We start from the raw sequence: 112,534 nt of genomic DNA, 5'->3' as shown, positions 1-112,534 counted from the left end.
TTCGAAAGTAGTCGAAAGGTGACTTCGATGGGATCCCAGACGGTGGTCGCCGACGTTGCCGACGAGCTGGCGCGCCGGGTTGCCGCGGGGGAATATCAGCCGGGGGATCTCATGCCGTCGGTGCGTCAGGTCGCCGAGGAATTCGATATGAACCGCGCGACCGCGCAGCTGACGCTGGGCAGGCTGGAGTCGTACGGTTTCGTCGAAGCCCGGCGCGGCAAGGGATTCACGATCCGTGACGTCCGAGAGGCGGGCGGGGTGGACGTGTACCGCCAGCTGTTCCGCTTCTCGATTCCCATGCCGGACATCGCGATGGAGATGTTCCGCGACATCGTGGACGTCGAGCGCAATCTTGTGCTCGAGACGCTGCTCGCCTACACCGGTGGCGAACAGCGGATCGATTCGGCCGAACTGAAATCCACCATCGACGAGCTCGAATCCCTGGCGCGTCAGCAGGTTCCGGATCTGCGGCAGATGCTGGCGCTCGAGGTCGCGCTGGTGCGCAGACTGCTGACCACGCTCGGTCTCCCCATGCAGCGGGCGATCTTGAACTCGATCGGTGAGACGGTGCTCGAGGTGCCGGAGGCGGTCGAAGCGTATTTCGCGGGCGCGCCGGATCTGCACGTTCTGGTCTGGCGAGCGCTGGCCGCGGTGTGGGATTCCGGCTCGGGGCCGAGCGAGGCTCAGCTGGCGCTGTTCGAGGATCTGTTCGGCATGTACCACGAGAAGGTGATCGCGCGCTTCGAGGAATTGGTGGTCGGCATCGAGGAAAGCGCCGGCGTGAACCAGGCCGCCACCGCCTAGTCGTTTCGTACGCTGCACAGTGCGTCTGGGACGATTTGCCCCGACCATCCTCTCGTTGCGCCGAAGTGAGCTGGGCCACCGCGTTCCCTGAGCGTATCTGTCCCAGACGCTAATGGGTCGAATGGGATGAATCGGCCGCGGCTCGCGTGGGTGTTCGGGCCGCTGCGCACCGCGCCGACCACGACGAAATCGTCTCCGGCACAGGGTCTCAGCGGCGCGACCGAGTGCTTCTGGGCAGCGGGGTTCGAGTTCGGCCCGAAGTCGTGAACCGGAGATCGCACCGGCGTAGGGGTGGCCGCCGCTACGCCGGTGCGATCGTCCCGGGCTTTCGACCGGACGGATGCCGCACGGCATCGCCGTCCCGGAATCGACGCCCGGACTCAGGCCCCGCCGTTGAGCTTGTTGAGGCGCTCGCACGCCTCGACGTACTCCTGGATCAGGCGGTTGACCACATCCGCGGAACGCTCCACCCGATTCATCATGCCGACGATCTGGCCGACCGGATTGAAGTTGACGTCCTTGGCGGCCTCCGGATAACGGTGCCCGCGCTTCACGCCTTCCAACGCGACCATCATCTGCAGCGGCATCGGCAGCGGGTCGGGGGTATCGGCCCGCTCCCACGCCTCGGTCCAGTCGTTGCGCAGCATGCGGGCGGGCTTGCCGGTCCATGCGCGCGAACGCACGGTGTCGTGGCTGGTCGCGTCGATGTAGGTCTGCATCTGGGCGGGCGGCACGTTGGCTTCCTCGACAGTGAGCCACACCGAGCCGGTCCACGCGCCCGCCGCGCCCATCGCCATCGCGGCGGCCACCTGGCGGCCGTTGCCGATGCCGCCCGCGGCCAGCACGGGCAGATCGCCGACGGCATCGATGACCTGTGGCCACAGCACCATCGAGGAGACCTCGCCGCAGTGGCCGCCGCCCTCGGTGCCCTGGCAGACCACGAAGTCGAGGCCGGCGCGCTTGTGGTTGAGCGCGTGCTTGACCGAACCGCACAGCGCGCCGATCAACCGGCCGGAATCCTGCACCTGCTTGATCACGTCCTCGGGCGGGGTGCCGAGGGCGTTGGCGACCAGCTTCGCCTTCGGGTGCCGCAGAATCACCTCCACCTGCGGGCCCGCTGTGGTGGCGGTCCAGCCGAGCAGTTGGTTGTGGTGCTCGCTCTCGGGCAGCTTGGGCACGCCGTGGTCGGCGAGGATCTTCTCGGCGAAGTCGCGGTGCCCCTGCGGGACCAGTTCGGCCAGCTTGGCTTCGAGTTCCTCCGGGCTCAGTCCATCGATGCCCTTGCCCTCGTACTTGGAGGGAATCACCAGATCGACGCCGTACACGCCCTGTACGTGCTCATCCAGCCAAGCCAACTCGACCTCGAGCTGCTCGGCGGTGAAGCCGACGGCGCCGAGCACGCCGAGTCCGCCCGCATTGCTGACCGCGGCCGCCACGTCGCGGCAGTGGGTGAAGGCGAAGATAGGGAATTCGATCCCGAGCCGTTCGCAGATTTCGGTACGCATGGCGTGCTGGTCTCCCTAACTGCTCCGCCGCGAACGGCGCGGCGCAGATGTACTAGAACGAGTTGCATAAGTGGCGCTCGGTTCGGCCTGGTCGCCGCACGTCGAGTCCACCGCGAGCCGCTGATATCGCCATGAAGCGGCTGCGGCATCCTCGACTGGCCTTCGCACCATGCCTCGACAGTAACACGTTCTAGTTTTCTGCGGAATGCGATGCCGGATCAGGCGGTGGCGCGCTCCAGTTCGGCGAGCGACTCCTCCAGGTGGTCGAGCAGACGGGGCAGCTGCGGCACACTGCGACGGCAGCCGACCAGGCCGAAGTCGAGATTGCCCGCGTTGGAGGTGAGCGTGATGTTCACCGCCTGACCGTCGAACGGGATCGACAGCGGGTAACTCGCGTCGAGACGCGCGCCGTTCCAGTACATCGGCTCTCGCGGCCCGGGCACGTTCGAGATGACGATGTTGAAGGTCGGACTGGTCCACGGGATCAGCGCGGGCACGAGGTTGAGGGCGAGCGGGCTGAGCATCAGTGCCGACAACGCCATCGTCTGATTGCACGACAGCGTGCGATAGACGTCCTTGCCGTCGCGCATCGACGCGGCGACCACCTGCAGGCGCTCCAGCGCATCGGCGATGTCGGTGCCGAGGTTGCACAGCACCGCGCCGACCTTGACCCCGTTGGTCTCGTCGTCGTCCTCGGCGCGCAGCGACATCGGCACCATCGCGACCAACGGCTTGTCCGGCAGAGCGTCTCGTTCGAGCAGGTAGCGCCGCAGTGCGCCCGCCGACATGGTGAGCACCACGTCGTTGAGCGTCGAGCCGGTCGCCTTTTTCACTTGCTGCAACCGTTCCAACGGCCAGGACCGCACCACCGCACGGCGCGCGCCGCCGATCGGGACGTTGAACATGGTGCGCGGCGCCGCGAACGGCAGGGTCAGCTGCTGCCGCGACAGCGCGGTGCGCGCGGCACGCAGGACCGATACGCCGGATGTCGCGGCGGAGAACAGGTTTCGCGCCACACCATCCGTACCGGACGGCGCCCTACGCCTGCCCCGAGGCAGGTGCCACGGCACGCGCGTGACACTCGAGGACGGATCGCCGGTCAGCGTGCGCCGGAGTAGACGCTGGGCGGAAACGCCGTCGATCAACGCGTGATGCATCTTCGAATACAGTGCGAACCTGCCGTCGGCGAGGCCCTCGATCAGGTGGAACTCCCACAGCGGGCGGTGCCGGTCGAGCAGACTGCCGTGCAGGCCGGAGGCCAGCTCAACGAGCTGGTCCATGCGTCCCGGCCCGGGCACGGCCAGCCGCCGCACGTGGTAGTCGAGTTCCACGTCCTCGGCGCGCGTCCACGCCATCTGCGGAGACCCGAAGATCGTCGCGGGATGCTTGCGAAAGGCCGGATCGATGTCGGTGCTGCGTAATAGCTTGTCGTGCACTTGTGCGGCGAAGTCCGCTCCGGCGTCCTCCGGCGGCTCGAACAGCTGCAACGCTCCCACGTGCATCGGCTGTTCGCGGGATTCGGCGAGCAAGAAGACGGCATCGACCGGCGCGATGAATTCCATGATGAGTCGCCCCCTGACGACATGGTGAGGATGTTCGGAGTACGAATCGACCACGTTGTCGGCGGGCCCGCGCAGCCATGAAACCGCCGCGACACGACAAACTTACCCGGGCGCGACGGACCGCGTTCGGTGAATCACCGAACCTTCGAGGCCAGCAGGTAGGCCTGCCCGAACCGCTCGTCGGGACCCGGCTCGCGCACCATGCGAGCGATCATGGCGAACCCGGCGTCACCGAGCAGACGCACGAGACGCTTCGGCGCCCACCGGTAGGCGCGAGTCACCTTGTGGTCGAAGGCTTCCACCGCGTCGGGCTGGTCGGCCGTCTGGAAAGCCAGCAACACGTGCCCTTTGCTTGCGAGTACCCGATGGAACTCGCTCAACACGTGCGGCACGCGATCCGGTGGGAGGTGAATCAACGAATACCACGCGACTATGCCGCCGAGCGCCTCGTGGCTTATCGGTAGCTGCTCTACGGAACCTTGCGCGAAAAGTAGCTGCGGATGTTCCACGCGGGCCAGCTCCACCATTCGCGGCGAGAGATCGATCCCGAATACCTGCGCACCCAACGCAGCGAGGTGTCCGGTGATCCGTCCCGGGCCGCAGCCGACATCGGCGATCGGGCCGGAGCCGTTGCCCGCCACCGATTCCACGAAGGCGCCGAGCATCGCCCGATCGAGCACCGCACCGGCGAGGTGGTGGCGGAATAGCTCGGTGTAGAGCTCGGCGACGTCGTCGTAGGCGGCTCGGGTGACGGCCACGTCAGGGTGTTCGTCTGCGAGGTCTTCGGTCGAATCCAGCACCCGGAGCAGCGTATTACGTGCTCACTCCCCCGAATCGAATGCCAGGGCGACGGCGAGACCGTCCGCGTAGACGCGGTGCCGGGTGATCAGGCGCCGTGGCGATCACCTCTCGGGTAATTGGGCGGCAGCCTCCGGCGCGGCGGGCGCGTCCGCTCGTGCCGCTGTGTCGCGACCGCGCGCGGTTCCCAGCACGGAACCGAGGATGACCAGCGGGAAGCCGATCGCCATGCCCGCGGTCAGCGGCTCGCCGAGCGCCGTGACGCCGAGCAGGATCGCCACCGCGGGATTGATGTAGGTGATCACCGTCGCACGGGCCGGGCCGACCTCGGCGATCAGCGCGAAGAAGAACAGGAACGCTACGGCGGTGCAGATCACCGCGAGGCCGAGCACCGACCAGGCCGCGTCGGCGGTGATGCGCGACGGGCGCAGCCACCCCGCGAACGGCGCGTAGATCACCGCCGCCAGCAGCAGCGATGCGGTCACCACACCGAGCGGGGGCAGATCGGCCAGTGCGCGATTGATGACGATCGGACCGACCGCGTAGCCGACCGTGGTAAGCCCGATCGCCGCGATCGCCGCCGGATTCCCCGAATCGACATCCAAGCCGACGAGCGCGGCGACGCCCGCGAACCCGACGAGCAGGCCGACCACCCGGCTCGCGTCGAACCGGTCGTGGCCGAGCACGGTCACGATCACCACGGCGATCAGCGGCACCGCCGCGATCAGCAAGCCGACCGTCGAACTGTGCAGCGTGGTCTCGGCGTACCCGATCAGGAACCACGGCCCGGTGATCTCCACCAGGGTGTAGAGCAGCAGAGGCCGCCATCGCCGGAACACCGGCGCCAGCGCGTCGGCGTAGAGCGCGACCGGCAGGAGCAGCAAGCCACCGATCAGCGTGCGGCCGAACGCGACCACGATCGGGTCGAGATCCTCCACCGCGATGCGGATCATCGCGTACGGCACGCCCCAGATCACGCCCATCGCCAGGAAGAGGGCCCATCCGCGGCGGGTCATCGCACGACCACCGCGCGGTGCGGACGGACGGCGACCGATTCGGTGCCGGGGGGTGAGAACATGCTCCGCTCGCTTTCGACCACTGGGAGCTTATCCAGGTGATCCGATCATCCGACAGATCCACTTCCCCGCTCCGGCAAGGCCGGTTCGCTCCGGTTTCCATGTCCCGTTCGTCCTATTTGAGCGAATGATGCGCGAGTGCAACGTTGTTCGGGCTAGTCTTCGCCCGGAGCGAAGGGAAGGCATCATCGTGGTCGACGTCATCCGCCGACTGGCCCCGAGCGAGGAGATGTTCGCCGCGGGCGAGGTCTTCATCGGTTATGCGGCACGGGTATCCGGTCGGTTGGACCTGCCCGCGTTGACAGCCGCCTTCGAGGCAGTCGCCCGGGCGCATCCCATTCTGCGCGCCCGCATCGAGTCGTCCGCCGACGGCGGTCGAGTCTTCACCGTGACGGACGCGGCACCCCAGGTCTTCGTCGCCGACGGCGATACCGAATTCGCCTTCACCGGAGCGAAATTCGACCAGCGCACCGGCGTCTGTGGGCTGTGCGTGGTACGCGACGGCGACACCGCGAGCGTCACCCTCGTGATCCATCACAGCATCGCGGACGCGTTCCACGCGTTCGCCATCGTCACCGAGTTCTGGGCCGGGTATCGAGACGCGGTCGGCGGAAAGATCCCCGAGTCGCCGGTGCACGCGTTCCCCGAATCGATCGAGCATCTGCTCGCGGCGCGAGGCATCGAGAAGATGGCGCTGCCCGGAGCCGGGGCCGCTGCTACCGCGCCACAGGTACCGCAGCCGCGCGACGACGACTATCCGACGCTGCACACCACCCGATGCCGGCTCTCCCGAGAGGAGACCGCGGCGCTGGTCGCCCTCGGACATCGCGAGAACGTCACGGTGCACGGTCTGGTGTCGGCGGCGCTGTTGCGGACCGAAGCCGAGATCCGCGAGCTACCGCTCACCGGGCTGCTCTACCTGTACTCCGTCGACCTGCGGACCAGGGTGAGCCCCGAAATCTCCGCCACCGAAGGCACGAACGTCCTCGGTTTCGCCAATTACCTCTCTCCCGAATCCGCCGTCACGCTGGTGGAATCGGCCCGCGGCATCAGCGCGGCGCTGCACGCGGGCCTGGCCGCTGGCATCGTGCAACGCACGCCGTTGAGCATCCCCGACATGGCGGCGGCGCCGCGACCGGCTCTGCCCGGCGTGGTCATCGCGACCAACTGGGGCACTATCCCGCCGCTGCCCGAGCAGGGCGAGCTGCGCATCGACGACTTCCACTCCACCATGCTCGCGAAGCCGGACCTGACCGGCCGCCGTCCGCAGCAACCGGGCGGCGGCACCTGCGTCATCAGCACTTTCGCCGGACGGCTGAGTGTGGAGATCCATCATCCTGAGGAATTCACCCAGCTCCAACGTCATCGCGTCGAAGTGCTGGCCCGCAACCTTCGCGCCGTGCACGACTGATTCCGCCCGACACCGAGCGCACCCGGTTACACGTCACCGCTCGCGCGTTGGCGGGCGAATACGCCGCGGGCCGCGATCACGCCGAACGGCTGTGATCGCGGCCCTCGGGTCGATCAGTTCGACGCCTTCGCGGTCGCCGTGGTGGTCGGCGCCGCGGAGTGCGTTGTCGTCGTGGTCGATTCGGTCGTGGTGGTCGGCTTCGTCGTCTCGACCGGCGCCGCGACCGGAGCAGGCGCGGGCGTGGTGGTGGTGACCACCGGCGCCGAGGTGGTGGTCGAGGTCGGCGCCGTCGTCGTCGGCCGGTCCGTGGTGCCGGTCGTCGTAGGGGCGGCGCTGGTCGGCTTCGGTGCCGTGGTCGAGCTCTTGGCGGGTTCGGTCGTCGGAGCCGCCGAGGTGGTCTCCGCCGCCTTGTACACGGCGGCCAGGTCCGCCTCCTGCGGCTTGGACGTCGGGTCGACCTGCTTACCGGCCTGCGCCTGCTTCGCCAGATGGGTGAGCCACGCGGCCGCGTACTCCGCCGAGGTCAGCGGCTTGCCCGCGGCGGGGTCCGCGTCGTCCCAGTAGTCGAAGTGGTGACCGGTGTGATTCGGGCCCAGGGTGAGGTTGTACGGGTCGCTGAGGATGACCGGGATCGTGTTCTGGTTCGTCACGATGAGCCCGACGATCTCGTTGAGCACCTTCTGCGGCAGGTAGGCCAGCGGCGACATGTCGTTCGTGGCAATGGAGTCCGCCTGCACCGGCGCTTTCTTCTCACCCGGCTTGTACGCCGGGTCCGACACCCGCAGCAGCACCTGCAGGAAGGTCTCGTCGCTCTGCATCCAGTTAGGCTGCGACTGGATGTCCGCGAACGCCGCCATCGCGATCCGGCCGAGGACCACGGCGACGTCCTGCCCGGTCGCCGGCGTGAGCCCGTCGCGCTCGAGCGCGTCCACGTTCAACTGCCTGCCGACATTGACCACCAATTGCAGCAGGGAGATGTTCTGCGGCGCCGAGCAGGTGAGATCGCCGTCGGAGCAGAACGACGCGATCTTGCCGTTCAGCGCGCCGAAGTCACCGCTGGTGCCGCGCACCGCGCCCTGCCCGGGAACCGCGTTCGTGCCGTTCTGATATTGCTGGTCGAAGCCGTCCGGGTTGCTGAACGGGTCCTTCGATCCCGGGAACGGCCCGTCGCCCGCCGAGCGACCCGAGTCGGCGAGGATGACGACGCCGACGACGTCGGCCGGATCCACGATCCCGTACGCGCCGTCCTGGCCGGGTTCCTGATGGCCGATCTGCATCGCGACGCGGCGGACGACGTCGGCGCCCTCGCTGTAGCCGACGATCGAGAACTTGGTGTCGGGGCACGCCTGGGCGATCTCCCGCATCACCCGCTCGGTGTTCGCGACACCGGCGTTGACAGCGTCCTCGTAGGTGGACATATTCGCCGGATAGGCGATGTAGACCGCGGCGTACGCGTCCGGATCGACGTCGTCGGCCGGTGCGTTGACGACCGGATCGACCCACTCACTGCTGTGATCACCCGACAGCGCGGCGGGCAACGGGTTGCCGTTGGCATCCACCAGCATCCTGGTGGTCCCCTCCACCGGAGTGTCGTTGCGACCGGCCACCGAGATGGTGACCATGTCGCGGCATTCCGTGACAGAGGTCGTGAGCTGGGTTTCCCTGGTTTCCGGCGTCGACGTCAACGCCAACGAGGTGGCGACCACCGCCGCCACGCCCAGCACCGCCGGAGCGGCAACCGCCGAAGCGATGCGATGCCGCGCGAAGAACTCGCGAAGAGCCATGTCCTGATTTCCATTCCATACACCGACAAAGTGGACGGACAAGCCCCCCGACGGGCCATACGTCACCGAGGACGTCGTGGTAGGGGCCCTGAGCGTTACTTAGTGCCGGATGGAAGGGTTCGAACCGCGAAGCGTCCCCTCGCGCCTGATTGCTGCTTGACCTTCACGTATGCGTCAATCCTTAGCGTCGGGGCATGACGACTGTGACGCGAACCTCCCGAGCGATTCAGCTGGCCGCGCGACCGAACGGATTGCCGGCATTGCCGGACTTCCGGCTGATCGAAGAGGCGGTACCCGATCCCGCACCGGGACAAGTGCTGATCCGCAACCTGTACATGTCGCTCGATCCGGGAATGCTGATGCAAATCGGCGGATATCCCGAAATCCCGATGCCCGCCTTCGCCATCGGCGAAGTGATATCCGGTGGCGCGATCGGTGAGGTCGTCGCGTCCGCTGACCAGCATGTGCCGGAGGGAGCATTGGTGCTGCACCAACACGGCTGGCGCGAGTACGCCATCGCGGACGCCGACAGCGTTCGGGTCGTCGACGCACAGGCGTATCCGTCGCCGTCGACGTACCTCGGTTTCGGATTGGTCGCGTATGTGGGGCTGACCGTGGTCGCGGGGTTACGCGAGGGTGAGACCGTTCTGGTCTCCAGCGCCGCCGGAGCTACCGGAAGCCTGGCCGGCCAGCTCGCGCGACTGCTCGGCGCCGGGCGAGTCGTCGGGAGCGTGGGATCACCGCGGAAGGCCCGCTACGTCATCGACGAGCTCGGCTTCGACACGGCGTTCGACTATCACGACCAGCCGTTGTCCGACCAGTTCCGGGCAGCCGCGCCGGAAGGAGTCGACGTGTATTTCGACAATGTCGGCGGCGCGCAACTGCGCGCCGCGATCGAGACGATGAACGTCGGCGGGCGAATCGCCCTGTGCGGCGCGCTCGCCCGGCAGCGCGCGGGTGGGACGCCCGATGGTGGGCCCGGAGACCTGCTGCCGGTGATCGCGAAGCGAATCACACTGCGCGGATTCACCGCCCTCGATCACCTGGATCTGGCGCCGGAATTCGGACGGCGGTTACGCCAGTGGCTCGCCGAGGGTTCGCTGCGGCACGCCGAGAATGTCGTCGATGGGCTGGAAAACGCTCCACAGGCACTGCTCGACCTGGTGCGAGGTCGCTACACCGGGAAAGTAGTTGTGCGGCTCACGCGTTGAACAGTCACCACGGGAAGGACACGACAATGCTGATCGGTGAACTGGCGGAGCGGACCGGAACGACCACGCGCGCGCTGCGCTTCTACGAGGAACGAGGTCTGCTCACCTGTGAACGCACCACTTCGGGCTACCGCCGCTACGACGAAGAGGCGGTGAAGCGGGTACACAACATCCGGGAACTGCTGGATGCCGGATTCACCATCGACGATGTCCGCGCGTTCGTGCCCTACCTCGACCGCGACCTGCCCCAAACTTTCCCGTTCGAGCCGCGGTGCCCCAACGGGTACGCATCCGTCGGCCCACCACGGTTCGCCGAGCTCAATCGGCGCATCGCGAATCTGATCGAACTACGTAATCGCCTGATCGACCGGATGCCGTGGCTGGCACAGGACAGCCCGAGCGAGCCGACTGGCGAAGACCAACAGCCGTGCGGTACTTGAGCCCAGCCTCCCCCGAACTCAGCCGCGCGCCATATCCACGAACCGCGACAAATGCAGCTGATGGGCGACGGTGATCGTCGCGGTGGGGCCGTTACGGTGTTTACCGAGAATCAGGTCGGCCTCACCGCCGCGCGGGTCGTCGCGCTCGAAAGCGTCGGGACGGTGCAGCAGGATGACCATATCCGCGTCTTGTTCCAAAGATCCCGACTCGCGGAGATCGGACACCATGGGGCGCTTGTCGGTTCGCTGTTCGGGACCGCGGTTGAGCTGGCTGATCGCGACCACCGGCACTTCGAGTTCCTTGGCCAGCAGTTTCAGATTACGGGAGAAGTCCGAGACTTCCTGCTGACGGGATTCGACCTTTTTGCCGGACGTCATCAGCTGGAGGTAATCCACGACCACGAGTTTCAAATCGTGGCGCTGCTTGAGCCGCCGCGCTTTGGCGCGGATCTCCATCATCGTCAGGTTCGGCGAATCGTCCACGAACAGCGGCGCCTCGCTGATCTCACTCATCCGCCGCGCCAACTTGGTCCAGTCGTCGTCGCTCATCCGCCCGGACCGCATATCCCCGAGCTTGATCTTCGCCTCCGCCGACAACAACCGCATGACGATCTCGGTACGACTCATCTCCAAGGAGAAGATGACGCTCGCCAAGCCATGCTTGATCGAGCAACTGCGCATGAAATCCATTCCCAAAGTCGAGTTGTGCGTGGGAATCATCGAGCGTCCGGCCAGATACAGATGGTCGGCGTTGTCCACTTCGACGCAGCGCACCGGCACGCTGTCGATCCGGCGTACATCGACGACGAATCGCGAGTTCGATCGCACCGTGCTGCGGCTGGCGCGCCGTTCCTTGTGCAGCAAGGCCTTCCGATACAGACCGAACACCTCGTCGTCGGTGGCGAAGGTGAGGGTGTAAGCGGTAGAGGATTCCTCGGAACGACCTCGGACTCGCTTGGTGGAGAGATGACAGCGGTAACCGAGGCCGACGATCAGCTCGTGCACGTCTGCGACGAGCCGGGCGTTCGTGACACTGAACTGTACGGAGCCGCCGTTGGTCACGGTGCCGTCGGTGTCCAGCAAACCGGCCAGTAGGGACCGTCGCTGTTGCTCGGACGCTCGCAGGTAGTCGATGGGAATGTGCTTGTCACCGAGGACACCGAGCGTCCGCAGGCGCGCCTGCACGCTCCCGACGGTGTTCCGGCACTTCTGGCACAGGCGCAGACCGATCGACCCTTCGCCGCAATTCGGGCAGCGCGGTGCAGGCACCGGAGCCGAAAGGAACCGAGCCTTTCCGCCGCAGGACCGCCCACGGGTGCGGACCTCGGTGGTGAAAGGAACGAATTCCTTGCCGCAGACCAGGCACTCGCGTGCGGGGATCGGCTCGTCGGCAGGCAATGTCAGCTGATAACGCAGCCGAGCCGACCGCGAGGGCACCGCGACGATCCCCTCGGCCTCGATTCGCGCGATGATCTCTGGATCGGCGCAGGTGAGCTGTGCGGCGGCGGACGTTCCGTCGCCGAGCCAGGCGCCCAGCGTGTAGGGCGGCACCGTCAGGGCGCGCGCAGGCAGTTGTAGCGGGCCGGAATTGCTGACCGAGTGGTTCAGTCTGCGATCCGCGGTGTCGCACCGCAGCGTTCTCGCGATCTCGGCGGTCGTACGCACCTCGGCAGCTGCCCGTTTCGACCGTCTGGATGCCCTGGTCTCCGTGAGCCATTGATGTTGTTCATCCGCGACGAGCACGGAGCCGTCGGAGAACTCCACCTCGTAGCAGGGACGCCCGGACAAAACCTCGGTCGCCGCTACGACGCGGGTGGGACGACCCTTCGCGTCCAACAATTCGTCGCCGACGTGGACCTCACCCATGGTGGTCCATCCGGTGGGTGTCGGAAGGGGGGTATCCAGGGCCAGCGCCTTGCCCACACCAGGCCTGGCCGCGACGATGATCATCTGACCGGGGTGCAGGCCATTGGTGATTTCGTCGAGTTCGGTGAAACCGGTGGGGACGCCGAGGGAGATGCCGCCGCGGCTGGCGATGGAGTCGATTTCGTCCATCGTCGGCTGGAGCAGTTCTTCCAGGGGGAGGAAGTCTTCGCTGGTGCGGCGTTCGGTGACCTCGTAGACCTCGGCTTGGGCGCGGTCGACGACCTCGGCGACGTCCTGGCCGTCGGCGCCCGCGTAGCCGTACTGGACGATGCGGGTGCCCGCCTCGACCAGGCGGCGCAAAATGGCCTTCTCGGCCACGATTTCGGCGTAGTAGCCCGCGTTGGCCGCCGTCGGCACGGTCTGGGTGAGCGTGACCAGATACGGCGCGCCGCCGATGCGCTTGAGCTCGCCACGGCGGTCCAGGCCCGCGGCGACGGTCACCGGGTCGGCGGGTTCGCCGCGCCCGTAGAGATCCAGGATCGTGTCGTAGATGGCCTGATGGGCGGGACGGTAGAAATCGCCGGGCCGAATCGCCTCGACGACGTCGGCGATGGCGTCCTTGCTCAACAGCATGCCGCCGAGCACCGACTGCTCGGCCGCCATGTCGTGCGGAGGCTGGCGGCCGAAGTCCTCGCCGGGAGGTTCGGGCGGGAAGTCCGTGTGCCCGCGGTCATCGGTGGTTGTCACCAGACTCGACCGTCCTCTCTACCCCACGACCGGGATGCACCCTGTCGACTCGTTTTACTCCCGGGCACCGACACGTTCGAAAAAGCCTTTGACCAGGGCTCCAGCTACCGCCGCGGCACCGGTCCGTGCGCGCGCTCGGGAGCGGCCCGCGCGCAGCGATGCGACGAACCTAGGCGACCCGCTGGCTGTGCACCAAACCGCACTGTGCACACAGCTGTGGATAACTTGGGGAGAGTTCACTCAACCGTGTGCACCCCCTGTGTACAACTTGGGGAAAACCCAGGTCGGCGGGGTCAAATACGCAGATAGATATGGACTTCCGCGTTCTTCCAGGTGTGGATTAATGAAGTACCGGCGTGTCGGCCAAGTTGAACAGCCGGGCGTGTTGGGTTAACAGCACGTGAGCTGCATATGGCCTGAATCACATTGCGGACGGTCGGTTCGACCAGTAATCCACAGGCTGGGTAGACCCGGCGTCGTTGCGGTGTGCGGTGCGGCCCAGATTGTCCCTGATGACGCGCTCGGTCATCCGGCAAATAATTAGCTACAAAGCGGCTCGCGGCAGCGGAGCACGACCGAGGACCACTCCCGTGAACGGACGGGAGTGGTCCTCGACGCGATGCCTGGAATCAGGCGGCGGTGACCGTGAGGTCGAACTTCGCCGCCACGTCCGGGTGCAGGTGCACCAGGATGGCGTGCTTGCCGGTCGACTTGATGTGCGCCTTCGGCAGCTCGATGCTGCGCTTGTCGACGACGGGGCCACCCGCCGCCTTGACGGCCGCCGCGACGTCCGACTGGGTCACCGAGCCGAACAGCTTGCCGGTGCCCGCGGTCTTCACCGCCAGCGAGACCGACTCCAGGTTCTCGATGGCCTGCTTCAGCTCGTTGGCGTGGTCCAGGTCGCGGACCCGGCGGGCTTCCTGCGCCCGGCGAATGCCCTCGACCTGCTTCTGCGCGCCACGGCTGGCCGCGATCGCCAGGCCGCGCGGCAGCAGGTAGTTGCGGCCGTAGCCGTCCTTGACCTCAACGGTGTCGCCGGGGGCACCGAGGTTGTCCACATCAGCGGTAAGAATCAACTTCATTGGCGTGCCTCCCTTTCTCAGCGAGCCGTCGACACGTAAGGCAGCAGCGCGACCTCACGCGAGTTCTTGACCGCAACCGCGACATCACGCTGGTGCTGGACGCAGTTGCCGGTGACGCGGCGGGCGCGGATCTTGCCGCGGTCGCTGACGTACTTGCGCAGCAACGCCGTGTCCTTGTAATCGATCGTGACGGTTCCGGTCTTGCTCTCCTTGCAGAACGAGCAAGCCTTCTTCTTCAGCACCTTTTCGCGCGCGGGCGCTTTAGGCATGGTCTTGTACTCCGTAATCAGTGATGGCCCGAATTCGTGCGGGCCGTTGTGGCCGTTCTCAGAACGGCGGTTCGTCATCCATGCGGCTGTTGCCCCCGAAGGAGCCTGCCGCGGGCGCACTGCCCCAAGGGTCGTCCTCGGCACCGCCGGAACGCCCACCGCCACCACCGGAGGAGGCATAGCCGCCACCGCCGCCGGACCCGGACCCGAAGCCGCCGCCACCACTGCCGCGGCTGGTCTTGTTGACCTTCGCGGTGGCGTAGCGCAGCGAGGGACCGACCTCGTCGACCTCGAGCTCGACGACCGTGCGCTTCTCACCCTCGCGGGTTTCGTAGGAGCGCTGCTTGAGCCGTCCGCTCACGATGACACGGGAACCCCTGGTCAGGCTTTCGGCGACATTCTCTGCGGCCTCGCGCCAGATATTGCAGCGCAGGAACAGCGCTTCGCCGTCTTTCCATTCGTTCGAATTACGGTCGAACACACGGGGAGTCGACGCGACGGTGAAATTCGCCACCGCCTGTCCCGCCGGTGTGAATCGAAGCTCCGGGTCGGCCGTCAGATTTCCGATGACGGTGATGACCGTGTCGCCTGCCATGTGGTTCCTCCTGCTCGGTGTGCAGTCCGCGTCTCGCTGTTGCGCTAGAGCCTAGGCACAGGCTCCGACGCAAACGAGGGTTGCCGGACTACTTGTCGTGGCGCAGAACCTTGGTGCGCAGCACCGACTCGTTGAGACCGAGCTGGCGGTCGAGCTCGCTCACGGTGGCGGGCTCGGCGGTCAGGTCGACCACGGCGTAGATGCCCTCGGCGTGCTTGGCGATCTCGTAGGCGAGCCTGCGGCGGCCCCAGATGTCGACCTTGTCGATCTTGCCGCCCTCGGTGCGAACGACACTGAGCAGGTTGTCCAGCGACGGACCAACAGTGCGCTCGTCCAGGCTCGGATCGAGGATGACCATCACTTCGTAATGACGCACGGACCAATCACCTCCTGTGGACTAGGAAACGGCCACGGACGGTCCGTGGCAGGAGGGTCGTTGCGTCAGCAACCCGAACAGGCTACATGAGCGGCACCTGAGCAGTGAAATCGCCCCGCGAGCCGCCCCGGCTCGCACGTGTTCGGCTCGCGCGTTCGCGTCGCTAGGAAGGGGAATGGCGGCACGGCCCCGACCGTCCGCTTAGGGTGGATCCATGCCGACCGGACTCGCCGCCAGCGACCTGCCCGCGGGTGGCGTGCGACGCCGCGCGGCGTTCGCCGTGGTGGTGGTGCTGCTCTGCGGTCTCGTCCTCGCGCTGGCGTACGCGAACAAGGCGCGTTGCGCGGGTGCGCCGTTCGACCGGGACGGGCGCAGCACGGTTTTCGATGTGATCAAGGATTCGGACGTCTGCTATTCCGATATCCAATTCCTCTGGCTCGGCCGAGACATCAACGAGCATGTCTTTCCCTATGTGACCGGCGGCATCACCGACGACGGGGCGTTGGTCGGCGGCGCGGTGGAATATCCGGTGCTCAGCGGCGTGCTGATGTGGTTCGGCGCGGTGGGCGCGCACAATGACGCCGATTTCCTGCGGTACTCGGCGCTGCTGCTGGCGCCCTTCGCGTTGCTGACCGCGTGGATGCTGGCTCGCCTGGCCGGCGGCGCGGCCCTGCTGTGGGCGGCCGGACCGCCGCTGGTGCTCTATGCCTTCCACAACTGGGAGCTTCCGGTGGTGTGCACGGCGGTGGCGGCCGTCTACGTGATGACCGCGTTGACCCGCTACTCGGTGCGTACCAGGGGCATCGTGGCCGCGGTGCTGCTCGGGCTCGGGTTCTGCCTCAAGCTGTACCCGGGGATCTTCGTGTTGCCCTTGCTGGCGTACGTGCTCACCGGCGGTGGCGAGCGCGAAGCGGGAGCGGGCGATCGCGGACCGGACGTCCGTGGCGCTCTGCTCACCGCGGGCGCGGCGATCGGCACCGTGGTAGTGGTGAATCTGCCGTTCGCGCTGGTGGGTTACGAAGGCTGGCGCGCGTCCATCACCTTCCAGCAGTTGCGTCAGGCCGATATCACCACGAATTCCATCTGGTACTGGGGACTTCGGCCGATGTTCGGTCCCGATCCGCGCAGCGAGGCGGCGTTCCAGCAACTGGTCTCGGTCGCTTCCCCGTTGCTGGTGCTCGCGGCGTTCGCGCTGGCCATGTGGCTCGGCCGGCGGCGCTACCTGGCGACCGGCGTGTTCCCGTGGGTCGGTGTGAGCGGCGCGATGCTGTGTGGATTCCTGTTGTTCCACAAGGTGCATTCCCCGCAGTACACCCTCTGGCTGGTGCCGTTCCTGGTGCTGCTCGAGATCCCCTGGTGGTTGGTCGGCAGCTATCTCGTCGCCGACGCGGCCATCGGGATCGGGGTGTTCCGCTACTTCTACTCGATGGGTACGGGCAAGTCGGTCGAGTTGATGGAGCACATCGTCCAATTCGGTGTGTGGGGGCGCGCAAGCCTGCTGATCGTGTTCTTCTTCGTCTTCCTGTGGGCGGCGCCGCGTGGAAATCGTTCGATGACGCCCCGGGCCGCGCGGTCCGACCCCCGCGATCTGGTTCCGGTGGTCTAAGGCCCACCGTGCCGGGCCCGAAAGGCCGCGCTTTTGGCGCGGTTGCCGCACAGGGTCATGTCGCACCACCGGCGCGAGCCGCCACGGGAAGTGTCCACATACAGCCGCGTGCACACGGGGCGACCGCACTCCTTGACGAGCGCCCGGCTGCCCAGTAACTCGATCGCGGAACGTGCGACGGCGGCCAAGGCCGCGTCCGCGTCGCCGGAGCGGACGACCGTGCCGTCGGCGCGCAGGCTGATCGAGGGCGGGACGCCCTCGGCGAATTCGTTGACGGTCCCGCGGTCGCCGTCGTCGAAGGCGGTTCCGCGGGCGGTGGCCAGCGCCATGCGATAGGCCGCCTCACGCAAGCGCACTGCCCGCGCGAGGGTATCGGCGTCGCCGGTTGGCGGGCTGTCGAGCAGGCCCGCGGCGACGATCCAGTCGGCCAGCGCCGCGGGTGTGGAAAGGACGTCCTCGAACCTGGTCGAGCGCCCCATGACGGTACCGGCGAAGTCCAGGGCGAGGTTGCCGCTCACGAAGGTGAACACCTCCTCATAGTAACCGCCTTGACAGGTTATTGGACCGGATGCCACTGTGATAACCACCCAAGGTGGTTAGTCGAGGAGGGTCCGTGCAGAGCCGATTCGCGATGGTGGCCGCGCAGCCGCTGTTCGTCTTGTTGTGGAGCAGTGCGTTCATCGCAGGGGTGATCGGGGTCGGCGCCGCGCCGCCGCTATTGGTGCTGTTCGTGCGCTTCGCCGTCGCGGGAGTGCTGCTCACGGCCTACGCCCTCCTCGCGCGGGTCACGTGGCCGCAGGGAGGCCAATTGCGTCACGTGCTCGTCGCCGGGCTGCTGATGCAGATGGTCCAGTTCGGCGCGTTCTACACGGCGATGGCCGAACATGTCTCGGCGGCGGTGATCGCGCTGGTGCAGGGCTTGAATCCGGTGGTCATCGCTCTGTGCGCCGGACTGATCGGCGAAGTCGTCACGATGCGGCAGTGGTTCGGCTTCGGCATCGGCGGCATCGGAGTCGCACTCGCCGTGTTCGACCAGTCCCACTTCTCCCTGGCCGGACTGCTGCTGTGCGTGGCAGGGCTGCTCGGGTTGAGCATCGGCACCGTGTACCAGAAGCGATTCACGCCCACCGTCGATCCCAGGGCGGCCACGGCGCTGCACGTGGCGATCAGCGCGCCGATCGCCGGGGTGCTGACCTGGCTGTCCGGCCAAGTGCACGTGTCGGACGTGGGCCGGTTCGCCGGGTCGCTCATCTGGATGGTGCTGGTCAACTCCATGGCCGCGTTCCTGCTGCTCAACGCCATGTTGCGCCGGTGGGACGCGACCAGGGTGGGCAAGCTGTTCTTCGCGACGCCCGCCGTGACCGCGATCCTGGCCTGGTTGCTGATCGATCAGCCGCTGCGACCGTTGACCGTCGCCGGACTCGCCATCGGCCTGGTGGGCTTGGTGTTCGCGGCTCGCAAGCCGGCGACGGCGGTCGTCGCGCGGCAGCCGGTGCCCGTGCCGCGGTGACCTACTTGCGCCCGGCCTGCCACTGCATACCCCACTGGTATGCCTGGTCGAGTTCGCGCTGGGCGCCGTTGACGTAGTGCACTTCCCGGTGCACGGTGATCCCGGCCCCCTGGTTCTGCAGCAGGGCGATGGCGCACGAGCGAGCGCCGTCCACCGGAGAATCCAGGCGGACCTCGACCTGCGGACCGGATGTGGGGTAGAGCGTCACCACGCCGTCGGCGGCGGCCCAGTTCGGCACGCCCTCGTAGATGAAGGCGAAGATCAGGATGCGCCGGAACAGCTCGGGCCGCGCGAGGTCGATGTGCAGGTTCTCGCCCGACGCGGCCGCGCCGCTGCGATCGTCGCCGTCGAGCCGGATGTAGGGCTCGGCCTCCAGCGTGCCGAAATTGCCGCCGATCGCCTGGACGACGCCCTTGGCGCCGTTGGACAGTTCGTAGAGGCAGCCGAGGTCGAGATCGATCGGCTTGGACCGGCGGAAGAATCCGCGAGGTCCGCTCGACCAGTTCAGGTTGACCCGCATGGTGCCCTGCTGCTCACCCGGCTTGGTCAGGTTGATGCTCGGTGTCGCCTTCGACAGGGTCACCTTGGACAGGTTGACGCCGCCGGGGTTGTCGTCGATCGCCATGGCGCGATCCCCCCTCTGTGGAAACGAGAGCGGCAGCGGCCATCCCTCGGGATGGGGCCGCTGCCGCAACGGGTCTTCGGCTGCTTGCCGGGCATCAGCCTACCGGCGTCGGTTCCCGTTCGCTGTCCAGTTCCTCTTCGTCCGCTCGGCCGTTGCGGACGATGCTGGTGATGAACGCCGCGCCGATGAACGCGACGCCGACCAGGCCGGTGACGATCTCGTTGATGTGCACGCCGATCGAGACCAGCAGGATCGCCGCGAGCGCGCCGATCGCCCAGTGCGCGCCGTGCTCCAGGTAGACGTACTCCGACAGCGTGCCCTTGCGAACCAGGTACACCGTGATCGACCGGACGAACATGGCGCCGATCAGGCCGAGGCCGAGCGCGATGATGATCGGGTCGGAGGTGATGGCGAACGCGCCGATCACGCCGTCGAAGGAGAACGACGCGTCGAGCACCTCCAGGTAGAGGAACAGGAAGAAGCCCGCCTTACCGGTGGCCTTGACCAGCTCCGACGGCCCTTCGCTCTGCTCCTCGGTGTGGAACATGGAGCCGAGCCCGTCCACCGCGATGTAGGTGATCATGCCGAGCAGGCCCGCGACCAGCACGGTCGAGCGGTGCGCCTCGTCGGCGATGAACTCCGCGGTGAGGATCAGGCCCGCACCCGCGACCACCACGGAGAGCATGTCCAGTTTGCCCGCCTTGGCCAGCGGCCGCTCCAGCCAGCTCAGCCAGGTGATCTCGCGTTCCTCGAAAATGAAGTTGAGGAACAGCAGGGCCAGGAACATACCGCCGAACGCCGCGATCTGCGGATGCGCGTCGGTGAGCAGTTTCTCGTAGCTCGGGCTGCCGTCCGGGAAGGTCAGGGCGCCGTCCGGGGGCGGGTTGAGGGCCAGGTCGAAGGCCCGCACCGGATCCAGCCCCGCGGTGATCCACACGATGGCCAGCGGGAAGACCAACCGCATGCCGAACACGGCGATCAGCACGCCGACGGTGAGGAAGATCCGCTGCCAGAACGCGCTCATCCGTTCCAGGACGGTGGCGTTGATCACGGCATTGTCGAACGAGAGCGACACCTCGAGGATGCCGAGGATCGCGGCGAGCGCGAGGGCGGTCGGTCCGCCGTACACGACCGCAACGACGAGCGAGAGCACCGTGACGACGAGGGACATGCCGAATATGCGCAGGACCACGCTGGGACCTTTCGTGAGTGAAAACGAGGCGGCGACGTTTGCTACCAGCGTGGCTGCTGGATCGCCGGTTGTCCAACGTTGCTCCCAGGGCGCCGGCATGCCTGGGTGGCACGACGAGGGGGCCCGTCACCGGGCCCCCTTGAACAGCGGAGTGTTCCTTAGACGTTCACGCCGTAATCACGGGCGATGCCCGCCAGACCGGAGGCGTAGCCCTGACCGATCGCGCGGAACTTCCACTCCGCGCCGTTGCGGTACAGCTCGCCGAAGACCATGGCGGTCTCGGTCGAGGCGTCCTCGGTGAGGTCGTAGCGGGCGAGCTCCTCGCCGTTGCTGCGGTCCACGACACGGATGTAGGCGTTGCGGACCTGACCGAAGGACTGCGACCGGGAGTCGGCGTCGTAGATCGAGACCGGGAAGAAGATGCTCTCGATCGTGGGCGGGGTGTTCGCCAGGTCGACGTTGATGACCTCGTCGTCGCCCTCACCTTCGCCGGTCCGGTTGTCGCCCGCGTGCTCGATCGAGCCCTCGGGAGAACGCAGGTTGTTGAAGAAGACGAAGTGCTGGTCGGACAGGACCTTCTTGTCCCCGCCGGTCGCGATGGCGCTGGCGTCGAGGTCGAAGTCGGTGCCGGTGGTGGTCCGCACATCCCACCCCAGGCCGACCGAGACAGCAGTGAGGTTAGGCGCCGCCTTGGTCAGCGAGACATTGCCGCCCTTGGACAAACTGACACCCATGCGGGATTCCCTTTCAATAGTCCGTCATTGGTTCCCAGCATGTCCGGATCGCCGGGGACGCCATCGACAGTAGTAGGTTTCCGCGAACTTTCGTAGGAACCCGCGTAACCCCCGGCGAACAGGAAGATCTCCTACCATCGGGGCGTGGCAGGCCGGAGGCGTGGATGGTTTCGTTCGTCGGAGAACGACGAGTGGATCGAGCATGCCCGCACGACGCTGGCGACGGCTTTCCTCGACATGGATCGGCGCCAGAGCGCGGCCGAGGCCGCGGTGCACGCCGCCGATCAGATCTTCCCCGAGCGGCGCACGGGCGCGCGCTGGGAACCGTTGCGGCACAGATGCTATGGCGCCGCGGAGGTGTATCTGACGCTGAGCGCCGAGCTGGAGGCCGCGCAGCAGGGCGGCCCGCCGGTGCCGCAGGGCCGGCAGCGCGTCGACGCGGCGGCACGGCAACTGGCCGACGCGGCGCGCGCGGTCGACGAGTTCTATCGCGGCGACCAGGGCAAGCTGGAGGAGTCGGTGGCGGTGCTCGGCGCGGTGCCGCAGTTGGCCCAGCAGGTCAAGGTCGCCGCGGCCGGTGTGCGCGGGCGGGCCGCCGAATCGGAGTTCGCGGACTATCCGTCGGTGCGCAGGCACGCCGCCGCGGTCGATGAGGCGCTGGTCACACTGGAGGCGGCGGGCTCCGGCGGGTCCGCGGGCACCGTGCGGGAGGCCGCGAACCATCTGCAGGCGGTCACCAACGAGCTGGCGGATGCGTTGGCGCAAGCACCATCTCGGGCGGCGGCCGCGAACAACGCGATATCGTCCGTGACAACCCGGCTTGCCGCCGTCCGGACCAGGGCCGAAGGCGTTCCGCAGGCGTTCTCGGCGCTGCTGCGCGAGTTCAATGCTGCGAGTTCGGCCGATCTGGCTAACAATGAGCGGGAAAGTCAGCGAGCCATCGAGGCCGCGGACGCGGCCCTCGGCAGGGCGCGTGCGGCGGCGGTAGAGAACAATCCGGAGTTTGCACTTGATCTGACCACATCCGCGCGCGGGTTCCTCGCCGAGGCCGAGCAGCGAGTCGACGCCGTCACCAAGCGGCTCAGCCTGCTGCGTGCGATTCGGTCCGACCCGCACGAACAGGCCAAGGCCGTACGATTCCGGCTGCGGGACGCGCAGATGCTCGCGGTGAGCCGCGGGCTGGTCGCCGAATGGGGCTCGGTCCTCGACGCGCAAGCGGCACGAATCGACCGAATCAGCGAAACACTGTCGGGGCGTCACCCCGACTACTGGGCCTATGTGGCGGAACTGGATGCCGTCACCGAATTCATAGCCGGGGTAGTGGATCGAATGAGAAGACAAGCAGGACCACGACGAGAATGAGAATGGGGCAACGATGACCGCAGGCATCGCCGTCCAGCAGGAGGTTTCCCTGCGGAAGCGAATGCCGCTGCGCCACTTCCGGCAGTTGCCCGGACCGGAGGCGAGGCGTCTTTTCCACCGGCAGCCCGAACCGTTCGGCGACGACAACACCGACCGCGAGCTGCTCGCGATCGGTCTCGGTGCGACGCTGTACGCGCCCGCGACCAGGCCCGATCTCGCGCTGACGATCGGCAGGCGGGCCGGCCACGGCGTGTGTTCGATGGTGATCGACCTCGAGGACGCGGTGGCCGATCACGAGGTGGAGTACGCCAAGCGGCAGACCGTCGACGCGCTGGATCTGCTCGCGGGCAGCCACGACGCCAACCCGCTGTTGTTCGTTCGGGTGCGCGACGCGGACACGATCACCGAGCTCATCGAGCAACTCGGACCGGGCGCCAAGGTGCTGACCGGGTTCGTGTTCCCGAAGTTCGACAGCGTCACCGGGCCGAAGTACCTCAACGCGCTGAACGTGGCGGCCCAGCGGCTGGGCCGGCCGCTGTACGGGATGCCGGTGCTGGAGTCGGCGGGGCTGGTGCATCGGGAGACCCGCGATTACGAACTCACCCAGATCGCGGCGCTGCTGGCCGCGCACCGGGACCGGGTGCTCGCGGTGCGGGTCGGCGCGACCGACATGTGCTCGACCTTCGGCATCCGGCGCGACCGCGACCTGACCATCTACGACGTGCGCGTGGTCGCCGACGTCATCGCCGACATCGTGAACTACCTGGGGCGCGCGGACGGAACCGGTTTCGTCATCACGGGGCCGGTGTGGGAGTACTTCGCCGATCACGAACGGATGTTCCGGCCGCTGTTGCGGACGGCGCCGTTCGAGGAGTCCGACGCGGTGCCGTTCCGGCAGTACCTGGTCAGCCGGGATCTGGACGGTTTGCTGCGGGAGATCACGTTGGACCGGGCCAACGGCATCCAGGGCAAGACGGTGATCCACCCGTCCCACGTGGCGGCCGTGCACGCGTTGTCGGTGGTGACACACGAGGAGTACTCGGACGCGCTGGACATCCTGCGCGACGACGTCGGCGGCGTGGCGGCCTCCGGCTACCGGAACAAGATGAACGAGATGCGGCCGCATCGCAGTTGGGCGCGACAGACCTTGTTGCGCGCGCGGGTGTTCGGCGTGGCGAACAAGGGAGTGTCGTTCGTGGATCTGCTGACGGCGTTGGTCACCGTATGAGCCGAACCGCGACCGATTTCGGCGACAACGAAACATTCTGGGCGACAAAAGTACTCGGTATATACCTGCATCACGATCCGGTGCGCGAACTCGGCTCGGACCGGCTGCGCACGGCGCGTTTGCCGATCACGGCCCTGGTGCAGCCGGGTGTGCGCCACAACAATCGGCGCCGGGCGCACCTGCTGGTTTCCACCGTGCTGGGCAAGCATCTGCCGACCGATCCGCGGGTGGTGCTCGGTGCGGGCGATCAGCTGGGCGATCTGGTCCGCGCGGTGCTCGGTGAGCGCGATGCCGTCGTGCTCGGATTCGCCGAGACCGCAACGGGTCTCGGTCATTGTGTGGCCGCGCGAATCGGCGCGAGCTGCTATCTGCATTCGACCCGGCGCGCGGTGCCGCACGCGTCGACGCTCGCCGGTTTCGAGGAAGGGCACTCGCACGCCACTTCCCACCTGCTGCAACCGGCGCCTGCCGACATCTTCGTCAACGATCTGCCGCTGGTACTCGTCGATGACGAGATTTCCACCGGCGCGACGGCGATCGATGCGGTGCGCGCGCTGCACGCCTTCGCGCCCCGTGCGCACTACGTGCTCGCGTCACTGGTCGATCTGCGCACCGAGGCCGATCGCGCCCGATTCGACGCGGCCGCGGCCGAACTCGGTGCCCGGATCGACACGGTCTGTCTCGCCATCGGTCGCGCGTCGCTGCCCGACGGGCTGGTCGAGGCGGTCGGCGCCCTTCCCGAACCGCGGCTCAACCCGACCGCCGCGCATCTCGGTTCGTTCGGGCGCGTCGAACTCCCCTGGCCGACCGCGGTTCCAGAGGGTGGCAGGCACGGCGTACTCGCTTCCGACATCGGCGCGTTCGAGGCGGCGCTGCTGGAAGCAGGCCAGGCTTTGACCGCCCGGCTCGACGCGGACTTCGCGGGCAGGCCCGTCATCGTGCTCGGACACGAGGAGCTGATGTACCTGCCCCTGCGATTGGCGGCGCTGCTCGCCGAGTCGGGCACGCCCACCCGCTTCCAGACCACCACGCGATCGCCCGCGTACGTGCTGGATGAGCCGGGATATCCGTTGCGGCGAGGGTTTCGCTTCACCGCACCCGAGCCGGGCGATGCCGCGCCGCGCTATCTCTACAACGCGCAGTGGCCCGCGACCTCGCTCGACCTGTTCGAGGCCGATCTGGCGGGGCTGGTCGCCGCCCCGTCGGAGCGCGATGCCGCCGTGACGATCACCGACGACGGTGTGGACAGCGGCGCGGAGGGCGACGGCCCGGCCGCCGATCCGGTGCTCGTCGTCGTGGTCGACTCGCCTGCCGACACCGCGGAGCTGACGGCCGAACACGGGCTGATCGATGTACTGACCGCTTCCGGGGCCGACGTGCTGCTCGCGGTGCTGCCGGAGGCGGATCCGCGGCGGCTGTACGCCGAACGCGTGGAGTCGAACGGGAGCCGGATATGACCGGTACCAGGGTGGGCGCGCTACCCATCCCGTTGCACGGACCGGAATTCGGCTCCTACGCGGCCGAGGAAGTTTCCTGGCTGCTGAAGGATCTGTCGGAAGTCGACCTGGAGGCCGACATCGCCGAGCGGGAACGGCGGATCCAGGCCGGGAAGGCGCACTACGCGGAGTCGCTGCCGATCGAATATCAGCCCGACGCGTCGTACCGCGCGCTGTTCGACGAGGTGCTCGCGGCCAGCGCCGAACGGCTCGCGCTGGCCGTGGCGACCGTGTCGGAGCTGGTCGTCGCCGAACGTGGCGAGGACGTCGTCCTGGTGTCGCTGGCCCGCGCGGGCACGCCGGTCGGCATTCTCATGCGCCGGTGGCTGCGTTCGCGGCGTCCGAGCCTGGAGGTGCCGCACTACGCGGTGTCGATCGTGCGGGATCGCGGCATCGACGCGGTGGCGCTGGACTATCTGGCCGAGCAGCACGATCCGTCCTCGGTCGTGTTCGTGGACGGATGGACCGGCAAAGGCGCGATCACCCGCGAACTGACCGAAGCGCTGGACGCCTACCACGCCGCCGGTGGCCCGCGGTTCGACGACGAATTGGCGGTGCTGGCCGATCCAGGGCACTGCGTGCGCACCTACGGCACCCGCGACGACTTCCTGATCGCCTCGGCCTGCCTGAATTCGACTGTCTCCGGCCTCGTTTCGCGCACGGTTCTGAACGACACGCTGATCGGACCCGGCGATTTCCACGGCGCCAAGTTCTACCGCGAACTGGCCGGTGACGACGTGTCCGGGCGCCTGCTGGACACCGTGAGCGGCGCCTTCGACGCGATCCGCGATCGGGTGCCCGCCGAGGTGGCCGCGATCCGCGCGAGCGACCGGACGCCCACCTGGACCGGCTGGGCATCGGTGGAGCAGGTGCGGGAGCGGTACGGCATCACCAGCGTGAATTTCGTGAAGCCCGGTGTCGGCGAGACCACGCGGGTGCTGCTGCGGCGGGTGCCGTGGCGGGTGCTGGTGCGCGAGGCGGACGCGCCGGAGCACGCGCACATCCGGATGCTCGCCTCGGCCCGGGGTGTCCCGGTCGAAATCGTCGCCGACCTGGCATATTCGTGTATGGGATTGATCAAGGACGTGCAGCAGTGAACCTATCCCCGGCAACCCATCGAAGACGGGCGCTGATCGCGACCGACCTGGACCGGACGATGATCTACTCGCGTAACGCCTTCAGCACCACCGCCGACGTGCCGACGGTCTGCGTGGAGCATCTGGAAGGGGCGCCGCTTTCGTTCATGACCACCACCGCGGCGCTGCGGATGCAGACCCTGACCGAACCCGCCGCCGTCGTTCCCACCACCACCCGCACCATCAAACAGTTCGACCGCATCCGGCTGCCCGGAGCGCCGTGGCGCTACGCGATCACGAGCAACGGCGGGAACATCCTGGTGGATGGCGTGCCCGATCTGAGCTGGCGCATCGACATCGACGCCAAGGTCCGTGCGGGTGGGGCCACCCTGTCCGAGGTGAGCAAGGAATTGCACACCCGCATCGACGACTCCTGGGTCACCAAGTTCCGTGTGGCCGACCACCTGTTCTGCTATCTGGTGGTCAAGCCCAAAGCCGTCCCCGAGGGATTCCTCGCCGAGTGGGACGACTGGTGCCGTCCGCGCGGCTGGTCGGCCTCCCAGCAGGGCCGCAAGATCTACACCATGCCGGTCGCGGTCTGCAAGAGCCGCGCGGTCGCCGAGGTGCGCAAGCGCCTCTGGGAAAACCGGGAACTCGCCGACGAGGCGCGCACCCTCGCCGCGGGCGACGGCGCCCTCGACGCCGAAATGCTGCGCGCCGCCGACTCCGCCATCCGCCCCCGCCACGGCGAACTCGAACAACTCAACTGGACCCACCCCAACCTCACCGTCACCCGAGCCACCGGCATCCTCGCGGGCGAGGAGATCATCAACTGGTTCATCAAGGCTGCTCCGACGCCTTCCGAGTAGCCAGGACGGCATCGGTGTACTGCTCGGTGGTGAGATCGCCGTCCTGGATTCCGAGTCGACGAAACGTGGTACGCACGATTTCCAGCGCTTCCGCCAGCTCCGCTTCGGGCACGATGGTTTCCAGCTCGATGAACGTGCCGTCCAATTCGGGGACGGTCACCAGCGTGGCCAGCAACTCGCGCCCTCCGGATGCGAATCGATAATTGATGCAGTGCTTTTCGAAGCAGACCAGGTCTTTCAGGCCGAGACCGCGTAGCACAGAGTCGATCACCGAGGGGTCGGCCACCTCGGTTTCGAATTCCGGCTTCGATCCACTCGCCGTGTCGACCGCGGGTTCCTTGTAGGTCAGCAAAGATCGCCGTCCGTTGTCCGTAGTGATCGTCCGCAGCCGCAGCTCGCGGCCCTCCGAAGACAATCGCTCGTCCGCGAGGTCGTAGTAGGTGTCCTTGTACTTCGAGCGTTGACCTGCGCTCCGTGCCGCCAACGCAGCATGCACGGACTCGACGTCACGGACCCGAGCCTTGAGTTCCGCCTCGATCATGTGATCGATCCTCTCGCGATCGGACGGGCTTGCAGCCACATCTGCTCGAACTGCCGTAGGAATCCGGCATGCAGGACTCCGTTGGCAGCCGCCGTGAGTTTGTACATCCCTGAGCGATGTCCTTCGGCGGACGCGCCGAAAGCAGACAGATACAAAGTCTGGTCGAAAACCAGCATCCGCCAGGTCGGCAGCGAGTCGTAGACAGCGACTTGCAGTCCGACAAAGGGATGCTCGTGAAACTCGGTTATCCGTGCCAGGGCGAGCTTGATGCCCGCAGCGAAGGACTGTCTCGATTCGCCGATTTCCGCTGCGCGGATACCTGTGGCCTTCGAATCCGGATCCAAGAGGAGAGCTCGAACAGCGACGCTGTCGGTCCGTTGCAGCAGTGTGCCACGCAGCAACGACTCGTTGAGTGCGAGCAGCCCCAGACCGCGTACAGCCAACAGGTCGATTCGCTCTGCGATCAGCGCTTGTCGGCGTAGCTCGGCGTCGGCCTCCGACTGCACGGTGAATGCTTGCGCAATCTCGGCGTGGCCGGTGAGCGTATGCGCGTGACGCGGAGCGAGGCCGAACAAGACACGTGCGTGGTCCGGCATCGAGATGCCATCCGCGATCCGCTCGAACACGTCGAAGCGGGTGACAGTTCTTCTGCTGTTGATGATCTCGTTGACTCGGCCCTGGCCCAGCCCTACTGCCGCTGCGATGCGTGCTTGGCTTGCTCCGGTGTACCGCTGAACTGAGCGGAGTAGCGCCGACACATCGCGTCGCCGCAGGAGCGCGCCCACTTCGGGCTTGTGCCAGACCGCCGCAGGGACCTCGATTCCCCCGTACTTGGTCTCCATTGCGCCGAGCTTATATCTCACAATGAGATACCCGTTGCGTTATCGAGCGAAGGGCATCGCCAAAGCCAGAATCTCTCCGTAATCGCCGCTCTGGCTGCAGTTATGGCGAGTTGGCGGCAACTATCGAGTCTGTCGAGAGGTTGTGTGTATGCCCGCCGATATCATTACTACGAGTGTCGTTGTCGTCGCAGTCCTGTTCGGGCTGTGGATTGTTTGGTTCGTGCTGCCGTGGCTCATCGATCGCGAGAACGAAACCGATGAATCGGTCGATGCGTACGACATCATCCACCGCGTCGAGCAGGAGACGGATCGATGAGCATCTCGCTCGCCGACACCGAGCAGTGGCGCAGGATGCACCGAAACTGCGCGGTCGATGGTTCCTTCCGATCCTTGGAGCAAGCGCGCTTCGTTGCGAATGTCCACTGCGGCCACGGCCCCGGCTGTAAGCAATACCTGTCCGCCTCGGCCTACATCTTCGGATCGTCGGAGGATTAGCGGTGGGCAGGCAGGGAAGTGACGAACAAGGCGGTCCCGCCGCCTGGATGGAGCACGCCGATGGGACGTGGTCGGTCGTGGATGAGTACGGATTCGCCAGCGAAACTTTCGTAGTCATCGACGGGAAGGCATTCCCGATCGACTCGACCAGCGAATAGGCGTGCCCGCCCATCGGCCGATCGGGATGGATCTGTTTAGTTACACAGCGCTGGAGGTCGGCTCGAAGGTGGATTTGAAGTCCGGGCATTCGACCAACGGGTCGTGGGTGCAGGTGGCGGCGTGGCGGAGGCTGTCGCGCATGCGGATGAGGCGGGTTATGTCGTCGTCGAGTTGCCGGGCTTTTTCGGCCATGCGGGCGCGTAGTTCGGCGTCGGAGGGGGAGGCGCGGAGGAAGCGGGCGATTTCGGTGAGGGTGAAACCGGCGCCGCGTGCGCAGAGGATGAGGGCCAGGCGGCTCAGGACGTCGGGGTGGTAGGTGCGGCGCAGGCCGTTGCGGCCGGTCGGGGCGATGAGTCCGCGTTTCTCGTAGAAACGCAGGGCGGAGGGGGCGAGGCCGGTTTGTTCGCCGACCTCGGCGATATCGAGCAGGTCGGCCATCTCGTCTCCTTGACTTGAACCGCGCTTCAAGTCACAGACTAGCTCACATGACAATCCATCACCTCAATTGCGGATCGGTTCGGCAGATCGAAGCCACCTACGACGGACCCGCGCCCGCGCATGCCGTGAACCACTGCCTGCTGGTCGAGACCGCGTCCGACGGCCTGGTCCTGATCGAGACGGGCATCGGACTGGACGACGTGCGCGACCCGGCGGGCACCCTCGGCGCGGACTGGGTGGCGATGGCCCAGCCCATCCTTTCCGAAGACGAAACCGCGATCCGGCACGTCGAACGGCTCGGCTACGAGCCCGCCGACGTCCGGCACATCATCCTCACCCACCTCGACGTGGACCACTGCGGGGGATTGCCCGACTTCCCGCACGCACAGGTCCACGTCCTCGCCGCCGAACTGGCAGCGGCGCAGGCCGAAGCGCCGAGCTTCCGCTATCGCTCCGCGCACTGGGCGCACGATCCGAACTGGGTGGCCTACCCGTCGGAACCGACCGGAAAATGGTTCGGTTTCAACGCGATCCAACCGAAGGACCTGCCCGACGACTTCCAGCTGATCCCGCTGGGCGGGCACACCGCGGGCCACACCGGGGTCGCCGTTCGCCACGGCGACAGTTGGTTGCTGCACTGCGGCGACGCGTACTACTACCACCGCGAACTCGATCCGGCTCCGCAGCCGCACCCGGTGCTCGACGTCGTGCAGACCGGTTCCGAGGTCCACCACGACTTGCGGCTGGGCACCCAGGCTCGGCTGCGCGAGCTACACCGCGATCACGGCGACGAGGTCACCCTGATCAGCGCGCACGACCCGTGGGAGTTCCAGCGCGCGAGCTGACCCCTACCGGCGCTGCCAGCACTGTGCCCGGTCGCCGAGATTCCACCACGAGATATAGCCCGGGTCCTGGTCGAGCAAGGTCCATCCGGCTTCGAGCAGGTCGAAGAACGCGCTGTCGGCCGTCCGCCCGCCGCGTGCTTCGCCGATGTAGATCAGCGACGAGCCGCCCGCCTCCTGGTAGGCGGCGAGGGTGCTGGAGGCCATCGGGTTCTCCCAGCCGGGCGGCCAGCAGAGGAACAGCGCGTGTTCGGCGTGCCCGGCGACCAGATCGGCCGTGGAAGACGGCGGCGTGGCGGTGGGATGCCAGGTCGCGGCCTGCCCCGGCGCGGCGGGGAAGGCCGTGTTGGTCGCCCGGTCCGGCGGGTGGGAGTCGAAAGCGCTGATGGGCACGCCGATTCGGGTGAGCTGATGCGCCCAGTAACCGCGCCCGGAGCCGACTTCCAGCACCGGCCTGCCCTGCGCGACGTCCGCTACCCAGCGCAGTGTGGCAGGTGCGGGGATCGCGTACGCGTACGCGGCTTGCAGCACGATCTGCGCATACGCCAGCCGCGCACTGCCTTTCGGGTTGCCGCCGTTCACCTCGGCGCGGTTCGCGCGCTCCCTCGGTCCGGGCGATACCGCGGCGGCGACGATGTCCCAGTACGGATTCGTGCTGGCACCGCCGGTCATGTAGTGCAGTAGGTGTAGGTCGAACGTGGCGTCGGTGATGTCGTCACCGGTGCCGGGCAACCGGCCCGCGGTGGACCAGTAGTCCGCGACCCGCGGATACGCTGTCGCGAAGGTGGATTCGTCTTGGACGAGGTTCGTCAGCGCCGTGCGGCGCTGCGGCGAAAGCGCCAAGTCAGCCATCTTTCGATTCTCCGCCGACCGTCACCGGCCCTGGGGAACATCGAGACGAGTTCACCGACCTGTCGCGAATCCTTCGCTCTCCGTAGGTGATACGCCCACGAGTCTGTTCTGCTCCGACGCGGTTCGCGCGCCCCGGCTCACCCGCTGTCGCGCATCGACACCAGTCCGCCGAGTGTGCCGAGGTAGGCCGCTCCGTCGGGGCCGAGGGCGATTCCGGCGTAATTGTTGTTGAAGCCGAGGCCGGTGCCGGACAGCTGTTTCCACACGGTCGCGCCGGTGCGGTAGTCGAGGGCCGTCCAGTACCAGGGATCGCTCGGATCGGTGCCCTTCGTGTAGGTGTAGATCAACCCGGTGGCCAGGGACAGCTTCGGTACCACCGACGGCGCGGCTTCGACCGCGTTGGTCCAGGTCAGATGGCAGCCGTTGCCGTCGGCGTCGATGTCGACACGGGCGAAGCCCGCGGCGGTGGTCTTACCGGAGGCGACCGCGTCGGGGTGTCCGTAGCCGTAGTTGTTCTCGACGATGAGTGAGCGTCCCGCGCCGATCAGCGAGTTCTCGGTGGCGCTGTGGCCCGGCTCGAACACCGGCACCGCGCACACCTGCCGTTCGGCGACCGAGGGCGCGGTGCGGTAGACGACGACGTTCATCGGATCGGCATTGTCGGTGATGGCGACATAGCCGTCGGGCAGGACGGTGGGCGTGGTGCCGGTTCCGTCGTCCACTTGGCCCGGCTTGCGCTGGTTGCTGTTGGCGTAGGTGGTTTGCCAGGTGATCCGGGGCGCGCCGTCGGGACCGGCGTCGAAACGCAGGAGCCGCCGGTTGGTGGCGATGTAGACCTCACCGGCCGCACCGACCGCGAACGAGTTCTCGATCTGATTCTCCGTACCGTCTCCGAGCCGAACCACCTGCGCCGCTCCGGTATCCGGATCCAGTGTGCCGACCACGCCGTTCGTCTTGGCCACGAACCAGATCAGGCCGTTCGAGTCCGGCAGTGCGGAGTTCAGCGTCTCCTCGGGGTGTAGCACGCCGGTCAGGTCGTAGTCGCGTACCAGCGAGAACCCGTCGGCGGCGGGGTTCTCGGCGAACACTTGAATGTGTCCGGTGCTGGTGCCCACCACGGCGCGGTCTTCGTCATCGAGGTAGAAGTACCCGCCGCCGCCGAAATTGTTGAAAGCGCCGGGCCGCAGCGTATCGAGGGGATTCTTGCCCGGCAGTGGATGTTTGCCGAGGACGCTCATTGTCGTCGGGTCGATGAGGTAAAGGCCCGGTTGCAGCCCCAGGCAGGTGCTGACGATGCGTCCGGCGCGGTCGAACGCCACCGAACCGCACTCGCTGCCGAGCAGCAGGGAATCGGTCCGCGGTGACCGGCCGAGCGGACCGGGGCGGCGGTAGGTATCGCTCATCCACCCGTCGTTGTGGACTCCCGAGTTTCCGTTCGGCGCGAGATGTGGGTTCTGCGGGACCGGTGGGATGCCGGTGACCGGTTCGCCGCTCGCGGCGGCACCGACGAATCGCGCCGGTTCCGGCACGGCGGGCACCGAAGGGATCGGCGTCGCGGCGGCGGGCACCGCGACTACCGCGGCAAGGATTGCCGCAGGCAGCGTCGCGCGCAGAACCTGGGAGGGGAGGATGTGAAACACGAATGAACGGTATCCGGGTCCGGCGGGCCGCGAATCCCCCACGCGAGTGATTACGCGGGCACGGCCGCGACCGTCGGGTACCCGATTCGCGTCGCGCCGCGTTTCAGTACTGCTGGTGCCCGGCCAGTTGCTGGGCGATGAGTCCTTGCAGTCGTTGCAGGCCGCCGACGGTGATGCCGCTCTGGATCTGTCCCTCGATGGTGCGCACCAGCACGGAGTCGCTGAGCACCTTCTCGCTGGACTGGATCAGCACGGTCCCCGCGCCGGTGAAATCGAACTGGCGCTCCTCACCGGAGTTCACGCCGAATCGTGCCGCACCGGCGGCCAGGAAACCCGAGATCCAGCGTTCGTCGTAGTGGTGGCTCGGAGAAGGGCAATCCGCCCAGCCGACCAGCGACTCGGGGTCGACGCGCAGCGGTGGCTCGGCGAACATCACCGGCCCGTTGGACGAGGCGAGGAACTTGCCGGTGCCGATCAACGTGAGGAACCCGGGCACGATGGACTGGTTGAGCGACAGGCCCGGCTCGAAGGCCAGCAGGTTCGCCGCCCGGATGGTCAGGTTGCCGTTGTCCTCGAGATCGTAGGAGTTGATGTCGTAGCCACGGTCGCCGATGATCAGCTTGCCGTGCCCCTCCGCGACGACGTAGTCGCCGGTGAACAGCGGCGCCGAGAACTGCTGCGACACCATGTGCAGCAGTCCGCCCTGCAACCCGTGGCTGAGCGACTGGAACCGGATGTCGCCGTAGTAGGCGATCATCGCGCCCTTGCGCATGAACCACGGCTTGTTCAGGTCGATGCAGTAGGCGTAGCTGTTTCCCGGGATGTTGTCGCTCTCACCGAGGTTCATGGGGTTGAGGATCTGGGACATGCTCACAACTTCTCTTCGGAGGCCTGCACGTAGACGACGCCCTGCCCGACGCAATGCAACTGCATCGCCTCGCCGGAACCGCGCCCGACGGCGTCTCGCCAGCTCAGCGCCGCTTTGAGCTCGGTCTGCACATTGCCGTAGGCGGCGACGAAGGCTTGCGGATCGACCACGATCGGATTCGGCCCGCCTACTTGCAATTCCAGGAATCCGCCGTGCGCGAGCAGCACCGCGGCGCCCTGCCCGGACAACTGGGTGGTGAACAGGCCCTGTCCGGTCAACGCCCCCGAGGCGGCGCCACGCAGCGCGCCCATCAGGCCGCCACCGCCTCCGCCACCCGAACTCATCACGGAGACCACCGAACTCTGCAATCCGGCGGTGTTGGCGAGCAGTCGCGAAGCCTCGACGCGCAACGTCGCACCCGGCTGCATGTGCACCACGTGCACCTCCAGGCCGGCGAATCCGTAATGGACCTCGCCATTGCCCTGCGCGAGCATGGTGCGCTCGTGCTCACCCGCCATCGCGCGGCCCGCGAGCCCCATCAGCCCGCCCATGCCGCCCATCCCTTGCGCCCCCGGAACCTGGTGGGGGGCAAAGGAAACATCGCCGGTGTAGAACAGCATCGCGCCGTTGCGGGCGACCACGCCCCCCGCCATTCCGACGTTGACCTTGACGACTTTGCCGTTGATCTTCTCGAACATCCGTCTCTACCGTTCCGCCGGTTGGATCAACACCACGCCGTGGCCGTCCCAGCGCAGCGAGAACGCCTCGCCCGCGTCCTGACCGACGAAACTGCGCCAGGACACGTCGGTGACGAAGGACTGGTTGAGGTTTCCGCGCGCCGCGACGAACGCGTCCGGATCGACGATCAGCGGGTACTGCGGCGAGACCTCCAGGTGGATGAGCGGACCGCCGGCCGAGAGCAGCGCGACCTGGCCCTGGCCGGAGACGGTCGTGGTGAACAGGCCCTGTCCGGTCGACGCACCGCGCAAACCGGCGAAACGCACGTCGGTGCGGAGGTTCCCGGCGAACGCGAGCAGTTGTTGCGACTCCACTTGCAGCGTCTCGTTGTTCAAGTCGACGACGGTGACGTGCTGGCCGTTGACCGCGAAGAACACTCGTCCGTGACCGGCGCACTCCATCAGCGAGAGCTTCTCACCGGTGGCTCGGCGCTTCAGCCCGGCGAGCACGCCGTCGCCACCGCCGAAGCCGGCCGCCTTGAACTGCACGTTTCCCTCGTAGGCGATCATCGAACCGGAGATCGCGCGGAGACTGGTGCCGGCCAGGTGGGCCTCGATCACCTTCTTCGACTGCTCGAACAGTTGCGCCATGGAATGTTTGCCTGCTGTCTCGATCGGGAACACGGTGGAGTCGCCGTATTCCATCTACGTGCCGTCACCCTAACCGATGCTTCCGTGGGTGTCGGGGCAGCACGGCCGTTCGATTCCAGCGCCGCGCAGCGCGTTTCTCGTAGAGTGTCAGGCGAACGCACCGACAAGCGAAGGGTCGAACTTGTCCGCAACTCTCGCCAAGGGCCAGAACGGTCCGCTGGCCACCAACGACGTGGTGATATCCGTCCAGCTCACGGCGCCGGCGGATTTGTCGGCGCTACTGGTCACCGAGCGGGGCAAGGTCCGTTCCGATGCGGATTTCGTCTTCTTCAACCAGCCGAGCGGCCCCGGGGTCAATCTGCAGCCTGCGCCCGCGGGCCAGCCCGCGTCGCTGGCTGTGTCGCTGAACGCGGTGCCCGCCGACATCGATCAGATTCGCGCTGTGATCACGCTCGACGACGCGAACAGTAATTTCGGTAGGTTCCCCGCCCCGACCGCGATCGTGTCGGATGCGGCCGGAAATCAGTTGTACGCCTATCGGATCGACGGGCTGAACACCGAGTCGATCGTGATCGCGCTCGAGCTGTACCGCCGCCAGGGTGCGTGGAAGGTGCGTGCGGTCGGACAGGGCTACGCGGGCGGTTTCGCCGCGCTGGTCACCGATCACGGTGTGACGGTCGACGATGCTCCCGCCCAGCCCGCTCAGGCTCCCCAGGCCCCGCCGCCGCCTCCGCAGCAGCCGGTTCAGCAGCCGCCCGTCCAGCAGCAGCCGAACTACCCGCCGCCGACCACCCCGGCGTACCCCACCCAGCAGCAGGCGCCGCAGTACGCGCCGACCGGTGGTTATCCGCCGCCCGGACCTGGCTACTCGCCGCCCGGCCCCGGCCAGCCACCGCAGGGTGCCCCTGGTTATCCGCCGCCCGGTCCGGGTTACCCGCCGCCGCCCGGCCCCGGGCCCGGCTACCCGCCGCCCGGCCAGCCGCCGCAGCCGCAGCAGCCCGCCGAGGTCAGCCTCAGCAAGGACCGCCCGGTCAGCCTGGTCAAGGGGCAGCGCGTCACGCTGCGCAAGGAAGGCGCCGCGCTGACCTTCGTGAAGATGGGTCTCGGCTGGGATCCGGTGCGCAGCCGCGGCATGTTCGGCAACCGCACGGTCGACATCGACCTCGACGCGTCGGTCATCATGTTCGCCGACATGAACCCGGTGGACGTCGCGTACTACGGACAGTTGACTTCCAAAGACGGCTCCATCCGCCACCAGGGCGACAACCTCACCGGTGAGGGCGAGGGCGACGACGAGGTGATCCTGGTCGACCTGACCCGCGTCCCCGCGCACGTCAACACGCTGCTGTTCATCGTGACCTCCTACAAGGGCCACACCTTCGAGCAGGTGCAGAACGCGTTCTGCCGCTTGGTCGACGGGACGAACAACGGCGAGCTGGCCAGATACACCCTCGCGGGCGGCATGCCGTTCACCGCGATGGCGATGGCCAAGCTGTACCGGGTGGGCAACGACTGGAAACTGCAGGCGCTCGGCGAAGGCTTCCAGGCCAAGCATCCGGGTGAGGCGGTGCCGCAGCTCGGCCGCTTCCTCGTCAACGGTTGATCGGCGGCGGGACAGCAGGGCGGACAAGGTGATTCAACTGCAGGCCGGTCAGAACATCCCGTTGACCGGTGAGGTCGTTCGTTTCAGTGCGAAAGCCGAGGCTGCCCTCGATGTTTCCGCGCTGGTGGTGGCGGAGAACCTGAAGGTGTTCTCCAGCGACGATTTCGTCTTCTACAACCAGCCCGCCACGGCAGGGGTCGCCTTGGCGGCCGACGGGGTCACGATCACGCTCACCGAGGTGCGCGCGGACGCGAAGGCCGTACTACTGGTGGTCAGCGCCGATCCGGCCGCCCCCGCGCGGGCGGGCGGGCTCGGGCCGGTCACCGCCACCCTGTCCGAGAACGACAGCGCGACCGCCGAATTCGCGATCACCCCGTCGTCCGGTGAGACGGCGCTGATCTGCCTGGAGGTGTACCGGCGCGGTCCGGCCTGGAAACTGCGGGCGGTGGGCCAGGGTTACGCGGGCGGCCTCGCCGTGCTGCTCACCGCGCACGGCGTCGAGGTCGACGGTGCGGCCCCGGAGCAGGCCGACCAACCCGGTACGCACACCATGTCCGGTCCACTGGCGGGTGACGCGCAGATCGCCGCCGCCGGTGCGCCGCTGGAAGTCGGTCACGGCCTGGAACGGCTGTGGATGGTGTTCGAGGACGCGGCGCGGTCGGCCGCCGCGCTGGTATCGGCGCGAGAGTACGCGGCCAAGCGGTTGGATCACGAGCTGTCGCTCGCCGTCTCCGATCCCGCGACCAGGAACACTCCGGCGGCCGAGCAGGCGCGCAGCGCCGCGCAGCAACGGCACGACGAACTAGTCGACACCGCCGAGCGCAACCACCAGCGGGATGCCGAACAGCTGATGGGCGAACTCGCCGCGGCCGACCGGGTGCTGCCGCCTGCCCTCGCGTCCTGGGACTCACCCGCTTGGGACAAGCCGTCCGCGCCGAGCGACGGTATCCGGCTCGGTGAGTTGTACGCGCTCGACCGGGGGTCGCTGCGTATTCCGTACTGTGTTCCGGTGCCGCTGAATCGGCCGCTGTGGATCGATGCCGAGTCGACCCGTGCGGTCGCGCCGGTCGTGGGCGCACTGCTGGCGCGGTTGCTCGCCACGGCGCCGCAACGGCGAACGCTGGTCGACATCATCGACCTCACCGATGCGTTCGGCGGCTTCACCGGCCTGCTCGCTCCCGTGCTGAACGGACCGCCGATCACCGACCACGCCGACATCTCGGCGCGGCTGCAAGCGCTGGTGGACGCGGCCGAACTGGCGGAATTGGCTTATACGAGCGGTGCTTTCACGCCGCCCAGCGAGCACCGGGTCCTGCTGGCCGCGGACTTTCCGCACGGCTACCAGAGTTCGGACGCACAGCGCATCGGCGCGTTGATCACGCGCGGCGAGCTGATCGGACTGTCCATCGTGATCGTGGGCGCGAACGAATCCGATTCGGCCGACACCACCGTGGCGATGCTGTCGCAGTCGTGCCGCCACCTGCCGACGATCGGCGGCACGCCGCTGTTCGATCCATGGACCGGCAGCGCTTGGCAACTCGATCTGGATCTGTTGCCGCACGAGCCGGAACGGCAGGCGCGCTTCCTGCGTACGAGGTGAGCGCCTGAACCGGCGACCGGGTCAGCCGCCCGCGACCGCCGTTCGCGGCCGCAGCGGCTCAGGCAGCCAGGGCAGCAGTGGATCCGGCATGCGGTCGACGACACCGCCGACCGGGTCGTCGACGAAGTCGCGCCGCACCAGGTCCTCCTCCGGGCGGTAGATCTGGCGCACGATCAGGGCGCACAGCCCCGCCACCGCCAAGTCGCGCAGGGCGACGGTGCCGGTGAACCACTGCTCTGGCAAACCTTTGCGGTCCAAGCCGAGGTAGTAGAACATTCGCGGCACCCAGACCAGCGCGTCGACGGTCATCCAAGTCAGCAGGATGCGCCGGTGCGGCAGCGCCAGGACGGCCAGCGGCACCAGCCACAACGAGTACTGCGGACTCCACACCTTGTTCGTCAGCAGGAACGCCGCGACCACGAGGAAGCACAGTTGCGCCAGCCGCGGCCGTCGAGGCGCGGTGAATCCGATGTAGGCGATCACCGCGCAGGCCGCGACGAACGCCAGCAGTGAGACCGCGTTCAGGATCGCGGGCTGCTCCCCGTAGGTCAGCGCGCCGTCGAAGCCGCGCCAGCCGGTGAACGAGGAGATCACGTTGTAGATCGAGTCCGGGTCGGCGTGCCGGGTGGTGTTGAGCCGGAAGAATTCCTGCCAGCCGTTCGGGAACAGCGCGGCGATCGGAAGGTTCACCACCAGCCAGGTCGCCAGCGCGGCGCACATCGCGACGGACGCGGCGCCGATCGGTCGGGCGCTGAGGAATTGGATGCGGTAGGGCGTCTCCCGCACCCACGCCAGGAAGGTCGGCCAGCCGTCGATGTCGCGTATCCGCAGGCCGAGGTGCGTGCGCAGCGTGCGTTGCCTCGTCTCGGTACGCAGGCACAGCACGAGGATCGGCCCGAGCAGCAGCAGCGGATACAGTTTGGCGGCGCCGCCCAGACCGAGCAGCACTCCCGCCAGCACGGGTTTGCGCCGGGCCCAGGCGAGCAGGCCGGTCGCGGCGAAGGCCGTCGCGAGCGCGTCGAAATTGGTGAAGGCGTGCACGATCACCAACGGCGAACAGGCGATCAGCGCCGCGTCCCAGATCCGGCGGCCGGACAGCAACGCCGACGCCCAGACGGTGATCAGCCAGGCCATGGCGAGACCGACCGCGACGACGTTGAAGTAGATCACCACTTGGAGTGCGCCGGGCAGCGGCGAAGCGTCCCAGCTCTTCGCGATCCGCATCGAAAGGTACTGGTACAGGCCCGAGAGCACGGGATATTCCATGTACCGCGTCTCCCGTCCACCGTCGGGAGTCTGTTCGGTCCACTGCTTCTTGTACGGGAAGGCGCCTTCGTTCAGGCGCTCGGCCCCGTAGAGCGGCACGGTGTCCGAATAGCACATCGCCACGTACTGGCGGCCGTTGTTCCAGTCGAGCGTGGGACCGTCCGCGCCGGTGGTCTGCTGGATGCATCCCGCCTTGCCGAACCAGCCGAGCGCCAGGAACACCAGGGCGAACGCCATCAGCACCCGCATGGGCGTCCAGAACCGCACCCGCCCGATCAGCGCATGATCACCGACCGGCCCACCGATCACCGTCGACAATTGCGCGGCGAGCGAATCGTTGCGACTCGGCCGGTCCCGCGCGTCCGCCGATCGCAGATCAGAGGCGAGCGGAGCAGGGGCGGCGTAGTACGCCCCACCGGGCGCCTTCTGGTCCGACAGCGGTGCCCTCCCATTCCTCCGTGGCTCCACCAGCTGCTGATCGGTCACGGAAACCGAGGCTACCCGGAGTACGGCCCACGGTCCGGACCGAGTCGGCTTCGGTCTTCCGCGCGTTGCCATCCGCGCACGGCCTCCGAGCATCGCGAGCGTAATTCGGAACGTATGTCGTCCCGCAGGGATACTTCAAGTACGCAGAATGCTCGAACTGGGCGGGTGCCAGGGAGAGGTGCTACCAGGATCCGAATGGTTTCTGGTACAAGACTCCGATCTGATCTCTTCCTTCGTGTCTGCCCTGGCTGCGATCGGATACGTTGGCCAGGGCTGAAAGGATTCGGTCTTTCGACCGCTGTTGGGCGGTCGAGCCTTTCCGTATTTTCTCATGCGTTGGGTATGAATGACGCCGGGCGGGGATGGCCCGCATGATCAACGCATTCTGGTCTGGACATCCTTGGCGAGTTCGGTGATCCGCCTGCTGACCAATAATGTCTGCCCAGAGGGGCGTTTTTCACGGTGATCCTGTCCACCGAAGTTCGGATATGTACTTGCATCCGAGGGCGCCGGGAATGGAATTCGCCGACCGGACCGATCGATCACGGCTTCCTGGAATTACCAGCCCAGGGAGCAAGCCGTCTCTCGGCAATCCGGCGCAAATACGACGAAGGCCGGGACCGGACCTGATGCGGTCGGACCCGGCCTGTGCGCCGGCGAACTATCGGCCCCGTGTCGGAGCGGTTCCGTTCGTGCCTTCGTTGTTACCCGAGTTGCCGTTGTTGCCGGGTCTCGGTGAGCCGGTGGCCGTCGGTGCGGCACCGTCGGACGGTGCGACCGGTTGGCCGGGCAGCGGTCCGGAGTCCGGTTCACGCTGCTGCTGCGGGCGCTGCTGCTGAGGTGCGGGCTGGACGCCGGGGACCGGGATCGTGATGCCGGGCAGAATCTCCACCTGGGTCGGCGCGACCACCACGGGTGGCAGAAGCGGAGAGTCGACAGTGGACGGCGGGGTGTAGGGCGCCGACCATTCGGGGACACCGGCCTGGCCCTTGATGGGGGCGGGCTTCGGGAATGTCTCGTTGCGAGTCCCCGAGAGCGCGCCGTCCATGGTCGCTTTCCAGATGTCGGAGGGCAGACCGGAGCCGTAGATCATGCCGCCGCTGTAGTTGCGCAGCGGCGAGTTGTCGACGCTGCCGACCCACACCGCCGTCGACAGCGACGGGGTGTAGCCCACCATCCAGGCGTCCTTGTTCTCGCCGGTATCCAGCAGCTGCGCGGTACCGGTCTTGGTCGCCGATTCGCGCCCGTTGGCCAGCCCGTGGTTACGGGAGTAGGCCGCGATCGGCTTCATCGCGGCGGTGACGTTGTCGGCGACAGCGGCCGAAACGCGCTGCTCACCGGCTACCTCACCACGGTCGAGCAGGACCTGACCGTCGGCGGTCACGACCTTCGATACGAAATGCGGCGCGTGGTAGACGCCGGAGGCGGCCAGCGTCGCATACATGGAGGCCATGTCGAGCGGCCGCGCCTGGTACTGGCCGAGCACGATGCCGTTGTTGGGCCCGGAGCCGTCCGACTCGGTGAGCGTCTTGCCGACTCCCGCGATGGTGTCCGGCATGCCGAGCTTGTACGCCATGTCGGCGATCTTGCGCGGGCCGTTCTGCATGTCCAGCTCCATCCGGTAGAAGCTGGTGTTCAGTGACCGTTTCAGCGCCTCGGCGATGGTGCACGTGCCGCAACCCTCGCCTTCGACGTTGGAGATCTTGATGCCGTTCACGGTCAGCGGCGAGCTGTCGTACATCTGCGACAGCGGGATGCCCAGCTCCAGGTTGGCCGCGAGGCCGATGACCTTGAACGACGAACCGGTCTGCAAACCGGCGTTGGCGAAGTCGTAGCCCTGGCCGTCGCTGCCGCCGTAGTAGGCGCGCACGGCGCCGGTGTGCGGATCGACCGAGACCACGGCGGTACGCAGCTGCTCCGGTTCACCCTGCATCTTCGAGGTGGCCGCGTCGACGGCGGCCTGCTGGGCCTTCGGGTCGATCGTGGTCGTGATCTGCAAGCCCGCGGTGTTCAGCTGCTGCTCGCTGATGCCCGCCGCGCCGAGTTCCTTGAGCACCTGGGTCTTGATCAGGCCCTCGGGGCCGGAGTCCTGCGCCTTGTCCCGAGTCGAGGAGAGCGGGACGACCCGCGGGTACTGCAGGCCCTGTCGCTCGGTCGCGCTCAGGTTGCCGCCGGAGACCATGCCGTCGAGCACGTAGTTCCAGCGGGTCTTCGCGCCCTCGGGGTTCTTCTCCGGGTCCAGACTGGACGGCAGCTGGATGGTGGCGGCGAGCACCGCGCCCTCGGCGACGGTGAGTTCCGACACCGGCTTGCCGAAGTACGCCTTGGCCGCCGCGTCGATGCCATACGCGCCGCGACCGAAATAGATGGTGTTCAGGTACGCGGCGAGGATCTCGTCCTTGCTCCACTGCCGCGCCATCTTGGCCGAGATGACCAGCTCGTGCATCTTGCGGGTCAGCGAGTGCTCGTCACCGACCAGCGCGTTCTTCACGTACTGCTGGGTGATGGTCGAGCCACCGCCCGCACTCTCCCGGCCGAGAACGTTGTCCCTGGCCGCGCGCGCGAAGCCGGAGATCGAGAAGCCGGGGTTGGTGTAGAAGTCGCGGTCCTCGGCGGCCATCACCGCGTTGCGCACGTGCGGCGGGATCTGGTCGATGGTGACGTCGGTCCGGTTGCCTTCCGGCGGAACCACTTTGCTGATCACCGAGGTGCCGTCGGAGGCGAAGATGGTCGCCACCTGGTTCGACTTCAGGTCGCCCGGCTGCGGCACCGACACCGTGGTGTACGCGGCCAGGAAGATGCCGCTGGGCAGCAGAATGGCCAGCGCGATCAGCACGTAGAGGGTGCGGCGCACGATCCGCCATGGGAATTTCTTCTGCTGCCCGGGCTGCCGCCTTCCCGGCCCGTCGGAGCCGCCGCTGCCGCCGCGGCGCGGCGGCGGGCCCGACGGCGGACCGCCCGCGGCCTGCCTGCGTTCGCCGGTCGTGGGGCCGCTACCGGGGACGCGACGTCCGTCACGGTCCACCGCCGGACGTGCGCCGGTGGCCGGACGCGGTCCGGTGGCGGGGCCGCGCCTGTCGCGTTCGTTCACCGCCTCGGTCAGGGAACCCGGCCGCTGCGTCCGCTGGGCAGGCTGGGGGCCGGGAGCGCCACCATTGGGCGCGCCGCGGTTGGGCTGTGGCGGTCGGCCCGGCTGGGGCGGTCGGCCGCCCTGCGGAGGACGACCGTTGGGCGGAGGGCCGGGACGGCGCGGCGGCTGGGGGCCGCGCGGCTCACCGGGGAGAGGACGCGCACCGGGCGGCGGGACCGGACGGGCGCCGGGAGGTGGTCCGGGACGGGGATTCTGATACGGGTTGGGACTTGGACGTGAACTCTGCGGAGGACGACCGCCATGTGGCTCATCGCCGTAGGGCTCGTAGGGCGAATTCACTGACAAGATCTCCATAACTCGTAGCGGTCCAGGTGGCAATCAGCGGTAGTCGTCACCGCGGCGGACGCATGCCGGCTCCGCGAGTCACCCGCCGGGGACGACCCAGGCACTTCATTCGGCGGCGGTGCGCCGGTTCGCGCGTGTCCCGGAGCGGCGTCGCGGCGGTGCCGGCGCGGAACCGAGTACATAGGACTGCACCAGATGATTCCAGCTGCAGGTCCGGCATACCTCGACGACATGAACCGAGAATTCTTCGCGCGTCTCGGCGAGTCGCGCAAGCTCCTCGGGTGTGCGAGCCGATCCGGCGACCGGCCCCAGGCCGTCGCCGAAGACCCAGGATACGAGGGTCAGCTGTTCCTTCCGGCAGATGGGGCATGTGACCTCGCTCCCGCGGCCATGGAACTTCGCCGCACGCAAGAGATAAGGATTCGCATCACACACCTCGGCGACATCGACCCGGCCCGCATAGACGTCAGCCAGCAGCGACCGGCGCCGCAGGGCGTAGTCGACAACTTGCCGCTGAATTCGCACGAGAACCAGAGTAGCGGGGATGGAATCGGGCCGCCCCGGGCTGCTGCGGATTGACCGTTCCCGACCGGGCCGATCCAGCGCGTCGCGCCGCTACCCGGACTACGATCCGTCTGTGTCCACCGCAGCATCCGGGCGCATGCGAGCGCGTGATCTCGACCGCGCCGACGCATCCGGTCTTCTGGATGCCGCCTACGCCGAGGGGCAGCTCGGCGCCGACGAGTACCACGACCGGATCGCGCAGGCCGCGGCGGCGAAGACGCTCGGCGAATTGGCCGCGCTCACCGCCGACCTGCAAACCCCGGCCGCTGCGCGCGGGTTCGCCGCGCGGCGCCCGTCGGGCGCGCGAAAAGTATTGCGCCGCTCCGGTTCCGGCGGCAGTTATCCCGGTCACACCAGGGCGCGCGATGCCGATCGCGCCACTACGCGCGAACTGCTCGACCGCGCCCGTTCCGACGGCCAGCTGTCCGAAGACGAGCACGACGCCCTCACCGAACTCGCCGCGGAAGCGCGCACCCTGGGAGATCTGGACGATCTGGTCGCGGATCTCCAGCGGCCCCGTGACGTCGCCCCCGCCCCGCGACCGCCGCGTTCGCATCGGCGTCAGTGGTATCGGGCCGCGGTGGCCGTGGCCGCGGCGCTGGCCGCCTGCGCCGGTTTTCTCGCGGTGACCAGGGAAGCGGAACCGCGATCCGCGGCCCAAGCACCGACGGTGGCGGAACTCGGGTCGGTGCAGCCCGTTGTGGTCGCGACGCCGAGTCTGGTCACCGCCGAGGGAATCGCCCTCTTCCTGCGCAACTACCAGCGGAAATTCGGCGATCTGCAGGTGGACGAGCTGTATCTGCACGACGATTTGGCCACCCTCACCCGGGCCGTGCCCGGCCAGCCGAACCGGAAGGTCCAGTACGACTACCGCGGTGGTTTCGCCCAGTCCCATGAGATCGAGACGCGCAAGACCGATACCCCGTCGGTGGACTTGGCCGCGCTGAATGTGGACACGATCGGCCGGGCTCTCGTCGACGCGCCCGCGACGACCCGGGTGCCCGGCGGCGTCGTCACGCTTTTGAGGGTGGGCGTGAACGGCCTGTCCCCCGGTTACGGCGTTGCCACCGGGCAACCTGTCGTCGAAATTCACGTGGGCAACTCCGTCAAGGAGAGCGGCCACTTCGTGCTGACCCCGGCGGGCGAGGTGCGCCGCGTCTGGCCCTTCGGAGGATGAGAGCGATGGCGACCACCCGATACAGCGACGTCCGTGCCCGCGACACCGATCGCGCCGACGTGTGCGGCCTGCTGGACGCCGCGTTGGCCGACGGCCAGCTCACCGCCGCCGAGCACGCCGCGCGCACCGCCCGAGCCATGCGCGCGAAGTCCTTCGGCGAGCTCGACGAGTTGATCGATGATCTCCAGGTGCCGGACGGGCTGGCGAACGCCCCGGCGGTCCGGGTGGACCGGCGGCGTCCACGCCGCTGGCTGGCGCCGGTATCGGCGCTGGTCGCGGCCTTCGTGGCAGGTGCGATGATCGGCGGGATCAGCCGATGTGGCGTCGACCTGCCCGGGTCCTCCGAGGACGTTCCCGACCTGACCACGGGTGCGGGGTTGGGTTATTTCCTCGCGGAATACCGGGCCGAGTTCGGCGACCTGGTCGCCGACAAGGTCACGTTGTTTCCGAAGTACGTGGTCGTGGACCGGCAGCAGCCCGGCAGTGCGTCGGAGACCGGAGACTACTACTACAACGGCGACTTCCGCAGCTCACGGACCTCGGAGCGGGAACGCGGGACTCGCACCTTCGACCTCTCGACCATCGATGTGCCCGCCGTCGCCGGTCTGCTGGCCGGAGCGCCGCAATCCGTGCGTAGACCGAATGGTGTGGTCACCCACGTAATGCTGAGTTTCGGCTCCACAGGTCCGGTCGATCTGGGCCCGGTGCTACAGATCTATGTCAAGGACCAAGGCGGTTCGTCCGGCTCCCTGACGGCCACTTTCGCGGGCGAGCCGCTCGCGGTCTTCCCGCCCACTCGCTGACTGCGCCCGACACCCCCACCGGGCCTACGGCTGTGCACAGATGTATCGCTCCGATATAGTGGAAAGTCGCATCCATCGGTTAGGTTCTGTACACAGTCAGGGGGTGAAGCCCGGTGCTCGAACTGGCAATCCTCGGGCTGCTCCTGGAAGCGCCCATGCACGGGTACGAGCTGCGCAAGCGGTTGACGGGCCTGCTCGGGGCCTTCCGTGCCTTCTCCTACGGATCGCTCTACCCGACACTGCGTCGCATGCAGGCGGACGGGTTGATCGCCGAGGAGATCCCCGCGGGCGCGACGACACGCCGCGCGCGACGGGTCTATCAATTGACCCCGGCCGGGCGGGAACGGTTCAGCGAGTTGCTCGCCGACACCGGGCCGCAGAACTACACCGACGACGGCTTCGGCGTTCATCTGGCTTTCTTCAGCCGCACTCCCGCGGAAGCGCGGATGCGGATCCTGGAGGGCAGGCGGCGTCAGGTCGAGGAGCGCCGAGAGGGGCTCCGGGAGGCGATCAAGAAGGCCAGCGGGTCGCTGGATCGCTACACCCGGCAGCTCCATCAACTCGGACTCGAATCAAGCGAGCGCGAAGTGCGCTGGCTCAACGAGTTGATTGCGGCGGAGCAATCGACGAAGGCGGCACCACAGAAAGAGGGAAATATCGGCCATGAGTGACGTCAAGAAGGCTGACAACGCCACAGAGGTTCGCGTCGCCATCGTGGGTGTGGGCAACTGCGCCTCCTCGCTGGTCCAGGGCGTGCAGTACTACAAGGACGCGGACGAATCCGCGACCGTCCCCGGCCTGATGCACGTGCGGTTCGGGCCGTACCACGTCCGCGACGTCAAGTTCGTCGCCGCGTTCGACGTGGACGCCAAGAAGGTCGGCTTCGACCTGGCCGAGGCGATCTTCGCCAGCGAGAACAACACGATCAAGATCTCCGACGTGCCGCCGAGCGACGTCGTCGTGCAGCGCGGGCCGACCCTCGACGGCATCGGCAAGTACTACGCGCAGACCATCGAGCTGTCCGAGGCCGAGCCGGTCGACGTGGTGCGGGTGCTGAAGGACAACAACGTCGACGTGCTGGTGTCCTACCTGCCGGTGGGCTCGGAGGAGGCCGACAAGTTCTACGCGCAGTGCGCGATCGACGCGGGTGTCGCGTTCGTCAACGCGTTGCCGGTGTTCATCGCCTCCGACCCGGTCTGGGCGGCGAAGTTCACCGAAGCCGGTGTCCCCATCGTCGGTGACGACATCAAGAGCCAGGTCGGCGCGACCATCACCCACCGCGTGATGGCCAAGCTGTTCGAGGATCGCGGTGTGCAGCTCGACCGCACCATGCAGCTGAACGTCGGCGGCAACATGGACTTCAAGAACATGCTCGAGCGCGAGCGCCTGGAGTCGAAGAAGATCTCCAAGACCCAAGCCGTCACCAGCAACCTCAAGAAGGAACTCGGCGCCAACGACGTGCACATCGGCCCGTCCGACCACGTGGGCTGGCTCGACGACCGCAAGTGGGCCTACGTCCGCCTGGAAGGCCGCGCCTTCGGTGACGTACCGCTGAACCTGGAGTACAAGCTCGAGGTGTGGGACTCGCCGAACTCCGCGGGCATCATCATCGACGCCGTACGCGCGGCGAAGATCGCCAAGGACCGCGGCATCGGCGGACCGGTCATCCCCGCCTCGGCCTACCTGATGAAGTCCCCGCCGCAGCAGCTCGCCGACGACATCGCGCGCGCCCAGCTGGAAGCCTTCATCATCGGCGCCGAGTGATTCGGTGACACCGACGCAAGCCGGCCGGAGGCAGAAGCCTCCGGCCAGCTGCGTTGTGCGGCGTCCGCGCTAGTCCAGCGAGACGTAGACCTCCACCGACGCCGGGCCGGTGTAGCGCTCCACCTCGGCGGTGTGGGAGCGGGTGATGGTTCCCGCGTTCTCCGCCTTCGCCACCTGTGCCCAGGCGGTGCGCAGCAGGTCGTAGGGCTTGTCGGAGACGACGAACTTGGCGTAGCGGCCCTGCGGGATGATGGTGAGCACATCGCCGGAGTCCAACTCGTCCATCGCGCCGATCTCGTAGCCGAGTACGGCGACGGCGTGGTCGTTCTGACCGATGTAGGCCGCCACCCGCGGCACGTTCTTCTCCCGCGCCAGATAGCGATCCCAGGTGAAGTTCACCAGGTCGAGGTCACGCGCGGTCACCTCCCGGCCGGCCAGCGGCACGGTCAGGCCCGCGACCATGCTCTGCGGCAATGTGACGATCTCGAAGTCCACTGTCTGTTCCTACCCGTTGCCCTGATCGTCTGCCACTGCCACGAAAACTTCCACCGTCCGTGCGTCCGGATAGTGTTCCCAGTCGCCGGTATAAGCGCGAATGAGTCGCCCCGCGGCCTCCGCGTCCCACACTGCTCGCCAGATGCTCACGATGGTGTCGCCGAGATTGTCTCCACTGGCAACGAACCGGGCGAAGCGCCCGGCGGGCACCCGGGCGAGCACGTCTCCGGGCTGCAGGTCGGCCAAGCCGTGACAGCGGTAGCCGACGATATGGGTCAGGTACGAATTGATCTCCGGCGCGTGGTCGACGTACGCGGTGGTCGGCGGTCCGGGCAGCTTGCGGGCCAGGTTGCGCTTCCACGCCTCTTCGACTTTCGCGCGGCGCGGCCCCTCGACCGCGAGCGCGGGGCTGCGAAGCACTGTTCCCGCCACCAGCGTCTCGGGTTGGTCAACGACATTGAAATCCACCGGCGTAGCCCCTATGTCTCGTCTGTCCTCAATTGGCGTCGGTCCCGGTGCCCTCCGTGGTGACGCAGGCTACCGCCTCCGGGCCCGTCGCTCGCGCCGCGCTGTCGTCGCTCGGGCGCATATCCTTCCGCATTGTTTTCGCGGTTTCGGCGTCGGCCCGTTCCGACGCACTCGCTGTTCGCTCTCACTCTGGCAAACGATGCTGCCATGTCATGCGTTCCGCCGGGCCACGGAAGGTCACAGCATCATCGCTATCCAGGAACCGGAATGCTCAGTCCGGGGAAAATCTCGACCTCGCTGGGCGGTTGCGGGCTGGGCGGGATGATGACGACGGGCTCGCGCTGCGATGACGGCTGCGGTGGGTTCAGGATGTCGTAGGGACCGCCGGAGGGCGGCTTGCTCGGATTCGGCCGGGCCGGGGCTTGCGCGCCCGGAGCCTGCGCACCAGGGAACTGTTCGATCGGAGCGCCGTCGAGCGCGTCGTCCATGACCTGTTTCCAGATGTCGGCGGGCAGGCCGGAGCCGTAGATGTCGGCTCCGCGTGCGGTGCGGATCGGTTGTGGCTGATCGGTTCCGACCCACACCGCCGTGGACAGCGACGGGGTGAAGCCGATCATCCACGCGTCCTTGTTCGACTCGCTCGCGCCGAACTGCGTGGTACCTGTCTTGGCTGCCGATGGGCGGTTGTTCTTCAGCGCGTGCCCGTTGGAGTAGGCCGCGATCGGGAGCATCGCCTCGACGGTGTTCTCCGCGATCGTCTTGGAGATGCGCTGTTGACCCGCGGGCGGCTGGTCGCCGACCTTTTGCTCGCCGCGATCCAGCAGCACCCGCCCGTCACCGGTCACCACTCGCTGCACGAAGTACGGCCGGTGGTAGACGCCCGACGCGCCGATCGTGGCATACGCCGAGGCCATATCGATCGGCCGGACCGAATACTGCCCGAGGACGATTCCGTTCAGCGGTTTCCCGCCGTCCTCGGTAAGGGTCTTGCCCGCGACGGCGGGCAGCTCCTCCGGAATCCCCGCCGCGTGCGCCGCGTCCGCGATGGACTGAGGACCGTCGAACATCGTCATGGTCAGCCGGTAGAAGCTGGTGTTCAGCGAGCGTTTGAGCGCCTCGGCCATGGTGCACTTGCCGCACGATTCGCCGTCCACGTTGGTGATCCGGGTACCGCGGTCGGTCACGGGGGAGCTGTCCAGCACGCGGGAGAGCGGAATGCTCTGCTGTTGCGCGGCGATCGCCGCGAAGACCTTGAACGCCGAGCCGGTCTGCAACGGCGCCTGGGCGAAGTCGAAGCCGATGCCGTCGTAGCCGCCGAAGTACGCGCGTACCGCGCCGGAACGCGGATCGATCGACACCACCGCGGCGCGCAGTTCCGGTGGCTGCGCACCGAGCCGGTCGCGCACCGCGCCCAGTACCGCGTGCTGCGCTCTGGCGTCGATGGTGGTGGTGATCTGCAGCGCGCCCTTGTTCAAGTCGCGCTCGCTGATGCCGGAGTCGCGCAGCTCGCGCACGACCTGGTTGCGGATCAGGCCCTCGGGGCCGCGAGCCACGTTCTCGTCCGGGATCTGGCTGAGCGGGATGATCGGCGGAAAGGTGGTCGCGTCCCGATCGCCCGGCGCGAGCGCGCCCATCTCGACCATTCCGTCGATCACGTACCGCCAGCGCGCCTTCAGGTCCGCGAGGTGGGTTTCCGGATCCAGGATCGAGGGCGTGCGGATCAGCGCCGCGAGCACCGCGCCCTCCGCGAGGGTCAGCTGGTCGACCTGCTTGTCGAAGTAGACCTTGGCCGCCGCGCCGATGCCGTACGACCCGCGGCCGTAGTAGATGGTGTTGAGGTAGGCGGCGAGGATGTCGTCTTTGCTCCACTGCCGTGCCATCTTCGCCGCGATGATCAGCTCGCGCATCTTGCGGGTGACCGTGCGTTCGGAGCCGAGAAAGGCGTTCTTCACGTACTGCTGGGTGATGGTGGAGCCGCCGCCCGCGTTGTCCTTGCCGAGCAGATTGTCTCGCGCGGCGCGCAGGAAGCCGGAAGTCGAATAACCGGGATTGGTGTAGAAATTGCGGTCCTCCGCCGACAGCACCGCGTCGCGCACCGGGCGCGGCACATCGGACAACGGGACCGGCGTCCGATTCCCATCCGGCGGGACGATTTTCGCGAGCACGGTGCTGCCGTCGGCGGCGAAGACGGTCGCGATCTGATTGGTCTGCACCGCATTCGGATCCGGGATCTCGGCGCTCCAGTACGCCAGGACCGACAGCAACGCGGGCACCACGCCGAAGATGATGAACAAGGCCAGCAGCAGGCGACGGATGCGTTCGGCCCGGCTGCGCGGCGGACGATCCGGCTCCGCGGGGCGTGGCGCGGTCGGTCGCGATTTCCGGCGAGCCGCCGCGCGCTCGCGCCGCTCCCGCGCGTTCCGGTTCGCCGTATCCGGCCGCTGCGTCCAGCCCGCGATCGAGGCATACGGTGCGGTCGGAGGACCCCCCTTGGCGCCACGCCTGCGTTCACGCGGTTTGCGGAACGAGCTCACGATCATCTCCTCCCGGAGCGTCGGACGAACTCACCTGCACGAACGGACGGAAAAGAGCATCGAAAGGCCGAGTTTACCGCGTACGTTCACAACCGGGTTTCCACTTCTCGGGCCGTTGACACAGCGGTGCACGCAGACCATATGCGTGCTGCGCGAAGCGGCGAACCTATCTGTCCCTAGCGATCCCGCCAACGCCACCACACCAGCTCAACCACGGGTTTCGAGCGAAGCGGCAAAAGACTCAGCTCTTCACGCCGCCCGCGGTGAGGCCGGAGATGATCCGGCGCTGGAAGATCAGGACCATGACGACCAGCGGGATGGTGACGATCGTGCCTGCCGCCATGATCGCCGCGTACGGCTGCACCAGCGGGTTGTTGCCGGAGAAGCGGGCGATGGCGACGGTGACCGGCTCGGTCTTGTCGCTGGAAAGCAAACGGGCGAGCAGGTATTCGTTGACCGCCGCGATGAACGCGAGGATCGCGGTGGTGAACACGGCGGGAGCGGCCAGGGGCAGCATCACCAAGCGGAAGGCCTGCAGTTTGGTGGCGCCGTCGATCCGCGCGGCTTCTTCGAGTTCCCACGGCAGTTCGGCGAAGAAGGACGCGAGGATGTAGACCGTCATCGGCAGCACGAACGAGATGTTCGGAATGATCATCGCCTGGTATTCGCCGATCCAGCCGAGGTTGGTGAAGAGCTGGAACAGCGGGGTCACCAGGACGACCACCGGGAACATCGAGGCGCTGAGAATCAGTCCGGACACCACGTACTTGCCGTGGAAGGTGAGCCGGGCCAGCGCGTACGCGGCCAGCACGCCGATCCCCAGCGCGATCACCGTCGTGATGGAGCCGATGACGAGGCTGTTGACCAGCGCCTTGCCGAAGTCGTTGCCGCGGCTGGTGTCGAACGCGTTGCGGAAGTTCTCCAGCGTCACGTGGGTCGGCCACGGAGTGTTGTCGAAGGTGTAGTCGGGATCGCGGAACGCGGTGACCGCCATCCAGTAGAACGGCGCGAGCCCCCACACCAGCACGATCAGCGCGCCCAGGTACAGCCGTACCGAGCCGATGCGTTTGGTCCACGGCACCGGCGCCGCGGCGGATTCGCTCGTCACGGCCTGCTCCGCTGTCTGCACGGACATCAGTGCGCCTCCCGCTGTTCTTCCTGGGTACGAACCGCGTTGGCGCCCAGGATCTTCACCAGCACGAACGCCACGGCGAAGATCAAAAGGAAGGTGATCGTGGACAACGCGGCCGCGCTGTTGGGGCCTTGCCGGACCTGATCGACCACCAGGATGGATACCGTGCGGGTGGCGGGGTTGCCCAGCGTCATGATCGCGGGCAGGTCGTACATCCGCAGCGCGTCCATGGTCCGGAACAGCACCGCGACCAGCAGGGCCGGCTTCAGCAGCGGCAGCGTGATCTGGGTGAACCGCTGCCAGGCCGACGCGCCGTCGACGCGAGCCGCCTCGTACACGTCGGCCGGGATGACTTGCAGGCCTGCCAGCAGCAGCAGCGCCATGAACGGCGTGGTCTTCCAGACGTCGGCCGCGATCACCGCGATCCGGGCGGGCCACGGGTCCGAAGTCCACAGGATGTGCGTGCCGAGCACGCGGTTCACCACGCCGTCGTACTGGAACATGAATTCCCACAACCGCGCGGTGACGGCGGTCGGGATCGCCCACGGGATCAGCACGGCCGCGCGCAGCAGCGCCCGGCCACGGAAGGTCTTACCCATCACCATGGCCATGCCGAGGCCGATCGTGGCCTCCAGCGCGACGGTGACGACCGTGAAGAACAGCGTGACCCCGATGGCCAGCCAGAATTGCGAGCCGAGATTGCCGGTCGGGCACGGCACCGTCTCGCCGGTCGCGATCTGGCACTGTTGCAGCAGCCAGTGCGTGTAATTGTCGAACCCGGCGTTGCCGCCTTCGACGAACATGCCGGTCGCCGGGTCGAGTCCCGAGTCCTTCTGGAAGGACATCCACAGCGCCCGGAACACGGGATAACCGATGACGACCGCGAGCGCGATCAGGACGGGGGTGACGAACAGCCAGGCTTTCCCGGAGCGACGCAGCTCCGAGGCCAGCCTGGCGGCGAAGCCGCGCCTGGCCGGAACGAATTCGTCTTTCGGCACGCTAGTCGCCGTTCCCGAAGGATCCGACACCGTTTCTCTCCTGCGGGTTCGTCGGGTCCGTTGCGTTCAACCGCTCACGATCCAGCGGTTTCGATGCCCTTTTGCATACCGGTGATCGCGTCGTCGACGGACTTGGTTCCGTTCAACGCAGCATAGGCGTTGTCCTGGATGGCCTTGCTCACGGCGGGGTAGAACGGCGTCACCGGGCGCGGCACGGCGCTGGCGATGGAGTCCTTGAGCGCGGGCAGGTACGGCATCTTCGCGATCAGCGCCGGGTCGTCGTACATGGACGCGCGCACCGAGGGCAGCGCGCCCGCGGCGACGATGTGCTGCGCGTCCTCGCTGATCAGGAAGCGCAGGAAGTCCAGCGCGGTGGCCTTGTTCTTGGAGTACGCGCTGATCGCCGCGTTGTAGCCGCCGAGGGTGGAGGCGCCGACGCCGTTCTCCCCCGGCAGTGGGGCGACCGCGAACTTGTCCTTCACGGCGGAGGCCTCGCCGCCGACGTCACCGAAGGTGGACGGCCACGAGCGCAGGAACATCAGCTTGCCCGTCGCGAAGGCGTTGCTGGACTCGGGCTCCTTGAAGGTGATGGCCTCTTTGGGAATGTCGCCGTTGTTGTAGGCGTCGACCAGAACCTTCAGTCCGGCGCGGGACTGCGGGCTGTTCACCGTGGGGGTCTTGCCGTCGGCGCCGACGAAGCTGCCGCCGTAGGCGTTGATCACCTCGGCCGCGTTCACGGTCAGACCCTCGTAGGGCGCGAACTGACCCGCGTAGCAACCGATGTTCTGCTGGCGCGCGATGGGGCACTGGGCCAGCAGCTCGTTCCAGGTCTTGGGCGGGTTCGGCACCAAATCCTTGCGGTAGAACAGCAGGCCGCCGTTGGTGTTGCGCGGCGCGGCGTACAACGTGTTGTTGTAGGTGGCGCTGGCGACCGGCGGGGACAGCAGCGCGCTGGTGTCGATGGCGAAGGAATCCTTCAGCGGCTGGATCCAGCCCTTGGCGGCGAACTCGGCGGTCCACGGCACGTCCAAGGCGACCACGTCGTAGTTGGACTGCTTGGAACGCATGTGCTCGACCAGGTCGTCGTACTGCTGCGAGGCGTCGTTCGACTGCTCCTTGAACGTCACCTGCTCGTCCGGGTGCGCGGCGTTCCAGCGCTCGATCAGCTGCTTCACCGCGCCGGTCTCGGTGGTGTCCTTGCCCTCGACGTAGGTGATCGGGCCGCGACCGGTGAGATTCTGGCTGATCGGGCTCCCGCTGCTGTCGCTGGAGCAGGCGCTGGTGAACGTCGCGGTCAGCAGCCCGACCGCCGCGAGGGCCACCGCGGCCCGCGGTACGAGCGACGAACGTAGGGACGTCACCTTCTTCACAGCCATCGCAAACACTCCAGGATCGTTCGTGAGCGGCAGCACACCCTGCCGGTGCACAAGGCAAGATACATGGTGCCGATCCGGCGTGCGGGACAGTGGCTGGAACTCGCCCACTAGGCTGGGGCGCGATGTCTTCGCCGAACGCGGTTCCCGATCGGATGCTCACGCGCATCGGTGGGCTGCTGCGCAAGGCCGAGTGCACGGACAACGAACACGAGGCCGAGGCGTTTCTCGCCGCTGCTCAGCGGCTGGCCACTAAGTCGTCCATCGACCTCGCCGTGGCGCGGGCGCACATCGCGGGACGCGAGCGCAGGCCCACACCGGTGCAGCGGATCATTCCGATCGGCGAGCCCGGCAAACGCGGGTTGCGCACCTATGTCCAGCTGTTCGTCGCGATCGCGGCCGCGAACGACGTGCGCTGTGACGTCGCCCGGACTTCGACGCAGGTCTACGCCTACGGGTTCGACTCCGACATCGACACCTGCGAGGCGCTCTACGCCAGCCTGCTCGTGCAGATGGTGCGCGCGTCCGACCAGTACATCAAGTCGGGGGCCTACCGATCGGCCACCGTCGAGAAGATCGTGGTGGAGAAGCGGTGGGGTCGCCAGGTGCGGCGCCGGGTGCAGGCGCCGGTCGCCGGTGTGACGGCGCGGCTGAATTTCCAGATGGCGTTCGCCGCGCGGATCGGGCGGCGGCTGTCGGAGGTCAAGGCCGAGGTGGAAGCCGAAGTGTTGCCACGCGACGCCGAGGTGTCCGGGACGGCGCTGGCCCTGCGGAACAAGGAGATCGAGCTCACAGACTTCTACGCGAAGACGTCGGAGGCGCGCGGCACCTGGCGCGGGCCGCAGGAGTCGGCGGGACATTCGGCGGCGGCGCGGGCGGCGGGGGACCGGGCGGGGCGGGCCGCACGGATCGGTAATTCGCCCGAACTGCCCGCCGCGCGTAAGAAGTTGAACTCTTCCGAGGGCGGTTGACCGGCGTGGACGTCACGGGCCGAACCGGGCGAGCGGCTGCCGGGGTCCGGTCGGCGCAACTCGGCGACAGGCCGATGCCGCCCGTGGGATCGGCGGCGCGGCGATGACCGTGCGCGACGGCCAGCGTGCCAAGGTCTACGACGCCGAGCAGTTGGTACGGGGAGTGTTCGATCGCGCGGACGAGCACGGTGTGCGCACCGTCGAACTCTATGGTTCGCAGCTCACGTTGCCGATCGAGCGCCGCTTCGCCTCGGTGGAATCCGTACAGAGTTATACGGACAAGGTGCTGGCGCTCAATTGGGTGCGGGCGCGCTGGGAGCGGGCCGCCGTGGCGGTGCGCGTCCGTTCTCGCGCCGGAACAACGGCCGCGCACTACGAGGCGGCCGGGAACGTTCTGGCGGTTCCGCTGCACACCGGCGGCACCGCGTGGGCGCTGCGGGAATTGGTCATCCTGCACGAACTGGCGCATCACCTCGAATCCGCCCCCGAGTCGGCAGCCCCGCACGGCCCGGAATTCTGCGACCGCTACGTGGACCTCGTAGACGGCGTCGTCGGTCCTGAGGCAGCGTTGCTCTTGCGCACGACGATGCTGGGATGCGGCGTCCGGATCGGGTGAGCGGCCGGCGATTCTTTACCAGGTTTCCGCGATCAGGCATTCACCTGGTGACCGGAATGGCGATCCAGGCGGCTGTCATCGTGGCCGCTAGGCCGCCCTGCCTGCGAATATGAGGCGATGTTGAGCCTAGCGGTCCTGTGTAGGGTCTGGTGGGATCGAGGTGCGCTGCTGGAGTAGGAGAAGGCTCGAGTAACGGGTCGGCGTTGATCTTGGCCGTGGAGTTGGTGCGTTACCTGCGCCGCTGGTACGCGTGCTCGTCTCGGTCTCGGGAGTAGCAGGGTATAGCAGATCCTGAGGGGTTCGGTGCACGCTGCCACACCTGCCTGACCCCGAACACAGGTGTCGCTTGGGGGTGCGAGGTGGACCCGTTGCAACCACGCGCGTTATGTGGCCGGGTTCTTCTGTGCGGCGAGGGCACTGACGCGAGCCAAGCGGTCCTGCCACCAGGCGGCGCGATCGGCATCGGGCTGCCGATGGCTTTCGAGCAATTCCGGTTCCGGCTCGGGTGGGGTGCGCAGGACCGGCAGGTAGCCGTCGACCGCACGGAGGGAGCCGCGCGTCACGTCGCCGGTGAGCAGGCTCAAGGTGCCCAGGCCGCAGGCGAAGTCGAGTTCGGGCAGCGCCCCGGCCAGCGCCAGCTGGGCGGCGAGGCCGACGCTGGTCTCCAAGGCGGAGGAGACCACGCAGGGCAGCCCGGCTGCCTCGGCCACCTGCAAGGCGCGGCGGACTCCGCCGAGCGGCGTGCATTTGAGGACGGCGATGTCGGCGGCCCCGGCGACCGCGACCCGCATCGGGTCCTCGGCGCGGCGGATGGATTCGTCGGCGGCGATGCGCACGTCCACGCGGCGGCGCACCGCGGCGAGTTCCTCGATGGTGCGGCACGGCTGTTCCACGTACTCCAGCCCGCCCGCGGCCTTGTCGATCAGCTCGATGTGGCGCACCGCGGTGTCGATATCCCAGACCGCGTTGGCGTCGACTCGGATCGCGCCGTTGGGGCCGAGCGCGTCGCGGACCGCCTCCACCCTGGCCAGATCCTCGGCGAGCGATTCCGGGTGGTCGGCGACTTTCACCTTGGCGGTGCGGCAGCCGGATCGGGCCACGATCGCGTGCGCCTGCCGCGGGTCGACGGCGGGCACGGTGCAATTGATCGGAATGCGATCCCGCACCGGTTCGGGCCAGCCGGTGGTTACCTGCTCCACGGCGGTGGCCAGCCACGCGGCGGCCTCCCGGTCGTCGTATTCGGGAAACGGACAGAATTCGCCCCAGCCGAGCGGCCCGTGGATCAGCATGCCCTCGCGCACCGTGATGCCACGGAAGCGGGTGCGCATCGGAATGGCGTAGACGACGTTCTGCGCTGCGGAGTCGCTCATCGCCGACCAGCTTATGCGGCTGCGGCGGCCGATCGCGGGATTGCGCATGCGGACTCGAGTAGTTTCCCCGAGTCGGCCCGGCGCGCGAGACGGGATCGTTGGCGTCATGATCCACACCGGTACTCCGCAGCCTTGGCCGTACGGCACGCCGCCCGTAGGGCAGCGGCCGGTGCGGACCTGGGACGTCGTACTCGCCGTCGTGCTGTACTCCGTCGCCGTAGTTCTGGGTGCGGCCGCCGCCTATTTCACCGTCTTCTTCGCCTTCGCCTCAGATCCGTGCGGCCAGGACAACTGCCGCACCGAATACCTCGGCTGGGCGTTCGCGGTGTCGTGGGGCGGGACGGCGACCGCGATCGTCGGGGTTACCGCAATCCTTGTTCTCGCCGCGATCAAGCGTTGGTACATGTGGTACTGGCCGGTGCTGGCGATGGCGCTCATCGTCCTGTCGTTCGCCGGCGGCGTCGCGCTGGCTTCCCAGGTCTACACAGGCGCTTGAGATGCCCTGCGGCCGTTGACCGGTCATGCTGAAGCAATGGCGTGGCACATCCGGCGACGAACGGCCGATGCCTTGCGCGTGGCGCTGGGGTCGGTGATCGTCCTCGGATTCGGCTGGGTGATGGCCGCTTTCGTCCCGCTCTACGAAGTGCTCCTGCGCGACGGACACGAGGGCCGAGGCGTCGGGTACCTGCCGTGGGCACAGGTCATCGCCTGGGCGGGCATCGTGGCGTCGGTGCTCGCAGCGGTCGTCTCGGCCCTGGAGAAGGTGCGCGACCGGAGGCCGATCGCTTGGACTCCGCTGATCGCGGTGCCGCTGATCCTCGAATCCTGGCTGGTCGGCTTCTTGATCGCGGTCGTGCTGGTCTCCTATTGATCTGCCGCTGCTCCGAGTTCGATCTGCCCAGGTGTGGGCAGTTTTCGAGCGGAGGGTGCCGGTCGAAAACTGCCCACAGATCCGCCCATGGATTCGGATGGGACAGAAGCGGATCAGCCCAGCCGCTCCACGATGGTGGCGTTCGCCAGACCACCTGCCTCGCACATGGTTTGCAGGCCGTAGCGGGCGCCGCGGTCCTGCATGGCGTGGACCAGCGTGGTCATCAGGCGTGCGCCGGACGCGCCGAGCGGGTGCCCGATCGCGATCGCGCCGCCGTTGACGTTGACCTTCGCCAGGTCCGCACCGGTGTCGTGCGCCCAGGCCAGGACCACCGGCGAGAACGCTTCGTTGATCTCGATCAGGTCGATGTCCGACAGCTGCAAACCGGCCCGCTGCAAGACCTTTCTGGTCGCCGGGATCACCGCGGTGAGCATCAGTAGCGGGTCGTCGCCGGCCACCGCGAAGCTGTGCAGCCGGGCGAGCGGCTTCAGCCCGAGTTCCTTCGCGCGCTCGCTGGTCATGATGAGCACCGCCGCGCTGCCGTCGCTGACCTGGCTCGCGCTCGCGGCCGTGATCGCCCAGCCGATCTGCGGGAAGCGGGCGGCCATGGCCGGGTCGTAGTAGGCGGGACGGAGTGCGCCCAGCGTCTCCAGCGTGCTACCGACCCGGATGCCCTCATCGGTGGCGAGTCCGTTGATCGGCGCTAGTTCCCGCGCGAACAGGCCGTTCTTGGTGGCGAGCGCGGCCTTCTCGTGGCTGGCGAGCGCGAACTCGTCCAGCTGGGTGCGGGTGAGTCCCCATTTCGCCGCGATCAGCTCCGCGCTGATGCCCTGCGACACCAGGCCTTCCGGGTAGCGCTCGGCGAAGCCGACGCCGGAGATGTCGTCCGATCCGACCAGATTGGCGCCCATGGGAATCCGGCCCATCGACTCCACGCCCGCGGCGACCACGATGTCGTAGGCGCCCGCGATCACGCCTTGCGCGGCGAAGTGGATCGCCTGCTGGCTGCTGCCGCACTGCCGGTCGACGGTGGTGGCCGGGACCGATTCGGGATATCCGGCGGCCAATGCGGCCCGCCGTGTCATATTCGCCCCCTGCTCGCCGAACTGGGTGACGACGCCGCCGATCACGTCATCGATGAGGGCGGGATCGATGCCGCTGCGGTTCACCACCTCGCGCAGGCTGTGGGCCAGCAGATCAACCGCATTGACATCGTGCAGTGCTCCGTTCGGCTTGCCTTTGCCGATCGGCGTGCGTACCGCTTCGACGATCACCGCGTCTCTCATGGTGCTTCCTTCCGGACCGAGAGCCGGGCCGCCATGCCTGGCTCTATCAACACATAGTCAGATTACACCTGGCAATAGTTGACACAAGTCAGCTCCGGTATGATGTTCGTCATGGCAGCAGTGATGGAAGGACCGTTGGCCGATCTCAGCGCGTGGAAGGCCGAGGAATGCTCGATCGCCAAGGCGATGGACATCGTCGGTACGCGCTCGGCGGTGCTCATCCTGCGCGAGGCGTACTACGGGACCCGGCGGTTCGACGGGTTCGCCAGCCGCGTCGGCATCACCGACGCGGCGGCCGCGGCCCAGTTGCGCAAGCTCACCGAGGCGGGCTTGCTGGCGAAACGGCCCTACCGAGAGGAAGGCAAGCGCACCAGGCACGAATACGTGCTCACCCGGATGGGACGAGATCTACTGCCCGCCGTGCTGGCGCTCATGCAGTGGGGCGACGCCTACTTGCAGCCGGGGCCTGCCCCACTGCTCTTGGTCGAGGAGTCGACCGGCGCCCCGGTGCGGGTGCAGGTGCGCAGCGAGTCCGGCCGCGAGATCGAACTCGAGGAACTGGGCGTACGGCTCAACGAGGAGTACGCCCAGCAGCGGCGCGAGCGCCGTCGAGTGGACGCGACAGACTGATGCCTGCTCGCGGCGCTGTGCCGAGCGGGCCGTCGACCTGCGATGCCGCGACCACACCTGAGCTGCCGAGCCGCCGGCGGTGACCGCCTCGCGCTGGATCGAGCCGAGAGCCGAAGCCGTGCGGCCCACCCGGCAGCGTGCTCAGTTGAGCCTGCGTCCTTCGGTGTCGAAGAAGTAGACGTGCTCCGGCGCGGTGGCCAGCCGCAGCCGGGCGCCCTTCGCAGGCGGATTGCGCCAATCCGCGCGCGAGACGATGGTTTCCCCGGCGCCGTCGGTCCCGCCTTCGGCGACGGTGCGGCCGTAGATGTAGGCGTCGGAACCGAGTTCCTCCACCACGTCGACTTCCATCTCGATGCCGGAGCCGTTACCCAGTTCGAAATGCTCCGGGCGGATACCGACCGTCACGGTGTTCCCCGCCTCGTCCGCGACCGTGCGCGGCAGCGCGATCGCGTGCCCGCCCAGCTCCACCCGGCTATCGGTGACCGGAAGCGTGAACAGGTTCATGGCAGGCGAACCCATGAACCCCGCGACGAACACGTTGGCCGGATCGCGGTAGAGGTCGCGCGGAGTGGCGCACTGCTGCAACAGGCCGTCCTTCAGCACGGCGACCCGATCGCCCATGGTCATCGCCTCGACCTGGTCGTGGGTGACGTACACCGTGGTGGTGCCGAGCCTGCGCTGCAACTGCGCGATCTGGGTGCGGGTCTGCACGCGCAGCTTGGCGTCCAGGTTGGACAGCGGCTCGTCCATCAGGAACACCTGCGGCTGCCGCACGATCGCGCGGCCCATCGCCACCCGCTGACGCTGGCCGCCGGACAGCGCCTTCGGCTTGCGATCCAGGAAGGGCTCCAGGTCCAGCAGCTTGGCCGCCTCCAGGACCCGCTTCTCCTTCTCCGCCTTGGCCACCTTGGCCAGCTTCAGCGCGAAGCCCATGTTCTCCGCGACGGTCATGTGCGGATAGAGCGCGTAGTTCTGGAACACCATGGCGATATCGCGTTCCTTCGGCTCGGCGTGCGTGACGTCGTTCTCGCCGATCAGGATGCGTCCGCCGTTGACCTCCTCCAGCCCGGCGAGCATGCGCAACGAGGTCGATTTCCCGCAGCCGGAGGGACCGACCAGGACGAGGAATTCGCCGTCCTCGATCTCCAGGTTCAGCCGATCCACCGCGGGTTTGGCGGATCCGGGGTAGAGCCGCGTCGCGTTGTCGAAGGTCACAGTGGCCATGACGAATTCACATCCCATCCCGGCAGGAACGTGCCGGACGATCCGAGTAAGGGTGCGGCGATCCTATCGGGCGGGCCGGCGACGAGCCACGTCAGCGGGTGCGCGCCTCGAAGAACGCGCGCGGGACGTCGACGAGCATGGTGTCGATCTGCTCCTCGGTGACGCCGCGTTCGAGCACGTAGGGGAACACGTCGTCGAACAGGTGGGTGTAGTGCCACTGCGGCAGGGCGGCCATGGCGGCGGGCTCGATCCAGTCGATATAGCAGCTCGCGTCCTGGGACAGCACCATCCGGTCGGTGTAGCCGCGGCGGACCATCTCGATCAGGGTGTCGGCGCGGGCTTCGAAGGTGGTGTCGAGGTTGATGCCGAAGCGGTCCATGCCGAGCACGAAGCCGGCGTCGGCGAGTTCGGCGAGGTGATCGCAGTCGGTGGTGTCGCCGCTGTGCCCGAGCACGATGCGACCCGGGTCGACGCCTTCCTCGTCGCACATCACGCGCTTCACGTCGAGCCCGGCGCGCGACTCCGGATGGGTGTGCACCGTGATCGGCACGCCGGTCTCGAGATGGGCCCTGGCGACCGCGCGCATGACCCGTTCGACGCCCGCGGTCAGCCCTTGCTTATCGATCGCGCACTTGAGCATGCCCGCCTTGACCCCGGTGCCCGCGATGCCGTCGCGGATGTCGCCGACGAACATGTCGACCATCGGGTCGGGGACCTGCGCGCCGACGATCTCGTTCAACGCAGGGCCGCGGTAGTGGAAGAAGAACGGGACATCCCCGTAGGTGTAGATGCCGGTGGCGACCACCAGGTTCAGCGGCACCTGCTCGGCGATCCGCTGGATCCGTGGGATGTAGCGGCCCAGCCCGACCACCGTCGGATCGACGATCGTCCGCACCCCGGCGTCGTAGGCGACCCGCAACCGTCGCACGGCATCGGCGATGCGTTCGTCCTCGGAGCCCCATTCGGCCGGGTAGTTCTGCTGGACGTCCCCGGTGAGCACGAAGACGTGCTCGTGCATAAGTGTCACTCCGAGCTCGGCGGAATCGATCGGCCCGCGCACGGTTTCCAGCGTCGACACAGCGATTTCTCCTCATCTGAGCTGCGCATTCGCAGGAATCGTACGAACCGGTATGTGAGGTGGGCCATATTCTCCGGTGCTGAATCTTCGTACAACTTTCGTGCGCATCGCACAGAAGGACGCGGCTCAGGCCACCGGGCACGGTTGCAGCACCGCCGGTCCGAACCAGCGGGCGGCTTGCAACGCCAGATGCAGGTGCAGCGTGCGATCGTGATCGTCGAAGTCGTGGCGGGTCAGGTCGAGTGCCTGCCGCACCCGGTACTGGACGGTGTTGCGGTGCACGGCCAACTCCTGCGCGGCCGCGGCGTAGCTGCGGTTGTTGGCCAGGAAGACGCGCAGGGTTTCGCGCAGCCAGAGATTGCGCTGGTTGCCGGTCGCGAGTTCACCCAGGCAGTCGGCCACGTACTGGCGCAGTTCCTCGATGTCGCCGCCCAGCAGCGCGACGGCCGCCACCTGGTCGTGCGACACCGCGCGGGGCGCGTCGGGACCGGCCAGCAGCACGAGTTCGCGCACCCGATCGGCTTGCCGCAGGCTGCGGCGGAATCCCGCGACGCCGGAGCCGCGCCCGCCCACCGCCACACGCACCGGCAACGCCAGTGCCGACAGGGCACGCTCGATGGCCTCGGCATCGATGGTCGTGTCCCGAGCGATCGAGAACCACAGCCGCACTTCGCGTTCGTCGGTCGGCACCAGCAGCGCCCGGCGGGGGTGGCCGAGCAGCGGAACCAGCGCCGCGCGCACGGCGTCCAGGACATCCACCGCGGCCCGTGCGGACAGCTGCGGCTCGGTCCAGGCGTTCACCGCGACGTGCCGGCCGGACAAGGGATAGCCGAGCACTTGCTCGGCCTGGCCGATGTCGTCGGCCGAGCCGTCGAGCACCCGCGCCACCCATTCCTGACGCAGGCCGCCGCGACTGCCCACCCACCGGTCGCGCTCCTGCTCGTAGGCGATGCCGACGTGCTCGCACACCCGGTCGATGTACACCGCGGAGCGATTGACGATCCGGATGATCGCCGCCGCGCTGTCGGAGCCACCCAGTTCCGCCGCGTAACGCATCGCGATGTCGAGGAACCCGGCATGCCCCACCCGGTACGCCCGCATCAGCGCCGACAGCGGGACGTCGCGCTGCGCGAGCGTGCGCGCGTACACCAGCGCCCGCGCCGGGGCGTGCACGTCGTGCTCGGCGGCGTCGTTCTGCACGAAGTCGAGGACGGACATCAGATTGTCGGTGGTGCCCGCCTCGAACAGGCCCCGCAGCCGGGTATCCAGGTCGAGCGCCGCGACTTGCGCGCGCATCACCGCCGACAGCTCGGCGATCAGCTGATCGCGACCGCGCAGCATCGTCGAGACGACCGCGCGAACCACTTCGTTCTCGCCGTCGGCCACTGGCGACACCTCCCTTCGCCGGGCTCGGCATCGGGTCTCAACCTAGCCCCCGCCGGACGCGCCGGAAGCATCGTGCGGCGACCTGCGGGAACCCCACCGCGCCGGTAGCCTCGGGGCGGGGGCGGGCCGAGCGACGAGGAGTAATGCCATGAGTCGTCCAGTTCGTATCGGAGTTCAGCTACAACCGCAGCACGCGCCGGAGTACCGGCTCATCCGTGACGCGGTGTTGCGGTGCGAGGACGCGGGCGTCGACATCGTGTTCAACTGGGACCACTTCTACCCGCTCACCGGCGATCCCGACGGCGCGCACTTCGAGTGCTGGACGATGCTGGGCGCGTTCGCCGAGCAGACCGAACGGGTGGAGATCGGCGCGCTGGTCACCGGCGGCGGCTACCGCAATCCGGATCTGCTGGCCGATATGGCGCGCACCGTCGACCACATCAGCGGCGGGCGGCTCATCCTTGGCATCGGCGCGGGCTGGTTCGAGAAGGACTACGACGAGTACGGCTACGAATTCGGCACCCCGGGCAGCAGGCTCGAGTTGCTGAAGGAGACGCTCGCCCGGATCAGCGCCCGGCTGCCGAAGCTCAATCCGCGCCCGACTCGCGACCTGCCGATCCTGATCGGCGGCGGTGGCGAGAAGAAGACCTTGCGGCTGGTCGCGCAGTACGCCGACATGTGGCACACCTTCGCCGACCTGGACGTGCTCGCGCACAAGAACAAGGTGCTCGCCGAGCACTGCGCCGCCGTCGGCACCGATCAAGCGCGCATCGAGCGCTCGGTGCAGTGGCCGGGTCTGGAGAAGGCGCCCGCTTTCGTCGAGGCGGGGGTGACCACCTTCACCATCGGGGCCAGCGGACCGGATTACGACCTGAGCGAGGTCGCGAAGGCCGTGCGGTGGCGCGACGAAGTCAACCCGGAACCGGTGAGCGGGCTGGCCTGATCCGGATTGCCCGGCGACTGTTGCGCGAGGGCGGTGTGGAGTTCGAATCACCGTGATCGAAACTCTGGACCGCCGCGGCGGCATGGATTCCGGCAATTCCGGCCCTGGGGTAGCCGTGGGTTAGCAGAATTCCGCCGCTAGGGTTGTCCGTCATGGCTGTTCTGCCCGCTGTTCGGTCTCGTGCGTTGATCGCCGTGATATTGCTTGCCGTCGGTCTCAGCGCGACGGCGTGCGGTTCCGGCTCCGACGACGCGAGCACCGAGCGCAACCTCTGCGCACCGCCCGGCCCGGCCGCCGCCTCCGCCGCGCCGACCAACCTGGCCTCGTCGGCCGCCGCGGGCAGCGACCGCTACACCACCGCGACCACCGCGCCGCTGACCTCGATCGACGTCTCGAAGCTCGGCTTGATCACGCCCGGCAAGCTCAGCGTCGGCACGCTCTCGGACGCGCCGCCGAGCATCTGCGTCGACCGGCAGGGCACGTTCACCGGCTTCGACAACGAGCTGCTGAAGGCGATCGGCGCGAAGCTCGGCCTCCAGGTGGAGTTCTCCGGCACCGAGTTCGCCGGGCTGCTCGCCCAGGTGTCCGGCGGTCGCTTCGACGTGGGCTCGTCCAACATCACCACCACCGACGCGCGCCGCCAGCTGGTCGGCTTCACCAACGGCTACGACTTCGGCTACTTCTCCCTGGTGGTGCCGAGCGGCAGCGGCATCAAGGGGTTCGCCGACCTGAACCGGAGCACACGGATCGCGGTGGTGCAGGGCACCGTGCAGGACGAGTTCGTCGTGAACCAGCTGCATCTGGACCCGGTGAAGTTCCCCGACTACAACACCGCCTACGCCAACTTGAAGTCCGGCCAGGTGGACGCCTGGGTGGCCCCGTCCGCCCAAGCGGAAGGCGCGATCAAGCCGGGCGACGGAACATCGGTGTCGCAGAACACCTTCAGCCTGGACAACTTCGTCGGCTACGCGGTCGCCAAGAACAACCAGCCGCTGATCGACGCGCTCAACAGCGGCCTGGACGCGGTGATCGCGGACGGCACCTACGCCAAGCTCTACACCGACTGGGTGCCACGGGAGCTGCCGCCGGGCTGGAAGCCGGGCTCGCGGGCCGCGCCCGCGCCGCAGCTGCCGGACTTCGCGGCGCTCGCGGCGGGCAAGAAAAAGGACGAGACGGAGCAGAACGCGCCGAAATCCACGGTGCAGCAGTTGCGGGAGACGTTCTTCGACTGGTCGCTGTACCGCAAGGCATTTCCCGATCTGTTGAAGACCGGCCTGCCCAATACCTTGATCCTCGCGGTGGTCTCGGGTGCGCTCGGCACCGTGATCGGCATGCTGCTCGCGGTCGCCGGTATTTCGCGGACTCGCTGGTTGCGCTGGCCCGCGCGGGTTTACACCGACATCTTCCGCGGTTTGCCCGCCGTGGTGATCATCCTGCTGATCGGTCTCGGCGTCGGGCCGGTGGTGCGCAACCTGACCGGCAACAACCCGTACTGGCTCGGTGCGGTCGCGCTGGCGTTGCTCGCCTCGGCCTACATCGGTGAGATCTTCCGCTCCGGCATCCAATCGGTCGAGGCCGGGCAGTTGGAGGCGGCGCGCGCCATCGGTTTCGGTTACCGCCAGGCGATGACGCTGGTGGTGATCCCGCAGGGCGTGCGCCGGGTGCTCCCGGCTCTGATGAACCAGTTCATCGCCCTCATCAAGGATTCCTCGCTGATCTACTTCCTCGGCCTGCTCGCCACCCAGCGCGAGCTGTTCGCCGTCGGCCGCGATCTCAACGCGCAGACCGGCAATCTCTCGCCGCTGGTCGCCGCCGGTCTGGCCTATCTGCTGCTCACCATCCCGCTCACCCACCTGGTGAACTACATCGACCGCCGGATGCGGACCGGCCGACCCGACCGGCCGATCGACCAGGTGGAGGCGGCCACGATCACGGAAGGGCGCGGATAGATGAGTGCCTCCCTCACCGGTACCGGACTGCATCTGACGCTCGGACACAACCACGTGCTGCGCGGGATCGACATCCACGTCGACGCGGGCAAGACCGTCACCGTCATCGGGCCGTCCGGGTCGGGCAAGTCGACCCTGCTGCGGGTGCTGAACCGGTTGTACGAGCCCGATCAGGGCGACGTGCTGTTGGACGGCAAGTCCGTGCTCACCGAGAATCCGGACCGGCTGCGGCAGCGTATCGGCATGGTGTTCCAGCATTTCAATCTGTTCCCGCACAAGACCGTCGCGGAGAACGTCGCGCTGGGCCCGCGCAAGCTGCGCGGCCTGTCCAAGGACCGAGCACGGGCACTGGCCGTCGAGCAATTGGAGATCGTCGGTCTGGCCGACAAAGCCGATTCCCGTCCCGGGAACCTGTCCGGCGGGCAGCAGCAGCGCGTGGCCATCGCACGGGCGCTGGCGATGCAGCCGGAACTCATGTTCTTCGACGAGGCCACCTCGGCGCTGGATCCCGAGCTGGTGAAGGGCGTGCTCGGTTTGATGACCGACCTCGCCTCCGGCGGCATGTCGATGGTCGTGGTCACCCACGAGATGGGCTTCGCCCGCACGGTGTCCGACAGCGTCGTATTCATGGATCAGGGGCAGGTCGTGGAGACCGGCACGCCCGACGCTTTGTTCGACGACGCGCGGACTCCGCGTTTGCAGAGGTTCCTCGCCCAGGTGCTCTGAGTCGGTAGCACATTCGGGGCAACTTTCATTGATGCGCATCTGCTAATGTATTTGTCATCACGATTCCAGCTATCCGCGCGAGGAAAGAGGGAAATTCGATGACCACAGCACACGCCCAGCACACCGGCCACGACCATGTGCACGGCCCGGACTGCGGGCACACGGCGTTCCAGCACGGCGATCACATCGACTACGCCCACGATGGTCATCTGCATCGCGAACACGCGGGTCACTACGACGAATGCGAGCGGTCCGAGCACTGCGAATGCCGCGATCACCCGCACCGGCACGGTCCGAACTGCGGCCACGAGGCCGTCCAGCACGGCGACCACGTCGACTACCTGCACGACGGCCATCGTCACGCCGCCCACGACGGTCACTTCGACGAGCACTGACTCGCGTCGGTCTCCGGTTCTAGAGTCGGGCGGGTGATCGAAGAACTCGAGATTCGTACCGGGGCGGGAACCTTCGACGTACTGGCCGCCGGCGCTCCCGGCGGACGGGAAGTGCTGTTGCTGCACGAGTTCCCCCAAGGCGCACGGGAGTGGGAGTTCCAGCTCCGCGTGCTCGGCGGCGGCGGGTGCCGCGTCGTCGCGCCCGACCAGCGCGGGTACTCGCCGGGAGTGCGGCCGGAGCGAGCCGCCGACTATCGGCTCGAGGAACTGGTCGGCGACGTGGTCGCGATAGCCGACGCGCTGGGGTGGGAGCGCTTCGACCTGATCGGCCACGGCTGCGGCGCGCGGGTCGGATGGGCAGTGGCGGCGGAGCTGCCGGAGCGCGTCCGCACGTTCAGCGCGGTGTCGCATCCGCATCCTTCCGCGCTCCAGCAGGCGATAGCCGAGGACGAGGATCAAGCGTTGCGGTCCCACCATGTGATCGCCCTTCGGCAGCCGCGCACCGCGGAGCGGGCTCTGCTCGCCGACGACGCCGCCGCGCTGCGCCGGATCTTCGAGTGGAAGATCCCGGAGGAACGCGTCGAGGATTACGTGGGCCGGTTGTCGCGGCCCGGCGCGCTCACCGCCGCGTTGAACTGGTATCGCGCCATGGACCTCGCCGGTCCGACCGGCCCGGTGTGCGTTCCCACCTTGTACGTATGGGGCACCGAGGACGCGACCTTCGGCTCCACCGCGGCGCTGGCGACCGGAAAGTACGTCTCCGGCCCGTACCGATTCGAGATGCTCGAGGACGTCTCGCACTGGGTTCCGGAAGAGGCGCCCGAGGCGCTGACCCGCCTGCTGATCCAGCACCTGCTCGCCCATCGCGGGTGAATGCCTCGGCGGCGCTGTTCATCCCGCCGTTCCCCGCACACGGTGTGCGGACGGAGGGAAAGCTGAGTCTCGTCCACCGACAGGCAAGGGAGGTGAACCGTGGACGTCAAGGAAGTCAATCGGCGAACCATCGCCCAGTTCCGAGCGGGCGGCGAGATCGAGGGCATGCAACGCGACCGTCTGATCTTGCTGACCACGATCGGCCGCAGAACCGGCGCCCCGTACACCACCCCGCTGATGTTCCACCACGACGGCGACCGCCTGCTCGTCGTCGCTTCCAACATCGGTGCGCCGAAACATCCCGACTGGTACGTGAACCTGCGGGAGAACCCGCGCGTCACCGTCGAAGTGGGCGAGGAGAGCTATCCGGCGCTGGCCGCCCCGTTGACCGGCGACGACCGTGCCCGCACCTGGGCGATGCTGAAGAACGCCTACCCGTTCTTCGCCGAACACGAGATGCAGACGTCCCGGGTCATCCCGGTGGTCGCCCTCACGCGGGCGTGACGAGCACCGGACTAGCGGCGGGCGCGCGTGTCGGCCGCGTCGACTCGCCGGTCGGCGACCAGGTCGAGCAGGGCGGTCAGATTGTCGGGGTCGGTGGGGTCAACGGCCCCTTCCGGTAGAGCCAGTTCCGTGAGCCGTTGGCCCCGGTGGAAGGCGGCGGGGCGCAGCGGCGGCGCGTCGTCGGGTTGCCCGAGGATGGTGGCGAGGTTTCCGTCGTTGTCGTAGACGGCGTAGTAGCGCATTGGTGGGCTCCTCAGAGGCCGGTCGAGGCGGTCATCCAACTGGTGTTGCTGGTTCTCCTGGTCGCGAATCGTGATGGGTGACGGCGTTCGAGCTTATCCACACGTTCGAAGCTGAGTGTCGGTTTGCGCACTAGTTGCGTTACCCATTCTCGCGCGTTTCCCGCGGCATCGCTGCACGTAGACCGGTATATGGAGACCGCGCGGGATGGTTTGCCCGAGTTAGGCGCACACGGTGGCGAAGGCCGCCCAGAGCACCGGGGAATGCTCGATCCGGCCGGTGTCGCGCCATGCGCTGAGACGGTCGCGCTGCCATTCGGCGATGGCGGTCACGGGGTCGGGTCGCTCGTGCGCCTCGTCGATGGCGCAGATCGTCTCCTGGAGCGGGTGGACCTGCGCCGGTGCGCCCGCGACGCGCTGAAAGGCGAAATCCGTGGGCAGCGGCCACCGGCTGGCGGTGACCAGTTCCGCGCCGCCGGTGATCATCGCGGCGGTCAAGCCGAGCGCTTCGCTGAACCGCAGGTCGCCGCCGCTCTCACAGGCGATCAGCGCGACCCGGCTCGGGATCGGCCACAGTCGTTGTCCGGCAACAGGTTCCGATTCGATGGTATGCGTTCCGAGCAGGAGGTCTTTGGCCGAGAGCGGCCGGTGGGTGCGGGACGGTTCCGCGAAGCCGACGGCATCGGCGGTGCAGGCGAGATGCAGTTCGGCGTCCTCACTGCGGCCCGATCCGGGCGCGGCGGCGGTGACGTGTCCGACGTAGAGCAAGCGGCTCGCGCCCGCGCGCAGGACGGAGCCGAGCCAGTCGCGATCGACATCCGTGCGCCGGAAGGTCTCGACCGGGTTCGCTACCGCGGGGCGCAAGCGGTCGTTCGCGGTGTACATCGCCATTCGTTGTGCGAGCGGGGCTTCAGCGGTCATCCGGCCCAGCACCGAGCCGAGCGTCGAATCGGCGCGGAAGCCGGGAATGCGCGGATCCAGCACCGCGACGACCGGCCGCGCGGCGGTCTCGGTCCAGGTGCGGGCGACCCGTCCGGGCGCTTGCGCGACGCCGGCAGGCGCGAGCAGGCTGACGTCGGCGATGTCGATCAGCCGGACGTCGCGATCCGGCGCGATGAGTTCCCACGGCACCTGGGCGACACGCGGTGACGGTTGCAGCCGGATATGCGGGCGCACGCCGCGCTGCCACAGCTCGTAGAGCTGTGCGGCCAGGCCATAAGGCAAAAGTGCTCGCGAAAGCGCCTGTGCGACGGCATATTCCCGTTCGTAGTCGGCGAACGCGCCGGTGGTGAGCGCCTGCTCGAGACCGCCGGGCTCGGCGGGACGCGGCAGCGCGTCGGCGAGCAGTCCGACCGCCCGCATCGCCGCGTCCTCCGGGAGCACTCCCGCGCCGCGAGGCGGGCTGTCGTCGACCCATCGCCACGACACGTAGATGTCTCCCGCGTCCGCCATGCGGACCAGCACCGTCGGTCGCGTCATACCGTCAGCACCCGATCGTCGCGGATCACCCGGCCGTAGCGCTGTTCGGCGGCGGCGATGAACGGCGCGAGCGCGATTCGGCCTTCCGCGGCAAGTGCCAGGCGCGGTGGCGGAGCGACCGGCAGACCCGCTCCAGCCGCGACCTCTGCCAAGGCGGCGCCCAGTTGCAGGGCGGCGTTGCCGGGATGATCGGTGAAGTCCTCCGGCGGGTCGAGCAGATCGAGCGGAAGCCGTGTGCGAGTCGCCCGTTCGGTGCGATCGAGCGCCAAAGCTGTCCCAGCGCACTGTGTTTCGACCAAATCGGTGACGAGGACACCGTTGCCGGAAAGGTAGGCGAAGCGGAACGCAAGCCGCATCGCGGGGTCGGCGATCTGCCGGTTCCACTGCTCGCGCTGCGTACCGTTCGGCAAGGTGTGGCGCACGGCGTCGATGGCCAGGGCGGCGGGAACGGCGATCCCCACAGCGCGCCAGAGCAACTCCGCGGGCGGCGACTCGGACGCGTCGATCGCGCCTTCCAGGAGCGTCGCGTGCCAGAAATCGAGCTGGGCGCAGTGCAGGCCTAGGCCACGCTCGGCATAGACCGCGAACGCGGCGGCGAGCAATTCCTCGCACTCTGCGACCCGCCCGGACTTGAACGCCACGGTGGCGGAACGAATGCGCAGGTCGGCGGCATCCAGTATGGCGCTAGACGTGACGAAATACGAGAGGCTCCGCCCGTAGAGATCCTGGGCGTCCGCCAGATCGCCGCGGCCCTCGGCGAGAAATCCCATGGTCTTGAGTCCGACCCCGGCCCGATACCCCAGCCCGGCCTGCTCGAAATAGGCCTGACTGGATCGCAGCGGCGCCTCGGCCTCGTCGTACCGCTCGAGGCGGACGAGCATGGTGGCGAGATTCTGTTCGGTCTCGGCGACCGCGTTGCGGTCGCCCGCGGACTCGAACGCGGCGAGCGCTTGCCGCGTGAAATCGACGGCCAGGTCGCGGCGTCCGGTCTCGAAGTAGGTGGCGGCGAGATTCATCAGCGGGTGACCCGCCAGTTGCGGCGCGAAACGCCGTGCCGCGTCGAGTGATTCGGTGGCGATCTCGGCGGCGTAGGCCCAGTTCTGCCGGTGCAGTGCGACGGCGGTCAGGGAGAGCAGGCAGGCCACGCGCAGCACGCCGAGATCGGTGTCGGTGTTGTCGGCGAGCAAGGCGCGTGCTTGCTCCAGCGCCGCTTGCGCCGCGTCGAGATCGCCCAGATGCTGGAGCGCTTGCGACATGTTGACCAGGGCATTCGGGCGCAATCGCGATGCGTGTTCGGGCATCTCGGCCAACGCCGAGCGGTAGAGGGCGAGCGAGGCGGCGTGGTCGCCGAGTTCGTCGGCCATGCTCGCGGCGTTGATGATCGCGCCGAGCCGGATATCGCCGGTTGTTCGTTCAGCGGCGTCCTCGAACAGGCGTTTCGCCTCGGCGGGGTCGCCGCGGGTGTATGCGGCGGCGCCAGCGGCGAGCAGTTCCCGGCCGTCGTCCGGAGTCGCCTCGGTCATATCAGAAGTCCGAATCCGACGCGGCAGCGGCGATTTCCGCCAGCAGGAGCGAGTCGGCGGAGTTGCCGGATGCTTCGTCCGCGCGGTGCAGCCGCGTCGTGACCAGGTCGCGAATCCGCGCTCGGCGCGTCGCCGCGTCCGGCTCCTGTTCGTCCACGCCGACGCCCGGGACGTAGATGTGCACGGTCACGCCCGCTTCCGCTCCGGCCGGGGCCGTGCTCTCGGCCCGCCAGAGCTCGCCGTCGCGGATCAGCGGCACGTCGGCGGCGTCTGCCGGAGTGCGAATTCCGGCCCTGGGATGCAGGTGTGCCGGTAGGTCCGTTGGCGAAAGTGGGGCGGCGACCGCGCTCACCCGCACTATCGTGGTCCCCGCCGCGCGCACCACTTCCCAGGACACGGCGCGCTCCGAGGCGTCGAGCAGGCCCGGCGGGCAGCGATGCCAGTCCCAGCCCGCGCTGCCCCTGGCCAGGACGAGAGCGCCGGGCGCGACGATGGTGGCCGGTCCGGCGGCGAGCGCGTAATCCTCCGCGCGGCCGAGTGCCCGTGCGGCCGTGCGTTCTTCGGGAGTCGCGTCGGCGCCGTCGACGATCAGATCGCATTCCTCGCTCAGCGTGGCTATCTCGTCTTCCAGCAGGTCTTCGTCCAGCGGGGCGATGCCGTCCAGAGTCGACGCGGGCCACCAGCGTGCCGCCCAGCGGGCGTAGCCGAGCCGCCAGGCATGCGCGGCGAGGTCGGGCAGTGCGGGCTCGGCCGTGTATTCCCCTTCACTACCGCTCGTTTCGTCGAGAGCGATGGCCACCTCTGGGCCGTACACCGCCCAGATCCACTCCTGTGCGAGGTCGAGGTCGTCGAGCACCGCCGCCGGGGTCGTCTGCCCGCTGAGCAGGCTCCACGTCAGATGCCCGCCCGCCACCTCGAGCACGAGCACGTCCACCCCGGCCGCGCCGTCCACGACGGTCGGAGCGTCGTCCGGCGCGATGATCCACAGGCCGTCGCGGCGGCGGATGCGTACGGTCGTCATCAGCTCGCCTTCGTTTCCGCCGCGTCCGGCTCACCCACGCTCGCCCGCACGCTCAGCGCCCGCTTGACCCGCGTGCGATGGTCCAGGATCACCGAACGCGCCACACCGTCGAGCAGATCCCACAGCTCGTCCGGATCGTAAACGGCGAACTCTCGGACATCTCTGCCGTGCAAGCGGACCCACAAGCGCCGCAGGTACGGCTGCCACGGCGTGATCAGCTCGGCGGCGATGGCGGCCAGCGGACCGGTGGGCCGCTCGGCGGACACCACCAGCCGCCGCGCCTGCAACACGTATGCTTCCCGCTGCCAGCGGCTGTTCACCACCTGATGCGCCGTGGATTGCGTTGTTTCCGTCGCTGTTTCGGCTAGACGGAGCCGCGGTCGGCCCGTCGACTGTTCACGACGGTGCTCGATGGGCGCCAAACCGGTCGCCAGCGCGGTCCCCGCCGTCGCTGTTACGCGCAGCGACTCGTCCAGCAGCGCCCACGGTGCACAACTCCGCGCGATCTCGGCGTCGACCAGCTCGGGGATCGGCGGCAGCTCCGCGCGCTCGGTGGATGCCTGGAGCACGGTGAACACCCGCTCGTACACGGTGCGATCGAACGGGAGACCGAGGGTCGATTTCGAGGCCGAAGAACCGATCGCGGGGCGAGGCGGCACCGGATGCGTGGTCAACCCGAGTTCCTGAGCGGACGCGTCCTGCCACAGCCGGATCCCCGCGTGCGTACCCGCATGGGCGGCGATCAGCCGGTCCAGGGTCTCCTGTCCGTCGGCGTCCTCACCGAGTCGTGCGGCCGCACAGGCTTCCAGCAGCTCGTCCACCTCCGCGTCGTGGTCACCGCCCGGCGGGCCGGTGAGCGGACGCCGCCGCCAGGCCAGCTCGAGCAGACCGGCCAGCTCCCGTTCCCGCTCGCGGTCGGTGAGGTATTCCTTCAGCGCTTGCGTGGTGCGTCCGGCGGTGTACTCGTGGATCTCGCGCAGTGCGTCCTCCGCGACTCCGCGCGCCCGCGCCGGATCCGGCATACCCGAGGTGGTCGCCAGCTCGAAACAGCGCTGGAAATACAGATCCTGCGGGTGCCCCTCGGTGATCCGCAGCGTCCGCCGCACCTGCTTGAGCACCGTGAACCAGGCCGCCGTCGCACGCAGTACATCGGCCGCCGCCTGAATGCGCGCCTCCAACAACACCGCGCCATCCGCCGTCAGGATCGGCCCCGCGCACAACGGATGCTGCACGGGCCGGATCACCAACGGGTCGAGCACGAGCTTCACCGTCCGGCGCAGCGGACCCCCGTGCGGGCCGCTGAGCGGTTCGACACCCTCGAGCCTGCGCCACACCTCATCGAGCACCATGGCGCGCGGTCGTCGCATGCGTGCAGTGTATTGCCGCGACTCTCGTCCCGGCGGGTTCGCGGCAACCTCACGACGGATTCCTCGGCGTCGGTCGTACACGAACCGGCGCCGCAAGCAGTCGCGCTGCTACCTGTGCGGAGCACTTATCTCTTCAAGGGCTCCGAGGTAAGCCGTCACCACCAGGAACGGACGTTTCGTATCGGACACCGAATTGTCCACACTCACTGTCGGTTTCAGATCTGCCAGTCGTAACATCCAGCCGCTGACGGCCGAAGAGAACCCTGAACAGGAGGAGATTCTATGAAGAAAGTGTTGACTACCGCTGTACGCGTCGCGGCGGCCGGTGTTTCGGGTTTGGCATTCGTCGCAATTGTCGGTTCCGGGACCGCCCAAGCGGCGCCGCAGGATTGCGTCGTCGAGCGAGACCTTTTCGGTGCGTCGACGACTTGCCAACCCGACGGAGGAAGCAACTACGTCTTGCACGTCGACTGCTTCGGCCTCTACGCCAGCGGGCCGTTCCCGCAGTATGGTGTCGGCTCCTATCAAGCGCTCAGCTACCCCTTCACGCCGAGCGGCCAGCGCGTCACCACGGGATGCACGGGAATGGGTCCCGGTGTGGTGGCGGTGGCGACCAACGCTTACGTCGAGATTTATCGCGGTTAGGTTCTGTCTCGAAGTGGTGTGACTTCGAACTGGGTGTGGCTTACCACACACCATTGAATCCGGGGCCTAAGGTCTGACTCGGTCCGCCCATCGGGGGCAGCTGAGTGGAGGGATTCGAAGAATGAAGTTCGAGAAGATCACCGCTGCCGTTTTCCTGGCCGTCTCGGCCGTGGGTATCACCGCGGCGACCGCCCATGCGGAACCGGCCATAACGGAGCAGCCGACTGCGGGGTACACGACTTCCGGTGTGGATCACGGAATCCCCTACGAGATCACTGTTTCGCCAGTCGACGGCGTCGTTACCACTACCGTCGAGAACGGCAGGTTCGAGATCGCACAGAACGGTGCGGTGGTGCTCGAGTCCGGCGACGGAGCGGCAGTGACCGAAGTGCCGCAACAGTACGACGTCGACGGGCATTCGATCGCGATCGCGCAGCACATCGGCGCGGACGGCCGCACCCTGACCTCGACACCGACCGCAGAAGATACCGCGCAGCTGAAGGACATCAGCTCCTACGACCGGCTCAAGGAGCAGATCAACAAGAACCTGCCCGGCGTCGTCGCCGGTGCCATCGTGGGCGGTCTCCTCGGGGCGTGCGTGATCCTGGTCTGGGGAGTCAGCATCCCCATCGGTGCGCTGATCGGTGGAACCATCGGCGGATACGCCATGGGTGGCCCGGAGTTCCTCGATGCCGTACAGGGGTTTGTCGCCAACCAGGGCAGGTGAGATAGCGGCCGACTCGACACGGCCGGTCGCCCGCGGACCCGGCCGTACTGTACGAGCCCTCCAGCGGTGCACGACGGAAGGGCTCATAGCAACCTGCGTGCGGCAGGCTATCCGGCTGGCTCGGCCCGGTCACCGGCGATGTAGGGACCGCGGACGTAGTCGATGTCGTCCGCGTCGGGGAAATCGGCATCGTGGTACCCGGTTGTGCCGCTGCGGCGGGCCGACAAGAGCCGCCGCGATGACCAACACGGCGAACAGCCCCCGAGATGCGGGAAGATAAGGGCGTGGATCAGGAGATTTCGAGAGCCGGCGCCGACCTGCTGGCGGCCGACATCGAGTCGGCTCTCGGCTTCGAGGTACACATCGACGAAACGATCCCCGAGCATCGGCGCCGGATGTCTTTTGCACCGGCCTGGTGGATCGAATTCAGCGTCCCGGCACTGAACGTCTTCGTCGGCACCAGCCCCGGCGAGTTCACGCCCAGCGGTGTGGCATGCGAGCTCGCCTGGCATATCCACGACGACGTCCTGTCCCGCAGCGGGAAGATCTGGCCCGCCGACCCTGCGGGTGGGGACCAGCCGTTGCTGCCCACCCTTGACGGATGGTGCGGACAGGGCGGCTCGACACCGTTCGGGCAGGTCGAGGCAGCGAAGGATCCCGATCCGGACCTCGACGGTGTGGTCCGGTGGTGGCTGCCCCGCCATTCCGACGGGCTCATTGCCAGCCACTCCGGCGACGTGTGGTTCTGCCTGTGGGAGTACAAAGGCGACGAACAACTCATTACCCCGGGCATGCCGGTGACATGGTCCATCGGCGAAGGCGGACACGGAAAGTACCGCAAGGCAAGCGAAGTCCGGCCAGCTCAGCCGTAGTTTCTTCTTGGAGAGCCGCGCGGCCGAGGTGTCTCGTGCACGATTGTTCACGAGACACGCTGCCCCGCAACATGTTTCCGCATGCTGAATGTGTAAAGCATCCCGTGTACGCGGCAACGTCAACCTGTCGGGGGTTACCAATACATTCCGTGCATGAGAATCGGCTACGGGCGGGTATCCACCCGCGATCAGCATCCGGGGCCCAGCACGCCGCGCTCACCGCGGCCGGGTGCGAGCAGATCTTCCTCGACAAGGTTTCCGGCAAGCTCGCCTCCGTCCGGAACTTGACAAGGCGCTGCTGGTGGCCAACCGGGAAGGCGATCAACCAGCGGTGCACGACGGAAGGGCTCGTAGCAACCTGCGTGGGGCAGGCTATCCGCCAATCACCTCGACGAACGCGGACAGCCACGAGAACCACCGCCTCACACTCGCCGTGGCAGCATGAGGTATTGAGAATCCAGGTGACGCCCTTGTGCCGTTGCCACCAAATCTAGTGGCACTAGATTGTCAAGCAATGCTACAGTCGGGCTATGGGGATCCAGACGCGACGAGAACGTGAGCGCGCCGAGCGGCACCGGCTGATCATCGATACCGCTCGGGAGTTGGCCGAGTCGCAGGGCTGGGACGCGGTGACTGTGCGCAGGCTGGCGGAACGGATCGAATACAGCCAGCCTGTGCTGTATTCGCATTTCGCGGGCAAGGACGAGATCGTCACGGCGGTCGCCGAGGAGGGGATCGCGGAGATGGCCGCGTGGAGCCGCGCGGCGTTGGAGTCCGCGGGCGGTGAGCCGCGCGCGGCGTTGGCGGCGGTGGCGCGGTCCTACCTCGAGTTCGCGACCGCGCGGCCCGCGCTCTACGACGCGATGTTCCTGATGAAGGTGAACCTCGCGTTCGGCGAGAATGCCTCGCAGCCGCTGCGGGACGCGTTCGCCGTCATGTTCGCCGCTTTCTCACCGTTCGCGGGCGAGCACGATCCGGAGACTTTCACCGAGGTCGGTTGGAGCGCCCTGCACGGCCTGGCGACCCTGGACCGCGGCGGACGTCTGCGACCGGCTCAGCGGGACGCCCGTGTGGCGGTGTTGATCGACCAGTGGACCCGGTAGACCTCTGCAGTGGTGAGCGCACCGATCTGGGTCGTCATTTCTGCCCTGGCCCGGGCGCTCCCAGAACTCTTGTCTGCCAGAGACTCTTACATCCCTGATTTCGTCGCGTAGTTCCGTACGCGGTTTGTGACCGATTCGCGGTTTCGGCGAGCCGCGGTTTCCTGTTTCCGGTGCGCCGAATCCAGGTCAGGCCGGAAACGGCCATTTTTCGCCCCATCGCATCGCGCGGTATGCGGCAGAGGGGTGCGTCTGCGCGGGTGGCCTCGGTGTGCGGCAGTGATGCCGTCGCTCGAGCTGCGGCGGCGTCACCGGGCAGCTGGTCGGATCGCCCGCGTCGAGGTGGGGGTTGTCGGGTGCCGTCGATCGCCGAACCCGAAGCGGTCGGGCTGCCCGCAACTCGGTCGACGAGGGCCGGGACGGTAATGAGCCCCAGTCCTACCGGCGGATCCGGCGGACCGAAGACCTGTCAGCGTCAGGTGACCGGCTTGCCGGGCGACGGTGTCCGCTCGGTCGGAACACGCATGTGCGGCTTGCTGATCCGAGCCGGACCCTGCGGTAGCGATCGAAAATCTAGCAAAGCTAGACAAGATAGCGAGCGAATGTTACCGTTGCTCCAGTTCCTAACGACGCTAGAATTTGGAAAGGGAGCCGAGAATGCTCATCGTCACCGGCCAGATCATCGCCGCCGCCGCCGTTGTCTCGAACGCCATCGTCTATGGCACCGATGTCTCCGTGGCCATGATCACCCGATCGGTCTACCGCAAGCTCGACGACGCGACCGTGACCATGAGTGCGGGATGGGGTCACTACTACGGCGACAGGCGCATGCCGGTCGTCGGCGTGGTCGGTGTGGTCAGCGCGGTACTCACGCTGCTGATCGCGTTGTGGGCCGGGCAGATCGGCGCCGCTGTCGCGGCGGGGATCACGGTGGCGGCACTGCTCACCTGGCTGGCCTTCTACGTCCGCATCGCCAAGCCGATCAATTCCCAGCAGACCGCCGCCGCGCGAAGCGGCATCATCCCGACCAATGCCCGTGCCCTGCAGGACAAGTGGGACAGCATTCTGAAATACCGGGTCACCCTGCAGTTCGTCGCCATTGCCGGACTGTGCGCCGCGCTGATCCTGTTCTGACCTCAGAGCACGCGGCAGGCAACAGCTTGCGCTTCCCGCGCCCGACAACTCACAGCTGATCGCCGGGCGCACATCTGATATCGAATCCACCAAGGAGTAACCGACATGACCTTCACCATCAACGAACAGCAATTCCTCGCCGAGGCCGGGATCGGCCGGCTGGCCACGGTGTCGCCCGACGGCGTCGTGCAGAACAACCCGACCAGCTATCGGGTGAACGCCGACGGCACGATCGACATCGGGGGCATGCGGATGCGCGCCAGTCGAAAGTACCGCAATGTCGAGGCAGGCAGCCGGGTCTCGTTCGTCATCGACCAACAGGTTTCATTGGAGCCATACGTGATTCGCGGCATCGAGGTACGCGGCACCGCCGAGGCGCTCGATGACGAGGAGCCACCGTTCCACCCCCAGGAACGCGCGATCATCCGAATTCACCCCGAACAGGTCATCTCCTGGGGCATCGACGGCGGACCCTTCGACTTCACCAGTCGCCGCACCGAGTAGTCAGGAGTGCCGATCGGCATAGCGGGTGTGCGAGTGGGGCGATCGTCGCAACCTCCCGAATCGGGAGTGTTGCGACGATCGCGTGAACACGCCATATCCGGGCCGTAGAGCCTCGTTCCCCACTGGTCGGGCGCGCCCTTGCCGTCGGCGGCGCACCAACCGAGTGTGTCCGAGGCAATCGCGGTGGCGGCGCCGCCTGACGGCTTGACCCTCACGCAGCGTGAGGCTGGAGGGTGGGGTGCATGAGTGATTACTACAACGCGTTCGAGATCAGTCCCGTGCCCGCTCCCGGCCCGGACGCGGTCCCGCCGGAGCCGTTTCGTGGCATTTATGGAATGCCCGCGTTCGTGACTATCCCCACGAGCGATTTGGCGGCGTCGGTGGATTTCTGGATTCGTGGGCTCGGGTTCTTCGAGCTGTTCAGCATTCCCGGCAGAGTTGTGCATCTGCGCCGGTGGGCCTTTCAGGACGTCCTCCTCGTCCCGGCGGGGAGCGTTCCGGAGCAGGCGCCGGCGGTGAGCTTCAGTTTCGCGTGCGTGCTCAGCCAGGTCGATTCCCTTGTTGAGAACTGTCGTGCGTTGCGCCCGAACTCGGTCGACGGTCCACGGGATACCCCGTGGAACACCCGTGACGTGGAGGTGATCACCCCCGAGAACGCGCGGATCGTTTTCACTGCGGCGAAGCCCTTCGATCCGGCCAGTCAGGAGGCGCGGAATCTCGAGGCCGTCGGGATCACCCCACCGGGTGTCGGTCGCGGCGACAATGTTGAGCATGCCTGATGCCACTGACGCCGATGGCCTGACTGTCGGTCAGGTCTCGACGCGTCTGGGCGTGACGGTCCGCGCGCTACACCACTGGGATGAGATCGGTCTGGCGCGCCCGTCGCTGCGGACGGTTGCCGGATATCGGCTCTACACCGCAGGTGATCTGGAACGCCTGCACCGCATCGTCGTCTACCGTGAGCTCGGTCTCGGCCTGGACAGGATCCGGGCCATCTTGGACGATTCGGCCGCAGACGTGCCCGGCGCATTGCGCGCGCAGCGCACCCAGATCGCCGAACGGATCGACCGGCTCCAGCAACTCGGCGCCGGACTGGATCGGATGATCGACGCCCACGAGCGCGGCCTGCTGCTGACCGTGGAGCAGCAGGCCGCGATCTTCGGCCCCCAGTGGCAGCCGGACTGGCCCGCCCAAGCCCGTCAGCGCTACGGAGACACGACGCAATGGCAGCAGTACGCCGAACGCGCAGCCTCTCGCGGTCCGGAGGAATGGCAGGCCATCGCCGACGCCATGGCCGACCTCGACCGTGCCCTCGGGGATGCGATGGAAGCCGGGGTCACACCGGGGAGCCCAGAAGCGAATCAGCTCGTCGAGCGGCACCGCGAAGTTTTCGCTTCGTACTTTCCACTCACCAGGCAGATGCAGGTCTGTCTCGGCCGCAGGTACGAGGCTGACCCGGGATTCGCCGCCCACTACGACGGCATCCGCGCAGGCCTTGCCACGTGGTTCCGTCGAATCATCGACGCCAGCGCGCGCGCCCACGACATCGACCCGGACACCGCGAACTGGGAGTAGAGCGGGGGCGGAGTCATCCGAAACGGATGAACGATCGCACGGGTTGTCACTTCACTTTCGCAGTTTTGGGCGAACGGGTGTTCGACGCGTACGGCGATGTTCTCGGCTACCAACTACGGGCGCGCGGCCAACCCCGCCGGACAGCGTGTAAAGAGTCTTTACAGTCCCGCACTCCAGCGCTGACCACCCCGCCACGACCAGGAGAACCCGATCTGTAAGCGGCTACTCAAGACTGGTGGTAGGGCTCGATCCCGGCCAGGATCAGTCCCAGGTACCCGGTGGGAGGCTCTCTAAGCGGCTGCCCACCAGCGTCGTCGGTGTGGCTCGCTAATGGCTTGCGTCCCATCGGGTTACCGTGCGGGCGTGGCTGGAAAGGGGTCTGCCCTGGCTCGAAGTAGCGGTGCCTTCCTGCACGGATACCGATCCGTCGATCTGGAAGGATACCGATGTCGGTCATCATCGGCATTGACCCGCACAAACGCTCGGCCACCATCGAAATCATCGACTCCGACGCGAAGATCCTCGCGACCGGGCGTTACGGCACCGACACCGCCGGATACAGTGAAATGCTCGTCGCCGCAATGATTCCCGCAACGGGTATGGGCGATCGAGGGTTGCAACGGTGTCGGACGGCATGTGGCGCACCGGCTCGTGGCCGACGGGGAAACCGTCATCGACGTGCCCGGCCGTGCCCGCACCGAACTGTTGAACCGTATTCACCGGCTGCTGCTGGAACTGGTGCCCGGAGGTGCCAAGAGGTTTCTGTCGGCCATGCAGGCCCGCGCCCTGGCCGAGACCGTTGAACCCGGCGATGCCGCGGCCCGGGTTCGTTTACGGCTGGTGAACGAGCTGATCGACGATCTCGAGGTCGTCGACCGGAAAACAAAAGCTGCGGACAAAGAACTCAAGCAACTGGTTCTCGCACGCGGGTCGACTCTGATGGATCTGAACGGCATCGGACCCTGCGGTGCGGCACGGATTCTCGCCGACACCGACAACGTCCACCGTTTCGTGTCCCGGGACCGGTTCGCTTCCTGGAACGGCACCGCACCCTTGGATGCCTCCTCCGGCCAGCAGCAACGACACCGGCTCTCCCGAGCCGGCAACCGCAAGATCAACCACGTCCTGCACACCATGGCCGTGGTCCAACTGCGTCACCCGACGGCAGGCAGGGGCTATTACGACAGCAATGTCAGTTCATGTCGAGATGTCATGCCCCCGAGGCCATGCACTGGCGGATACCCAATGATGGGAAGTTGATCGAGGCCCGGACCCCTAGCCTCGGGACGAGACCGCGCCGGTCCCATCCATCATCGAAATCGAACGTTTCCGCGTTCCTCCAGAGGTTGTTGTATGACTCGCACTACGCCGCCACGTCCGGTCGATCTCGTGGCCGTCTTTCCTGAGCTGGCGCCACTGGCCCGCACCGCGACTCGGTTGCACCCCAGTCCGGGAACACCATCGGCGCACGACAGTTCGATCGGGGGGCCACTGTTGTGGCCGGCGAGCGAGCCATGGCCGTACTGCCACGCTGAGGACCACGATTTGGAACCGGATTCCGACGGTTCGATTGCGATGGTGCCGGTCGCGCAGTTGTATGTCCGTGACGTGCCCGGTTTGTCTCCGCCCGAGGGGGCGGACCTGCTGCAAGTGTTGTGGTGCCCCTTCGAGCACGACGACGATGGTATGCCCAAGACCGCACTGTTCTGGCGGTTGGCAGCGGCGATCACCGACGTTCTGATGGATCCTCCGGAACCCGCGGAGTACGAGGAAGACCTGGTGCCCGATTCGTGCATGATCGATCCGGAACAAGTGATCGAATACCCGCACTCAGGGGAGCTCGAGGGGGAGCTTCGGCAACGAGTGGACCAGTGGACCATGGCCCAGATTCCCGGAGTCGAGTTCGGCGGTCTCGAAGACGACGATCACCCTTACAACTTCTTGTGTATCGCACCCGGATGGAAGATCGGCGGCTTTATCAGATGGGGCATGCAAGATCCCTATCCGAATCCTTGCCCCACCTGCGGCACCCCGACCGAGCCGCTACTGACGATCGCCAGCCGCGAGTGGCGATCCGACATCCACCACTGGATTCCGTATGAGGACCAAGCCGCCAACATCTCATGGGGCGCTTACCAAGGCGGGCCGAGCACGCCGACCCAGATCTGCGTCTCCGACGTCAACGACCAGATCATCCGAATCTGCCCGGTGTCACATGAGCACCCACACATCCAGATGATGCAATAACCAATTACACGCTGAACGTTCACTTCCACGGCTGCGGTGTAACCGTGCTCGGCATTACCGAGCACTATGGTTCAGGATAGTCAGGTAGGTCTGAGCGACCGGAATGGCAGCTGACGTGTGACAGCAGGTGACCTTGTCGGCGTGTCGGGGAATCGGCGGCGGGTGTGTGGGGTGATGATCGGCGGTTTGTGTCGATTCCTGCGGTACCGAAGTCGTTGCGGCCCTTGCTGGATGCGTTCCGGCCGTGTTTCACCACCCCCACCTTCACCACGTTCGTCGCCCTGACGGTCGGGGTGATCGCCGCGCCCACGCGGCGGACGGTGTGCGGCATGCTCACCGCCGCCCGGCTCGGCGGGACGTGGCATCACAGTCGCGCGCATCGGTTCTTCGCTTCTGCCCGCTGGAGCCTGGACCGGGTCGGTGTGGTGATGCTGGGGCTGGTGGTCGGCTGGCTCACCCCGGCCGGTGCGCCGCTGTTGATCGCGGTCGATGACATGCTGTTCCGGCGCAGCGGCAAGAAGGTGCACGGTGCGGTGTGGGCCTACGACGGCTCCCGCCAGGTCGCCAAAGGCCAGGCCAAACTGTCCAAAGGCACGACTTTCGTCGTTGCGGCGGTGGTGGTGGTGGCGCTGCCGTTCGCGGAGCGTCCGATCGCGTTGCCGGTGCTGTTCCGGTTGTGGCGCCCCGGCGGGCCGACGAAAACCGTCCTCGCCCGCGACCTGGTCCGGCTGATCGCCGCCGCCCGCTCCGACCGGCGCATCCACGTCGTCGCCGACGGCGCCTACGTGTGCAGCACTCTGCGGCAGCTGCCTGTCAACGTGACCTTGACCGGGCCGCTGCCCCGCAATGCCGCCCTCTACGAGGTGCATCCCGACCTGGACAACCCGCCGAATATGCGCGGGCGACGGGGCTGGCCCCGCACCCGCGGCGAAAGTATCGGCACCCCGGCCGATCTCGCCGCCACCACACCCGGACAGCAGGTCACGGTGACCCGCTACGGTCGCACCGCCACCGTGACCGTGCACGAACGCCGCTGCCTGTGGTACGGCGCGTTCCGATCCCAGCCGGTGCGGGTGCTGGTCGTGCGCGAACCTCGCCGATCCGGTCTGGCGCTGCTGACCACCGACACCACCACCGCGGCAGCCGAACTCATCGAGCGGTACTCGATGAGGTGGTCCGTGGGAGGTCGCATTCTTCGACGCGAAGCATGTCACCGGCGCCGACGAGGCCCGCAACCGCACCCGGCTCGCGGTGGAGCGCACCGTCCCTTTCGGGATGCTCACCCAGACCCTGGTGATCCTCTGGTATCACCTCGCCGGGCATTCACCGGGCGTCGTCGCCGAGCACCGCGGCCGGGCGCGCTGGTACACCACCAAACACCATCCCAGCTATCCCGACATGCTCGCCAAGCTGCGCCGCACGCTGATCGCTGCCCAATATGGTGCCGACCTACCTGGCGACCCCACCCCTGAACAAATTCACACCATTCGCCTGGCCTGGGCAAACACCGGCACCTGATCGCGAAACACGAGGTTGTCAGAGGCCGCGCAGACCTTTGCCGAAGACGACGGTGCCCATGATGAGCAGCACGATGGCCAACACCAGGTGGCTGTTGGCCTGGAGCCGATTGCGCAGGCGTTCGAGCGGGTTGCGTAGCCGGTCGGCGGCGAGGATGTAGCCGAGAATCACGGCTAGCACGCTGGAGGCGGCGAGCAGAGTGAAGACGGCGACGGCGACGATCTGGCCGCCGACGCTGGTGTTGCTGGAGCCGATGATCACGCCTGCCGACAGGCACAGCAGCAGATTCTTCGGGTTCACGGCCGACAACAAGATCCCCAGCCCGGTGGCCCTGGCGACGGTGAGTCGGTCGACCGCGCGCATCCACCCGGGTACCTCGGTGTCGGTGCGCGACCGCCACTGTGCCACGGCCAGCGCCAGGAGCAGTATCCCGAGCACGATCTTGACCCATGCGCCCGCCGTCGAGGGTTGCCGATCCGCCGAACCACCCAGCGACCCGGACAGCAGCGCCACAAGCGTTGTCGCCGCGAGGATGCCGACGACCCAGCCGAGCGCGAACCCGCGACCGGCTCCGCCCGCGTGGGCCGACAGGATCATCAAGATCGCCGCGATGATCGGAATCGGTGAGATCGCGACCCCTACCGCGAGCGGCAACAGATCGCCCAGGACAGCGCCCATCTTCCGAACCCTAGAGCAGCCACCGCCCCGTTCAGGGGATGCGGACCTTTGTCGTCGACCTTCGTAACCACCCTGTGCCCCTGGGCCGGGCTCCGCCGTGGCGATATCACCCCGGAGGGAGGAGGACAGATGACCCGCCTATTTCGACCGCCAGAAGCTCGGTGCCGGTGCCCCCACCACGCAGCGGTCCGGCAGTTCCAGGGTTGGGCCGCCCAGTGGGAAATAACGTAGAAGTTGTCAACGATGGCTCGACACGAAGGACAGTGAGGACGATGGCACGTAGTTGGAAGGACGTGAAAAATGACGTGCATGCGCAGGGACTCATTGATCCGGCGCATGTCGCCGAGGCAAAGCTAGAGATCGAAGGGGCGCAGCGGGCTTATCGGCTGGTGCAGGTCCGTAAGGCTCCTGACAGGCTCCCCGGCAGCACCGGAGGGACTCCTTCCGGAAAACCTGGCGGCAACCGGTAGGCAGCGACCAAAACTGCAGGAGATACTGTTGGAGTTCGATATGTCGAAGCTGACCCCCGCGGAACGCGATTTCGTGGACGGAGCTCTCGCCAGCTGGGTGGGAGTCTCGACGAACGCGCCGATCCCAGTGCGCGCACTGGGGTTCGCCGATCGTGATCGGTTCGATGACGAAACCGTCAGGCTCCGTCACGCTGTCCGCGACGGCATCATGCTGACCGAGGTCGAGACTGCCAGGGTGCTGTTTCTGAGCGAACTGGCTTTCGGCAGCGATCTATTCGGCGCGGGTGTCGAGTCTAAAATCGTCAACGGAATACGCGACGCCGAAGCGATCACGATCCTGCGTTCCTTGCAACGGAAGCTCCATACCCGTGCTGGAGCCAAAGCGCTGTTCGAGCCCGAACTTTATGCACCCGAATAATTCTGAGCCTCATGGTCCGTCGTACAGTTTCTCGTTCATCGCCCGTGTGGGCGGCTACCTCGCGATACTGGATACCCACGGCGTCGCATGGACTCGTCTGGAATCGGATGACCCAGGCCATGTTCTCTACGACGATCCCTACCAGGTCATCGTCACCCCTCGCTGATTCCGCCTCGGACGTATGTGGTTCGCATGGTGGGAAGACCACGAGTGGCACATGGTTGCGGCAAAGCCCGAGAGCCCTCTCCACCATGCGCCACTCGCGGATCTCTTCCTGTTGGCGTTGAGCGTTCATGGTCCGTCGTAGAGGCGCTCGTTCGGCAACCGCCGTAGGCCGGTCGTGTCGCCGGGAAGCACCTCGACGGAGTCGACGAACTGTCGTCGGTGCTGCTCCTGGAGGAACCATAGTGCGGATGTGAGGCAGGCGGCGAAGTCCAGGCGGTGACCGTCGATCACCACCGCCAAGCGCACGTCCGGCTGCTCCGGGTGCGGCGATACCTGCTCTCGGGTGTGGTCGAGGGCGGGTTGGCGTTTGCGCCGTACGGCAGATTCCGTGCGGGCGGCTTGCATGAACACTCCCTGACGGTGGACTTCGGGAGGAGCGACGGGCGTACCGTCACCCTCCGATTTCCTGATTCTGTACAGCGCCGCTATGTAGGTGGCGCAGGTCATGGGTGGGCAATCTTGGTGATGGTGGTAGGCCGTGCGCGCGGCCTCGTAGCTTTGCATCGGCCAGTGCGGGTTGTTGTGGTCCAACCACGAAAGCGTCCGCGCGAGGACGTTGGTGTCGTAGCACGGTCCGCTCGGGTCGGCCTCGGCATCGCCGTTGGCTGCCATCCTGTTTCGAACACCTCCCGCGAAACGGCGGCACGGAGCCGCCACGGAATTTCGGAGTTAAGTGCGTATGGCCGCCGCCCTTTAGATGGACGGGCAGCGGTTACGCCGGAATCAGCTCCGCGTGCACCCACGGCTCGCGGCGCGGCTCGGTGAGGTCACACATGTGCTGGACATCGGCGTCGAATGGGAGTGTTCGGCTCGCGGCCAGGTCCAGATAGAGCTTTTCGGCGTAGGTGACGCGGTACTCCAGGATGGCGGCGCTCACGAAGAAACAGATCGCGAGCCACGAGACGACGCCGAAGGCGATGAGCGCAGGCATCATCGCGTTACCGGCCGTAGCGCGGAGCCGTAGCAGTCTGCAACCCCACGTCGGACCATGCCCGCACGGCATCGACGACAGCAAGGCCGGACGGTAGGAAGGCGTTCCGAGCCGGGACAATCCATTGCCGGATGGAGCCGTTCGGGCTAGGGGAGGGGAGTGCGATAACGGCTCCCTCTCGCGCGATGCTCACGTCCCTGCGGAACATCTCGGCGAACAGTTTGACGTCGTCGTCTTCGATGTCGGGACTGATGAGGAACGTCCAGCGACCCGAACGCGGGTGTCCGACAATAGGTCCGAGCGCGACGCCTCTGCTCTGCATGTGCGCTTTCACCGCTCGGCCCAACCTGCTCGGCATCGTCACCGCCCACACCGATCCGGCGCGCATCACGATCCGGCCGAGTTCCGGTGGGTCGATCACGGCGTTGAAACCGCAACTCCTGCGGTAGAACATGCAGCGGGACACTGGTGTGTCCCCGAACGCTCCTTCATCCATCGGTAGACCTCAACTCACGTAGAAGGCGGGTAGGTGCGCCCGGCCCCGGCCCCCGTGCTGGGCGGTGCACCGGCGTCGGAAGCGTGAGCGGAAGATCGCCGTCGCTTGCTCACGCCGCCGGGCGCACGATCAGGAGACACCCAAAATCCCCTCGCCGCGACGATTTCAACGCAAACGTTCGCAAAAATCTGTTGCCGTTTTAGTTGTTGACGCATCCTTGTTCGAGTTGCAACACACTCCGGAAGGTCGAGATGGCAACAGATTCCACAATCGCCCGGCGCATCCTGGGCATGCAGCTGGAGACGCTGCGCGAGCGCGCTGATATCACAAGAGATGCCGCAGCTACCGCGATCGCCTCCGCCCGATCAACGATCTGGAAGATGGAGACCGGTCAACCGGTGCGCTTCAACCCGGTCCTGATCGAGCGACTGTGTCAGCTCTACAACGCCACCGAGAAGGAGACGCAGGTCGTCCTAGAGCTGGTCAAGGAAACCAAGGGCGCAAAAGGCTGGTGGCAGGCATTTGCCGAGGACACGATCCCGAAAGACTTCAACCTGTTCGTAGGTCTAGAAGATGCCGCCAACCGGATTACGTCGTACCAGAGCACTGTCTTGCCCGGCCTGCTGCAAACCGACGACTACCGGCGAGCGATCATCTGGGCCGAGTACCCGAACATGCCGGTGGAAGACGTTAAGCGGCACTTGGAGGTCGGACGGAAGCGTCGATCGCGGCTCACTGCCAAGAAGAACCCAGTAGCCATGGATGTGTTCGTTGACGAGTCCGCCCTTCGCCGCACTGCGGGAAGCGCCTCGGTCATGACTGCACAGCTTCAGCATCTCGCCGATGTCGGACAGTCGGCGAACATTGCGATACGGGTCGTGCCGACATCGACCGGCATCTACCGCGCGCTCTTGATCGGTTCTTTCGTCCTCCTCGAGTTCCCCCGGCAATCCACCGCAGATCTCACCATGCCCCCGGTGGTCTACCTCCAAGGCTTCATCGGCGACCTGTACCTTGAGAAAACCGACGAGGTGCGGCAGTACCGTCAAGTCACTGCCGAGCTGGACCGCTTGGCACTGGACCGGGCTGCGAGCCGAAATCTCGTCCTCCAGGTTGCGAAGGAGTATGAACGGTGAACGTTGATCTATCCGGCGCGGTGTGGTTCAAGAGCACCCGTAGCGGGACGAAGGATTGTGTCGAGGTCGCCCACCTCGAAGGCGGCATGGTCGGCGTCCGCGACTCGAAGAACCCGACCGGCCCGGCGCTGGTGTTCACCCCCGGCGAATGGGACGCGTTCACCGCTGGCGTGAACGACGGCGAGTTCAAGCGCCCCTAGCAGTAAGCAACCACCGCGGCCCGGCCCCTGTCCTCGAATGGACTGGGGCCGGGCCGTTTTCGTTGTGATACGCGGCGCTTTATGGCGCGTTTCGCGCTGTTAGGTGGCTGAGGATCTGGAAGGGCATGCGGTCGGTTCAGCCGTGCGTGGCCTGGCGTCGAAGTTTGCGTGCTGGCGACTATGCGAGGCGGACATCCGCAGTGGCGAGGCCGAAGATCTTGCGCCCTGCGGATTTGGCGACGATGACGATGACGGCGGTCCTGGTGTCGGGGTCGACCGACTTCACGCGCCCGGTGAACTCGACACTTCCGGGGGAGGCGGCTTCCACGATCGTGTAGTTCGAGAGCCGGACCGCGTACCTGGTCATCGCGCCCGGGTCACCGAGCCACTCGGTGATGAAGCCTGCTCCCAAACCCATCGTGAGCATGCCGTGCGCGATCACGTCCGGAAGGCCCGCGAGAGCCGCGATGTCGTCGTGCCAGTGGATCGGGTTGGCGTCTCCAGCGACGCCGGCGTAGTTCACCAGGTCGCCCCGCGTCAGCCGCGCGATCCGTGTGGGAAGCTCGTCACCGACCGAGATGTCCTCGAAGCGGATGCCGGTGCGCGGGACTCGCGTCCGGACGGTCGTGGACTGGTGCGGGCGGGGCTCCGAAACCGGGTGTGTCACCGTCTGCCTGTCCGCCACTGCGTGGCCTGCGGTGGCGGTTCGGGAGGGCACTTCGATACCGTGCATGACCACGCGCTCGATCGCGCCGCTGATGCCCGCGTCGACGTCCTCGCCGGTGATGCCGACGACGGTCGTGTGCATGACCTGCACAACCCGGCCTGTCTGGTCGGTGAAGGTGTTCTTGACGGTGAGCAGATCCTTGCCCGCTATACGGCGAACCGAAGCGAGCTCGACATCGCTGACCAGCCGGTCACCGGCCACCACCGGGTGGTACATCTCGAAGACCTGATCGGTTTGCACGAACACGTCGTAGCCGGTGATGACACTCTCGAAAAGCTTGCGGTTGGCGAGCATCGCGGCGATCGAGATGAATGTGGTCGGCGCGACCAGGCCCGCGTACCCGAGCTCGTCGGCAGCATCCTCGCTCCAGTGCGCGGGATGGAAGTCCTGCACGGCTCGCGCGTACTCGCGGATCTTCTCCCGACCCACCTCGTAATAGTCATCGACGCGATAGTGATGCCCCACCTGCCCGGCCACATCGAATGTCGCTTCCACCAAGCCGCTCCTCGCTTCAGATTCCTACCAGCCGCCCAATCGGGTAATCGCAGAACCCGACTGCATCGAATGGACACCACTCTTTCACGACGCACGGCTAGGTCCGACAGGACAAGTCGAGGATGCCGACCGTCGGTACTCCGAAGTGTTTCGTGCGTGACTCCACGTCGCTTCGTGATCAGCAGCGGGTAGTCGCACGTCCTCTACCTGCGTAAACGCCGAAAACCTGGGATCGGTAGGGCGCGAATCGTTCCTACCTTTTTCTCAACGGCCCGACAGGAGGCCGGAGGAACCGAACCAGGGGCGCCGCCCCTCGAACGACAAGGACACAGACCATGAACACCACTTCGCTCCGCATCGCCGCCGCCGCCATCGCCGCTGCCGCCGCAGTCGGCGTGCTCACCGGATGCGGTGACAGCAAGGGCAGCTCGCCCGCCGCGCCCTCCTCGGCGCAGCCTGCGACCCCGGCGGGCAAGTCGGTCGCTTCGGTCGACGGCAAGGCCTTCGACGCGAAGTTCGACACCACCTGCGCCAAGCAGGGCGGCACCCTGGCGCTCGCGCTGACCGACGTCGCGAACTCCGCCTACGGCAACCTCTCGGTGAGCGCGACCATCACCGACGCGAACACCGTGCAGGCGGTCGCGATCGCGGGCAGCAAGGGCGGCGACAACGGCCTGCCCTACGCGGTCGGCTTCGGCAACGGCATGCCGGGCGGCTCCGCCAAGGTCGTCAAGGACGGCAACACGTTCAAGGTCACCGGCGAGGGCGTGGGCGCCCCCGACCTGACCAACCCACTGGCCGGGCCGAAGACGTCGAAGTTCGACATCACCTTCGCCTGCTCGTCCATCGTCGGCGCCTGATCGCCGCATGCCCTCCGATCCGCCCCCGTCATCCTGGCGACCTACCGGGATGACGGGGCGCGGTGAAATCTCGACTCTCACAAAGGAAGTGCCATGAAGAAGATCCGTTCGACCGCCCTCGCCCTCGGCGCCGCCGCGATCGGCTACTACGTCTACCACGCCGTCACCTACGTCCCCACCAGCGAATGGGAGCCCGCCGGAATGGGTTGGCTCGGCGTCGAAATGGCGCTGCCGATCATCGCGCTCACCCTGATCCCCATCGTGTTCGCGTTCACCGGCGAAGGCATCCTGAGCGCGCTGACCGGACGCAACAGCGCGGAGTTCCGCGACGGGCTCACCGGCCTCGGCACCGTCCGATCGGTGCGGCAGACCGGCGTGACCGTCAACGACCAGCCGCAGGTCCACGTCGAGTTCAGCGTGGAAGGCTCGGACGGCAAGATCTTCCATTCCTCCGCGAAGATGATCGTGCGGCTCACCGAACTGGCCCTGCTGCGCGCCGGGGTGGTGCTGCCCGTGCGTTACCTGCCCGGCCGGACCGACAAGGTCGAGGTCGACCTGTCCGGCGACGCGGCCGCCGCGCAGCACGCGATGAACGAGTCCCTGATCCGCAAGGGCATAACCACGCGGCACAAGCTCGACATCGCCGAGCGCGGCATCGCCACCCAGGCGGTGGTGCAGTCGCTGTCGGTCACCGGCAATATCCGCGACGGACACTCCGAGGTCGAACTCGGACTGGTCGTCACCCGGCCCGATGGCTCGAGCTTCGCGACCCGCGTGACGAAGTTCCTCGCACCGGCCAGCGTCGGCCACGTGCAGGTGGGCCGGGTACTGCGGGCGCACTACCTTCCCGAGAACGAAAGCGAGGTCGTCATCGCCCTTCCGGTGAACGCCTGATGGGTGAGCCGGACGAAGGTGCCTTTCGACACCCATGCCGCGTCGATTCGAGATCATCGAATCGACGCGGCATTCGTTTGTTCCCAGCTCTGGCGGCCCGGCAATTTGAGGGTTACCTAATTGGGCGGTTGTTCACTTTGCCGTCCCTTCCGGATTGTCCGGATGGTTTACCGTGCGGCCATCGGCCAAACCCAGGAGTCACCGTGAGTCTTCAGCCACTCGCCCTTTTCGTGAAGCACGACGGACAGTCGTCGCGCGCTGCCGTGACATGTGAGTACAAGTGCGCGAACGCGTGCTTCCACGAGGCGCCGAACACCTCCTCGGGCGCCTACTTCGGTGACATCGTCAGCTCCATGAACCGGCGCGGACTGATCAAGGGCGGTGCGGCCGCCGTGCTCGCGGTGGGTGCGGGCAGCGTCCTCGCGGCCTGCGGCGACGACAGCGAGCCGACCACAGTGGGCTCCACCTCGCCCGCGGGCCCGCCCGGAACCGGCACCGACTTCGCCGCCGTCGCGCCGAACAAGGAAGACGCCGTGGTGATCCCGGACGGCTACGAGCAGTCCGTCGTGATCCGCTGGGGCGACCCGCTGTTCCCGGACGCGCCCGCCTTCGACTTCGACAAGCAGACCGCCGCCGCGCAGGCCGAGCAGTTCGGCTACAACAACGACTTCGCCGCCCTGCTGCCGATCGAGGGCCAAGCCAACAGCTACCTACTGGTGGTCAATCACGAGTACACCACCAGCCCGCACATGTTCCGCGGCTACAACAAGGACGCGCCGACCGACGAGCAGATCGCGGTCACCATGGCCGCGCACGGCTTGACCGTAGTCGAGGTGAAAGGCGAAGCCGGTTCCGGCAAGCTCGTTCCCGCCTTCGGCAAGCACAACCGCAGGATCACCGCGAGCACCGAGTTCAAGCTCACCGGTCCGGCCGCGGGCAGCGACTTCGTGAAGACTTCGGCCGATCCGACCGGCACCAAGGTGCTCGGCACCTTCGCCAACTGTTCGGGCGGCCTGACGCCGTGGGGCACCGTGCTGTCCGGCGAGGAGAACTTCCACGGCTACTTCGCCAACGCGGACAAGGTGACCGAGTCGGCCGCCGCTGCGCGGCTGAAGCGCTACGGTTTCGCCGCGGGCAAGACCACCAACCTGTGGGAGCGCGCGGACAAGCGTTTCGATCTGGCGCAGGAACCCAACGAGGCCAACCGATTCGGGTACGTCATCGAGGTGGACCCGTGGGATCCGAACTCGACGCCGATCAAGCACACCGCGATGGGCCGGGTGAAGCACGAGGCCGCCACCATCTACGTCACCAAGAACGGCGATGTCGTCTCCTACACCGGTGACGACGAGAAGTTCGAATACATGTACAAGTTCGTGTCCTCACGCAAGATCCAGCCGGGCACCGGCGCGGCGAGCATGCGGCAGAATCTGACCATCCTGGACGCGGGCACGCTGTATGTCGCCAAGCTCGCGGGCGATCACGCGGACAAGATCGACGGCACCGGCGCCAAGCCGTCCGACAAGGGCTTCACCGGCACCGGCCAGTGGATCCCACTGCTGGAGACCGGCGCGGACGGCAAGGGCAAGTCGCTGGTCGAGGGCATGAGCGCGGAAGAGGTGGCGGTCTTCACCCGCCTGGCCGCCGACAAGGTGGGCGCGACCAAGATGGACCGCCCGGAGGACTTCGAGGCCAACCCCTACACCGGCAAGGTGTATGTGGCGCTGACCAACAACGACAACCGCGGCGCGGACGGCAAGCAGGGTCCGGACGAGGCGAACCCGCGCAAGCTGAACAAGAACGGCCAGATCCTGGAGATCGACGACAACCACACCGGCACCACGTTCACCTGGTCGCTGCTGCTGGTCTGCGGCGATCCCGCGGCGGCCGACACCTACTTCGCCGGGTACGACAAGTCCAAGGTCAGCCCGATCTCCTGCCCCGACAACCTGGCCTTCGACCCGTACGGCAACTTGTGGATCGCCACCGACGGCAACGCGTTGAAGTCGAACGACGGGTTGTTCTCCGTGGTGCTCGACGGTCCGAATCGCGGCCGGACCAAGCAATTCCTCACCGTGCCGCGTGGTGCGGAGACCTGCGGTCCGGTGGTCAGCGAGGCGCGGGTCATGGTGTGTGTACAGCATCCCGGCGAGGCCGACGACGCCACTCCGGAGAACCCGTTGTCGCACTGGCCCGACGGTGGTACGGCCCAGCCCCGCCCCTCGGTGGTGGCGGTCTGGAAGAAGGCCGGCGGCCGCATCGGGGTCTGATACCACAGCCGCGGCACCCCCGGCCCCCTGCAACCACGGCCACCCTCCGCGGCTTTCCCGCGAGTGGAGCCGCTACTCGACTGGGCGGGTAGCGGCTCCGCTCTTGACTCGGCGTTTCCTCCCGACGCCGCTTCATCCGCCCAGCCAACCGGCGAACCGGCGGGTGAGGAACGGCATCACAACCCAGACCATGGCGGCCACGGCGATGGGAACGATGACGGCCAGCCGGAGCGCGGGCGGCAGCTGCTCGAGCTGCGGGGCGGTGGCAGTCACCAGGAGGACGAGGAGGGGATACAGGCCGACGACGGTCAGCAGCCAGATCTTCCATTTGGTCGGGCCGGTACCGGTCTTGGCGGTCACGAGCCGGCCGCCAGGATGTCGGTGACGAGGCGGACCGCCTCCGGGAGTTCGATGTGGTCCTCGGGGTAGTCGCCCAGATGCCGTCCGCCGGGAAGGACGACAGCGGCGGCGCCGAGGTTGCGGACCAGCAGGCCGACGTGTTCGACGGGGTCGGGGATATTGACCGGGTCGTCGATTGCGGAGAGGACGCGGAACTCGCCGGCGGCATTGCGAATTCGTTCCCAATCGAAGGGTTGCTCGAAGAATTCCGCCAATTCGGCGTATCCGACTTCGTGGGCGGCGGTGGATACCAGGACCGCCCCCGCGAAGCGGCCATGTGCGTCGGGATCGTGCTGTTCGAGCATGCGGAGTACGTTGACGCCGCCGATGCTGTGGCCGATCACGACCGTGTCGCGGGCTGGGCCGGCCTCGGAAGCTGCCGCCGCCAGAGTCTTTCGCCACGGGTCGAGGCGGGGTGCGCTGGGGTCGGGGAGGTTCGGGACGACCACTGTGTGGCCGAGCGCTGTCAGCTCCGCGGACAAGTAGGGGAACCACACGCTGTCGCCGGCCGCGTTGTAGCCGTGCGAGACGATGATCGTGCTCATCGGATTGTCACCTCTGACTCGATTCAATCGAAACGCTCCGTAGCGTTTCGATAAAAAGGTAGCAGACCGATACACTCGGCGCCATGACAATCGGTCGGACCGGCGGACGGCAGCGCAGCAGTTCCGCGCGACAGGCCGTCCTGTGCGCGACAGCCGAACTCCTGGACGAACAGGGCTACGGCAAGATCACCATCGAAGGTGTCGCCGCGCGCTCCGGCGTGGCCAAGAGCACGATCTATCGCTGGTGGAAATCCAAGCCTGCGCTGGTGATGGAGGCCCAGGCCGAGGCGGTCGCGCAGCGCATGCCGGAACCCGATACCGGATCCGTCGAGGCCGACCTGATCGCCTTCGCCGCCGCACTGTATCGCGTCGTCGAGTTCCCGCTCCGCGTCGAGGCGCTGCGCGGCATGATGGCCGAAGCCCAGCTCGACTCGGATTTCGCCGGTCATTTCCGCGAATGGGTGCAATCACGCCGAAAAGTGATGTCCGACATCCTCTCTCGCGGCGTGGCCCGTGGCGAACTCGCCGCCGACCTCGACCTCGACCACGCCACCGACCTGATCTTCGGCCCCTTCTGGTACCGCCTGCTCGTCGCCCATGCCCCGCTCGACCCCGCCGACGCCCCCGCGCACATCACCCGCCTCCTCGCCGGCCTTCGCCGCCCCTCTGTCGGCTGAAACCCGGAGGGAAGGTGTGGCGGTCGGTCGATGAAGGCCTACCCGCTGCCGGTGCCGCTCATGTTGGCGTAACCGGCGAAACTGCCCTGGGCGCCGCTGTAGACGTTGAGGTCGACGCGGCCCGCGATGCCCGGAATGGTGCCGCTGTCGGTGGTCTGCCAGAACGTCCAGGTGGACCAGCCGCCGGGGACCTCCGGTTGGGGGTTGCCCCGGTAGTCGGCGATCCACAGCGGGTACTCGGCGAACTCGTCGGTGTCGGCCATCGCGGTACGCCAGAAGTTGGGGTAGGTGTAGACGATCGGGGCGCGGCCGGTGAGCATTTCCACGGTGTTCAGATAGCGGCGGGTCCAGTCGATCAACGCCGCGGGGCCGAGACCGCCGGTGTTCTCCAGATCCAGCACCGGCGGCAGATCGAGCGGCCCGTTCTGTCCCAGCGCCACCGCCGCGTAGAGCGCGGCCTGCGGTTCGGGGGGCAGGTTGGGCCGGGCGTAGTGGTAGGTGCCCCGAGCCATTCCGGCCGCGCGCATCAGCAGGCTGTCGGGCACGAAGTACGGGTTGACGTAGCTGAGCCCCTCGGTGGCCTTGACCATGGCGAAGTCGTGGCCGGAGCGTTTGACCGCGAACCAGTCGATCACGGTTGCGTCGGTGTGCTGCCACGAGGAGACGTCCGGACCGGTCGGCGCGGCGGTCGCGGGTAGCGTGGCGGCGAAGATGCCGGACAGCGTGATCAGTGACAGCGCCGCGCCGCGGCGAGTGGTCGACCTCCAGATGTCCATGCCGCAGGACGATAGCCATTCGCTCTGGCCGTTACCAGTGTGACGGCTGGGGTGTCAGAACTGTTCTGAGCTTTCACCCCATCCAATCCAACACCGACGCCGCCGTCCACGACTGCTGCATGCTGCCGAGCGGTTCGCCGGTGAACGGCTCGTAGTACTCGGCGAAGCTGCCGTCGCTGGCCTGGCGCAAGCCCTCGGCGCGCAGCATGAACGAGCGCTCGGCCCAGCCGCGCCGAGCGAAGACCCAGGAGAACAGCCAGCTCATCACCGGCCACACCGGCCCGCGCCAATACTCGCGGGAACGGAAGTCCTTGGACACCGGCGAGGTCGATGGCGGCAGCGCGTAACGCAGATCCGGATGGCCGCAGAAGCGCGGGCCCTCGAACAGGCGCAGCAGAGCGCGCTCGGTGTCGCGGGGGAGGCCGCCGCACAGCAGCGGCGCGAACATCGAGAGCGTCTCGGTGTTGATCCACCGCTGCAACCGCACGTCGAAATCGCGGGCCGCGCCGGTGCGGGCGTCGGCCGTCGCGACGACGCCCGCGCGGAACCGGTCGGCCCACGCGTAGAGATCGCGCACGTCGGCGTGGGGTTGCTTGTACTCCTCGCCGATATTGGCCAGCACCTCGCAGGCCAGCGCGAAGATTCCGGTGACGAACACGTCCTCGACGGCGAAGCTCATGGTCGAGGCGAGCTGATAGTCGTCATAACCCGCTCGGCGCATCTGCTCGACCAGCCACAGATAGCGGTCGTACTCGCGGTCGGTGGGGCGCTGGGTCGGATCGGAGACCACCAGCACGTCCTCACGGCGATAGGGCGGCAGATCGCCGGGGACCACGTGCTCGTAGGCGCGATCCCAGCGCGGCGAGTTGTCCATCCCGGACTCCCAGCCGTGATACAGCGTGATGCGGCCGGTCTCCTTGGGGTCGCGGGCATGCGCCAGCCAGCGGTGCCAGCGCACCAGATCCGGCCAGCGCCGGTTGAGGAACTCCTCGGCCACGGACCTGGTGCTGCGGCCGTGCCTGCGGGAATGATCCAGGATCCGCTGCACCGCGATGGCGTGCACGGGCGGCTGGGTGATCCCCGACGTGTCCGGGCCGTCGGGCGCGTTGGCCGCCAGCTTGCGGCACTCCCAGCGGGCCGGGCCGGGGAAGTAACCGTCCACGCCGTTGGCGAAGACGATGTGCGGGATCATGCCGTTCTTCCACTGCGCGGACAGCAGGGTGTCCAGCTCGACCACGGCCCGCTCCACGCTCAGCGGCGCGAGCCCGACCGCGACGAACGCCGCGTCCCAGCTCCACATGTGCGGGTACAACCTGGGCGCCGCGCTGGTCATCGTGCCCAGGTCGTTGCCGCGCAGCAGGTAGGCAGCGCGGGCCGCGAGCTGAGTGGGGGTGAAGCCCGGATGTGCCATCCCCCTATTCTGCGATGTCACCCGCAGATATGCCCGCTCAGCGGTGTTCGTTTCGTCTCCATCAGATCGGCCTGTGGCCGCTTCGTGTTCGGCGGTTCTCACTTTCGCATGCCCCGTCCGTGATTCGCTGCTCGAGATTCTCGCCCCGAACCAGCCTGCATCGCTAGTCGTTCGTCCAGTGCTACGGGTTTTTACGCCTTCTTCACCCAGCCGGTTACGGTGGGGCCCATGACTTCCGCCGCGACCACGAAACCGACCGCGTTGATCACCGGCGCCAGTCGCGGCCTCGGCGCCGCGATCGCCAGGGAGCTCGCGCCGACCCACGACCTGCTGCTCGGCGCCCGGTCGGCGGAATCGCTGCGCGGCATCCTGACGGAGTTGCCCGACGCGCGGGGCTGGCCGGTCGAGTTGACCGACTACGCCGCCGTCGCCGCGGCGGTGGAGCCGATCCGGAGCCTGAACGTGCTGGTGCACAACGCGGGCATCGCCGATCTCGGCACGATCGCGGAATCCACCGTCGAGCAGTGGCGAAACACGTTGGAAGCCAACGTTATCGCGGTCGCCGAACTCACCCGGCTGCTGCTGCCCGCGCTGCGGGCGGGCCAGGGTCACGTGGTGCTGATCAACTCGGGCGCGGGGCTGCGCGCCAATGCGGGCTGGGCCTCCTACGCGGCGAGCAAGTTCGGCCTGCGCGCCTTCGGCGACGCGCTGCGCCAGGAGGAGCCGGAGCTGCGGGTGACCTCGATCCATCCGGGCCGAATCGACACCGATATGCAGCGGGCGATCATCGCGGGCGAGGGGCGCGAGTACCGGGCCGAGGACTTCCTCGCCCCCGAGACCGTGGCGTACACGGTGCGTTCCGCCATCGACACCCCGCGCGACGCGCACCCCACCGAGGTCGTGCTCCGGCCGTACTGATCCCGGAGTCACCCGGCGGCGCTCTTTCGGCCGAAGCGCTCGCTCGGCTGTCGGCGCGCACATCGCCGATGGCCTGTTCCGTCGGTACTGATCCCGTACGGGTCCGACGACGCTGTATCGGCCCACGCGTTCCCTCGCGACTGTCGCACGCACGTCGCCGATCGGCTTGTCGCCCGTGCGATCGACCTGCTGATCGACGGGGAGACGGGTGGCCACCGACCTGATGACGCGCTGTAGCTCACCGCCGTGCTCTCGTCCCTGTGATTTGCTCAACGGACCACGCGGGTTCAGGTTCCCGTCACGTTCGCTCGTTAGCGTCCGGCCCCATCCCCGAGGGTTCGTCGCGGGGAGGTTCGAGCGAGCAAGAGGGATCGGGTTGTGGACAGACGTCGCATGCTGGCGTTGCTGACAGCGGGCGCGGCGGTCGCGCTGACCGGATGCGCGGTGGCCGAGGGCGACCCGATCGACAGCGGTTCCGCGGGCGGCGTGCCCCGGCCGCCCGCACCGCCGTTGTTGCCGCCTCCGCCCGGCGGACCGAAGACGCCGATCCCGGCAGGCACGATCACCGCGCTGCCGGGGCCGGGCAGCAGCATGGCGCTCACCGTGGACGACGGAGCCAGTCCCGAGGTCGTCGGCGCCTACATCCGATTCGCCAAGGACACCGGCGCGCGGTTCACCTTCTTCGTGACCGCCTACTACGACTCGTGGGCGATCCACCGGGACGCCTTGCGGCCCTTGGTCGAATCCGGGCAGATCCAGCTCGGCAACCACACCTGGGATCACCCGGATCTGACCAAGCTGTCCGCGTCGGCCGTCGCCGGGCAGCTGGAGCGGGCGAAGACCTACCTGCGCCAGAACTTCGGGGTGGACGGCACCCCGTACTTCCGCCCGCCGTTCGGCAGGCACAACGCCACGGTCGACCGGGTGGCCGCCGACCTCGGCTACACCGTGCCCACCATGTGGTACGGCTCACTGTCCGATTCCGGTGTGATCACCGAGGAGTATCTGATCGAATGCGCGCGGCAGTATTTCCGGCCGCAGACGATCGTCATCGGGCACGCCAACGCGCCCGCCGTCACCCACTGCTACGGACAGCTGGTCGACATCATCAAGGAGCGCAACCTGTCCATGGTCACGCTCGACGACGTGCTGCTCCCACCGCGCTGACCCGCCGTCAGGCGACGATGTTCACCAGGCGCCCCGGCACCACGATCAGCTTGCGCGGCGCCTTCCCGTTGAGCAGCGCGTCGATCTTCTCGTCGGCCAGCGCCGCCGCCTCGATCGCCGCGTTGTCCGCGTCGGCCGCCACCTGAATCCGGCTGCGCACCTTGCCGTTCACCTGGATCGGGTATTCCACCGACTCCTCGACCAGCAGCGCCGGATCGGCGACCGGGAACGGACCGTGCGCCAGCGAGGCGGTGTGGCCCAGGCGGTCCCACAGTTCCTCGGCGATGTGCGGGGCCAGCGGCGCCAGCATCAACACCAGCGGCTCCACCACCGAGCGCGGCGCGCCGTCCGGGTAGCTCTTGGTCAGGTGGTTGGTCAGCTCGATCAGCTTGGCGCCCGCCGTGTTGTCGCGCAGCGCGGCGAAATCCTCGTCCACGCCCGCGATCGTCTTGTGCAGCAGGCGCAACGTCTCCTCGCTCGCGGCGGCGTCGGTGACCCGCACCGCGCCGGTCTCCTCGTTCACCACCAGACGCCAGGCGCGCTGCAGGAACCGGTGCGCGCCGACGACGTCCTTGGTCGCCCACGGGCGCGAGGTGTCCAGCGGACCCATCGCCATCTCGTAGAAGCGGAAGGTGTCCGCGCCGTACAGATCGCACATCTCGTCCGGGGAGATGGCGTTCTTCAGCGACTTGCCGATCTTGCCGTACTCCTGGCGCACCTCGACCTCGGCGCCGGTGGGGTCGGTCCAGTAGAACTTGCCGTCGCGCTCGACCACCTCGGCGGCGGGCACGTACGCGCCGCGCTCGTCGGTGTAGGCGTGCGCCTGGATGTAGCCCTGGTTGAACAGCCGCCGGTACGGCTCGCTCGCGGACACGTCACCCAGATCGAACAGCACCTTCTGCCAGAAGCGGGCGTACAGCAGGTGCAGAACCGCGTGCTCGACGCCGCCGACGTACAGGTCGACGCCGCCCGGGTCGTTCGGCCCGCCGACGTCGGCGCGCGGGCCCAGCCAGTACGCCTCGTTCTCCTCGGCGCAGAACGTCTCGGTGTTCGTCGGGTCGGCGTAGCGGATCTCGTACCAGGAACTGCCCGCCCACTGCGGCATGACATTGGTGTCGCGGCGGTAGCGCTTCAGCCCGTCGCCGAGATCCAGCTCGACTTCCACCCAGTCGGTGGCCTTGGCCAGCGGAGGGGAGGGTTCGGAGTTCGCGTCGTCCGGATCGAAGGTCACCGGGGCGAAATCGTCCAGCTCCGGTAGCACCACCGGCAGCATGGATTCCGGCAGCGCGTGGGGTGCGCCCTGCTCGTCGTACACGATCGGGAACGGCTCGCCCCAATAGCGCTGGCGCGCGAACAACCAGTCGCGCAGCTTGTATTGGATGGTGCCCTTGCCGTGTCCGTCGGCCTCGAGCCGGGCGATCATCGCCGCTTTGGCCTCCTCGACGGACATGCCGTCGAGGTAATCGGAGTTCACCAGCGCGCCTTCGCCCGCGTGCGCGCCCTGCTCCAGGTCGCCGCCGCTGATCACCTCGATGATCGGCAGCCCGAGGACGGACGCGAATTCCCAGTCGCGGTGGTCGTGCCCGGGAACGGCCATGATGGCGCCGGTGCCGTAGCCGCTGAGCACGTAGTCGGCGATGAAGATCGGCACGGCCGCGCCGTTGGCCGGGTTGATCGCGTGATTGCCCAGGAAGACGCCGGTCTTCTCCTTGTTCTCCTGACGCTCCAAATCCGACTTGGCCGCGATCGACTTGCGGTAGGCCGCCACGGCTTCGGCCGGTGTGGCGGCGCCCTCGTTGGTCCACCTGGGGTCGGTGCCCGCAGGCCACGCGGCGGCGGTCAGCTTGTCGACCAGCTCGTGTTCCGGCGCGAGCACCACATAGGTGGCGCCGAACAAGGTGTCGGGGCGGGTGGTGAAGACCTCGATCTGCTCGCCGTCGGCGTCGAACTTCACCTGCGCGCCCCGGGATCGTCCGATCCAGTTGCGCTGCATGGCCTTGACGTTCTCCGGCCAGTCCAGCCGGTCCAGGTCGTCGACCAGGCGATCGGAATAGGCGGTGATGCGCATCATCCACTGCCGCAAGTGCTTACGGAACACCGGGAAGTTGCCGCGCTCGCTGCGGCCGTCGGCGGTGACCTCTTCGTTCGCCAGCACGGTACCCAGGCCAGGGCACCAGTTGACCATCGAATCGGTCTGGTACACCAGGCGATACGAGTCCAGCAGCGCGCCGCGCTCGGCGGGCGGCATCGTGTCCCAGGACTTGCCGTCCGGAACGGCCCGCGCGCCGGACGCGAACTCGGCCGCCAGCTCGGCGATCGGGCGGGCCCGGTTCAGCTCCGTGTCGTACCAAGCGTTGTAGATCCGCAGGAAGATCCACTGTGTCCAGCGGTAGTACTCCGGATCGGTGGTCGCGAACGAGCGACGCCGGTCGTGGCCGAGCCCGAGGCGGTCCAGCTGACGCTGCATCGTGGCGATGTTCGACTCGGTGGTGTCGCGCGGGTGCGCGCCGGTCTGTACCGCGTACTGCTCGGCGGGCAGGCCGAACGCGTCGTAGCCGAGGGCGTGCAGCACGTTGCGCCCGTGCATGCGGTGGTAGCGGGCGAAGACGTCCGTGGCGATGTAGCCGAGCGGATGCCCGACGTGCAGGCCCGCGCCGGACGGGTACGGGAACATGTCCTGGATGAACAGTTTGTCGGCCGGTGTCGGACCGGCCAGCGGTCCCACCGGGTTCGGCGCGTGGAAGGTTCCGCGTTCGTCCCACGTCCGCTGCCACCGGCTCTCGATGCGGCCGGCAAGCTCCGCGTTGTACCGGTGCTCAGGTACATCGCTTTCGGTTGCGCGTGTGTCTTGCACGGTCCTGCCTTCTTGTGGTCGCCGATCCCCGACAAACTTCGTCTATCAGGGTAGAACGTCGCATCGGCAGGACCGAAAATCGGGCTGGCCTGCGGTTGCGGCCGGGTTCGCCGGACGAGGCGCCCGTCGGCGGGCGCGGGGCACCGATGCGCTAGCCTGCATGGGTGTTCGTCGTCGCTCTCGTCCTGTTCGTGCTGGCTGTCGTGGCCGTCACAACCGGAGCACTCGGGCTGACCGGCCGGTTGCCCCGGAATCGTTTCTTCGGTGTCCACACCGAGGCCGCGCTGTCCACGGACGATACGTTCCGCGTCGCCAACCGGGTCGCCGCTCCCACCTCGATCGCGGCCGGGGCGCTGCTGTTCGCCGGTGGTCTCGTCGGGCTGGCCGCGGGCGGGTTCGTCGCGCTGGCCGTCGCGGCCTGCGCCGCCGTCGTCGCCCTGTTCACCCTCGGCGCCGGTGCGAATGCCGCCGCGCAGGCGGCCGAAGCCATCGCCCCGCCGCCGCAGACCGGTGGTTGCGGCAACTCCTGCGGCGCCTGCTCGCTCCGCGACGCCTGCCAGCCCGCGAGCTGAGGCCCATCACCCCGCGTCCGCGCATTGCGCGATGTCTGTCGGCCATGAGTCGAGGCCGATGGCCCGTGTCCGTCCACTCCGCGACGCCTGCCGATCCGCGAGCTGAGGCCCATCACCCCGCGTCGGCGCACTCCGGCGGCGGGACGCTGCGCGACAACGGACTGTCGACCGGCGTGAAGTAGAGCACACACAGCAATACCGGCACCGTTCCGAGATTGCGCGCCACGTGCGGGTAGCGCGGCCCGCTCGGTTCCCGGAAGATCCGCGGGCGCCGGTAGGTGACCGGCGCGCAGTCCGCACCGGGATGATCCAGCGTCCCCCGCGCGACCAGCACGAACAATGTCCCGTCGTGGTAGTGCCACCCGCTGCTGCCACCCGGCTCGATGAGCGTCTGGCGCAGCACGACCGCCCACCGTCCCAGAGCGAACCGGAACAGGACCCTACTGGCCGTCCCATGAGCGGGCGCCGCGTTCACCTCGAAATCGGACCACACGCTTCGATCGAACCACTCTCCGCGCCGGGGTCCACTCGATCCGGCCGAGACACGTGCGCCGCGCTCGGCGATCCGATGCGGGGCGACATCAGCAACGACCGGTCTCCGGACTGCGAACCGCAAGCGGGACGCGAACGCACACGCTCCCCGCATGGCGGGCGTGCGCAGCACGCCCGCTCTGGGTAGCCACTCCGATCAGGTCGTCACGCGCGGTGGATCGGCGGTGAGGGCCTGGAGTACCGCGTCGTCGGACGCCGGGTCGCCGACGGCGATGCGTGCGCTGCCGTCGGCGTAGGACTTCGCGGCTATGCCCGCGCGCCGCAGCGCCGTGTTCGCACCAGGGCCGGGTACGTACAGGAAGTTCGCGTGGCTTTCCGGTATCGCGAATCCATGAGCCAGTAGTGCGCTGCGGAGTGCGTCGCGCCTTTCGGCGATGCGCAGGGTGCGCGCGGCGAGTTCGGGTGCGGCGGCGTACGAGGCGGCGACCGCGGCCACCGCCGCCGCGCCCATCCCGAAGGGCAATTGCAGTGTGCCGATTCGCGCGATCAACTCGGTCCGGCCGAAGGCGTAGCCGATACGCAGCCCGGCCAAGCCGTACGCCTTCGAAAAGGTACGTAGCACAACAAGGTTGGGATGCTTCGCGATCAGCGCCCGTGGGTCGACGTATGCGGTGGCGCCGAGGAATTCGACGTACGCCTCGTCCAGAACGACCGGGACCCGGCTGGGAACGTCGGACAGGAATGCCTTCAGATCGTCGGCCGGGATGACCGTTCCGGTGGGATTGTGCGGACGGCACACCACGATCAGCGCGGTGCGACGGTCGACGGCCCGCCGCATCGCCCGCAGATCCTGGTTCCCCGCCGAATCCAGCGGCACCGGCACGGCGGTGACGCCGGCCATCTCGGCCATGATCGGATACCCGTCGAACGTCGGTGCGCTGTAGACGATCTCGTCTCCCGGCGTGGTCAGGGTCTGCAAGATCTGCAGTGCCACGCCGGTCGCCCCCGACCCGACCACCACTTGGTCCGCCCCTACACCGAGGTGCTGGGCGATCAGCGTCGGCAGGCGGCGCGGCAGGAACTCCGGGTATCGATTGGCCTGAGCCAGCGTCATGTGCACGGCTCGCAACACCGAAGGCAGCGGCGGGAACGGATTCTCGCTCAGAGCGAGGTCGAAGCGGGGTGGCACCCGGTGCGTCCGATACCGGTGCGACGGCCGGGTGCCGTCGACGACGCGCACGCTCATCGCGCGGCTCCCCAGCGGACGGCGGCCGCGCCCGCGAAGTCGCCCGCGTGCGCGAACGCCGACATCAGGACCAGCGATCCGTTGGGCAGCCGTCCCGCCCGGTTCTCCACGTCCAGGGTCACCGGAATGCCTGCGGCGAACAGGTTTCCGCAGGAATCGAAGGTGTCGGGGTGACGGTGCGGCGGGAGCTCCAGCGCGTCGTGCCAGTTGCGCAGGAACAGCCGGTTCGGCTGGTTGGTGACGAACGTGTCGACGTCGCGTCCCCGCACGCCGATCCGATCGCACACCGCCAGGGCGACTTCCGGAACGAGCCGATTGCCCCTGGCGAACACCTTGGTGATCTTGGACTCGGTGAAGCTGACGCAGCCCTGGCCCTCGCCCGGCTCCCAGTACTTGCGCTCGCCGTTGGTGGAGAAGTCCATGTCGCCGGCGAATTCGGGATAGGTCCGGCATTCGATGTCGAGAATCGGCGCGCTGTCGTCCTTGCGGAGCAGTCCGACACCGCAGCCGTCACCGGGCACGGGAGCCTGCGCCAGCTTGCGGATATCGGTCTGGGTGAACACCGGTCCCGCGCAGTTCTGGGTCGCCGCGATCAGCGCGGTGCGGGCGGGCGTGGTCTGCAGGATCATCCGGGCCATCGCCATCATGTGCACGAACGCCGCACACCCGCCGTTGTGCACGTCGTAGACGTACGAGGGACGGATGCCGAGCCGTCGCGCCACCTCGGGCCCGCAGCCGAGCACCGGATTGTCCGGCAGTTGGGTGTGCGTGATCAAGACGTCGACCTCGGCGATGGCGTCGGCGCCGTTGCGTTCGATCAGCGGTGCGACGGCGCGCTCGACCATGTCCACCGCGGTCTCGTCGCGCGCGACGTGGTGGCGGCCCTTGGGCGAGCGGAACATGACGTTCTTCGCCATCCGGTCCGAGCGCGAGAACTGGGTGAAGTACTCGGTGCCGACCGGCTCGCCCGGTAGGTACGAGGCCACGTCGACGAGACTGACCTCAGGGAGATGTTGTTGCGTGGTGGTCACTCGAGCCTCACTTCATCCAGTCGGGCTTGATCGGCAGGCCGTGCGCGGCCCGGTACTCGCAGATGGCTTTGAGGTTGTCCATCTCCAGCTGATGCCCCGCCGAGAACATCTCCCAGAAGTCGCCGACCCACACCGGGCGGTTCGGGGGAGCGGACTCCGGGTACGGGTTGTCGTCGTAGAAGGGGTGCTTGCAGTTGACCCACAACACCACCGAACCCGGCTTGTGGAACACCAATTGCGCGTCGACCACGCGCAGCAGGTAGATCATCCACAGGTGTTGTCCCTGGTCCCAGGCACAGTGGTAGTCGACGGTCATGGCGTCGGGGTTGGCGACGGTGCGGGTGAAGATCTCGGTCTCCGAGCCCAGCCGGTCATAGGCCAGCCAGAGTCCGGGTTCGTCGGTCTCCACGAACCCGCGCAGGCTGTAGGTCCATTCCTCCAGCGACCTGGTGTCGGCGAGGTATTCGTAGACCTCGCGCGGCGGCGCGTCGATGTACGCCTGCACCGGACAGTATTCGCCGAAGATCTGCTCGTGCGGATACACCGACCGCAGCATGTCCATGATGATCGGCGTGGTCGCGTCTTTGTCGGAGTTCTCGATGCGGAGCACGCCGGGCACGGCCTGTTCCGGAATATCGCTGAGGGCGGGGAGGGAACTGGTGGTCACGGTGATACTCCTTCGGGTAGGCGTCGGCGGGCGCCGCCGCGTGGGGTTCATCGAAGATCGCGGGATTGCTCCACGGCGTTAATGAAGGGCAGGAACGGAGGAATCTCGTCGGGATCGCATTCGATCGAAAGGAACGACGGTCCTTCGGTTTCCAGGCAGCGACGCAGTGTGGCGGCGAGTTCGCCGACGGTGCGCACCGAGAACGCGGGCAGACCGGGGAACATCGCGGCGATGCCCGCGCCGAGGTCGGCCGGGCGGAATCGGTTGAAGCTGTAGCGGTCCCGGTAATACAGCTGCTCCCTGGTCACGCACATGGCGTGCGCGTTGTTGTTCAACACGACGAAGGTGACCGGAAGGGCGTGCTCGATCGCGGTGTGCAACTCCATGCCGTGCATGTAGAACGAGCCGTCACCCGCGATGACCACCGTCCGCCGGACACCGTCGGTCCGCGCATGCCGCGCGAACGCGGACCCGATGCCCGCGCCGAAGGCGTAACCCATTCCGCCCATCCCGAGGGCGACCACGAACCGCCCGTCCCGCGGCACCCTGAGGTGGTGCACGACCGACGCGCCGGTGTTGCCCGCGTCGGCGAACACGTCGGTGCCCTCCGGCAATGCGGCATCGATCGTCTCGACCACATCCCGGTACCGCAGACCGGGGCCCGAGGAGTCGGGCACCCGCAGCGAAGTCAGCGGTTGCGTCGCGTGCACGCGTTCGGATCCGGTACTGCCGTCGTCCAATTCGTCGGCGAGCTCGGCGAGTGTTCGCGACAGGTCGGTACTGGTCGCATGGATGGCGGGCAGATACGGTGGCGCCACGCCGATGCTCGCGACGGTTCGCTCGGCGAGCGCGGCCTCCGAGCCGGCGCGGGTGGTGACCGGCAATCGGGTGCCGACCAGCAAGCACAGGGCCGAGGACCGGATGGCCGCCGCCAGTTCCGGGTGCCCCATGGTGCCCGCGACGCCGCAGAAGGCCGGATCGGCGTTGTCGTAGACGTCCTTCGCGTCCGGCGCGACGCCCACCGCGGCATCCAAGGCGGTGGCGAGGCGGGCAAGCTCGTCGCGCGCGTCGTCGCGCGCGACCTGATCGCCCGCGATGATCACGATCTTCCCGGTGTGCCGGGCCGTGGCGAGCGCGGCGCGAACACGAGCGAGTCCGGCCCGGTCGGACCGATGTGTCCTGGCGGCGGGACAGAGCGGCGCGATAGGGCCCGCGTCGGCCTGCTGCACGTCTTTGGGCAGCAGCAGCACCGCCGGGCCGCCCCGGCGGGCGGCCTGCACCGCTCTATCCAGCCGATCCGCCAGGTCGGCAGCGGTTTCCACCCGTGCGCAATAGGTGCTGACCGCGCCGAACAGACGGACCGCATCGATGGCGCCCGCGCGTCCGCTGGTGTCCTGGAAGGCGCCGTTGCCCTCCAGCGCGGTCGGGGGCTGCCCGACCAGGGCGAGTACCGGTACCCGCGACGCGAACGATTCGGCGAGCCCGGCGACGAGATTCATCGCGCCGCCGCCGGAGGTCGCCGCGACCACGCCCAATCCGCCTGTGCCACGGGCATATCCGTCGGCCATGGTCGCCGCGGAGAACTCGTGTTTCGCGACCACGCCGGTGACGTGGTCCGGCGCGTCGAAGATCGCGTCGTACAGGTCCTCGATATTGGCGCCGTCCACTCCGAAGATGTGTCGCACGCCCAACGCCGAAACCGCTTGCACCAGATGGTCCACGACTCGAGTCCGCATCCGCACTCCCTTCCGCTGACGAAATTTCGACTGCGTACACGAGTGATACGGACCTGGTCGCCGAACGGTTCAACGGCGGAGCAGAAGATGTGCCGACCAACCTTGCGTGTACGTATACATCTACGTATAGTTGGGACATGCCCAACAAGACGATCTACGTGGCCGATGACGACCTCCCGCTCTTCCAGCGCGCGCAGGAGTTGGTCGGCGGCAACCTCTCGGGGGCGGTGGTCACGGCGCTGCGCCGATTCATCGAACTCGAGGAGGGGCGGCTGGAGGGCTATGACGAGATCGTGCTCAAGGTCGGTCGCGATGGTGTGCGACAGGTCCGCTTCTCCGGGACCCTGCTAGGGGAGTGGCACGAGGTGAACGATACGCGCATCGAGCACGTCCAGGTGTATCGCAGCCGCAAGGGCAAATTCGTGATGCACGCCCAGTATTCGAACTGGGACGAGTATCCCGCCGAGGCGGGCACGAATTGGCTCAAGGACTGGCGAGACCCGAAAAGCTGGCGGCGTTTGCTCGGCGTCGGGCAGCAGGACTGGGGTGACTTCATCTTCGTCGTGGTGGATTCCCTCGACGAGTTGAAGGACCGACTGCCCGACAAGCTCTACCGGCGGGTGGTCGACGTGGCCGAAGGGCCGAAGATCGAGGACCTGGATATCTAACCGCCGCAACCGAATCGACTGACGCCGCGCCCCAAAAGGGGAGCGGCGTGGATAACACATGCCCATATGCGCATAGTGAAATGTATGTCAGAAAGGAAAGACCATGGTGAACGGCCATCGCGTGCCCGCCGTCTCGGTGCGCGGCCTGCGGAAATCGTTCGGCGAGCAAGTCGTGCTCGACGGGATAGACCTCACCGTCCCGGAGGGAACGGTCTTCTCGCTGCTCGGGCCGAACGGCGCGGGCAAGACCACCACCGTGCAGATCCTGACCACACTGATCCCTCCCGACGCGGGCGAAATCCGGGTGGGCGGCCATGATCTCACCGCCGAGCGCAAGCAGGTGCGCGCGCAGATCGGCGTGACCGGGCAGTTCTCGGCGGTCGACGAACTGCTCACCGGCCGGGAGAACCTGCTGCTGATGGGCGATCTGCATCATCTGTCCCGGCGGGACAACCGCAGGCTGGCGGCGGATCTGCTGGAGCGCTTCGACTTGGTCGACGCGGCGGACAAGACGGCGTCCACCTATTCCGGCGGCATGACCAGGCGCCTCGATCTGGCCATGACGCTGGTCGGCGATCCGCGCATCATCTTCCTCGACGAGCCGACCACCGGGCTCGATCCACGCAGCAGGCGCGCGATCTGGGACATCATCCGCGGGCTGGTCGACGATTACCGCGTCACGGTCTTCCTCACCACCCAGTATCTGGAGGAGGCCGACCAGCTCGCCGATCGCATCGCGGTGCTCGACCGGGGCAAGCTCGTCGCCGAAGGCACCGCGGCGGAGTTGAAGCGGCTGGTGCCTGGCGGCCACATCCGTCTGGAATTCGCCGATCGAGCCGCCTTGACCGCGGCGGCCGACGCGCTCGGCGCCGTGGCCCCGCCGCCGGACGACGACGAGGACCTCACCCTCGCGGTGCCCAGCGACGGCGGCGTGAAATCCCTGCGCGCCGTGCTGGACCGGCTCGACGACGAGCGAATCGAGGTCGAGGGCCTCGCCGTGCACACCCCAACCTCGACGACGTCTTCCTCACCCTCACCGGCCACCCCACGACCGAAAAGGAACCCGTGCGATGAGCATGTCCTACGCCCTCGCCGACTCGGCGACCATGCTGCGGCGCAATCTCGTGCGTGCCAAGCGCTATCCGAGCATGACCTTCGGCGTCATCGTGATGCCGACGGTGCTGTTGCTGGTGTTCAACTTCGTCTTCGGTGGCGCGCTGGAGAAGTCGTCCGGCGGAAACTACATCGACTATCTCGCGCCGGGCATGCTGCTGATGATTCCGGCGTACATGACGGTCTCGGTCGCGGTGGCGGTCGCCACCGACACGACCAAGGGCATCGTGAACCGGTTCCGCACCATGGACATCGCGCAGTCGGCCATGCTGACCGGTCACGTGGTCGGCGCGCTGATCCAGGCGTTGATCGGCATCGCCGCGATGGCGGGCGTCGCACTGCTCATCGGCTTCCGCCCGAACGCGAACCCGGTCGAGTGGCTCGCCGTGTTCGCGCTGCTCGCGTCGGTGATGTTCGCGCTCACCTGGCTGTCGGTGGCGCTCGGCCTGCTCGCGCCGACCCCTGAGAGCGCAAGCAACTCGCCCTTTCCGCTGGTGATGCTGCCGTTCCTCGGCAGCGGCCTGGTCGCCACCGACACCATGCCCGCCGGGTTGCGTCAGTTCGCCGAATACCAGCCCTTCACGCCGTTCACCGAGACCATCCGCGGCCTGCTGATGGGCACCGAGATCGGCGCCAACGGGATCATCTCGCTCGCCTGGTGCGTCGGGCTCGCGGCGGTCGGGTACCTGTGGTCGTCCTCGATCTTCCGGCGGCAGACGCGCTGAACCGGTCGCCGACGCAGAGATCCCCCGCGGGCAGCG

General features: G+C 67.4%; 111 protein-coding genes and 1 pseudogene. 56 read left to right on the top strand and 56 right to left on the bottom strand.

Going from position 1 to position 112,534, the window contains the following annotated elements; all coding sequences use genetic code 11:
• Positions 1-27 precede the first annotated feature (27 nt).
• Positions 28-804 carry a GntR family transcriptional regulator gene (locus ACL03I_RS22475; RefSeq protein WP_355071122.1) on the top strand — a complete coding sequence of 259 codons (777 nt, stop codon included), beginning with the start codon at positions 28-30 and terminating at the stop codon, positions 802-804.
• Positions 805-1,184: 380 nt separating this feature from the next.
• Here the strand turns inward: ACL03I_RS22475 and ACL03I_RS22470 are convergent, their stop codons facing one another.
• From ACL03I_RS22470 to ACL03I_RS22455, 4 genes are all read right to left on the bottom strand, one after another.
• Positions 1,185-2,309, bottom strand: a complete 1,125-nt coding sequence (locus ACL03I_RS22470; RefSeq protein ID WP_355071124.1) for an NAD(P)H-dependent flavin oxidoreductase — start codon at positions 2,307-2,309, stop codon at positions 1,185-1,187.
• Positions 2,310-2,527: 218 nt separating this feature from the next.
• Complete coding sequence (locus tag ACL03I_RS22465) at positions 2,528-3,871, bottom strand: WS/DGAT/MGAT family O-acyltransferase (protein WP_412806892.1); 1,344 nt, start codon at positions 3,869-3,871, stop codon at positions 2,528-2,530.
• A gap of 134 nt (positions 3,872-4,005) precedes the next feature.
• Positions 4,006-4,671, bottom strand: coding sequence for a class I SAM-dependent DNA methyltransferase (locus ACL03I_RS22460; protein WP_412806891.1), 666 nt, complete (start codon positions 4,669-4,671; stop codon positions 4,006-4,008).
• 102 nt (positions 4,672-4,773) lie between these two features.
• The gene (locus ACL03I_RS22455) at positions 4,774-5,685 is read right to left on the bottom strand and encodes a DMT family transporter (RefSeq protein ID WP_355071129.1); all 912 of its coding nucleotides are present in this window, start codon (positions 5,683-5,685) and stop codon (positions 4,774-4,776) included.
• A 250-nt stretch (positions 5,686-5,935) separates the two neighbouring features.
• Between ACL03I_RS22455 and ACL03I_RS22450 the strand changes: the two genes are divergently transcribed.
• Positions 5,936-7,156: a phthiocerol/phthiodiolone dimycocerosyl transferase family protein gene (locus tag ACL03I_RS22450; RefSeq protein WP_412806890.1), complete on the top strand. Its 1,221-nt coding sequence runs from the start codon at positions 5,936-5,938 to the stop codon at positions 7,154-7,156.
• Positions 7,157-7,269: 113 nt separating this feature from the next.
• On the opposite strand, the gene ACL03I_RS22445 is transcribed toward ACL03I_RS22450, so the two are convergent.
• Complete coding sequence (locus ACL03I_RS22445) at positions 7,270-8,940, bottom strand: cutinase family protein (protein ID WP_355071133.1); 1,671 nt, start codon at positions 8,938-8,940, stop codon at positions 7,270-7,272.
• Between the two features lie 194 nt (positions 8,941-9,134).
• Here ACL03I_RS22445 and ACL03I_RS22440 point away from each other — a divergent pair, with 194 nt between their 5' ends.
• Together ACL03I_RS22440 and ACL03I_RS22435 are read left to right on the top strand one after the other, a co-directional pair.
• Positions 9,135-10,151 (top strand): NADP-dependent oxidoreductase, encoded by a 1,017-nt coding sequence (locus ACL03I_RS22440; protein WP_412806889.1) that lies wholly within the window; start codon positions 9,135-9,137, stop codon positions 10,149-10,151.
• Between the two features lie 26 nt (positions 10,152-10,177).
• Positions 10,178-10,591, top strand: a complete 414-nt coding sequence (locus ACL03I_RS22435; protein ID WP_412806888.1) for a MerR family transcriptional regulator — start codon at positions 10,178-10,180, stop codon at positions 10,589-10,591.
• Between the two features lie 18 nt (positions 10,592-10,609).
• Here ACL03I_RS22435 and dnaB read toward each other — a convergent pair whose 3' ends face one another.
• The 5 genes from dnaB to rpsF all read right to left on the bottom strand — a co-directional run bounded on the left by dnaB (position 10,610) and on the right by rpsF (position 15,526).
• Entirely contained in the window at positions 10,610-13,204 is a 2,595-nt protein-coding gene (gene dnaB, locus ACL03I_RS22430; RefSeq protein WP_412806887.1) for a replicative DNA helicase, read from the bottom strand.
• Positions 13,205-13,833: 629 nt separating this feature from the next.
• Entirely contained in the window at positions 13,834-14,286 is a 453-nt protein-coding gene (rplI, locus tag ACL03I_RS22425) for a 50S ribosomal protein L9 (protein WP_355071139.1), read from the bottom strand.
• Positions 14,287-14,303: 17 nt separating this feature from the next.
• Entirely contained in the window at positions 14,304-14,555 is a 252-nt protein-coding gene (gene rpsR, locus ACL03I_RS22420; RefSeq protein WP_043700357.1) for a 30S ribosomal protein S18, read from the bottom strand.
• A gap of 58 nt (positions 14,556-14,613) precedes the next feature.
• Positions 14,614-15,150: a single-stranded DNA-binding protein gene (locus ACL03I_RS22415; protein WP_039803206.1), complete on the bottom strand. Its 537-nt coding sequence runs from the start codon at positions 15,148-15,150 to the stop codon at positions 14,614-14,616.
• A gap of 88 nt (positions 15,151-15,238) precedes the next feature.
• Positions 15,239-15,526 carry a 30S ribosomal protein S6 gene (rpsF, locus tag ACL03I_RS22410; RefSeq protein ID WP_039803204.1) on the bottom strand — a complete coding sequence of 96 codons (288 nt, stop codon included), beginning with the start codon at positions 15,524-15,526 and terminating at the stop codon, positions 15,239-15,241.
• 214 nt (positions 15,527-15,740) lie between these two features.
• Here rpsF and ACL03I_RS22405 point away from each other — a divergent pair, with 214 nt between their 5' ends.
• Entirely contained in the window at positions 15,741-17,132 is a 1,392-nt protein-coding gene (locus ACL03I_RS22405; protein ID WP_355071141.1) for a hypothetical protein, read from the top strand.
• Here the strand turns inward: ACL03I_RS22405 and ACL03I_RS22400 are convergent.
• A complete protein-coding gene (locus tag ACL03I_RS22400; RefSeq protein WP_355071143.1) occupies positions 17,129-17,662 on the bottom strand; it encodes a CGNR zinc finger domain-containing protein in 534 nt (177 codons plus the stop codon). The two genes, ACL03I_RS22405 and ACL03I_RS22400, sit on opposite strands and share 4 nt — an antisense overlap.
• Before the next feature lie 83 nt (positions 17,663-17,745).
• Between ACL03I_RS22400 and ACL03I_RS22395 the strand changes: the two genes are divergently transcribed.
• The gene (locus ACL03I_RS22395) at positions 17,746-18,642 is read left to right on the top strand and encodes a DMT family transporter (protein ID WP_364424828.1); all 897 of its coding nucleotides are present in this window, start codon (positions 17,746-17,748) and stop codon (positions 18,640-18,642) included.
• 1 nt (position 18,643) lies between these two features.
• On the opposite strand, the gene ACL03I_RS22390 is transcribed toward ACL03I_RS22395, so the two are convergent.
• The 3 genes from ACL03I_RS22390 to ACL03I_RS22380 form a co-directional block, all read right to left on the bottom strand.
• Complete coding sequence (locus ACL03I_RS22390) at positions 18,644-19,267, bottom strand: TerD family protein (protein WP_412806886.1); 624 nt, start codon at positions 19,265-19,267, stop codon at positions 18,644-18,646.
• A 94-nt stretch (positions 19,268-19,361) separates the two neighbouring features.
• On the bottom strand, positions 19,362-20,459 hold the full coding sequence (locus ACL03I_RS22385) for a DUF475 domain-containing protein (protein ID WP_379249487.1): 1,098 nt from the start codon (positions 20,457-20,459) through the stop codon (positions 19,362-19,364).
• A 158-nt stretch (positions 20,460-20,617) separates the two neighbouring features.
• Positions 20,618-21,193 (bottom strand): TerD family protein, encoded by a 576-nt coding sequence (locus tag ACL03I_RS22380; RefSeq protein ID WP_355071149.1) that lies wholly within the window; start codon positions 21,191-21,193, stop codon positions 20,618-20,620.
• Positions 21,194-21,337: 144 nt separating this feature from the next.
• Between ACL03I_RS22380 and ACL03I_RS22375 the strand changes: the two genes are divergently transcribed.
• The 5 genes from ACL03I_RS22375 to ACL03I_RS22355 are packed head-to-tail and all read left to right on the top strand — an operon-like array spanning position 21,338 to position 27,224.
• A complete protein-coding gene (locus ACL03I_RS22375; RefSeq protein WP_412806885.1) occupies positions 21,338-22,555 on the top strand; it encodes a hypothetical protein in 1,218 nt (405 codons plus the stop codon).
• Between the two features lie 13 nt (positions 22,556-22,568).
• Positions 22,569-23,783 (top strand): HpcH/HpaI aldolase/citrate lyase family protein, encoded by a 1,215-nt coding sequence (locus tag ACL03I_RS22370; RefSeq protein ID WP_355071153.1) that lies wholly within the window; start codon positions 22,569-22,571, stop codon positions 23,781-23,783.
• Positions 23,780-25,240 (top strand): phosphoribosyltransferase family protein, encoded by a 1,461-nt coding sequence (locus ACL03I_RS22365; RefSeq protein ID WP_412806884.1) that lies wholly within the window; start codon positions 23,780-23,782, stop codon positions 25,238-25,240. Before ACL03I_RS22370 ends, ACL03I_RS22365 begins: the two co-directional genes overlap by 4 nt.
• Positions 25,237-26,376 (top strand): cysteine protease StiP family protein, encoded by a 1,140-nt coding sequence (locus ACL03I_RS22360; protein WP_355071157.1) that lies wholly within the window; start codon positions 25,237-25,239, stop codon positions 26,374-26,376. Before ACL03I_RS22365 ends, ACL03I_RS22360 begins: the two co-directional genes overlap by 4 nt.
• 59 nt (positions 26,377-26,435) lie before the next feature.
• Positions 26,436-27,224, top strand: coding sequence for an HAD family hydrolase (locus tag ACL03I_RS22355; protein WP_355072068.1), 789 nt, complete (start codon positions 26,436-26,438; stop codon positions 27,222-27,224).
• Here ACL03I_RS22355 and ACL03I_RS22350 read toward each other — a convergent pair.
• Entirely contained in the window at positions 27,196-27,765 is a 570-nt protein-coding gene (locus ACL03I_RS22350) for a class IV adenylate cyclase (protein WP_412806883.1), read from the bottom strand. The two genes, ACL03I_RS22355 and ACL03I_RS22350, sit on opposite strands and share 29 nt — an antisense overlap.
• Positions 27,762-28,550, bottom strand: coding sequence for a hypothetical protein (locus ACL03I_RS22345; RefSeq protein ID WP_412806882.1), 789 nt, complete (start codon positions 28,548-28,550; stop codon positions 27,762-27,764). The genes ACL03I_RS22350 and ACL03I_RS22345 overlap by 4 nt, the downstream gene beginning before the upstream one ends.
• 205 nt (positions 28,551-28,755) lie before the next feature.
• Between ACL03I_RS22345 and ACL03I_RS22340 the strand changes: the two genes are divergently transcribed.
• Genes ACL03I_RS22340 through ACL03I_RS22330 form a run of 3 tightly spaced genes read left to right on the top strand, consistent with a single transcriptional unit; the run spans position 28,756 to position 29,260 of the window.
• Positions 28,756-28,923, top strand: coding sequence for a hypothetical protein (locus ACL03I_RS22340; protein WP_355071163.1), 168 nt, complete (start codon positions 28,756-28,758; stop codon positions 28,921-28,923).
• Entirely contained in the window at positions 28,920-29,102 is a 183-nt protein-coding gene (locus ACL03I_RS22335) for a hypothetical protein (protein ID WP_379249478.1), read from the top strand. The genes ACL03I_RS22340 and ACL03I_RS22335 overlap by 4 nt, the downstream gene beginning before the upstream one ends.
• 2 nt (positions 29,103-29,104) lie before the next feature.
• Positions 29,105-29,260: a hypothetical protein gene (locus ACL03I_RS22330; RefSeq protein WP_412806881.1), complete on the top strand. Its 156-nt coding sequence runs from the start codon at positions 29,105-29,107 to the stop codon at positions 29,258-29,260.
• 40 nt (positions 29,261-29,300) lie between these two features.
• On the opposite strand, the gene ACL03I_RS22325 is transcribed toward ACL03I_RS22330, so the two are convergent.
• Positions 29,301-29,699: a MerR family transcriptional regulator gene (locus ACL03I_RS22325; protein ID WP_355071166.1), complete on the bottom strand. Its 399-nt coding sequence runs from the start codon at positions 29,697-29,699 to the stop codon at positions 29,301-29,303.
• 47 nt (positions 29,700-29,746) lie between these two features.
• Between ACL03I_RS22325 and ACL03I_RS22320 the strand changes: the two genes are divergently transcribed.
• Positions 29,747-30,544: an MBL fold metallo-hydrolase gene (locus ACL03I_RS22320; RefSeq protein ID WP_355071168.1), complete on the top strand. Its 798-nt coding sequence runs from the start codon at positions 29,747-29,749 to the stop codon at positions 30,542-30,544.
• 3 nt (positions 30,545-30,547) lie between these two features.
• On the opposite strand, the gene ACL03I_RS22315 is transcribed toward ACL03I_RS22320, so the two are convergent.
• The 5 genes from ACL03I_RS22315 to ACL03I_RS22295 all read right to left on the bottom strand — a co-directional run bounded on the left by ACL03I_RS22315 (position 30,548) and on the right by ACL03I_RS22295 (position 35,229).
• Positions 30,548-31,393, bottom strand: a complete 846-nt coding sequence (locus tag ACL03I_RS22315) for a hypothetical protein (protein ID WP_412806880.1) — start codon at positions 31,391-31,393, stop codon at positions 30,548-30,550.
• A 137-nt stretch (positions 31,394-31,530) separates the two neighbouring features.
• Positions 31,531-33,033 (bottom strand): NHL repeat-containing protein, encoded by a 1,503-nt coding sequence (locus tag ACL03I_RS22310; RefSeq protein WP_355071171.1) that lies wholly within the window; start codon positions 33,031-33,033, stop codon positions 31,531-31,533.
• Positions 33,034-33,136: 103 nt separating this feature from the next.
• Entirely contained in the window at positions 33,137-33,901 is a 765-nt protein-coding gene (locus ACL03I_RS22305; protein ID WP_412806879.1) for an AIM24 family protein, read from the bottom strand.
• 2 nt (positions 33,902-33,903) lie between these two features.
• Positions 33,904-34,599 (bottom strand): AIM24 family protein, encoded by a 696-nt coding sequence (locus ACL03I_RS22300; RefSeq protein ID WP_355071173.1) that lies wholly within the window; start codon positions 34,597-34,599, stop codon positions 33,904-33,906.
• 6 nt (positions 34,600-34,605) lie between these two features.
• Positions 34,606-35,229: an AIM24 family protein gene (locus tag ACL03I_RS22295; RefSeq protein ID WP_355072071.1), complete on the bottom strand. Its 624-nt coding sequence runs from the start codon at positions 35,227-35,229 to the stop codon at positions 34,606-34,608.
• Between the two features lie 181 nt (positions 35,230-35,410).
• Between ACL03I_RS22295 and ACL03I_RS22290 the strand changes: the two genes are divergently transcribed.
• Positions 35,411-36,832, top strand: a complete 1,422-nt coding sequence (locus tag ACL03I_RS22290; protein ID WP_412806878.1) for a TerD family protein — start codon at positions 35,411-35,413, stop codon at positions 36,830-36,832.
• A 28-nt stretch (positions 36,833-36,860) separates the two neighbouring features.
• The gene (locus ACL03I_RS22285) at positions 36,861-38,432 is read left to right on the top strand and encodes a TerD family protein (protein WP_412806877.1); all 1,572 of its coding nucleotides are present in this window, start codon (positions 36,861-36,863) and stop codon (positions 38,430-38,432) included.
• A 21-nt stretch (positions 38,433-38,453) separates the two neighbouring features.
• Here the strand turns inward: ACL03I_RS22285 and ACL03I_RS22280 are convergent, their stop codons facing one another.
• The 3 genes from ACL03I_RS22280 to ACL03I_RS22270 all read right to left on the bottom strand — a co-directional run bounded on the left by ACL03I_RS22280 (position 38,454) and on the right by ACL03I_RS22270 (position 44,145).
• A complete protein-coding gene (locus ACL03I_RS22280; RefSeq protein ID WP_355071179.1) occupies positions 38,454-40,184 on the bottom strand; it encodes a glycosyltransferase family 87 protein in 1,731 nt (576 codons plus the stop codon).
• 661 nt (positions 40,185-40,845) lie between these two features.
• Positions 40,846-43,275, bottom strand: a complete 2,430-nt coding sequence (locus tag ACL03I_RS22275) for a transglycosylase domain-containing protein (protein WP_412806876.1) — start codon at positions 43,273-43,275, stop codon at positions 40,846-40,848.
• Between the two features lie 450 nt (positions 43,276-43,725).
• Entirely contained in the window at positions 43,726-44,145 is a 420-nt protein-coding gene (locus tag ACL03I_RS22270) for a DUF5318 domain-containing protein (RefSeq protein WP_355071181.1), read from the bottom strand.
• 112 nt (positions 44,146-44,257) lie between these two features.
• Here ACL03I_RS22270 and ACL03I_RS22265 point away from each other — a divergent pair, with 112 nt between their 5' ends.
• From ACL03I_RS22265 to ACL03I_RS22250, 4 genes are all read left to right on the top strand, one after another.
• On the top strand, positions 44,258-45,361 hold the full coding sequence (locus ACL03I_RS22265) for a DUF1707 SHOCT-like domain-containing protein (RefSeq protein ID WP_412806875.1): 1,104 nt from the start codon (positions 44,258-44,260) through the stop codon (positions 45,359-45,361).
• A 5-nt stretch (positions 45,362-45,366) separates the two neighbouring features.
• On the top strand, positions 45,367-46,164 hold the full coding sequence (locus ACL03I_RS22260; protein WP_412806874.1) for a DUF1707 SHOCT-like domain-containing protein: 798 nt from the start codon (positions 45,367-45,369) through the stop codon (positions 46,162-46,164).
• A 113-nt stretch (positions 46,165-46,277) separates the two neighbouring features.
• Positions 46,278-46,835 carry a PadR family transcriptional regulator gene (locus tag ACL03I_RS22255; RefSeq protein WP_039803160.1) on the top strand — a complete coding sequence of 186 codons (558 nt, stop codon included), beginning with the start codon at positions 46,278-46,280 and terminating at the stop codon, positions 46,833-46,835.
• A complete protein-coding gene (locus ACL03I_RS22250) occupies positions 46,828-47,928 on the top strand; it encodes an inositol-3-phosphate synthase (protein WP_355071185.1) in 1,101 nt (366 codons plus the stop codon). Before ACL03I_RS22255 ends, ACL03I_RS22250 begins: the two co-directional genes overlap by 8 nt.
• A 69-nt stretch (positions 47,929-47,997) precedes the next feature.
• On the opposite strand, the gene ACL03I_RS22245 is transcribed toward ACL03I_RS22250, so the two are convergent.
• The 6 genes from ACL03I_RS22245 to ACL03I_RS22220 all read right to left on the bottom strand — a co-directional run bounded on the left by ACL03I_RS22245 (position 47,998) and on the right by ACL03I_RS22220 (position 54,931).
• Positions 47,998-48,423, bottom strand: a complete 426-nt coding sequence (locus ACL03I_RS22245; RefSeq protein WP_355071187.1) for a GyrI-like domain-containing protein — start codon at positions 48,421-48,423, stop codon at positions 47,998-48,000.
• A gap of 9 nt (positions 48,424-48,432) precedes the next feature.
• Complete coding sequence (locus ACL03I_RS22240; RefSeq protein WP_355071188.1) at positions 48,433-48,891, bottom strand: GyrI-like domain-containing protein; 459 nt, start codon at positions 48,889-48,891, stop codon at positions 48,433-48,435.
• Positions 48,892-49,142: 251 nt separating this feature from the next.
• Positions 49,143-51,431 carry a transglycosylase domain-containing protein gene (locus ACL03I_RS22235; protein ID WP_412806873.1) on the bottom strand — a complete coding sequence of 763 codons (2,289 nt, stop codon included), beginning with the start codon at positions 51,429-51,431 and terminating at the stop codon, positions 49,143-49,145.
• 235 nt (positions 51,432-51,666) lie between these two features.
• On the bottom strand, positions 51,667-52,560 hold the full coding sequence (locus tag ACL03I_RS22230; protein WP_355071192.1) for a carbohydrate ABC transporter permease: 894 nt from the start codon (positions 52,558-52,560) through the stop codon (positions 51,667-51,669).
• A complete protein-coding gene (locus tag ACL03I_RS22225) occupies positions 52,560-53,585 on the bottom strand; it encodes a carbohydrate ABC transporter permease (protein ID WP_397276136.1) in 1,026 nt (341 codons plus the stop codon). Before ACL03I_RS22225 ends, ACL03I_RS22230 begins: the two co-directional genes overlap by 1 nt.
• A 44-nt stretch (positions 53,586-53,629) precedes the next feature.
• The gene (locus ACL03I_RS22220; RefSeq protein ID WP_355071194.1) at positions 53,630-54,931 is read right to left on the bottom strand and encodes an ABC transporter substrate-binding protein; all 1,302 of its coding nucleotides are present in this window, start codon (positions 54,929-54,931) and stop codon (positions 53,630-53,632) included.
• 122 nt (positions 54,932-55,053) lie between these two features.
• Here ACL03I_RS22220 and ACL03I_RS22215 point away from each other — a divergent pair, with 122 nt between their 5' ends.
• Together ACL03I_RS22215 and ACL03I_RS22210 are read left to right on the top strand one after the other, a co-directional pair.
• Entirely contained in the window at positions 55,054-55,899 is an 846-nt protein-coding gene (locus tag ACL03I_RS22215) for a DUF2786 domain-containing protein (RefSeq protein ID WP_355071196.1), read from the top strand.
• Positions 55,900-56,002: 103 nt separating this feature from the next.
• The gene (locus tag ACL03I_RS22210; protein WP_364424812.1) at positions 56,003-56,515 is read left to right on the top strand and encodes a TIGR04338 family metallohydrolase; all 513 of its coding nucleotides are present in this window, start codon (positions 56,003-56,005) and stop codon (positions 56,513-56,515) included.
• A gap of 383 nt (positions 56,516-56,898) precedes the next feature.
• Here ACL03I_RS22210 and ACL03I_RS22205 read toward each other — a convergent pair whose 3' ends face one another.
• Positions 56,899-57,885 carry an o-succinylbenzoate synthase gene (locus ACL03I_RS22205; RefSeq protein WP_412806872.1) on the bottom strand — a complete coding sequence of 329 codons (987 nt, stop codon included), beginning with the start codon at positions 57,883-57,885 and terminating at the stop codon, positions 56,899-56,901.
• Between the two features lie 106 nt (positions 57,886-57,991).
• Between ACL03I_RS22205 and ACL03I_RS22200 the strand changes: the two genes are divergently transcribed.
• Positions 57,992-58,381, top strand: a complete 390-nt coding sequence (locus ACL03I_RS22200; protein WP_355071201.1) for a hypothetical protein — start codon at positions 57,992-57,994, stop codon at positions 58,379-58,381.
• Between the two features lie 36 nt (positions 58,382-58,417).
• Entirely contained in the window at positions 58,418-58,756 is a 339-nt protein-coding gene (locus ACL03I_RS22195) for a hypothetical protein (RefSeq protein ID WP_355071203.1), read from the top strand.
• Positions 58,757-58,869: 113 nt separating this feature from the next.
• Here the strand turns inward: ACL03I_RS22195 and ACL03I_RS22190 are convergent, their stop codons facing one another.
• Complete coding sequence (locus tag ACL03I_RS22190) at positions 58,870-60,042, bottom strand: thiolase family protein (protein WP_412806871.1); 1,173 nt, start codon at positions 60,040-60,042, stop codon at positions 58,870-58,872.
• A 99-nt stretch (positions 60,043-60,141) separates the two neighbouring features.
• Here ACL03I_RS22190 and ACL03I_RS22185 point away from each other — a divergent pair, with 99 nt between their 5' ends.
• Positions 60,142-60,672, top strand: coding sequence for a winged helix-turn-helix transcriptional regulator (locus ACL03I_RS22185; RefSeq protein ID WP_397276351.1), 531 nt, complete (start codon positions 60,142-60,144; stop codon positions 60,670-60,672).
• Between the two features lie 141 nt (positions 60,673-60,813).
• On the opposite strand, the gene ACL03I_RS22180 is transcribed toward ACL03I_RS22185, so the two are convergent.
• From ACL03I_RS22180 to ACL03I_RS22170, 3 genes are all read right to left on the bottom strand, one after another.
• Positions 60,814-61,896: an ABC transporter ATP-binding protein gene (locus tag ACL03I_RS22180; RefSeq protein ID WP_355071208.1), complete on the bottom strand. Its 1,083-nt coding sequence runs from the start codon at positions 61,894-61,896 to the stop codon at positions 60,814-60,816.
• Between the two features lie 91 nt (positions 61,897-61,987).
• Positions 61,988-62,974 carry a phosphotriesterase family protein gene (locus ACL03I_RS22175; protein WP_412806870.1) on the bottom strand — a complete coding sequence of 329 codons (987 nt, stop codon included), beginning with the start codon at positions 62,972-62,974 and terminating at the stop codon, positions 61,988-61,990.
• Positions 62,975-63,100: 126 nt separating this feature from the next.
• Entirely contained in the window at positions 63,101-64,360 is a 1,260-nt protein-coding gene (locus ACL03I_RS22170; protein ID WP_412806869.1) for a PucR family transcriptional regulator, read from the bottom strand.
• A gap of 148 nt (positions 64,361-64,508) precedes the next feature.
• On the opposite strand from ACL03I_RS22170, the gene ACL03I_RS22165 reads away from it, so the two are divergent.
• From ACL03I_RS22165 to ACL03I_RS22140, 6 genes are all read left to right on the top strand, one after another.
• Positions 64,509-65,303, top strand: coding sequence for an LLM class F420-dependent oxidoreductase (locus ACL03I_RS22165; protein ID WP_355071212.1), 795 nt, complete (start codon positions 64,509-64,511; stop codon positions 65,301-65,303).
• A gap of 152 nt (positions 65,304-65,455) precedes the next feature.
• The gene (locus ACL03I_RS22160) at positions 65,456-67,252 is read left to right on the top strand and encodes an ABC transporter substrate-binding protein/permease (protein ID WP_355071214.1); all 1,797 of its coding nucleotides are present in this window, start codon (positions 65,456-65,458) and stop codon (positions 67,250-67,252) included.
• On the top strand, positions 67,253-67,978 hold the full coding sequence (locus ACL03I_RS22155) for an amino acid ABC transporter ATP-binding protein (RefSeq protein ID WP_355071216.1): 726 nt from the start codon (positions 67,253-67,255) through the stop codon (positions 67,976-67,978).
• Between the two features lie 98 nt (positions 67,979-68,076).
• Positions 68,077-68,373, top strand: coding sequence for a hypothetical protein (locus ACL03I_RS22150; protein WP_355071217.1), 297 nt, complete (start codon positions 68,077-68,079; stop codon positions 68,371-68,373).
• A 33-nt stretch (positions 68,374-68,406) separates the two neighbouring features.
• Positions 68,407-69,246: an alpha/beta fold hydrolase gene (locus ACL03I_RS22145; protein WP_355071219.1), complete on the top strand. Its 840-nt coding sequence runs from the start codon at positions 68,407-68,409 to the stop codon at positions 69,244-69,246.
• A 99-nt stretch (positions 69,247-69,345) separates the two neighbouring features.
• Positions 69,346-69,750, top strand: coding sequence for a nitroreductase family deazaflavin-dependent oxidoreductase (locus ACL03I_RS22140; RefSeq protein ID WP_356963070.1), 405 nt, complete (start codon positions 69,346-69,348; stop codon positions 69,748-69,750).
• Positions 69,751-69,761: 11 nt separating this feature from the next.
• On the opposite strand, the gene ACL03I_RS22135 is transcribed toward ACL03I_RS22140, so the two are convergent.
• The 5 genes from ACL03I_RS22135 to ACL03I_RS22115 form a co-directional block, all read right to left on the bottom strand.
• Positions 69,762-69,992, bottom strand: a complete 231-nt coding sequence (locus ACL03I_RS22135; RefSeq protein WP_355071223.1) for a hypothetical protein — start codon at positions 69,990-69,992, stop codon at positions 69,762-69,764.
• A gap of 219 nt (positions 69,993-70,211) precedes the next feature.
• On the bottom strand, positions 70,212-71,468 hold the full coding sequence (locus ACL03I_RS22130; RefSeq protein WP_412806868.1) for a CHAT domain-containing protein: 1,257 nt from the start codon (positions 71,466-71,468) through the stop codon (positions 70,212-70,214).
• Positions 71,465-72,991: a tetratricopeptide repeat protein gene (locus ACL03I_RS22125; protein WP_412806867.1), complete on the bottom strand. Its 1,527-nt coding sequence runs from the start codon at positions 72,989-72,991 to the stop codon at positions 71,465-71,467. The genes ACL03I_RS22130 and ACL03I_RS22125 overlap by 4 nt, the downstream gene beginning before the upstream one ends.
• A gap of 1 nt (position 72,992) precedes the next feature.
• Positions 72,993-74,012, bottom strand: coding sequence for a hypothetical protein (locus ACL03I_RS22120; RefSeq protein WP_412806866.1), 1,020 nt, complete (start codon positions 74,010-74,012; stop codon positions 72,993-72,995).
• Positions 74,012-75,361, bottom strand: a complete 1,350-nt coding sequence (locus ACL03I_RS22115) for a hypothetical protein (RefSeq protein WP_364424875.1) — start codon at positions 75,359-75,361, stop codon at positions 74,012-74,014. The genes ACL03I_RS22120 and ACL03I_RS22115 overlap by 1 nt, the downstream gene beginning before the upstream one ends.
• A 300-nt stretch (positions 75,362-75,661) precedes the next feature.
• On the opposite strand from ACL03I_RS22115, the gene ACL03I_RS22110 reads away from it, so the two are divergent.
• From ACL03I_RS22110 to ACL03I_RS22060, 11 genes are all read left to right on the top strand, one after another.
• Entirely contained in the window at positions 75,662-76,024 is a 363-nt protein-coding gene (locus ACL03I_RS22110; RefSeq protein ID WP_355071230.1) for a hypothetical protein, read from the top strand.
• Positions 76,025-76,145: 121 nt separating this feature from the next.
• Complete coding sequence (locus ACL03I_RS22105; RefSeq protein ID WP_397276154.1) at positions 76,146-76,751, top strand: hypothetical protein; 606 nt, start codon at positions 76,146-76,148, stop codon at positions 76,749-76,751.
• Positions 76,752-77,035: 284 nt separating this feature from the next.
• Complete coding sequence (locus ACL03I_RS22100) at positions 77,036-77,623, top strand: hypothetical protein (protein ID WP_412806865.1); 588 nt, start codon at positions 77,036-77,038, stop codon at positions 77,621-77,623.
• A 530-nt stretch (positions 77,624-78,153) separates the two neighbouring features.
• Positions 78,154-78,726, top strand: coding sequence for a TetR/AcrR family transcriptional regulator (locus tag ACL03I_RS22095; RefSeq protein WP_355071236.1), 573 nt, complete (start codon positions 78,154-78,156; stop codon positions 78,724-78,726).
• Positions 78,727-79,380: 654 nt separating this feature from the next.
• Positions 79,381-79,857, top strand: coding sequence for a DUF1772 domain-containing protein (locus ACL03I_RS22090; RefSeq protein ID WP_412806864.1), 477 nt, complete (start codon positions 79,381-79,383; stop codon positions 79,855-79,857).
• 105 nt (positions 79,858-79,962) lie between these two features.
• Complete coding sequence (locus ACL03I_RS22085; protein ID WP_412806863.1) at positions 79,963-80,361, top strand: PPOX class F420-dependent oxidoreductase; 399 nt, start codon at positions 79,963-79,965, stop codon at positions 80,359-80,361.
• A gap of 335 nt (positions 80,362-80,696) precedes the next feature.
• Positions 80,697-81,140, top strand: coding sequence for a VOC family protein (locus tag ACL03I_RS22080; RefSeq protein WP_355071242.1), 444 nt, complete (start codon positions 80,697-80,699; stop codon positions 81,138-81,140).
• On the top strand, positions 81,133-81,936 hold the full coding sequence (locus tag ACL03I_RS22075; RefSeq protein WP_364424799.1) for a MerR family transcriptional regulator: 804 nt from the start codon (positions 81,133-81,135) through the stop codon (positions 81,934-81,936). Before ACL03I_RS22080 ends, ACL03I_RS22075 begins: the two co-directional genes overlap by 8 nt.
• A gap of 636 nt (positions 81,937-82,572) precedes the next feature.
• Entirely contained in the window at positions 82,573-83,196 is a 624-nt protein-coding gene (locus tag ACL03I_RS22070) for a transposase (protein ID WP_412806862.1), read from the top strand.
• A gap of 285 nt (positions 83,197-83,481) precedes the next feature.
• Positions 83,482-84,183: a hypothetical protein gene (locus ACL03I_RS22065; RefSeq protein WP_364424797.1), complete on the top strand. Its 702-nt coding sequence runs from the start codon at positions 83,482-83,484 to the stop codon at positions 84,181-84,183.
• Between the two features lie 188 nt (positions 84,184-84,371).
• Entirely contained in the window at positions 84,372-85,655 is a 1,284-nt protein-coding gene (locus ACL03I_RS22060; protein WP_412806861.1) for an IS701 family transposase, read from the top strand.
• A 64-nt stretch (positions 85,656-85,719) separates the two neighbouring features.
• On the opposite strand, the gene ACL03I_RS22055 is transcribed toward ACL03I_RS22060, so the two are convergent.
• The gene (locus ACL03I_RS22055) at positions 85,720-86,379 is read right to left on the bottom strand and encodes a GAP family protein (RefSeq protein ID WP_364424795.1); all 660 of its coding nucleotides are present in this window, start codon (positions 86,377-86,379) and stop codon (positions 85,720-85,722) included.
• A 498-nt stretch (positions 86,380-86,877) separates the two neighbouring features.
• Between ACL03I_RS22055 and ACL03I_RS22050 the strand changes: the two genes are divergently transcribed.
• Positions 86,878-87,267, top strand: a complete 390-nt coding sequence (locus ACL03I_RS22050) for a hypothetical protein (protein WP_412806860.1) — start codon at positions 86,878-86,880, stop codon at positions 87,265-87,267.
• Positions 87,268-87,558: 291 nt separating this feature from the next.
• Here the strand turns inward: ACL03I_RS22050 and ACL03I_RS22045 are convergent, their stop codons facing one another.
• The 3 genes from ACL03I_RS22045 to ACL03I_RS22035 form a co-directional block, all read right to left on the bottom strand.
• On the bottom strand, positions 87,559-88,104 hold the full coding sequence (locus tag ACL03I_RS22045; protein WP_379249406.1) for a hypothetical protein: 546 nt from the start codon (positions 88,102-88,104) through the stop codon (positions 87,559-87,561).
• Between the two features lie 100 nt (positions 88,105-88,204).
• Positions 88,205-88,426 carry a hypothetical protein gene (locus ACL03I_RS22040; RefSeq protein ID WP_412806859.1) on the bottom strand — a complete coding sequence of 74 codons (222 nt, stop codon included), beginning with the start codon at positions 88,424-88,426 and terminating at the stop codon, positions 88,205-88,207.
• A 4-nt stretch (positions 88,427-88,430) separates the two neighbouring features.
• Positions 88,431-88,877: a DNA-directed RNA polymerase subunit beta gene (locus ACL03I_RS22035; protein ID WP_412806858.1), complete on the bottom strand. Its 447-nt coding sequence runs from the start codon at positions 88,875-88,877 to the stop codon at positions 88,431-88,433.
• A gap of 293 nt (positions 88,878-89,170) precedes the next feature.
• Here ACL03I_RS22035 and ACL03I_RS22030 point away from each other — a divergent pair, with 293 nt between their 5' ends.
• Together ACL03I_RS22030 and ACL03I_RS22025 are read left to right on the top strand one after the other, a co-directional pair.
• Complete coding sequence (locus ACL03I_RS22030; RefSeq protein ID WP_412806857.1) at positions 89,171-90,055, top strand: helix-turn-helix domain-containing protein; 885 nt, start codon at positions 89,171-89,173, stop codon at positions 90,053-90,055.
• Entirely contained in the window at positions 90,052-90,255 is a 204-nt protein-coding gene (locus tag ACL03I_RS22025) for a DUF397 domain-containing protein (RefSeq protein WP_280412159.1), read from the top strand. Before ACL03I_RS22030 ends, ACL03I_RS22025 begins: the two co-directional genes overlap by 4 nt.
• Before the next feature lie 178 nt (positions 90,256-90,433).
• On the opposite strand, the gene ACL03I_RS22020 is transcribed toward ACL03I_RS22025, so the two are convergent.
• Positions 90,434-91,480 carry a fused (3R)-hydroxyacyl-ACP dehydratase subunits HadA/HadB gene (locus tag ACL03I_RS22020; protein WP_412806856.1) on the bottom strand — a complete coding sequence of 349 codons (1,047 nt, stop codon included), beginning with the start codon at positions 91,478-91,480 and terminating at the stop codon, positions 90,434-90,436.
• Positions 91,481-91,812: 332 nt separating this feature from the next.
• On the opposite strand from ACL03I_RS22020, the gene ACL03I_RS22015 reads away from it, so the two are divergent.
• The 3 genes from ACL03I_RS22015 to ACL03I_RS22005 all read left to right on the top strand — a co-directional run bounded on the left by ACL03I_RS22015 (position 91,813) and on the right by ACL03I_RS22005 (position 95,501).
• Complete coding sequence (locus ACL03I_RS22015) at positions 91,813-92,337, top strand: lipoprotein LpqH (RefSeq protein ID WP_412806855.1); 525 nt, start codon at positions 91,813-91,815, stop codon at positions 92,335-92,337.
• Between the two features lie 93 nt (positions 92,338-92,430).
• Positions 92,431-93,231: a hypothetical protein gene (locus ACL03I_RS22010; RefSeq protein WP_412806854.1), complete on the top strand. Its 801-nt coding sequence runs from the start codon at positions 92,431-92,433 to the stop codon at positions 93,229-93,231.
• Positions 93,232-93,434: 203 nt separating this feature from the next.
• On the top strand, positions 93,435-95,501 hold the full coding sequence (locus ACL03I_RS22005) for a PhoX family protein (RefSeq protein WP_412806853.1): 2,067 nt from the start codon (positions 93,435-93,437) through the stop codon (positions 95,499-95,501).
• 132 nt (positions 95,502-95,633) lie between these two features.
• Here the strand turns inward: ACL03I_RS22005 and ACL03I_RS22000 are convergent, their stop codons facing one another.
• Positions 95,634-95,861 carry a hypothetical protein gene (locus ACL03I_RS22000; protein WP_412806852.1) on the bottom strand — a complete coding sequence of 76 codons (228 nt, stop codon included), beginning with the start codon at positions 95,859-95,861 and terminating at the stop codon, positions 95,634-95,636.
• The gene (locus ACL03I_RS21995; protein WP_355071267.1) at positions 95,858-96,445 is read right to left on the bottom strand and encodes an RBBP9/YdeN family alpha/beta hydrolase; all 588 of its coding nucleotides are present in this window, start codon (positions 96,443-96,445) and stop codon (positions 95,858-95,860) included. The genes ACL03I_RS22000 and ACL03I_RS21995 overlap by 4 nt, the downstream gene beginning before the upstream one ends.
• Before the next feature lie 83 nt (positions 96,446-96,528).
• Between ACL03I_RS21995 and ACL03I_RS21990 the strand changes: the two genes are divergently transcribed.
• Complete coding sequence (locus ACL03I_RS21990; RefSeq protein WP_355071269.1) at positions 96,529-97,122, top strand: TetR/AcrR family transcriptional regulator; 594 nt, start codon at positions 96,529-96,531, stop codon at positions 97,120-97,122.
• A 38-nt stretch (positions 97,123-97,160) separates the two neighbouring features.
• Here the strand turns inward: ACL03I_RS21990 and ACL03I_RS21985 are convergent, their stop codons facing one another.
• Positions 97,161-97,898, bottom strand: coding sequence for a glycoside hydrolase family 25 protein (locus ACL03I_RS21985; RefSeq protein WP_355071271.1), 738 nt, complete (start codon positions 97,896-97,898; stop codon positions 97,161-97,163).
• 73 nt (positions 97,899-97,971) lie between these two features.
• Entirely contained in the window at positions 97,972-99,309 is a 1,338-nt protein-coding gene (ggh, locus tag ACL03I_RS21980; protein ID WP_355071273.1) for a glucosylglycerate hydrolase, read from the bottom strand.
• Positions 99,310-99,537: 228 nt separating this feature from the next.
• Here ggh and ACL03I_RS21975 point away from each other — a divergent pair, with 228 nt between their 5' ends.
• A complete protein-coding gene (locus ACL03I_RS21975; protein ID WP_355071275.1) occupies positions 99,538-100,227 on the top strand; it encodes an SDR family oxidoreductase in 690 nt (229 codons plus the stop codon).
• 393 nt (positions 100,228-100,620) lie between these two features.
• Positions 100,621-101,394: a polysaccharide deacetylase family protein gene (locus tag ACL03I_RS21970; protein WP_412806913.1), complete on the top strand. Its 774-nt coding sequence runs from the start codon at positions 100,621-100,623 to the stop codon at positions 101,392-101,394.
• 7 nt (positions 101,395-101,401) lie between these two features.
• Here the strand turns inward: ACL03I_RS21970 and leuS are convergent, their stop codons facing one another.
• On the bottom strand, positions 101,402-104,248 hold the full coding sequence (gene leuS / locus ACL03I_RS21965; RefSeq protein WP_412806851.1) for a leucine--tRNA ligase: 2,847 nt from the start codon (positions 104,246-104,248) through the stop codon (positions 101,402-101,404).
• A 164-nt stretch (positions 104,249-104,412) separates the two neighbouring features.
• Between leuS and ACL03I_RS21960 the strand changes: the two genes are divergently transcribed.
• Complete coding sequence (locus ACL03I_RS21960; protein WP_412806850.1) at positions 104,413-104,820, top strand: SdpI family protein; 408 nt, start codon at positions 104,413-104,415, stop codon at positions 104,818-104,820.
• A 112-nt stretch (positions 104,821-104,932) separates the two neighbouring features.
• On the opposite strand, the gene ACL03I_RS21955 is transcribed toward ACL03I_RS21960, so the two are convergent.
• The 5 genes from ACL03I_RS21955 to ACL03I_RS21935 form a co-directional block, all read right to left on the bottom strand.
• Positions 104,933-105,313, bottom strand: a complete 381-nt coding sequence (locus ACL03I_RS21955; RefSeq protein WP_355071280.1) for a cupin domain-containing protein — start codon at positions 105,311-105,313, stop codon at positions 104,933-104,935.
• A 195-nt stretch (positions 105,314-105,508) separates the two neighbouring features.
• A complete protein-coding gene (locus ACL03I_RS21950) occupies positions 105,509-106,558 on the bottom strand; it encodes an aminotransferase class I/II-fold pyridoxal phosphate-dependent enzyme (RefSeq protein ID WP_355071282.1) in 1,050 nt (349 codons plus the stop codon).
• Positions 106,555-107,589 carry a 3-oxoacyl-ACP synthase III family protein gene (locus ACL03I_RS21945; RefSeq protein WP_355071284.1) on the bottom strand — a complete coding sequence of 345 codons (1,035 nt, stop codon included), beginning with the start codon at positions 107,587-107,589 and terminating at the stop codon, positions 106,555-106,557. The genes ACL03I_RS21950 and ACL03I_RS21945 overlap by 4 nt, the downstream gene beginning before the upstream one ends.
• Positions 107,590-107,596: 7 nt before the next feature.
• Positions 107,597-108,256 (bottom strand): SRPBCC family protein, encoded by a 660-nt coding sequence (locus tag ACL03I_RS21940; RefSeq protein WP_355071286.1) that lies wholly within the window; start codon positions 108,254-108,256, stop codon positions 107,597-107,599.
• A 47-nt stretch (positions 108,257-108,303) separates the two neighbouring features.
• Positions 108,304-109,992 (bottom strand): thiamine pyrophosphate-binding protein, encoded by a 1,689-nt coding sequence (locus tag ACL03I_RS21935; RefSeq protein ID WP_412806849.1) that lies wholly within the window; start codon positions 109,990-109,992, stop codon positions 108,304-108,306.
• Between the two features lie 137 nt (positions 109,993-110,129).
• Here ACL03I_RS21935 and ACL03I_RS21930 point away from each other — a divergent pair, with 137 nt between their 5' ends.
• From ACL03I_RS21930 to ACL03I_RS21920, 3 genes and pseudogenes are all read left to right on the top strand, one after another.
• On the top strand, positions 110,130-110,660 hold the full coding sequence (locus ACL03I_RS21930; protein WP_355071290.1) for an EXLDI protein: 531 nt from the start codon (positions 110,130-110,132) through the stop codon (positions 110,658-110,660).
• Between the two features lie 103 nt (positions 110,661-110,763).
• Positions 110,764-111,734, top strand: a pseudogene (locus ACL03I_RS21925) (ATP-binding cassette domain-containing protein).
• The gene (locus tag ACL03I_RS21920; protein WP_355071293.1) at positions 111,731-112,498 is read left to right on the top strand and encodes an ABC transporter permease; all 768 of its coding nucleotides are present in this window, start codon (positions 111,731-111,733) and stop codon (positions 112,496-112,498) included. Before ACL03I_RS21925 ends, ACL03I_RS21920 begins: the two are co-directional and overlap by 4 nt.
• The last annotated feature ends 36 nt before the right edge of the window (positions 112,499-112,534 follow it).

Source organism: Nocardia sichangensis, assembly GCF_047200615.1.
Lineage (GTDB): Bacteria > Actinomycetota > Actinomycetes > Mycobacteriales > Mycobacteriaceae > Nocardia > Nocardia sichangensis.
The sequence above is the reverse complement of the archived record's forward strand: the minus strand, read 5'-3'. Positions and strand labels throughout refer to the sequence as shown.

What these genes read in the sequence shown, in the direction of transcription:
- ACL03I_RS22475 (WP_355071122.1), top strand. Translation starts at nt 28, where the DNA reads ATGGGATCCCAGACGGTGGTCGCCGACGTTGCCGACGAGCTGGCGCGC.
- ACL03I_RS22470 (WP_355071124.1), bottom strand. Translation starts at nt 2,309, where the DNA reads ATGCGTACCGAAATCTGCGAACGGCTCGGGATCGAATTCCCTATCTTC.
- ACL03I_RS22465 (WP_412806892.1), bottom strand. Translation starts at nt 3,871, where the DNA reads ATGGAATTCATCGCGCCGGTCGATGCCGTCTTCTTGCTCGCCGAATCC.
- ACL03I_RS22455 (WP_355071129.1), bottom strand. Translation starts at nt 5,685, where the DNA reads ATGACCCGCCGCGGATGGGCCCTCTTCCTGGCGATGGGCGTGATCTGG.
- ACL03I_RS22445 (WP_355071133.1), bottom strand. Translation starts at nt 8,940, where the DNA reads ATGGCTCTTCGCGAGTTCTTCGCGCGGCATCGCATCGCTTCGGCGGTT.
- ACL03I_RS22440 (WP_412806889.1), top strand. Translation starts at nt 9,135, where the DNA reads ATGACGACTGTGACGCGAACCTCCCGAGCGATTCAGCTGGCCGCGCGA.
- ACL03I_RS22435 (WP_412806888.1), top strand. Translation starts at nt 10,178, where the DNA reads ATGCTGATCGGTGAACTGGCGGAGCGGACCGGAACGACCACGCGCGCG.
- rplI (WP_355071139.1), bottom strand. Translation starts at nt 14,286, where the DNA reads ATGAAGTTGATTCTTACCGCTGATGTGGACAACCTCGGTGCCCCCGGC.
- rpsR (WP_043700357.1), bottom strand. Translation starts at nt 14,555, where the DNA reads ATGCCTAAAGCGCCCGCGCGCGAAAAGGTGCTGAAGAAGAAGGCTTGC.
- ACL03I_RS22415 (WP_039803206.1), bottom strand. Translation starts at nt 15,150, where the DNA reads ATGGCAGGCGACACGGTCATCACCGTCATCGGAAATCTGACGGCCGAC.
- ACL03I_RS22405 (WP_355071141.1), top strand. Translation starts at nt 15,741, where the DNA reads ATGCCGACCGGACTCGCCGCCAGCGACCTGCCCGCGGGTGGCGTGCGA.
- ACL03I_RS22390 (WP_412806886.1), bottom strand. Translation starts at nt 19,267, where the DNA reads ATGGCGATCGACGACAACCCCGGCGGCGTCAACCTGTCCAAGGTGACC.
- ACL03I_RS22380 (WP_355071149.1), bottom strand. Translation starts at nt 21,193, where the DNA reads ATGGGTGTCAGTTTGTCCAAGGGCGGCAATGTCTCGCTGACCAAGGCG.
- ACL03I_RS22370 (WP_355071153.1), top strand. Translation starts at nt 22,569, where the DNA reads ATGACCGCAGGCATCGCCGTCCAGCAGGAGGTTTCCCTGCGGAAGCGA.
- ACL03I_RS22365 (WP_412806884.1), top strand. Translation starts at nt 23,780, where the DNA reads ATGAGCCGAACCGCGACCGATTTCGGCGACAACGAAACATTCTGGGCG.
- ACL03I_RS22360 (WP_355071157.1), top strand. Translation starts at nt 25,237, where the DNA reads ATGACCGGTACCAGGGTGGGCGCGCTACCCATCCCGTTGCACGGACCG.
- ACL03I_RS22355 (WP_355072068.1), top strand. Translation starts at nt 26,436, where the DNA reads ATGATCTACTCGCGTAACGCCTTCAGCACCACCGCCGACGTGCCGACG.
- ACL03I_RS22350 (WP_412806883.1), bottom strand. Translation starts at nt 27,765, where the DNA reads ATGATCGAGGCGGAACTCAAGGCTCGGGTCCGTGACGTCGAGTCCGTG.
- ACL03I_RS22340 (WP_355071163.1), top strand. Translation starts at nt 28,756, where the DNA reads ATGCCCGCCGATATCATTACTACGAGTGTCGTTGTCGTCGCAGTCCTG.
- ACL03I_RS22335 (WP_379249478.1), top strand. Translation starts at nt 28,920, where the DNA reads ATGAGCATCTCGCTCGCCGACACCGAGCAGTGGCGCAGGATGCACCGA.
- ACL03I_RS22325 (WP_355071166.1), bottom strand. Translation starts at nt 29,699, where the DNA reads ATGGCCGACCTGCTCGATATCGCCGAGGTCGGCGAACAAACCGGCCTC.
- ACL03I_RS22320 (WP_355071168.1), top strand. Translation starts at nt 29,747, where the DNA reads ATGACAATCCATCACCTCAATTGCGGATCGGTTCGGCAGATCGAAGCC.
- ACL03I_RS22315 (WP_412806880.1), bottom strand. Translation starts at nt 31,393, where the DNA reads ATGGCTGACTTGGCGCTTTCGCCGCAGCGCCGCACGGCGCTGACGAAC.
- ACL03I_RS22305 (WP_412806879.1), bottom strand. Translation starts at nt 33,901, where the DNA reads ATGTCCCAGATCCTCAACCCCATGAACCTCGGTGAGAGCGACAACATC.
- ACL03I_RS22300 (WP_355071173.1), bottom strand. Translation starts at nt 34,599, where the DNA reads ATGTTCGAGAAGATCAACGGCAAAGTCGTCAAGGTCAACGTCGGAATG.
- ACL03I_RS22295 (WP_355072071.1), bottom strand. Translation starts at nt 35,229, where the DNA reads ATGGCGCAACTGTTCGAGCAGTCGAAGAAGGTGATCGAGGCCCACCTG.
- ACL03I_RS22260 (WP_412806874.1), top strand. Translation starts at nt 45,367, where the DNA reads ATGGCGACCACCCGATACAGCGACGTCCGTGCCCGCGACACCGATCGC.
- ACL03I_RS22250 (WP_355071185.1), top strand. Translation starts at nt 46,828, where the DNA reads ATGAGTGACGTCAAGAAGGCTGACAACGCCACAGAGGTTCGCGTCGCC.
- ACL03I_RS22235 (WP_412806873.1), bottom strand. Translation starts at nt 51,431, where the DNA reads ATGATCGTGAGCTCGTTCCGCAAACCGCGTGAACGCAGGCGTGGCGCC.
- ACL03I_RS22230 (WP_355071192.1), bottom strand. Translation starts at nt 52,560, where the DNA reads ATGTCCGTGCAGACAGCGGAGCAGGCCGTGACGAGCGAATCCGCCGCG.
- ACL03I_RS22220 (WP_355071194.1), bottom strand. Translation starts at nt 54,931, where the DNA reads ATGGCTGTGAAGAAGGTGACGTCCCTACGTTCGTCGCTCGTACCGCGG.
- ACL03I_RS22215 (WP_355071196.1), top strand. Translation starts at nt 55,054, where the DNA reads ATGTCTTCGCCGAACGCGGTTCCCGATCGGATGCTCACGCGCATCGGT.
- ACL03I_RS22210 (WP_364424812.1), top strand. Translation starts at nt 56,003, where the DNA reads ATGACCGTGCGCGACGGCCAGCGTGCCAAGGTCTACGACGCCGAGCAG.
- ACL03I_RS22205 (WP_412806872.1), bottom strand. Translation starts at nt 57,885, where the DNA reads ATGAGCGACTCCGCAGCGCAGAACGTCGTCTACGCCATTCCGATGCGC.
- ACL03I_RS22200 (WP_355071201.1), top strand. Translation starts at nt 57,992, where the DNA reads ATGATCCACACCGGTACTCCGCAGCCTTGGCCGTACGGCACGCCGCCC.
- ACL03I_RS22195 (WP_355071203.1), top strand. Translation starts at nt 58,418, where the DNA reads ATGGCGTGGCACATCCGGCGACGAACGGCCGATGCCTTGCGCGTGGCG.
- ACL03I_RS22190 (WP_412806871.1), bottom strand. Translation starts at nt 60,042, where the DNA reads ATGAGAGACGCGGTGATCGTCGAAGCGGTACGCACGCCGATCGGCAAA.
- ACL03I_RS22185 (WP_397276351.1), top strand. Translation starts at nt 60,142, where the DNA reads ATGATGTTCGTCATGGCAGCAGTGATGGAAGGACCGTTGGCCGATCTC.
- ACL03I_RS22180 (WP_355071208.1), bottom strand. Translation starts at nt 61,896, where the DNA reads ATGGCCACTGTGACCTTCGACAACGCGACGCGGCTCTACCCCGGATCC.
- ACL03I_RS22165 (WP_355071212.1), top strand. Translation starts at nt 64,509, where the DNA reads ATGAGTCGTCCAGTTCGTATCGGAGTTCAGCTACAACCGCAGCACGCG.
- ACL03I_RS22160 (WP_355071214.1), top strand. Translation starts at nt 65,456, where the DNA reads ATGGCTGTTCTGCCCGCTGTTCGGTCTCGTGCGTTGATCGCCGTGATA.
- ACL03I_RS22155 (WP_355071216.1), top strand. Translation starts at nt 67,253, where the DNA reads ATGAGTGCCTCCCTCACCGGTACCGGACTGCATCTGACGCTCGGACAC.
- ACL03I_RS22150 (WP_355071217.1), top strand. Translation starts at nt 68,077, where the DNA reads ATGACCACAGCACACGCCCAGCACACCGGCCACGACCATGTGCACGGC.
- ACL03I_RS22135 (WP_355071223.1), bottom strand. Translation starts at nt 69,992, where the DNA reads ATGCGCTACTACGCCGTCTACGACAACGACGGAAACCTCGCCACCATC.
- ACL03I_RS22130 (WP_412806868.1), bottom strand. Translation starts at nt 71,468, where the DNA reads ATGACGCGACCGACGGTGCTGGTCCGCATGGCGGACGCGGGAGACATC.
- ACL03I_RS22125 (WP_412806867.1), bottom strand. Translation starts at nt 72,991, where the DNA reads ATGACCGAGGCGACTCCGGACGACGGCCGGGAACTGCTCGCCGCTGGC.
- ACL03I_RS22120 (WP_412806866.1), bottom strand. Translation starts at nt 74,012, where the DNA reads ATGACGACCGTACGCATCCGCCGCCGCGACGGCCTGTGGATCATCGCG.
- ACL03I_RS22115 (WP_364424875.1), bottom strand. Translation starts at nt 75,361, where the DNA reads ATGGTGCTCGATGAGGTGTGGCGCAGGCTCGAGGGTGTCGAACCGCTC.
- ACL03I_RS22110 (WP_355071230.1), top strand. Translation starts at nt 75,662, where the DNA reads ATGAAGAAAGTGTTGACTACCGCTGTACGCGTCGCGGCGGCCGGTGTT.
- ACL03I_RS22105 (WP_397276154.1), top strand. Translation starts at nt 76,146, where the DNA reads ATGAAGTTCGAGAAGATCACCGCTGCCGTTTTCCTGGCCGTCTCGGCC.
- ACL03I_RS22095 (WP_355071236.1), top strand. Translation starts at nt 78,154, where the DNA reads ATGGGGATCCAGACGCGACGAGAACGTGAGCGCGCCGAGCGGCACCGG.
- ACL03I_RS22090 (WP_412806864.1), top strand. Translation starts at nt 79,381, where the DNA reads ATGCTCATCGTCACCGGCCAGATCATCGCCGCCGCCGCCGTTGTCTCG.
- ACL03I_RS22085 (WP_412806863.1), top strand. Translation starts at nt 79,963, where the DNA reads ATGACCTTCACCATCAACGAACAGCAATTCCTCGCCGAGGCCGGGATC.
- ACL03I_RS22080 (WP_355071242.1), top strand. Translation starts at nt 80,697, where the DNA reads ATGCCCGCGTTCGTGACTATCCCCACGAGCGATTTGGCGGCGTCGGTG.
- ACL03I_RS22075 (WP_364424799.1), top strand. Translation starts at nt 81,133, where the DNA reads ATGCCTGATGCCACTGACGCCGATGGCCTGACTGTCGGTCAGGTCTCG.
- ACL03I_RS22055 (WP_364424795.1), bottom strand. Translation starts at nt 86,379, where the DNA reads ATGGGCGCTGTCCTGGGCGATCTGTTGCCGCTCGCGGTAGGGGTCGCG.
- ACL03I_RS22045 (WP_379249406.1), bottom strand. Translation starts at nt 88,104, where the DNA reads ATGGCAGCCAACGGCGATGCCGAGGCCGACCCGAGCGGACCGTGCTAC.
- ACL03I_RS22040 (WP_412806859.1), bottom strand. Translation starts at nt 88,426, where the DNA reads ATGATGCCTGCGCTCATCGCCTTCGGCGTCGTCTCGTGGCTCGCGATC.
- ACL03I_RS22035 (WP_412806858.1), bottom strand. Translation starts at nt 88,877, where the DNA reads ATGTTCTACCGCAGGAGTTGCGGTTTCAACGCCGTGATCGACCCACCG.
- ACL03I_RS22030 (WP_412806857.1), top strand. Translation starts at nt 89,171, where the DNA reads ATGGCAACAGATTCCACAATCGCCCGGCGCATCCTGGGCATGCAGCTG.
- ACL03I_RS22015 (WP_412806855.1), top strand. Translation starts at nt 91,813, where the DNA reads ATGAACACCACTTCGCTCCGCATCGCCGCCGCCGCCATCGCCGCTGCC.
- ACL03I_RS22010 (WP_412806854.1), top strand. Translation starts at nt 92,431, where the DNA reads ATGAAGAAGATCCGTTCGACCGCCCTCGCCCTCGGCGCCGCCGCGATC.
- ACL03I_RS21995 (WP_355071267.1), bottom strand. Translation starts at nt 96,445, where the DNA reads ATGAGCACGATCATCGTCTCGCACGGCTACAACGCGGCCGGCGACAGC.
- ACL03I_RS21990 (WP_355071269.1), top strand. Translation starts at nt 96,529, where the DNA reads ATGACAATCGGTCGGACCGGCGGACGGCAGCGCAGCAGTTCCGCGCGA.
- ACL03I_RS21985 (WP_355071271.1), bottom strand. Translation starts at nt 97,898, where the DNA reads ATGGACATCTGGAGGTCGACCACTCGCCGCGGCGCGGCGCTGTCACTG.
- ggh (WP_355071273.1), bottom strand. Translation starts at nt 99,309, where the DNA reads ATGGCACATCCGGGCTTCACCCCCACTCAGCTCGCGGCCCGCGCTGCC.
- ACL03I_RS21975 (WP_355071275.1), top strand. Translation starts at nt 99,538, where the DNA reads ATGACTTCCGCCGCGACCACGAAACCGACCGCGTTGATCACCGGCGCC.
- ACL03I_RS21970 (WP_412806913.1), top strand. Translation starts at nt 100,621, where the DNA reads ATGCTGGCGTTGCTGACAGCGGGCGCGGCGGTCGCGCTGACCGGATGC.
- ACL03I_RS21950 (WP_355071282.1), bottom strand. Translation starts at nt 106,558, where the DNA reads ATGAGCGTGCGCGTCGTCGACGGCACCCGGCCGTCGCACCGGTATCGG.
- ACL03I_RS21935 (WP_412806849.1), bottom strand. Translation starts at nt 109,992, where the DNA reads ATGCGGACTCGAGTCGTGGACCATCTGGTGCAAGCGGTTTCGGCGTTG.
- ACL03I_RS21930 (WP_355071290.1), top strand. Translation starts at nt 110,130, where the DNA reads ATGCCCAACAAGACGATCTACGTGGCCGATGACGACCTCCCGCTCTTC.
- ACL03I_RS21920 (WP_355071293.1), top strand. Translation starts at nt 111,731, where the DNA reads ATGAGCATGTCCTACGCCCTCGCCGACTCGGCGACCATGCTGCGGCGC.